Here is a 115,343-nt window from a genome sequence, read left to right as displayed (position 1 = left end):
ACTATGCCTTGATGCAGGGACCCATGCTCACTATATACTTCCAGACGCTGAACTGGTGTTCAAGCAGGAACTAGAAGAACATGTATCACATGTGTTTTTACATTGGCTCGATCGCGTCAAGTTCCGACACGAGGTCGGCAATCGCAGCGTGGTCATTGACCGCGTCATCCGGGAAGAGCATGCGGACATCGTGGCCGTATGTCGCAATCGATGTGATGAGGATTTACTAGCAAGCCTGGGGACACATCGTGTACTTTTTGACGATACAAGGCTAGATCTTCCACTCGCGACTAGCCAGCCATAACATCGTGCTTCCCCCTCCGTATGAGGGGGGCTACTCTTTTAGCATTCAGCGCCACTGGCTTCGAAGTTGACGGTCATATGTTGCTACCGCATTTTCATATTGAATATTCTAATTCTATTCGTTACAAAGAGGGGGGAGGTGGAATGATGACAAAGTCCGAAATGGCTTTGCAAATCATTCGAGGAGTCTTGATTGACATGGCTTTAAGGAATCGCGATCGCGAAACGTTTGAAAACGCTACCAATGCGGATTGGCGCGAACGAATTATTCTTGGACAACAAGAGACTCAATCCTCTGCAATTTATCACGGCATCAAAAACGAAATGAAAGAAGAAGGTTATGGAGACCAAGCCATTGAAGATGCTTTGCGACTTTTGTCACGACCGACGAGTTTGTTGGCCATGCACGCGATTCGGTCTTATCTAGATGGCATCAGTTCGCCATCCACTAGGGCGGTTGTGCAGCACTTCATTTCTCAGCCAACCATCATTTCGAAACTGAGACTATCATACGGGCCGCCGAGCGTTTACTCGAGTTGGTTTGTAATCGAGCGCGATCGCGTTGAATATATGGGCGAAACGGTTGAAACCTGTGAGGAACTCGCGGAGATTGCGGAACATCTGGACCTCGTTGTCATTTATCTGAGCCGGGATTCCTACTCATTTGCTTAGGCGACCGAGTTCGTCGGCCGAGTCGACGATGGAACTGGTGGGTTCCAGTTACGCAGGGAATGACCGTGCAACTTGCATTACTTTCCAAGTGGGGATACCGTTATACTTGAACGTCACGAAAGGAGGACTGTTGATGGATTTTCATTACATTATGGTGGCTGGTGGCGGCGTACTTGGCAGCCAGATTGCCTACCAGACGGCGTTTCACGGCTTTGAGGTGTATTTGTACGATGTGGACAACGAGGCAATCGAACGCGCCAAAAATCGAATCATTGGTTTGAAACCAGCGTATCAGCGCGACTTAAAAGCCACTGAAGGCCAGGTCAACGCAGCGTTTGCACGAATTCAGTTCTGCACAGATTTGAAGGAAGCTGTAGCCAAAGCCGATCTCGTCATTGAGGCGGTACCCGAAGTACCGGACATCAAAACGGCATTTTATGAACAGCTTGCCAAGGTAGCCCCGGAGAAGACCGTTTTTGCGACAAATTCGTCAACCTTATTGCCAAGTCAGTTCGCGGAGGCGACGGGGCGACCGAGTAAGTTTCTTGCTTTGCATTTTGCAAACTCGATTTGGGTGCACAATACAGCCGAAATTATGAAGCACCCGGGAACCGATGATCAGGTATTTCAGGACGTGATCGAATTCGCCAAAGCAATTGGCATGGTGCCGTTGCCGATTTACAAGGAGCAGCCTGGATATATTCTCAATTCACTGTTGGTACCTTTTTTGGAAGCTGCACAGATGTTGTGGGTGAACGGAGTGGCGGACCCGGAGACTATCGATAAGACGTGGATGATTGCGACTGGGGCACCCGAAGGGCCATTTGCCATCCTCGATACCGTTGGCGTGCGTACGGCTTACAATATTGCGAGTGGGAAGGCAAAGGCAGGAAAGCAAAAGTACGACCAACTGGCGGCCAAGCTGAAAGACATGATTGATCTTGGTAAACTGGGGCGTGAGTCGGGTGAAGGTTTTTACCGCTATCCACACCCAAGCTATCGCGATCCGGATTTCCTCAAAAGCTAAAGCTGAACGCGTCACCAAAAAACCCGCGCGGTGCCATACGTGCGCGGGTTTTTTGGACCTGTCTTATTGCGCTTGACCAGCCTTGATCCACTGTGCAACGGTGACTGTACGACGAGCTTGATGTTTGATGGCTGCGATGGTGCCTTCGTCGATGACGCCATCCTCTCGCGCTGTTACGCTTGTCCCATATGGATTGCCCCCGGACGTATAAGCGGATGCATCCGTGAAACCGGGAGCTGCGATGATGGTACCCCAGTGGTACATCGACGTGTAAAGCGCTAGGATGGTTGCTTCTTGACCACCATGCGGGTTTTGTGCGCTCGACATCGCGCTCACAACTTTGTTTGCTGTTTTGCCTTGAGCCCAGAGGCCGCCAAGCGTATCCATGAACTGTTTGAACTGCGAGGGTACGTTGCCAAAGCGCGTTGGCACACTAAAGATGATGGCGTCTGCCCACTCGACATCCGCTGCCGAAGCAATTGGAACCTCGCGCGTCCTGTCGTGGTGCGCCTGCCAGGCTGGGTTCGACGCGATAGCTTCTGGGGGAGCTAGTTCCGGAACTTTGAGCACTTTGACGTCGGCGCCCATTTCGCGTGCGGCGTCAGCAGCATATTGTGCCATTTGGTAGTTAGTGCCGGTGGAACTGTAGTAGATGATTGCGAGTTTGACCTTCGTCATGGCGATTCCCTCCAAGTTCTTGGTTTATCTCCGCAGAATCTCTCTCTTTACATCATATACTTACAATTTGTAAGCACATCATGCGAGAGCTATGATACGGCATAAACTTACTTTGTGTCAAATCCAAGACAAACATAAGCAAAGAAACGGGGTGTTGCGGTTGGCGGATGCGACGATATCGCCCTCTGTCACCTTGGGAGCCAAAATCGCAGATCAACTACGTTGTCGAATCGTTTCAGGAACGTTGGCCAAAGGGGAGGTGATATCGGAGAATCAACTGGCTCGCGAGTTTGGCACGAGCCGATCTCCGGTTCGCGAAGCGTTGCGCGAGTTGGCTCACGAAGGCGTGATTGAGCTAGCGAGAATGGGTGCGATCGTCAAAGGCTTGGATGCGGGAGACGTACAAGAATTATACGACGTTCGCTTCTTGATTGAACGCTTCGCGTTCAGCCGGGTTGCTGCGCAATCGGACGACGTACGATCCGCCTTGTGTATCGAGTTGACACAAATGGTCGATAAGATGGAATTGGCTGTGCGGCATGGCAACCACGTAGAATTTGCTGCTTGGGATTTACGGTTTCACGAGCGCGTTGTGGGAGCTGCAGGACACAAGCGGTTGTGGCATATGTGGGGTGAGATCCGGGAAATCGTGCACGCGACCCTAGCTGTGGTGACTGAACGGCGATTGGAACGTTGTCCCGACGATATGTCTGGGTCGTTAGAGCAACACCGCGAATTGGTCAAGGCACTCGTCGTTGGCGACGAAGACCTCGTGCAAGCTGTCGTTCAAAGACATTTGGAGGAGACGAAAAGCCTGGTTGAGACGCTATTTGGACTTTCCTAGACTGCCTTTCTGGGTAGTCATCGAACGGTTCATGTCGGAATAAGATGTCGACAAGTATACATGTCGATCGCGGGGAAATCCGCGTCGGCCAAAGGAGGTTAGCAGATGGAAAATGCGCTTGGTATAGAGCCAAGGGCAGCGGCGGCGATTTCGCGATTGGTGGAAAAGTACAGTCCAAGTGGAACCAAGATTGGCTGGCTCATGATTGCCTCTATTTTCATCGAGGCCTGGGATCTGTACTCCATCTCATTTGTCATTGTGTTCATTAAGGCCATCTACCATCCGTCCGCGTTGATGCTCGGTTTAGCATCTGCGGCAACACAGGGCGGGGCGCTCATCGGTGCCTTGATTGGTGGTTGGCTGACCGACAAAATCGGCCGCCGCGCGGTGTTTCTCGGCACCATGCTCATGTTCTTCGTCTTCGGCGTGTTGCAAGCGTTTGCAACGGATATGACGATGCTGGTCATCATCCGCTTTATTATTGGCATTCCGCTAGGTACGGACATTGCAAACGGTTATACGTACATCATGGAGTTCATGCAGAGCGGAAAGCGCGAAGTCATGGGCAATCGGTGGCAGATTATGTTCGCCGTCGGCGAGGTAGTAGCCATCGCGGTTGTTTTATTGTTCCTTGGCATTGGTGTCAAGGATGCTTTGCTCTGGCGGATCGTGCTTGGTTTGTCAGGCGTTCCGGCCATCATTCTGTTCTTCCTACGCCTCAACTTGCCAGAGACGGCCATTTGGCTCATCCAACGTGGTAGGTATCGTGAAGCGAAAGCCATCGCTCGTCAGATGTATGGCGATCCGCTGGAGATGCTTCCCGATGCTGACGAACCCGTTCCTACGCCCAAACTTCGCGAGTTTTTGCGAGATCTTCGCAAGGACCCTGTGCGGTTCCGGGCGAGCTTATACGGCTGGATCGCAGGTTTTATGCAAAACGGTGAGTTCGCAACGTTCGCTTTTTATCTACCGGTGCTATTCGCTCTCGTGCATGTGACCGGAACGTTTGACACGGATTTGATTACGCTTGCAGTCTATGTGGTGGCTCTCATCTCTGGTTTGGTCGGACCTCTGATCACGCCAAAAATTGGTCAGAAGAAACTCAGCATCTGGGGATTCTCGATTGTTGGTATAGCCCTTCTCATTGCGGCGGCTGCTCTGTACACAGGCCACAACATTCTTTTACCGTTTGCTGCGGGGCTGATGCTGTGGGGTCACTATTGGGATGCTGAAAACTGTATGACCATTCCGTCCATGGTTGCGTCGGCGCGCTACCGCGGAATTTCGAGCGGTTTTGCGTATATGTGGATCAAGGTGTCAGGTTTCTTAGGTATCTTTTTGTTCCCGTCGTTCTTTGCCATGATTGGAACGGCGAATGCGACGTTGTTCACCGTGTTGTTCCCGTTGTGTGGTTTGCTAGCTTCTGTTTTTATCCTTCCGGAAGTTTACGGTTACGTCAGCAAGGAAGGTTGATGTTTAACCCTATGAAAGAAACTTGATGTCTTCGGCACGAGTTACGTGCTATCGTTTATAATCAAAGAGAGGTTGTATACAAGTGTGCGGACCGGCAAGCCAACTCGTTGAAACCGCATACAAGCTGGCTTGCCGAGCCCGTGTTCCCTGGAATGAGGTGATGGCGGTGAAAATCGCCTCGGTTGAATGGTTTCTTGTTCCTCCCCGTTGGCTGTTTGTCAAGGTAACCGATGAAGAAGGTTTGACAGGCTGGGGAGAACCGGTCGTCGAGGGACGGGCGCGCACCGTGGCAGCGGCCGTAAGTGAGCTGCAGACGTACATCGTCGGCGCAGATGCGGATCGCATCGAAGATCTTTGGCAGGTTTTGTACCGTGGGGGGTTCTACCGCGGCGGTCCGGTCTTGATGAGTGCCATCGCAGGCATCGACCAGGCGTTGTGGGATCTCAAGGGCAAGCGCTACAACATGCCGGTCTACGAGATGTTAGGCGGTCGGGTACGCGACAAAATGCGGGTATATGCGTGGATTGGCGGCGATCGGCCGAGCGATGTCGGCATGGCGGCCAAAGCGCGCATGGAGCAAGGGTTTACCGCAATTAAAATGAACGCGACAGAAGAGATGCACTGGATTGACACGCATAAAAAGATCAATGCGGTACTGGAACGAGTACAGGCGGTGCGCGACGCGGTGGGCGAGGACTTTGGTATCGCCGTCGATTTTCACGGTCGTTTGCATCGTCCTATGGCTAAAGTCCTTGCCCAGGAACTGCGCCCTTTCGATTTGATGTTTATCGAAGAACCGGTATTGCCTGAAAATGACGAGGCACTGCGCGAGATTGCTCAGGTTGCCGCGATGCCGATTGCGACCGGAGAGCGGTTGTATTCGCGATGGGACTATAAACGGCTTTTGGCAGGGGGATACGTGGATATCATCCAGCCGGACTTGTCGCACGCAGGCGGTATTTCGGAGTGCAAAAAAATTGCCGCGATGGCCGAAGCCCACGATGTCGCACTTGCGCCTCACTGTCCCTTGGGTCCGATCGCGCTGGCTGCTTCGTTGCAATTGGACGCGTGCACGCCCAATGCGTTTATCCAAGAGCAGAGCCTCGGCATTCATTACAATCTCGAGAACGACTTGCTTGACTATGTCGAGGATCCTTCGGTGTTTGCCTATAACGACGGTTTTGTTTCGTTGCCTGACGGGCCGGGATTGGGGTTGAAAATTGACGAAGCCTCTGTGCAAGAGGCCGCCAAATGCGGACACGATTGGCGAAATCCTGTCTGGCGTAACGTGGATGGATCGGTGGCGGAATGGTGAGCAACGCATATGGGGAACGGTTTCGCCAGGCTGTTGCAGAGACGGGCGTGATCGCGATTGTGCGCGGTGTGCCGTCCACGCATGTCATCGAGCTAGGTCAGGCTTTGTACGCCGGCGGCGTGCGAGTGATGGAAGTGACGTTGAATACGCCGGATGCACACCGCTCGATTGCGGCTTTATGTCAGCATTTTTTCGGGCGCATGCAGATCGGGGCAGGCACTGTATTGTCGGCGAGTGAGGCAAGGGAAGCGATAGCTTTCGGGGCGTCGTTCCTAGTGGCACCCCATGTCGATCCGGTCGTCGTGGAGGCTGGTTTGGCGGAGGGCGTACCGGTCTTGCCTGGGGCGTTGACACCGAGCGAAATCGCGGCCGCGCTTAGGGCTGGTGCACCGATGGTGAAGGTGTTTCCAGCAAATCGCGGCGGCACTGCATACCTTCGGCAAGTGCAGGCAGTGGCACCCGGTTTGCCACTGGTGGCGGTTGGGGGCGTTACGTTGGCAAACGTCGAGGGGTTCTTCGTCGCTGGCGCGAAAGCGGTTGGTCTAGGCAGCTCACTCGTGGATCGCGAAGCGATTAAGGATGGCAATTACAGTGTGATCACATGCCGAGCGAAAGCTTTTATCGAGGCATACAGGCGTTCTCGGATCAGATAAGGAGGGGACTGGATGGCGGATGTGACGGTTTCGCACGCGGACCTTCGGAGGATGGTGCAAAGTGCATTGTCAGGGGCAGGCGTGCCGCGCGATACGGCGGGCGTTGTCGCGGATGTGTTGGTGCATGCCGATCTGCGCGGTGTGCATTCGCATGGTGTGTTGCGAACGGAACATTACGTGCACCGCGTGCGCGCGGGTGGGCTCAATCCGCATGCGACTCCTCGGTTTCGGCAAACCGGGGCAACGGCAGGGCTTGTCGATGGCGACGACGGCTTCGGACACGTCGTCGGGAAATTCGCGATGGAACGTGCCGTTGAACTGGCAGCCGTACACGGAATTGGCTTTGTCGGCGTGCACAACAGCAGCCACTGTGGCGCTTTGTCCTATTTCGTACAGATGGCCGCGGATGCCGGGTTCATCGGCGTGGCGATGACGCACACCGACGCATGCGTGGTGCCATTTGGTGGACGGCGCCCATTTTTCGGCACGAATCCTATCGCATTTGCGTTTCCAGCAAAGCGCCATCCACCCATCATCCTGGATATGGCAACGAGCGAAGTGGCATTTGGTAAAGTCCTGCAGGCACGCGAGGTCGGTAAACAGATTCCGACATCGTGGGGCGTTGACGCCGAAGGTCGGCCGACTGCGGATCCGTCTGCCGTGACTGCCTTATTGCCTTTGGGCGGAGCGAAGGGCTACGGACTGGCGCTTGCTATCGATGTCTTGTCTGGGATCCTCACCGGGGCAACCTTTGGACCCCATATCGTGCCGATGTACGGCGAATATGAACAGATGCGTAAGCTGGGGCACCTTTTCATGGCGCTCGATCCTGGCCTGTTTCACAATCGCGACGCGTTTGTTGAAGCGGTTGATCAGATGATCGACGAACTTCATCAAGAACCAGCGGCCGCAGGCTTCGCAGAAGTGCTCGTACCCGGTGAGCCGGAACAGCGCAAGGAGGCGCTGTATCGCGAGCAAGGTGTACCCGTTCCAGAATCTGTTTATCGGTATCTGGCCACGGCGGCCCACCATGATGTCTCTGACCAGAGTGAGGGATGACTGTGGACGATCAATATGCTCCATCGATGATGCAACTGGCAGAACTACTCGCGTCGTATCGTGACGACTTGTACGAGATTCCGACGCACGCGCCTGGGCCTTCCGGCCGACTGCCGCTGACGCCTGAAATGCTCAGAACGTGGGCGAGTGGAGACCTCTTTGGGCTCTCGCAAAACGTTGGTATGGGATGGGATCCCAAAAAAGTGCTCGGTCAGCACATGCTCATTATCAGCACGCAAGGAGGGTTGCGCGCCGCTGACGGATCGCCAGAGGCTCTCGGTTATCACACGGGCCACTACGAAATTGGGCTGCTCGTGCAAGCGGCAGCGCGCGAATTGCGACGGCTTGGCGCAGTGCCATTTGCAGCAGCTGTCAGCGACCCCTGCGACGGCCGTTCCCAAGGTACCGCGGCGATGTTTGACTCGCTGCCATATCGCAATGATGCCTCTTTGGTCATGCGGCGCCTGATTCGGTCGTTGCCTACCCGCAAGGGTGTACTCGGTGTGGCAACGTGCGACAAGGGACTTCCGGCGACGATGATGGCCTTGGCTTCCATCGGGCGCTTGCCCGGCGTGCTCGTGCCCGGCGGCGTGACCCTTGCACCAGCGGAGGGCGAAGATGCTGGTAAGGTGCAGACCATTGGTGCGCGCTTCGCGCACGGGGAAATCAGTCTCGAATATGCGGCGGAAGTTGCTTGTCGAGCCTGTGCTAGCCCTGGTGGTGGATGTCAATTTTTGGGGACCGCAGCAACTGCACAGGTTGTGGCCGAAGCATTAGGGATGGCGATTGTCCATTCTGCACTCGCGCCTTCTGGACAGCCGATATGGGAAGAAGTAGCGGTGCATTCGGCCCGCGCTTTGTTGCGCCAAGCTCAACTTGGATGGGGAATGGCAGATATCCTGACGGACGCTGCGGTGCACAACGCCATGGTGGTGCACGCGGCAATTGGCGGATCCACCAACCTGCTCCTGCACATCCCGGCCATCGCGCATAGCGCCGGGCTGTCGATGCCGACGGCCGCCGATTGGCGTGAAGTCAACCAGGCTGTGCCGAGGATCGTCAGCGTGTTGCCGAATGGGCCTCTCGATTATCCAACCGTGTATGTTTTTTTGGCTGGTGGTGTGCCAGAAATCATGTTGCATTTGCGGCGTGCGGGGCTGCTCGAGACTTCGGTCAAAACGGCATCAGGTTGTAGCTTAGACGACGTTCTCGATTGGTGGCAGGATTCAGAGCGCCGGCGGCGTGTGCGGGATCGGCTCAAAAGTGCAACAGGTGTCGATCCGGACGACGTCATTATGTCTCCCGACGTTGCGCGAGCGCGCGGTCTAACCTCGACCGTCACATTTCCGACGGGCAACCTGGCCCCCGATGGGGCGGTGATCAAATCGACGGCCATCGATCCGTCCGTCGTCGATGCTGATGGTGTGTATCGACACATTGGCCCGGCCAAAGTGTTTACGAGTGAGCGGCAGGCGATAGCGGCCATTAAAGGCGGCGCAATTGAGCCGGGCGACGTCTTGGTGCTCATCGGGCGTGGTCCAACCGGGACGGGTATGGAAGAGACCTATCAGTTGACCTCTGCACTCAAGCATCTATCGTTTGGTAAACATGTTGCCTTAATTACCGACGCTCGTTTTTCCGGGGTCTCGACAGGCGCTTGTATTGGTCACGTCGGCCCCGAGGCCTTAGCCGGTGGCCCCATTGGAAAACTGCGCGATGGAGACGTCATCGAGGTGATTGTTGATCGGATCCGACTGCAGGGGTCTGTCAATTTCGTGGGTGTCGGGGACGAGCGATTCGACGCAGAGGAGGGGACGAGGATTCTTGCAAAGCGGGAGCCTCATCCAGACCTCGCGCCGGATCCCGATCTACCTGACGACACGCGTTTGTGGGCGGCACTACAGCGTGCCAGCGGAGGGCCCTGGCGGGGGGCGATATACGACGTAGAGCGAATTCTACAGGTCATCGAAGCTGGGATCGCGGCTCTCGCAGCGAACGACGATGAAACGAGTAACCAGCATGTGACGCAGATTTGATGCGAGTACGATGATTCATGTTCGTAACACGGGAGGGTATTGTTTTGGAAGCAAAAAATTGGGTAGCTGGCGAATGGATGATACCAAACGGCGGATCGTACGTTGTCAACAATCCGTCGCGTCTCTCTGAGGAAGTAGGCGTCGTCCATACGTCGGAAGAAGCCGATGTTATCACGGCTGCAGAGGCGGCGAGACGTGCGTTGCCGGGATGGGCGGGGCTTGCTGGCTCGAAACGAGCAGATTTTCTCTACAAAGCGGCGGATTTATTGGCCGCACGTGCGGACGAAGTTGCGGTTTTGGCCAGTCGTGAGATGGGGAAACCCATCGGTGAGATGAAGGGTGAGGTTGTCCGTGGTGTCAATCTCCTGCGTTACTATGCCGCTGAAGGGGTACGTGCTGTCGGCAGTGTGATTCCGGCCAGCCAGGAAGGCGTGCTGCAGTATACAAAGCGTGTCCCACTCGGTGTCGTTGGCGTGATTACGCCGTGGAATTTCCCAGTCGCCATTCCAATTTGGAAGATGGCGCCGGCACTCATTTGCGGAAACACCGTTGTCTGGAAACCTGCCGAATTTGCATCTCTGACCGCCTCCGCCGTGGCTCAAGTGTTCGCTGACGCTGGACTGCCGCCAGGTGTGCTCAACCTGGTCGTTGGGGACGGTGCTGTCGTCGGCCAGGCACTCGTTGAACACGCGGCGGTGGACGCCATCAGCTTTACCGGATCGACCACCACTGGTATGCGTGTCGCGACAATTTGTGCTGGCCGCAACATGAAGTATCAAACGGAAATGGGTGGCAAGAACGCCGCTGTTGTCCTTGCCGACGCTGACCTATCCGTCGCTATACCGGCTGTGGTGAGCGGCGCGTTTCGATCCGCTGGACAAAAGTGTACGGCGACCAGTCGCATCATCGTCGAAAAGTCCATCTATGAACCGTTCGTGGATGCGCTTTCGGCAGCAGTGCGCGAACTGTACGTCGGCGATGCGCTGGATCCGAAGACCTACTTGGGACCGGTGGCTTCCAAGAGCCAGTACAGTAAAGTGCAATCCTATGTCGATCTCGCGAGATCGGAAGCGAGCCTCATCGTCGAAGGCGAGTTACAAGTCTCGCCTGATACGGGCTATTATGTACGCCCGTTGGTTGTGACGGGAATGGACGTCGGTCACGCTTTGGCACAGGAAGAGGTTTTCGGGCCCCTGGCTTGTATCCTCACAGCGGATGGATTCGACGAGACCGTGGAGCAGTGTAATCGCACGGTATATGGACTTAGCGCGTCCGTTTTTACGAGAAATCTTGAGCGGGCGATGCGTTTTCTAGACGCAGCAGAGGCAGGCATGGTTCGCGTCAACCTTGAGTCGGCGGGCGTCGAATATCAGGCCCCGTTTGGCGGAATGAAGCAATCCAGCTCGCACACGCGCGAACAAGGCCAAGCTGCACTCGACTTTTACAGCCAAGTAAAGACGTGTGCGGTCTATTACGGCGCATAGGAGGGAATGGGATGAAAACTATCCGTTATATGCATCCGGTAGACGGTTCCGTTCATCTTGGCATTGTGGTCGGCGACGATGTCTATAGCGTTACGGACAAGGTTGCATCGTGGACAGATCCTGTGCCCATGTGGCAAACGCTACGGGCATTGCACCTGGACATGCGCTCGGTTGAGGAGCGGTTATGCGTTGGGGATTCGTTATCCTATCGAAATCTCACCAGCGAAGGTCGTCTTTTGCCTCCAGTGCTGGCACCTGAAGTTTGGGCAAGCGGCGTCACATACGAGCGAAGCCGAGTCGCTCGCAACGCCGAGACACAGCTGCAAGACAGCGTATACGATCGCGTCTATACCGCGACACGTCCCGAACTGTTTTTCAAGGCCACAGCCGAGCGCCTGGTCCCACCTGGTCAATCCTTAAAGTTGCGCTCGGACTCCGCATGGATGGTGCCTGAGCCTGAATTGAGTGTCGTTATTTCCAGCCATGGCGATATCATTGGCTACACGATTGGCAATGACCTGAGCTCGCGCGATATTGAAGGTGAAAATCCGTTGTATTTGCCGCAGGCCAAGATTTTTGCGGCGAGCTGTTCGTTGGGACCTGCGCTCGTGTGGTGCGATCCCACTGTCGACCCGCTGGCATGGGAGATTGAGATGCGGATCGAACGTGCTGGAGACACGGTGTTCTTGGGAAACGTCGCCTTGACACAACTGCGACGTCCACTTTCTGAACTTGTCTCCTATCTCTTGCGCGATAATCCCATTCTTGATGGCACCACGTTGATGACCGGGACCGGAATCGTGCCGCCGGATGAATTCACATTGCAACCAGGAGATGTTGTTGCCATTGAAATTCAAGCCATAGGACAATTGGTCAATCCGATTTCAGCGCAGGGTACGCGTACAGTTGCCATGGAGGCTAAAGTTTAAAGTCGATTTTGTTCGCCTAAAAAGGACCGCCCACCAAATAGGGGCGGTCCTTTTTTACGAATTGAGAACAGAGTTAGCTACGTGCGACCGGTCGACCGAGTGGCAGAATGGTCTTGCCTGCGGTGGCGTTAATCACCGTTGCAAAGGAGGTATACAAGGCCGTGAGGCCACAGATCAGGCCAACCCATCCGCCCGGTTGACTGCCCATCACGCCAAAGCCGTGAAATGCTAGCAAGAAGAAGGCGAGCCACAGCGTTAAAAAGACGAAGAACAACGCCCGATTGAGATAGAACGTGCCAATCCAAAGGAATAAAGTCAGGATGCCAAAGAACAACAGAAATACGCCTAACCCGGCCGGGGGTGCCGCCTTCTCGATAAAATAGAACGCAATCCAGAAGGCACCGTACGATGAAAAGGCTGTAGCTCCGAACGTGTTTCCTTTGCGAAACTCCCACATGCCGGCGATAAACTGAGCGCCGCCGCCGTAGGCAAGAGCTAAGCCAAGGACGACACCCAGAGCGCCTGCGCTGATGACGCCCGCATTGATCAGACTAAGGATGCATGTTGTAATACCGAATCCGGCCAACCCAAGCGGGCCGGGATCGGCGATTTTTGTTTGTTCTGCCATGGCAAATCCACCTTCTTTCCCAATGTCGCGAGTGGTGCGACAACGACATTCCGGTACAATCGTCGAAGTTCAGGTTGTGGACATCACCCCCCTTGCGTCAGTCCTGATCCTTGTATTGCGCTTTCAGCGCTTCCACAACGCTTGGATCGGCCAACGTCGTCGTGTCGCCAATGACCCGCCCTTCGCCGATGTCGCGCAATAGGCGGCGCATGATTTTGCCACTGCGTGTTTTGGGCAATTCTGCTGTAAACAGAATCTCTTCAGGCCTGGCCATCGCGCCAATTCGTTCGACGACGTACTGTTTTAATTCAGTGACGAGATCGTCGGACGACGCGACGCCTTCGCGCAGGGTGACAAACGCGGTGATGGCCTGGCCTTTCACTTCATGTGAGCGGCCAATGACGGCCGCTTCGGCAACTGCCGGATGCGCGACGAGAGCGCTTTCCACTTCGGCGGTGCCAATGCGATGTCCCGACACGTTGATAACGTCGTCGATGCGTCCAAGAATCCAAATATACCCGTCTTCGTCGAGGTGAGCACCGTCGCCTGGCAGATAGATACCTTCGAACTTGCCAAAGTACGTTTTGCGGAAGCGTTCGTCGTCACCCCAGACCGTGCGTAGCATCGATGGCCAGGGCTTGGTGATGACCAGATACCCACCATGGCCAGGGGGAACCGAGTTGCCATCCTCGTCGACAATATCGACTGCGATGCCGGGAACGGGCCTGGTGGCGGAACCAGGTTTCGTCGTGATTAAGCCTGGCAGTGGTGCGATCATGGCGCAACCTGTTTCGGTTTGCCACCACGTGTCGACAATGGGGCAGCGCTCTTGGCCGACGTACTTGTGGTACCACATCCATGCCTCTGGATTGATGGGTTCACCCACGGTCCCAAGCAGGCGAAGCGAGCTTAAATCGTGCTTTTCGACATACTGCGAGCCCCACTTCATGAACATGCGGATGGATGTCGGTGCGGTATAGAGAATGGTCGCGCCGTACTTTTCGGCAATTTCCCAATACCTATCGCGATCCGGAAAATCGGGAGAACCTTCGTACATGACAACGGTGCCACCGGCTGACAGTGGGCCGTATACGAGATACGTGTGGCCAGTGATCCAACCAATATCCGCCGTGCAGAAGAAGACGTCGTTATCTTTGAGATCGAATACAGTGCGCATCGATGTGTTGACACCTGTCAAATACCCAGCCGTCGAGTGGACAATGCCTTTCGGCTTGCCTGTCGTTCCTGACGTATACAGCAAAAACAAATAGTCTTCCGAATCCATCGGCTCTGCTGGATATGGGGAAGTAGGGGCACTCGCCATGAGATCTTGCCAACGGACGTCGCGGCCCTCGTGTAGCGCAATGCCGGCCTCGGCACCCACGCGCTCAACGACGACGACTTTTTCAATTGGGGTGTCGACTACGGCTTCATCGGCGTTTGCCTTTAAAGGCACGATTTTACCGCGTCGCCAACCGGCATCCGCTGTGATGAGGAGTTTGCTGTCCGCGTCGATGATCCGATCGCGCAGGGCTTGTGCGGAAAATCCTCCAAATACCACTGAGTGAATGGCCCCGATCTTGGCACACGCGAGCATCGAGATCGGCAGTTCAGGTACCATCGGCAAATAGATGGTGACGCGGTCACCTTTTTGTACACCCAGTTCGCGCAGCGCGTACGCGGCTTTGTCGACCTCGCGCCGCAACATATCGTATGTGAGTACACGACTGTCACCAGGCTCGCCTTCCCAGATGATGGCGGCTTTGTTCTTGCGATGTGTCAAGGTGTGACGATCCACGCAGTTGTATGCGGCATTCAGTTTTCCGCCGATAAACCATTGGGCGTGCGGCGGCTCCCAATTGCAAACGCTTTCAAAATCTTTAAACCAAGTGAGCTCTTGAGCCTGCGTCGACCAAAATGCCTCTGGATCCTGCAGGGCGGATTCATAAATCCCTTCATCCTGAAAATTTGCCTGCTGACGAAACGATTCCGCAGGAGAGAAGGTCCGGGATTCGTGCAACAATGTATCGAGTTGTTCTTTTGGACTCATTATGTCGGCTCCTTTCGACCAGTCGCATCATATGACGATAACGACAAGTTCAATTGGTTGTTATTATCATAGAATAAGTTGTCTGAGAAAACAATCAGTGAGGGTGAGTGTGGTGGTAAACACTATATGTGGGCGATTCTGCAATATGATTGCTGACGCAGGGATGGTTCCAGCAAAAAGGCTGCTCCTTTGCGCAACTTGTGCGCCAGCGAGCAGCCACATGACGAATGAAGTGACAATCAGGCTTCGTCGTCTTCAGAGTCGTCGAACAGATCGTCGTTATACGCGTCCACTACACGTTGCCATTCTTCGTCATCATCGATCTCGGCCAGAACCATTTGATCTCCATCTTCACCATCAATTCGGAAAATGACGCCTTCTTCCATTTCCTCGTCAATCGGCAATAGAACGGCATAGTCCTTTTCATCGACGGTCAACACTTCGCCGAGGACAAATTGATGTTCCTGTCCGTTTTCGTCTTCGAGTACGATGATTTCATCGTCGTGATCATGCAAATGTTCATCCGCCATCGCAAGCTCATTCCTATCCGATATCAAAATTTGGCTGGTGCCATGCCTGAAAAACATAACACCATATGGTACGAGTGTCAACGAATCATGGTTGAAACATACCGCAAAACAATCCGACGCGCTACATGTTTTGCGGAGGTGCTGCGATGGCGGCAGCAAGGCGGCTGGTGACGGCATCAAGCAGATCATTCAACTGTCTTTCGGCCGCTTCGAACGATTGGACATCAGGGATGCGGTTGAGCTCGGACAGCAGGGCATCCGCCTTTTCGAGTAGATGCCGATAGTGCAATGGTGGCACTTTGCGGGCCTGAAATTTCCCAACCTGTTCGCGCAGGTCGCGAAACTGCCGCAATAAGGCGGAGGCCTCGCGGTTTGCGGAAAGACGAGCCTGCGCCTCGCGATATGCTGCAGCCTCGTCCGATTCGGCAATCAAGTCAGCCAATTCGCTCGCTTGCACAAGTAGCTGGTTTCTATCCAAGACCCATCACCCCCTGTCAGCCTAACCCGTGCGCATCAGACTCATACTAGGGGCACTGCGAACTCGTTACAAAAGTCGGCGCGTACGCCAGAGAGCCGACTCTTCCTCGCGATCAATCTCTTCGAGTTCTTTGACTGCGATCTCAAAGGCGACTCGATCACGCCGATCCAGCGCTTGATCAATCTGCATGCGAATTCGTTCGCGCCGAAGTGCTCGTGCTTCCACCTCGGACAACACTTGCTGTACTTCTGGCGGAATAGGTAGGTCTGGTAGATTCACAAAAACGTACAGCTTGTCGCTGGACGAGGTATTGGCAAAAAACGACTGCAACGCTGGCAGGATTTCTTCTGCCTGGCTCACTTTCTTAATGCGCCCGTTAATAGGAAGACGAGCAATCATGCCATGGCGGCCGATGATGAGCAGTGGCACGTTCTCCAGCACGATGTTGGTTGCTTCGAGTTGGCCGTTACGAGCAGCGAGAAAATCGATGACTGCTTCAGCCCCTGCAGGGAGAAGTTTGGTTTTCAAAATCAAGATATCGTCTTTTGTCATCATCGAGTGTTCACTCCTTTTGGCGGAGTTTGCTGTTCTGACCGATCATACGCCTGGTGACATGCCTTCGCGCACCCTGTACACGAAGCGGCAGCTTACAAGCTTTACAATTGAAAAAACGGCGCTAGTCCGTGCGGCTCGCTTGTGACCACCGAAAGTGGTGCAAATATTGTAGCAGAAGAGCGGTCTAAAGGAAACGTGACAAACGCCAAATTCCCAGGTCACACATGCTTTCCCTGTGTCGCGCACCGCGTCGACGACATACTATCCGTGGGGGGATGGGCCGATGAACGAGTGGGTGTATTTCGCGGGGTTGTACGACAGCAAGTTCGAAGCGTACTGTGCGGTGATGTGGGTCGAAGCCGACGAACGCATTCGACGCACGGCGCAGCCCACGGAAGTCGAAGTTTACCGTTCGCGCAATGGGAAATACGGCGTGCGTTTTCGTTCGCAAACCACGGGCGCGGCGAGCCGCTCGCTTGTTCGCCATTAGGCATCGACCATCTTTTGTACGAAATATGAAAAACAGCCATCCAATGCGGATGGCTGTTTTTCACATGGTTGATTCTCAGTGCTGCGTCGAGGGGTAATCGTCATCGCGATCCATCAAAAACGCGACGACTTCTTCGGGCAAATGGTCGCGCTCTTGCCCTTTCTTCTTTACTTCATCGCCCTGCTTTCCGTTAGCAGAAGACGGTTGGGCCGATTTTGTCTGTTGACTTGATGCCGCTTGTCCCTGCTTGCCTTGCTGCACTTGTGTGGTTTGTTGCTGAGGATTGAATAATGCTTGTGCTGCCGAGCGAATAGGGCACCAGCCAGTGACGCCTTCGGCAACCTTCATCGCGCCATATCCCATTAAAAAGGCTTTGGCGAGCGGTGATTGGCGCCTGCCGCGAGCGGCGCTGGCAATGCTGATGACACCTGTCGCCAGCCGGAAGTAGCGATCCGCCATAGACAAGTTTGCTTGCACGCTATCGCCTCCTTTGTGGTCAGTCATGCACAGTATCCGCAAGGCGGCGAAAGCCCATGCTCACGCACAGGCAGATCACATGTTTTTTTTATGATTGAATTGACTTTGACTATCATTGACTAAATGGCGTTTTTCGTACATCATGGGTATTGTAAGAGGTGTGATGAAGAGGAGGCTTGGGGTATGAGTTTAATTCCATATGTAGTGGAACAGACCTCGCGTGGCGAGCGCAGTTATGACATTTACTCGCGCTTGTTGAAAGATCGGATCATCTTTTTGGGCACTGCCATTGACGACGATGTCGCGAACGCAGTTGTCGCTCAGCTTTTGTTTTTAGCCGCCGACGACCCGGATAAGGACATCCAGATGTACATAAACAGCCCTGGTGGCTCGGTCTCGGCCGGCCTTGCGATTTATGATACGATGCAGCATATCAAACCAGACGTCAGCACAATGTGTGTCGGTATGGCGGCGAGTATGGGTGCGGTGCTTTTGACCGCGGGTGCAAAAGGAAAGCGATTTGCGCTACCCAATTCGGAAGTCATGATTCACCAGCCGCTGGGTGGTGCACGCGGGCAAGCGTCTGATATCGAAATTCACGCGCGCCACATTTTAAAAACGCGCGAACGTTTGAATAAGATCCTTGCCGAGCGCTCAGGACAGCCTTTAGAACGCGTCGCACAGGATACGGATCGCGATAACTTTATGTCGGCCGAAGAAGCGAAGGCGTATGGCCTGATCGACGAGGTCATTTATCGGTAATCGCGGTTCTGTGCCAAGTACCGAGGTGCGTGATGCGCCTCGGTCTTTTCATTGGGGGGATTTATTTGGAAGGTGTGCTCTACTTCGATTACGCGGCAACAGCGCCGTTGTCGCCTGTGGTGCGCGCAAGGCTGCACGAGTGGATCGATGTATTTGGCAACCCCTCGTCGTTACACCGGATCGGGATGGAAGCTGAAGCGCTATTGAGTCAGGCGCGCACGACCCTGAAAGAGGCATTGGGAGCAGAGCATGGGGACATCGTTTTTACGGGCGGCGGCACCGAGGCTAATAATCTAGCAATATTCGGGAGTGTTGAACTGTTGCACAACCGAGGGTGCCACGTCGTGACCACGGCCGTCGAACACCCGGCAGTTCGCGAGGCGTTTGGCAGGCTCAAGGAGCGCGGGTTTGAGGTTACTTACGTGCGTCCCAACGAACAAGGCGATATTGACGTCGACGACGTGCTGTCGGCTGTGCGCCCCGATACGTCCTTCGTTTCGGTCATGCATGTCAACAATGAGACTGGTGCCATCTTTCCTGTCGAGGCGTTGGCGGACAAGCTCTCGGCACGGCCGAAAGTCCGTTTTCACGTCGATGGAACACAGGCCTTAGGGAAGATTCCCGTGTCACTTGTGCGCCATAACAATATCCATCTCTATACTGCATCTGGGCACAAGGTCGGCGGACTCAAGGGTGTGGGTATGCTCTACGTCCGCCAGGGCGTGCGCCTGTTGCCGCACGTCGTGGGGGGCGGTCAGGAGTTTGGCTTGCGCTCTGGCACGGAAAACGTGCTAGGTGCCATCAGTTTTGCCGAAGCAGCGCGGGAAGCGGTAAAGGACATGGAGGCCGCACGACAAAATGCACTTACACACAGGCAATGGTTCGTCAATCGTCTGAATCAGATTGGGCATTGGGTCGTGTTTTCGCCGCGAACCCCCTCGCCCTACATCGTTTACGCGGCATTGCCCGGGCTTAAGGGCGAAGTCATCGTCCATGCATTGGAGGAAAAAGGGCTATACGTCTCGGCCGGCAGTGCTTGTTCCAGTGGTAAGCGATCTCGCCAGCCAAGTCACGTGTTGACGGCGATGGGCGTGGACAAGCGCGTCGCGGAGGGTGCCGTTCGCTTTTCATGGAATCCGCGTACATCGCGGACAGATCTCGAACGCGCATTGGCCGTGGTGGAGGAACGCACGCAGTGGTTACTTGGCATGATGGGAAGGCGGTAGAGGACATCGATGTACAATCACATCTTGATACGTTACGGGGAATTGACGACAAAGGGTGCCAATCGCTCTGATATGGAGCAGATTCTTGAGCGCAACGTGCGCCAGGCGTTGGCCGCGTGGCCGCAAGTGCGCGTGGGTCGCATTCATACGCGCATCGTCGTCGAACTCCATGGGGCTCCGGTCGAACCGGCATTGCAAAAATTACAGCGCGTGTTTGGTATATCCTCGTTTTCTCCTGTCGCGGTTGCGCCGCTTGACATGAAAGCGATCTGCGAAACGGCTATCCAGGTCGTCAAGCACGAATTGGCGGGCAAAGGGGCATTTAAGGTCGAGGCAAGGCGTGGCAACAAGCAGTTTCCGCTCGACAGCCCTGCCATTGCGCGTGAAGTGGGCGCATCGGTCCTGCGGGCTCTGCCGGACACTCGCGTCGATGTCCATCAGCCAGACCTGGTGCTGGAAGTCGACGTTCGCAAGGCGCAGGCCTATGTGTATCCGCGGCGCGTGCCAGGGCTTGGCGGATTTCCAATCGGTATGAGCGGTCGCGCGATCGCACTGTTATCCGGTGGCATCGACAGCCCTGTCGCTGTCTGGAAGGCGATGAAGCGTGGATTGTCACTCGATCTGGTACACTATCACAGTTTTCCATTCACGAGTGAGCGAGCGCAGCGAAAGGTCGAGGATTTGGTAGGCATCCTTGCGCAGTGGGGAGGCCGGCTGCCTTTACATCTTATTTCGGTCACCGAGATTCAGGCGGAGATTCGCAAACATTGTCCGGAAAGTTTGCGAACCGTGCTTCTGCGTCGGATGATGTTCCGCATTGCGACCCAATTGGCCACGGAATGTCGCGCTGGTGCGCTCATCACCGGCGACAGTCTGGGGCAGGTGGCGAGTCAAACCTTGTCGGCGCTCAACGCCGTCGACGCGGCGACCACACTCACCGTAATTCGGCCTTTGGCGACAGAGGATAAGCTGGACATCATCGATGTTGCGAAACGGATTGGAACGTACGAGACTTCTGTACAGCCGTTTGATGATTGCTGTTCGTTGTTCGCGCCAAGGCGCCCGAAAACCAATCCTAAACTAGACGAAGTTGAGCGCGCTGAGGAGCGTTTAGACGTCGAAAACTTAGTGGCAGCGGCGCTCGATTCGCGCGAATGCAAAATGATTGGGGCATAAGTGCGGGGGATGGATGGTCGGCGGATCGGACACGCTACTAGCGGAGGTGGCGGTGGAGTGCAAACCATCCGAACCGTATTTCGCCTTTTTCGGACGTTTTCCATGTTGTACACGCTTTGGCGTGGTTCACGCGCGACCCAAATCTTATACATTGGCTCGTTGGTGTGGCGCTTTCTGCGCGGTCAAAAGGTACGTCCACGGCCGCCGCGCGTCGTCGTCACATTTGTCGATCCGCACACAGAAGCGATCTACAAACGACGGGGCTGGCGGCGGATCGAGCGACGGTCTGGGAACTGATGCCCTCTTTGGTTGCGATACGTTTAATCATTCTTACAAGTGGTTATAACAAATGATAGCGTCGTGATAACCACGACAGAACGAATGTATCGGAACGTTGGTCTCGTTAGCGAGGCTTTTAAGGAGGATGACATCATGCGACAGACGCCTCGAGCCATGCGCCAAGATGCGTGGACGACGGAAGACGATGAGATTCTAGCTGAAATTGTCTTGAAACACATTAAACAAGGTAGCACGCAACTTGCAGGTTTTAACGAAGCCTCGCGCAGGCTTGGCCGCACGGCTGCAGCGTGCGGCTTTCGTTGGAACGCCTGCGTGCGCAAGCAGCAGCGCCAAATTATCGAGATGGCGAAAGAGGAACGCAAGAAGAGCAAATCTGAGCGTGTGCAAGCGCAGATGGAAGGCGGCGACGTCGATCATCCGACGGCGACGCTGATGACTTGGGCGCAGGTACTCCGCTTTTTACGTCAAGAAAAAAACACGGCTCAAGAATGGGCTTCGCGTTGGCGAAGTGCTGAACGACAGGCGAATGAGTGGAAGAGCCGTTATCGCGAACTGCAGGAGGAGCATAGAAGGTTACGCGATGAGCTGACTCGCATGCGCTCGAACTATGAAACGGTGGTTCAGGATTACAAAGCCCTCGTTGAAATTATGGAGCGGGCGCGTAAAGCAGCCTTGCTCGACGATACGCAGCTTGGACCTGAGCTGGCCGAAGGTTTTATGTATCAAATCGATGAGTTCGGCAATCTTGAAAGAATTGAGCATGGGCCAGTGGAGCGGGCGGAATAAGCCTGCTCCATTTCATGTTGGTGGGAATGCCGGAAGAGATCCAAAGCCATCCTATCGTTGGGATGGTGACAGATATGCGACTAATGTCTTGGTTGCACAAGTGGCCGCGTTTGACAAAGTGGGCTGCTGTTGGCTGGATATGCGGTGTCCCGATGTTTGTCGGAGGTTGCTATGACCGACAGGAGTTGGAACAGCAAGCGTTTGTCAGCGTGCTCGGTGTGGATGCCGCACCTGGCAACCTGATCGACTGTACGTTCCGAATTGCTCAACCCATCAACCCGTCGGGTGGTGACAGTAAGGGTGGCATGGAGCCACTGGCTGGAAAAGAGCCCGTAACTGTGCGGGCGCGTAGCATTTCGGAGGCGATGGTTATCGCCGGCGGATCGATTGAGCGAACGGTGACGTTTTCGCACCTATCGCTCATCGTATTCGGTAGCGATCTCGCGAAAAAAGGTATTCAGCCGTATATTGAGCCACTGACCCGCTACCGTGAATTTCGGCGGACGGTGCCGGTCTCAGTTGCGGTCGGACAAGCCAAAGACGTGATTGATGCATTCCAGCCCATGCTGGACACGGCCATCACGCGCATCGCGGACGGGGTCGCACTCGTTTCGCAGCGAACCGGGGTCGCACCCGTCTGCCGGATTCAGAACCTGATTGACGGCATGGAAAATCCGCATGAAGACGCAATTGCTCCGCTTTACAGTTTGAATCAATACGTCAAGGGAAGCTCGTTGCCGGATAAGCCTGGTCTTAGTTATGAGGCGGGGACAGTTGAACGCCTTGGCGGCAATCCTGTCGACTGGATGGGGGCAGCCGTCTTTCGTGGAGATAAATTGGTGGATACGCTCACCGGGGAAGACTGTATCTACCTGCGTTTGTTGCAGGGTGGCGTGCATCACGCGACGTTGAATTTGTCTGACCCAGAAGATCCGTCGCGGGACATTGGGTTGGAATTGCACAAAGAACGGCCTGCGGAATATCGGGTCAGTCTCACCAATCCTGTCAAAATCACCGCATCCGTACCGATGGACGTCGATGTCATCAACATTTCGAGCAGTCGCAACTATGTCGACCCAACGGCTCGCGCGCACTTGGAAAAGGAATTGGACCAACAAGTGAGCACGCGCATGCAGTCTTTGCTAAAGCGGCTCTTAGTCGCGGATCAAACCGATGTCGTTCCTGTATCCAAGGCTATACGCGGACAATTCTCGACATACCAACAATTTGCGGCATTCCCATGGGAGGAGCGCCTGCAAAACGCACGGATCAACGTGCGCGCCGATATTCACGTGCGCCGCTTTGGCGTGCAAACCGAGCCGGTGCAGCAGCGGGCGTAGGTGTCGGTTGCGCAGGCGCGACGGGACGGCTTGTGGGCGGCATGTTGTACCAGTTGGGTATTTCCGAACGCAGGCCTGGCGGCTGTCGTGATGGCTGGGTGTGCCCGTGTGGGGGCATCGGTGCCTGTACATACGGTCCCGGCCAAGGCGCGACTGGTTGCGGACGCAAAAGCTCATTTGGTGTCGTTTCGTCTGGCGCGGTCGATGGATCCGTGCTCGTCGTGGTTTTTAGAACGTTGCTGATCATGGCTGCAAATAAAGATTGGACAATGGGAGATTCGAGCATGGCGAGCAAATCGCGCGCAGATACGGGCGCTTCACCGACAACGGCCGCTCCCTTAAGCGTCTTGGTCAGGGCCACGGCCAAACGCTGAAATTCGCTTTCGGTCAGCCCCAACTCGCGCGCCATGGCTCGAAACTGTCCTCTGGCACCGCGTTCGCCTTTTGTTTTGCGCTGATTGACTCGTGATTTTGCCATCGGATCGCTTCCCCTTACACCTGTTAGTAGGCGGCCACAGATCCAGTTCATGCGAGCGCGTTGACGAATGCGCAGGGCAAACGCCCTAAATCGATTACATCAGCAAGCCACCGTTGACGCCGATCACCTGACCCGTGATAAAGTCCGCGGCCGGATCGGCCAAAAATAATGCAGCTGCAGCGACGTCCTTTACACTGCCAAGGCGATGAAGCGGCGTCGCTTCGACGATTGCGGCTTTCTCGTCGGCGTCAAATGGTGCCAACATGTCGGTGTCGATGGCGCCTGGCGCGATGGCATTGACCGTAATGTGTAGAGACGCAAGCTCTTTTGCGAGCGACTTGGTCCAGGCGATCACGCCGCCTTTCGCAGCCGCATATGCCGCTTCCATGGCCGCGCCGGCGATTCCGTGCATGGATGCGATGTTGACGACGCGAGCGTGCGGATGCCGTCGGAGATATGGAATGGCCGCACGCGTACAAAGAAAAACAGAGGTTAGGTTGACAGCCAAGATGTGTTGAAAGCGCGCGAGACTCATCTCCATAGCCAGTCCATAGTCCGCAATCCCTGCATTGTTAATAAGGATACTCGGCGGTCCTAGCTCCGTGCTGGCCAGTAGGAGGCCTGCGACGTCCGTTTCGTTCGCGACGTCTGCCTGGATGGCCGTCGCCCGCACGCCGTAATCTAGACATGCGTTGACCGTTTCGGCGGCCAAGCTGGCCTGACGGTGGTAGTGCACGGCTACATTTGCGCCTCGAGCTGCCAAACCGATGGCGATGGCTCTGCCGATGCCGCGCGATGCACCGGTGACAATCGCCGTGCGCCCGGCTAGAGGACGTGCACAGTTTTGACAAGGTTGATGTTGGCTCAATAGATCTTACAGCTCCTTACGATTTTACTTCCCCGTTGTCTTGTTGCTATGATGGGTTTGGCCATCATGGGATAACGAAGGGGCGATTCCTCCTTGAAATGTACCATTCATCAAGCGCCGACTGGCAACCGCTTGACGGACGCTTATCTATTCGATTTCGCATCGGTCGCCCACCTGTATGATGGGCAGAATCCGACACTTGAATCAACATACATAACGCGGGCAGACAAGGTCGTGACGCGGTTTGACCAAGCGCATCGGCAACAGTTGGTTGACGCCTTGACTGTGTATAGTTTGCAAATTGGCGCGAGCGCTGTACAGCGCGAGGCGATTGCCAAGCTTCTCGATCCGCGAAGCGTCGCGGTCGTAACGGGCCAGCAGGCCGGGCTCTTTACCGGCCCATTATATTCCATTAGCAAGGCGCTGTCCGCCATTGGCGTTGCAGCCGAGATGGAACGGATCTTGTCGCGACCCGTCGTACCTGTGTTCTGGATTGCTTCCGAGGATCACGATTTTGGCGAGGTCGATCACGCTTACGTCATCGACAGAGACGATGTGGTGACACGCATTCGTTTGCAGCATCACTTTGATCCACACCAGATGGTCTATCATGCCTCGCTCGCCGAGGGGCAGGTCGTGAGCGCAATCCACGAGGTGAATCAACTCTTGCCGGAAGCAGAGTACAAGACGCAACTGTTACACAGTCTGGCATCGGCTTGGCAGGAAGGAGACTCCCTCGCCGTCTGGTACGCACGGTTGCTCGCGCAGCTGCTGCGCAATCATCCAATCGTTTTTCTAGATCCATGTCTTCCTGCCTTGCGTCGTCTTGCTTGGCCCGCCTTTGCTCATGCGTTGCAACATGTGGAAGATGTTCAGGCCAACTTGAAGCAGGCCTACGGAGAGGTCGTCGCTGCTGGATTTGTGCCAGAAGTCGTACGCGATCCACTGCATAGTACGGTCTTTCGCGTCGTCAATGGCCGCCGCTACGTTCTTGAGCGTGCGGATGGGGGGTTGCGCACGCGCGGGCACGGCGAAGAGAAGAGCATTTCAGATTGGCTTGCGGTGGGCGAACAAGAACCGACCGCGTTTAGCGCCAATGTCCTTTTGCGGCCCGTCGTTCAAGATTATCTTCTACCCACACTGGCGTATGTGGGAGGGCCTTCGGAGATTGCTTATCACGCTTTGGCGCGTGCCGTCTTTCATGCGCATGAGAGGTCATTGCCGCCGCTCATCATGCGACAGCGCATGCGGATCGCCGTGCCGAGTGTGTGGCGAGCCATGACTCGTTGGCAAATTGAGTTTGCGCAAGTTCGCGAGCCAGCGGATTTGGTGTACACGCATGCATTAGGCGATCTCGCCAACGATATCGAGGCTTGCACAGAGCAAGAGGTCGCGGCGATTGGGCAGCGACTGCTGGACATTTCGACCAAGTATAGGGAGCTGGGGCCGCAGGTAGATATGTTGGTGCAGCGGCACGCGAAGCGCGAAGCCGAACTGTGGGCACAGCTTCGTCGGAAACTATTGCACCTTGCCGAACGACGGCGGGGCGACGATGTGCGCCAGTTGCGTCGCATTGAGCGCTGGTTTTGGACGGACGGCCACGAACAGGAGCGCCGCCTTTCGCCGCTGAACCTGTGGAATGAACTCGGGTGCGATTGGTTCGGGAGTCTACCAGTCTGGGGTAGTGTCGGGCAACCGGGTGCCGTGCTTGAAATCGTTGTGGACTAACTGCGAAATGGCGTCAGTTTAGGGCGATCCGGCCGCAATTTGCGGCTTGGGTCGCCTTTTTTGTGAATGGGAACTAAAAAATTTCCATGGTACTTGTGGCAGGAGATCCATAAGTGAGGGCGAACAGGTATAATCGTGGTGGAAAGTGGGGCAAAGTGGGGAGTTTGAGCAGGCGGGTGGTGAGTGTCGTTGTTCATGGGTGAATTTGAACATGCCCTCGACAGCAAAGGGCGGCTGACCGTGCCGGCGAAGTTTCGCGACGGTTTGGGGGAGTCGTTCATCGTCACCCGCGGCCTCGACAAGTGCCTGTTCGTCTACCCACGCGATGAGTGGAACGTTTTAGAGAGCAAACTAAAGTCATTGCCGATGACACGCGCTGACGCGCGTGCGTTCGTCCGGTTCTTTTTTTCAGGAGCGAGCGAATGCGAACTCGACAAACAAGGTCGAATTCTCCTGCCACAAAAGTTGCGCGACTACGCCGGGTTACAAAAGGATTGTACGCTGCTCGGGGTGTCGAATCGCGTAGAAATTTGGGACACAGAAATCTGGGCAAACTACGCGGGCGAAGCTGAGTCGTCGTTTGCGGAAATCGCGGAAAACCTCGTGGATTTCTCCTTTTAACCCAGCGATGAGGTGATGTGCAGGTGGACTTTCGGCACGAAACGGTACTGCTTACGGCAACCGTGGATGCCTTGGCGCCACGCTCCGGTGGTGTATACGTCGATGCAACGCTCGGCGGGGGCGGTCATACGCGTCTGTTACTTGAGCGTTCGCATCCGGGTGGGCGCGTGATCGCGATGGATCAAGATGAGACTGCGATTCGCAATGCAGCCACATTGGTTGCGGCTTATCCGGAACGCCTTATGTTGGTGCATGCAAATTTCGCCGAAATGGCGGAACGGCTACCCAGTCTAGGTGTCACAGAGATCGACGGCGCGATGTTTGATCTTGGCGTGTCCTCCCCGCAGTTCGATGTGCCAGAACGTGGTTTTAGTTATTGGCACGAGGGTCCGCTCGACATGCGCATGGATCAAACGGCAAAGCTTACGGCTGCGGATATCGTCAACACTTGGACACAAGCAGAATTGGCGCGCATTTTCCGCGACTACGGCGAAGAACGCTTTGCTCGTGCAATTGCAGAGCGCATTGTGGAGGCCCGAAGCAACCGTCCGATTGTGACGACAACGGAATTGGCGGATATTGTAAAGTTTGCCATCCCGGCGCCTGCCAGGCGCAAGGGACCGCATCCTGCGCGGCGAACGTTTCAGGCCATTCGAATTGCCGTCAATGATGAACTCGGCGTGCTTGAGCGAGGTCTTGCGGGGGCGTTCTCACTGCTGCGCACCGGTGGCAGGCTTGCTGTGATCAGCTTCCATTCGCTTGAAGATAGGATTGTGAAACAAGTGTTTAAGGAACTGGCAACCGGTTGTATTTGCCCGCCAGAACTCCCTGTTTGCCAGTGCGGCAGACAACCGAAGGGGCGGCTTGTGACGCGGAAACCAGTGTCGCCAGACGACGTTGAAGTGCAAGAAAACGCAAGAGCCCGTTCGGCAAAATTGCGCGTGATAGAAAAATTGTGAATCACGTAAGAAAAAGGCATTTGGCATGGGAGGAACGGTTTGAGATGGCTGCATTACAAGAGGAGGTTCGCACTCGTCGAGAGGCGGTTGTTCGCACGCCGCTCGCTGACGAGCGCAGGAGGCAACACGAGCAGGGGCAAAGAGCAAAGAAGCAAGTGTGGTTTAATCGGGTAAGCTTGTCGTTCTGTTGCTTGGTCAGTTTTGGCGCCGTGTGGATGGTCGCTGCCAAGGGCGCTCAAATCTATGAGATCAATCAAAACAATGTTCAGTTGCAGACCCAAATTCAGCAACAGCAAGCAGTCAATGCCATGCTTAAAACGCAGGTGGCACAATTGGAACAGCCATCACACATTCTCAATGTCGCTATTAACCAACTTCATATGCAGTACAAAAATCCAATTGTGATACCGAGCGATCAAACGGGGCAGTGAGCAGATGAAGCATGGGTATGACATGAACCGCAACCGCAGAGGGCGCCAAAAAAGTTGGAAACGCGAGAAACGGCGGATTTGGTTTGTCCAGGGGATCATGGTTTTAAGTCTTGCGGCTGTGGTTTTTCGAGTGTATGACGTGCAACAAGTTTATGGGAGATCGCTTAAAAAGGCGGCAGACCAAGTGATCGATGTCACGAAACCTCTGCTGGCACCGCGTGGGGCGATTCTCGACGCGCAAGGCAACGAAATAGCTTACGATGTCCCCGCTTATTACGTCGACATTCAGCTTCAAAATGTCCGGCCGTACGCGGCTCAGGCGGCTGCGATACTCGCACCGATTCTTGGGACAAGCGAATCTTCGCTCGTCGCATTGTTGTCCCGCGACGATAGCCCGAGCGAATGGATCCAGTTGCCGACCCCGGTGGAAGCGACGGTCAAAGAGAAGCTGGCTGCTGCGTTCAATGCACATGCATGGGCACCTGATGCGAAGAAAATTGCATGGTACAACGACATCACCTTTACTCCGACGGAACAGCGCGTTTATCCGTACGATGAGTTCGCTGCTAACGCAATTGGTTATGTATCAAAGGGCACTGGGCAAAGCGGTGTCGAGTTGGAATACAACAAGCTGCTGGCAGGTAAAAATGGCGTGATGTCCTACCAGCAGGACCCGACAGGGGTGCCCTTGCCTGGTTCCCTTCACATTACACAGGCCGCCAAGCCGGGGGATAACGTCCAATTGACCATCGACGACACGATTCAAGGGTACGTCGAGCACGAGATGGACAGTCTGATGGCCAAATACCAACCCGCGCATGCGGCTATCATCGTTTCCGATCCGCAGACAGGCGCAATACTTGCCATTTCGAGTCGGCCCACCTTCAATCCCAATCAGTACTGGAAGGCTAGCCTTGATGCCTTGTCGCAAAATTGGGCTGTCAGCAGCGCGTTTGAACCGGGCTCTACGTTTAAGCCGTTCGTCCTTGCGGCCGCTCTGCAAACCAACTCGATTGGACTCTATCAGACGTTTACATCGGGTCAAATCACGATTGACAATCAGACGATTCACGATTGGAACTATACAGGCTGGGGAACGTTGACGTTCCAGCAGGCCCTTGAAGAGTCGTCGAATGTCGGGTTCAGTAAAATTGCCTTGGCGTTGGGGTGGCCAAACATGAACAAGTACCTCAACTTGTTTGGCTTTACGCAACCGACCGGGATCGATCTGCCAAACGAAGCGACATCTTTGCTTTTTCCAAAGTCGGAGCAAGGGCAACTCGAATTGGCGACGGCCGGATTTGGTCAGGGCATTGCGGTGACCCCATTGCAGCAGATTGCAGCGATGGATGCCATCGCGAACGGCGGCAAGCTCATGCGGCCATATATTATGCAGAAAATCACAACTCCATCTGGGAAAGTGGTTGAACAGACCAAGCCTACGGTCGTGCGCGATGGTTTCCTATCCCAACAGGTCATCGATGAAGTTAGGCAATCGATGGTCCTTGATGTCTCGGATCCGAAGCATGGTATCGACAGTGGGGCGGCCATCCCGGGTTATGAGGTGGCAGGGAAAACAGGTACCGCGCAGATTGTCGATCCGACGACGGGCCAGTATTACAGCAACCGCTTTGAGACGTCGTTTATCGGCTTTGCACCGGCCAATAATCCCAAGGTGGTTGTCTACGTGACCGTGTACTGGCCGAAAACGGCTCCGGACGAGGCGTGGGGAAGCACGGTTGCGATCCCGCCAGCCAAGGCCATTCTCCAGGAGTGTTTGAATTACTACCACATTCCACCTACGGGATCTATTTCGGTCGCTCAGGATATGCAAGGAGCGGGTCAGGTGCAGTACGTCGAGACGCCTAATATCGTGGGGATGACCTCGGCACAAGCGAAACAGACGTTGGCCAACGACGGTTTGACGGGCATGTTTGTCGGTACGAGCGGCACGGTCACACGTCAGTGGCCAGAGGCAGGGATCCAGGTGGCGAAGGGCAGTAAGCTTTATGGCCTGTTCCAAAACGCGGCGGGCACGACGGTCGCCATGCCCAATCTGACGGGTCTTTCGCTGCGCGATGCAACAAATTTGTTGGCAGCCTTGGGGTTGAATATCCATCCTTCGGGTTCCGGGTATGTCGTGTCACAGTCGGTGGCAGCCGGGACAACGGTTCACATTGGCAGTGGTGTCGATGTGACGCTTAAGCCTTAATGACTCACATATCGTCGCATTCTAATTCACGAGTTGTCCGCATAGGCTAGTCTCAACGAACAAGCATGGCTTGGGGGCGAACCTGTTGCGCGTGACTCGAGGAATGATGCGACGGCGCTTAGTCGTGTTGCTGATGGCGCTGTTTGCAGCGATTCTAGCGTTGGTTGGACGGCTCTTTTTTGTACAGGTGCTGCAGTCGGGATGGCTTGCTGGCCTGGCGAAAAGTTCCTGGGATCGGACGGTGCCACTCGCTGGCATTCGCGGGAGCATTCTCGACAGTGCAGGTCAACCATTGACGTATACGGCGACAGCGCCGACGATTGTTGCGGTTCCTAGCCAGATCAAGGACAAGCCGGGTACTGCCAGAAAACTTGCGCCCATTCTGAACATGTCGGAGGCCAGTGTGCTGCGGCAAATTTCGCAACGCGAGCTCATGGTGTACATTCGACCGGGCGGGCGTCAGATGTCGGAAGCCAAGGCGAATCAGATTCGCGCGCTTGGCTTGCCTGGCATTTATCTCACTGAAGATGGCAAACGCGCTTATCCGTATGGCGATCTCGCTGCACAAGTTCTTGGTATCACGGGCTATGAGAACGTTGGTTTGACTGGCCTTGAGAAACAGTACAACTCCGTGCTCACCGGCCAGAAGGGCGGCATCACCTTTTACGCGAAGGCTAACGGCGAACTCATTCCGGGCGAGGGACAATCTGTCGTCGAACCAACGGATGGCGACGATATCAAAACCACCATTAACCTGCAGGTACAGCAGTACGTGGAGCGCGAAATTGAACAAGCCGTCGCGGAATACAATCCGGATTCCGTCACGGCGATTGTCGAGAATCCGCAGACGGGCGCGATTGTTGCGATGGCCAACTACCCGACATTCAATCCCGCGGATTGGCGCAATGCTCCGCCCTCGACGTACAACCGCAACCTTGCGATTTGGCAGACGTTTGAGCCTGGTTCCACATTCAAAATTGTCACTCTGTCAGCCGCACTGCAAGAGAACAAAGTCAATCTGCAGGACAGTTTTTACGATCCGGGCTATTACGAAGTCGCTGGGCATCGCATTCGCTGTTGGAAGGCAGGCGGACACGGATCAGAGTCGTTTTTGCAAGTCGTTGAAAACTCGTGTAACCCTGGCTTCATCGCTCTTGGTGAGCGGCTAGGGAAGGAGAGCCTATTTTCGTACATTCGCAACTTTGGCTTTGGGCAAAAGACCGGTATTGATCTCCCCGGTGAAGGCAACGGCATCCTTTTTAAACTGAACCGCGTAGGTCCACTGGAACTTGCCACAACGGCATTCGGCCAAGGTGTTTCGGTGACACCCATTCAACAGGTGATGGCTGTAGGGGCTGTGGCCAATGGTGGCAAGTTGATGAAGCCCTATGTCGTCTCGGAAATTTTAAACCACGACACCGGGCAAGTGGTCGAAGAGACGAAGCCGACCGTGGTCCGTCAAGTCATCTCGTCAGCTACCGCTGCCCAAGTGCGATCTGCGCTTGAAAGTGTCGTAGCCAATGGCAGCGGCGGGAAGGCCTACCGCGATGGTTACCGCATCGCTGGCAAGACGGGCACCGCGCAGGTCGCGAAGAATGGGCACTACGAATCTGGGCACTACATCGTATCGTTTATTGGCATGGCACCGGCGAACCAGCCGAAACTGGTAGCCTATATCGCTATTGATAATCCTCACCCCAAACATGGCGTGGTGTTCGGTGGCGTGATCGCTGCTCCAATCGTTGGCAATATCTTGGATGACGCCTTACATGAGATGGGCGTCCAGCCGAGTCCAGAGGGGCTGCCTAAAAAGTATCGATATCCGGAAGTGCCGCCTGTCACGGTACCGAATTTCCAAGGGTTGACGCTGAAGCAGGCGCAAAATTTTGCGTTGCAAAATTCCGCAAATCTTAAGGTCGACATTCAGGGCCAAGGCCAGGTCGTTGTCGCGCAATCACCGGCAGGTGGTAGCAAGGTGGAGCCGGGTAGCGTCATCAGGTTGTACCTGGGCGATGGCAAACCGAGCGGCAATTGACAAGGTGGAGGCAAACCAATAGAGTTGCCAATGGACCTGAGGCCAATCTCTGAGCCTCGAGGGGGGATAGCCATGCGTTTGAGACAGCTTGTACAGCCGTTTCTCAACTATCAAATTACGGGCGCCGAGAACCCTGATATTTTGCACATCGTCACCGATTCTCGGCAGGCGACGGCAGGAACGTTGTTCGCGGCAATTCCGGGACATACGGTTGACGGCCATGCGTTCGCGGCGCAGGCCGTGGAAAACGGAGCAGCCGCACTTTTGGTCGAACGGCGGATCGAGAACATCCCCCGTGGCGTGCCACAAGTGATTGTTCGCGATTCGAGGCACATGGCCGCACTGCTGGCGGATCGCCTGTTTGGGCGGCCGTCGCGACGGTTGCGAGTGGTTGGCGTCACAGGCACGAACGGTAAGACGACGGTGACGCATTTGGTCCGCCATCTGTTGGAGATAGCTGGAAAGCGGGCGGGCGTCATTGGTACGGTGGGTGCGAAGTACGGTGACGTTGAACTTCCGTTGCCCAACACAACGCCAGAGGCGGTCGAAGTGCACCGGCTGTTGCGGGTGTTTGCCGATGCGGGTTGTTCCCATGCGGTGATGGAAGTATCATCGCATGCACTGGTCGAGCGGCGCGCCGCGGGGGTTGCGTTTGCGAGCGCTGCATTCACCAACTTGACTCAGGATCATCTCGATTTTCACGGCACCATGGAGCGCTATGCAGCGGCCAAGTCACTTTTGTTCGCCCGTCTCGGCAATGCGTTTGACGAATCGACGGGCAATGCCCCGCATGCGGTCATCAATGCCGACGATCCGTGGGCACAAACGATGATGGATGCGACCACCGCGCCAATTTTGACCTACGGCATCGAACGCGAGGCTGACATTCGGGCCGAAGACGTGCAATTGTCGGCAGCCGGGGCACACTTGCGCGTGCGCACGCCGGTTGGGATTCTCACTGCACACACGGGGTTGATTGGCCGTTTTAATGTGTACAACGCACTTGCAGCGATCGCGATCGCGCTGGTCGAGGGCGTTCAGCTTGACACCATCGCTACAGGACTAGCTTCCTATGCCGGTGTCCCGGGGCGTTGCGAGCGGATCGACGGCGGTCAGCCGTTCGGCGTGTTTGTCGATTACGCACACACACCTGACGGCGTCGCGAACATCCTCACCAGTGTGCGGGAGTTTGCGCAGGGGCGGGTCATTGTCGTGATTGGTTGCGGCGGCGATCGCGATCGCACGAAGCGTCCGCGTATGGCCGAAACGGCTGCCCAGCTTGCCGATCTTGCGATCTTTACTAGTGACAACCCGCGCAGCGAAGATCCACATGCCATTCTCGCCGATATGCGAGCGGGCATACCGGCTAATCTCGCCAGCAAAGTGCGGGAGCAGGTCGACAGGCGGCAAGCCATACGGGATGCTATACGCGAAGCACGGCCAACAGACATTGTCGTCATCGCGGGGAAGGGCCACGAGGACTATCAGATCATCGGCAGCGAGCGATTGCACTTCGATGATCGCGAAGAGGCGCGCCTGGCGATTGCGGATTTGCGCGATCCGTTTTAGGAGTTGCCCGAAGAAAGGTCGGATGGCCAATTCGGCCACGCGTTTTAGGGGGAACTGACGTTGGACTTACAGGCCTTACTATTTACAGCGATCGCGGCATTTGCGATCGGGCTTTTGCTCGGCCCCATCGCAATTCCTATTTTGCACCGTTTGAAATTTGGCCAATCGATCCGCGAAGAGGGCCCGCAACACCATCAGGTGAAAGCGGGGACACCGACAATGGGTGGGGTCATTATTCTTATCGCGGTCGTGTTGACGACGCTTAGGTTCGCATTTGACAATCTCGACACAGCGATGTTGTTGGTGGCGACGGTCGGGTTTGGTCTCATTGGCTTTGCCGACGATTTGATCAAAATCCTCAAAAAGCGCAATCTGGGATTGACAGCAAAACAAAAAATCGTGTTGCAAAGTCTGTTGACCATCTTGCTCTTTTTGATGCTGTACCTGCAGCAAGGGCGTAGTGAAGGCTTTGCCATTCACATTCCATTTTCGAACTGGGCATTATCGATTGGCGTATTGTATATTGTTTTTCTCCTGTTGGTGTTGGTGGGTACGACCAACGCGGTGAATTTGACGGACGGATTGGATGGACTGCTCTCCGGCTCGGCCATCATGGTCTTTGCGGCGTACGCCATCTACGCGTATTGGCATACGAATTACGACGTCGCGCTGTTCTGTGCGGCAATGGTTGGTGCTTTGGCTGCGTTCTTGGCGTTTAACCGCCACCCGGCTAAAGTGTTCATGGGAGACACAGGTTCGCTTGCGATCGGCGGAGGGCTAGCGATGGTTGCCGTTCTCACGCACAGTGAGCTTGCGCTCATCCTGTTCGGGCTGGTGTTTGTGATCGAGGCTTTGTCGGTGATGATTCAGGTGTTTTCGTACCGGACTTTTGGCCGACGTGTGTTTCGCATGAGCCCCTTACACCATCATTTTGAACTTGGTGGCTGGTCGGAGTGGGAAGTCGTGCTTCTGTTCTGGTTTGCCTCGTTCATTTGTGCGTTTGGCACGCTCGCACTCTTGTCCTACTAAAACGAAACGGAAGGTGACCGGAAGTGGACAGGTATGGCGAACCTCTTGCTTTGTGGTTGCGCGAACCGGGACATGTGCTCGTCGTTGGATATGGCAAAAGTGGGGCCGCGGCTGCTCGTTTGTTGGCAGGGCGCGGCTTTCGCGTGACCGTGACGGATCGCGGTGACAAGCCAGAAACGGATGAAGGCATCAAGGCCCTAGCAGGGCATGGTGTACAGTTTGTCTTTGGCGGGCATCCGTCAGAACTGCTTCATAGGCCATGGCAGTTTGTCGTGAAAAGCCCTGGCATTCCGTATACGGTTCCGTTTATTGAGCAACTCGCCGCAAAAGGGGTGCCTATTTTCAGCGAGATTGAAGTGGCGTCGTGGTTCACAGAGCGGCCTATTTATGCCATCACCGGATCCAACGGCAAGACGACGACCACGACGCTTGTCGGCGAGATGCTGCGAGCGGCAGGACGGCTCCCTTTTGTCGGGGGCAACATTGGGACGCCGTTTGCCGAGGCCGTGCTAGAGGAGCAGACGGATGAACCGGTTGTGCTTGAGGTATCGAGCTTTCAATTGATGGGCACTTGGCGCTTTCGGCCGCGAGGAGCAGCCTTGCTCAACTTCTACCCGGCGCACCTCGATTACCACGGCACATTCGAAGCGTATCAGGAAGCGAAGTGGAAGATGTTTTCCAATATGGAGCAGGGCGACATTGCCGTGCTCAATGCGGATCAGGATCTCGTCGCCGGCGGTGCCTCGCGCTTACGTGCGGACGTGCACTATTTCAGTGTCGATCACGTTCGCTTTGCCTTCGGCGTCGGTGTCGAGGATGAAGATATCGTGATTGCAGAGCGCGGCGAAGTCCGCAGATTGTTGCCCATCGCGGAGGTGGCATTGCCCGGCCGCCACAACTTGCAAAATGTCGTCGCTGCGGCCGCGTTGGCACAGGCAGCCGGGGCGTCTGACGAGGCCATTCGGCAGGTTGCAGCAACGTTTCAAGGTGTCGAACATCGTCTCGAGTTTGTGCGGGAACTTCATGGCGTGCGCTATTACAACGATTCTAAGGCGACCAACCCAGACGCGGCGCGCCAAGCCCTGCGCTCGTTTGCGCACGGCATTGTATGGATTGCGGGTGGACTGGACCGTGGACTGTCGTTTGACTCGTTGCTGCCAGAATTGCGCGGGCGCGTCAAGGCTGCCGTGTGTCTTGGTCAGACGCGCGAGGCGTTGCGGAATACGTGTCAGCGAGCCGGGGTCGAGCAGATTGAACTTGCGTCCTCGCTCGACGAGGCTGTTCAACGCGCTCATCGCCTTGCCGAGCCGGGAGACACCGTATTGCTGTCACCCGCATGCGCAAGTTGGGACATGTTTAGTTCGTTTGAAGTTCGGGGAAGCATGTTCAAAGAGGCTGTGCATAGACTGTAGCAGCGTGTCCAATGGGCGGCCTGTCACCGCCGCCTATGCGGGCCGCTCACACAGCCTGTGCCAGCGGCAGCTCGCTCGCGAGCGGTCTGTCAGGCACCGGTGCGTCTGAGGAGGGGCCAATTTGTTTCAGACTCGCGCCACTTCTACGCCGCGTCAGGCGGGCGATCTCGCAATTGTCGGCGTCATTCTGGTCCTCTTATCGTTTGGGATCACGATGGTGCACAGTGCCTCGTCCGTCGTGTCTGCGACGCGCTTCGGCGACCCGTTCTATTTTTCCAAGCGCCAATTGATCTGGGCGATCATCGGCGTCCTCTGCATGTTTTGGTTCTCCCGCATCGATTATCATGTGTGGCGCAAACATGCGCCTAAGCTCGCCGTCGCCAGCTTCGCCATGCTTGTCCTGGTACTCATTGTCGGCGTCAACCGCGGCGGCTCGAAGGCGTGGCTTGGCATCGGATCGCTTGGCATTCAACCATCCGAATTTGCCAAACTCGGTCTGGTCGTATTTCTCGCCCACCTGCTCGCCGAATCGGCGGATCGCATGCACTCGTTCTGGCGAGGCTTTGTGCCGCCCATGGGACTTGCCTTGGTGGCAGTGGGTCTCATCATGCTGGAACCAGACCTCGGGCAGAGTGTCGTTATCATGGGGACGACCGTCATCATGCTCTTTGCAGCTGGCACCCGAATGTCCCATTTGGGGGCGCTATTCGGCGTCGGCATGCTCGGCTTTGGCGGTCTCGTCGCGGTTGCGCCCTATCGAATGGATCGCATTGCTGCCTTCATTGATCCATGGAAATACCCGCTGGGCAAAGGTTATCAGATTATCCAGTCGTTATACGCGCTTGGGTCCGGCGGTATTTTGGGTCTCGGCCTTGGCAACAGCCGTCAGAAGTTTCTCTACTTGCCCGAGCCACAGACAGACTTTATCTTTTCCATTATCGGCGAGGAGTTAGGGCTCCTAGGTGGCATCTGCGTCTTGCTGTTATTTGCCGTCCTGGTGTGGCGCGGTATTCGCACGGCCATCTATGCCCCAGACGAGTTTGGGACTTTACTTGGCGTCGGCATTACTGGCATGATTGCGGTGCAGGTTTTGATTAACATCGGCGTCGTCACGGGGTCGATCCCGGCGACAGGCATCACTTTGCCGTTTATTAGTTACGGCGGATCGTCCTTGACGCTCTTGCTCAGCGGCGTCGGGATTCTCTTGAATATCTCGAAGCAGGCTGGAGTGGTTCGATGAAAGTCGTATTGACGGGCGGCGGCACTGGGGGACATATTTACCCGGCGCTGTCGCTTTGGCGCTATATGCAAAGGCGGATCGATCCGCTTGATTGTCTCTACATCGGCACGCGCAACGGACTGGAACAATCGATTGTACGGCCGCTCGATTTGCCCTTTGTCACAGTAGATGCCGCTGGGCTACGCAGACAGGTGTCGCTGCAAGCGGTGCGCACGTTGTTGGTCACAGCACGCGGCTATTTTCAGGCGCGGCGCCTCTTACGGCGCTTTCGTCCAGACGTTGTCGTCGGCACCGGCGGTTTCGTCACGTTGCCAGTGGTCTTCGCCGCCAAGTCGCTTGGAATTCCGAGCGTGATTTGGGAGGGCAATGCCCGCCCAGGCCTGACAAACCAACTGTGTGCGCGGAAAAGTGAGGCCGTGGCTGTGTGTTTTCCCGAAAGCGAGAGGTATTTCCGGGGCGCTCGGCGCGTTGTCCTCACAGGGAATCCGCGCGCCAGCGAGGTCATTTCGGTCGATTCTGCGGCCAAGCGACAAGCCTTGGATACCTATCGCATTTTGCGTGGGCAAAAGGTTGTCCTCATTTTTACCGGCAGCCGAGGCTCGGAATCAGTCAACCGGATGATCGCCCAAATGTTGCCGCGGTTTGCGCAGCATCCGGATTGGCGCTGCCTGTTTGTCACTGGCGAAGCGCATTACGATGAGACTGTGCGCGAGTTAGGGGCGTTGCCGCGAAACGTCTCCATCCATCCGTTTATTTCTGACATGCCAAGCTTATTGCCACACGTCGACTTGATCATTAGCCGCGCCGGAAGCAGTACACTTGCTGAAATTTGCGCTTTAGGTATCGCGTCCATCCTGATCCCAAGTCCGTACGTGACGGCGAACCACCAGGAGGAGAACGCGCGCAATCTCGTGCATGCGGGGGCCGCTCTGATGATACGCGAACAAGACTTGACGGTGGATCGGCTGTGGGATGGTGTGGTCGACTTGCTGAAGCCGGACAAGCTCGCAGTGATGAAGGAACGCGCGAAGTCATTCGGACAACCAGAGGCTGTCGAAAGACTGTACGATTTGGTCATGTCCGCTGTCCGCAGCTAAACGATGTCGTGGCGGCACGGTTCGCCCGCTGCCGCATATGATGCCATGCGGAACCTGGGCGTAGGCTGGCGTCATCAAAATTGCACTTGGAGGTTCACGCATGGGCCCTGAAGCAGTCCTCTCTGTTTTTACGTCGCACGGCGTTGCCAACATCGTGTGTGATGAACCGATGCAACGTCACACCACTTGGCGCATTGGCGGCCCGGCCGACTATTTTGTCGTCCCTGCCTCGCTTGACGAATTGCGCGGGACGGTGCTCGCCGCACGGCATCTCGGCTTGCCGATCACGGTGATTGGCCGAGGCTCAAATGCGCTCGTCCTTGATGGCGGAATTCGCGGTGTCGTCGTCAAGCTCCATGATGCATTCGCAAAGGTGGAAATTGAGGGCGCCGCGATCATCGCGATGGCAGGCAGGTCGTACGTATCCGCCGCCAATATTGCGCTGCGTCACGGTCTTGCTGGCCTTGAATTCGCGACTGGAATTCCTGGTTCCGTGGGTGGGGCTGTCATGATGAATGCAGGCGCGTATGGCAAGGAGACGTGCGAAGTGCTGGAATGGGCGGACGTGATGAATGCCGACGGCGAGATCGAACGATTGCAAAACGCCGATCTGAAGTTCGGATACCGTTACAGCATCTTAAAGGACCGATTTGGCATCGTGACGCAAGCGAAATTTGCCTTGTCACCTGGCGATCGCGACGCGTTGGTGAAGCAGGTCAAACAGTGGTCGCAAAAGCGCGTCGAGTCCCAACCGCTTTCATGGCCAAACTGCGGATCGGTGTTTCGCAACCCAGAAGGCACGCATGCGGGTCGGCTCATCGAAGCTGCAGGTCTTAAAGGATTTCAGCATGGCGGCGCCAAGATCAGCGATAAACACGCCAACTTCATCGTGAACGTCGAGGGGGCGACAGCGGCGGATGTGCTATGGCTGATTCGCCACGCCCAACAGGTGGTCCGCGATCAGTATGGGATCGAATTGGAAACTGAGGTGCGTGTGCTGGGGGAGCCAATCTCAGGGAGGTGACGGGTGTGGATAGGCTGAGAATCTATGGCGGCGTTCCGCTCTCTGGCGAGACGTCTGTCTACGGCGCGAAAAACGCCGCGCTGCCGATTTTGGCGGCGACCGTGATGGTCAATGGAACGACGGTCGTCGAAAACGTACCCGATTTGGAAGATGTGCACGTTATGGTCGAAATCCTGAGGGCGTTGGGCGCAAAGGTACGTGTGGATGGCGACGTGATTGAGGTTGACGCGTCGACTATCCACAGTACCGATGTCCCCATGCATCTGATGCAAAAGATGCGGTCCCCTATCTTGCCTAATATGCTTTGAGCCGTACTTCACAAGCCATGATATAATTATTGGAATGGAGAGATCACAGATGAATGAAGGCTAGGAGCGATTTCGAGATGTACGACGTATGTGTCATTGGTGCTGGGCCATGTGGTCTGGCCGTGTCCGTAGAACTACAGAAACGGCAGATCGATCATGTCGTTCTGGAGAAATCTTGCATCGCCTCGACGATTTATCGTTTCCCCACACAGATGATCTTCAACTCTACCCCCGAGCGGCTTGAAATCGCCGATATCCCTTTTTATACGCAGGGCGGAAAACCGACACGCCAAGAGGCGTTGAATTACTATCGCACGGTCGTGGCTCGCCTGAAGTTGCCAATCAGGCAATACGAAACGGTTGAGCAGGTTGCCTGGGACGATGGGCAGATGGCGTTTTCCATTCAGTCCCGCACGCTCGCAGGACAAGAGATCCAGACGTACGCGCGCCAAGTCGTGATCGCAACCGGGTATTTTGATCACCCCAATGCGCTCGGCGTTCCAGGCGAAGAGTTGCCACATGTCCAGCACTACTACCGCGATGCGCATCCATATTATGGGCAGCGGGTCGTGATTGTCGGCGGTACCAATTCCGCCGCCGAAGCGGCCATCGACTTGTATAGAGTCGGCGCCGAAGTCACACTCATCCATCGTGGTGCTGCTTTATCCGACAAAATTAAGCCGTGGGTGCGGCCGGAAATCCAGAGTTTAATCGATCACGAGCGCATTGCCTTCCACTTTCAGTCTCGTGTGAAGGCCATCTTGCGAGACAGAGTGCAAGTGGCGACGCCAGAAGGGGACATCGAAATCGCGGCGGACCACGTGCTAGCGCTCATCGGCTATCATCCCGACACGCCGTTTCTGTCGGAGCTCGGCGTCGAAATCGATGCGCAATCCGGTATCCCAACACATCATCCGGAGACCTATGAGACGAACGTAACCGGGATCTTTATCGCGGGCGTGGTGGTCTCAGGTTATGACGCCAATCGGATTTTCATCGAGAACGGGCGTTTGCACGCACCGGCGATTGCACAAGCCATTCGCGATCGCCTGGGGAGCCGGATCTAATTCTCGTCCGGCAAGGCGAACAACCTCTGCCGCATAGCGTCTGGTAGGGGGGATGTGGTCGTGAAGGTGCGCGCTTCCTTTGTCTACGTGGAATCGAAGCAGGCGCTCGTTCCGTTTGCCGACGCTGAGGAATTGTGGCGAGAAAAGGCAAGGCAAGTCATCGAACCCCTTGTCCGGCGCAAGTTGACCTCTGAAGCGGGGGTCGAGAGGCGATGACCGATAAGCGGTTGGCGCTTTATGTTCGCGTCTCGACCGAGGAGCAGGCACAGGAAGGCAACAGCGTGTTTGAACAAGAGGAGCAGTTGGTGCAATTTGCAAGAGGCAATGGCTACAGCGAATTTTCCGTTTACCGCGACGAAGGTTATTCCGCGAAAAACCTGGAGCGGCCCGCAATGAAAAGACTGCGCAGCGATATTCGCGCAGGGAAAATCGTCGGTGTCGTGACGACGCGAATCGATCGCTTGACGCGCCGGGTTGCCGATTTTGCGAAGTTGATCGAAGAGATGAACGAACACGGAGTGTTCTATCGTTCCACCCGCCAAAACTTCGAAATAGGCACGGCCATGGGCCGCCTCGTTGCACAGATTTTGTCTGTCATCGCCGAGTTTGAACGCGAGATGATCGCCGAGCGCGTGTACGAAAACCTGTTGTCCATGGCGAGGCGGGGCACATTGGCGCAAAAGCCGCCTTATGGCTATGATCTCGTCGCCGGCCGCCTCACACCCAACCCACAAGAAGCGCCTTGGGTGCGCGAGGCGGCAAGGCTTTTGCTCAGTGGGCAAGGAGCAAGGCAGGTTGCAAAATATCTGAACGATCGCGGCGTGCCTTCGAAAACCGGCCGCTTGTGGTCGGAAACGGCAATCCGGACGCTTTTTCAAAATCCGACTTTGATGGGTACAGCGGTGTGGAATCGACGCAAAGGCACCGGCAGGGCTCGCGTCGAGCGCAATGTAGAAGACTGGATTTGTATCGAGCAGGCACACGAAGCCTTGCTGACGAGTGAGGAGTTTACGCAGATCAATCGTTTGTTTCAACGTCGCCAGTCACTGCCGCCCCGAACGCGGGGAGCGGCGCGATTGCTCTCCGGGATCGCCAAATGTGGGTACTGCGGGGCCAACATGCACGCCGGGTGGCAGATTTATGAGCGCAAGGATGGCCGGCAGCGCCGGCGCATCTATCGCTGTGGCACATATGTGCAGACCGGTGGTTGTGTGGCAAATCGCGTCGATGCGGAAGAGTTTGAACGCTGCGTGACAAGTCAGGTGCTTGCCGCTGGGACCGCGAAGATCAATTTTTCCGACGTGCTTTTGCGTGCACAAACCGACCCGAGACGGCGTGAGGCAGACTTGCGCAGGCGGCAACGGCGCCTACAGCAACGGATCGATCGGCTCATCGATGGCTATACGCGCGGCGTTCTCGGCGAAGAGGATTTTCGCCGTCATGTATCTCCGTTGCGGGCGGAGATGAGTGAATATGATGCGCAACTTGTGGCGCTTGCAACGGCCACACCCGATCCTGTACTTGCAGCTCGCCAGCGCCTGGAGCGACTTTGCAAGGATCTCGACGGCGATGAAGCTGCATTGCGCCTTGCCGTGCTCGAGCTCGTGCAAGAGGTACGCGTTTTTCATCGCGATCGGAGCGCGGTGCCTGAGCTTGAAATCGTCTATCGCTTATGACGATGTGCCTTATTGAGTACAACACACTGTATGGGTTCCTCCATCTTCCTGATGGGGCCACTACTCGCCCGCTTTGGCGAAGTGACCGTGAGCAAGCCAGGGGGGTGTGTCATCGGTCAGCGGCCCATCGATTTTCATTTGCGCGGCATGCGTGCGCTCGGTGCGCGAATTGAGGAAGAGCACGGTGATATCCGCTGCACAGCAAAGAGGCTGCTCGGCGCGCACATTGCCTTGGACTTTCCTTCCGTCGGTGCGACCGAGAACTTGTTAATGGCCGCGGCCTTGGCAGATGGTACCACTGTGATCGAGAACGCCGCGCGAGAGCCAGAGGTTGTCGATCTGGCGAACTTCCTGCGCGAAGCTGGCGTTCGCATCGAAGGCGCAGGGCATGACCGCATCGTCGTGCACGGTTGCTCAGAACTTGGCGAGATCGGCTATCGCATCATTCCGGATCGCATTGTGACGGGAACGCTGATGTTGGCAGCGGCCGCGACGATGGGAAAGATTACGCTGACTGGTGCCGAACCTGGGCATTTGGGTGCTGTCATCCAAAAATTACGAGATGCGGGTGTTCGCGTCGACACGGAGCATGATATAATTACGCTTATCTGTGATGGCGCCCCTTCGGCCGTCGACTTTCGGACGGCGCCGTTCCCTGGTTTCCCCACTGATTTGCAGGCGCCATTTATGGCGTTTCTAACCGTAGCTCAAGGCACCAGCGTGATTCAGGAAAGTGTGTTTGAGGCGCGTTTTAAGCACGTGGATGAGCTCCTGCGCATGGGCGCCGACATCTCGGTGGATCTGAGGACAGCCATCGTGCGCGGTGTACCGAATCTCTCCGGGGCCAAGGTATGTGCCTCTGACCTGCGCGGTGGCGCCGCGCTCCTCGTGGCAGGTTTGGCGGCCAGCGGCGCAACTGAAGTCGACGGCGTGTATCATATCGATCGCGGCTATCAGGCGATTGAAACGCATTTGTCCACCGTTGGTGCGTGCATCGAGCGCATCAAAGTGAATGATTAGAGCAATAGGTGCCGCGCAAGCGGCACCTATCATGGGCAAGTTGAAGTAAAGGGCGTGAATGCATGCCACATCGGCCGGAGACGGCAGAACAGCGCGATCGACGCAAGGCTCGCAATCGAAAAATCGTCGTAGGATTTTTTGTCTTTATCGGCCTGATTGTGGCTTTAGAGTCGCCGCTCGCCCGCGTTCGGCAAATTGCCGTCAAGGGCAATACCACCATTGCGCAAGCTGATGTTGTGGCCAACAGCGGCGTCGAGTTGGGGGAAAGTCTGTGGCAGGTCAACACCAAGCAGGCAGCCGCGCGAATCGAACGGCGGCTACCGATGGTACAGTCTGCTGCCGTCACAGTCGACTGGCTACATGGCTCCGTGTCTCTTTCATTGCGTGAGCGGCAGGTAGTGGCTGTATATGCAGAAGCTGGATCATTCTATGAACTGCTGAACAACGGATACGTGTTTGCGGCGGAACCATCGTCCGCCGGCTTGCCATATCCGCTCGTATCGGGACCTGATGAACACGTGCAAGTCCATGCGATGATGAACGGGGATGTCTCGACGGTGTGCAGGCAGTTGGCAAAAGTGCCGGCAGGCGAACTCACGGACGTTTCCGAGTTCCATATCAATGGGGATGGAACCATTTCTATGTATTTGGACAACGGGTTTGTGGTACTTGCGGATGCTGACAGTCTGGCTGGTGCGGTAAACGCAATGCAATCTGTCGTTCATTACTTTGTGCAAAAAGGGTACAAGCCTGGTACGGTGGATTTGACAGGCCAACCTCCGTACCGCTATACCCCGTTGGCTCCTGTCACGAATGGCTCGCAGCCGACGAGTAGTAGTCAGCAGAACGCGGGGACAGGCGGGAATGGTGTTGCGGGAGCGAACTCAGCGGCAAATGGCTTGACATCACAAACCGGAGGCGGTAAACCGTGAACGCGCAACAAAGGCTTACATGGTCGCTGACCACTGTATCGGTCGTGCTTGGGTTCATGATTGCCGTCAGCTATCGACAGAATCATGTGGCTGCGGCCCTCGGTGTGCTCGATACTGGCAGTTCAGCCGTCAACCGACAGTTGACGCAACGCTTGTCGGAGTTAAAGGCGTCAAATCAGGAGGCAGACCAGACACTCGCCAACCTGACAGCTGAGATTGCACAGTACGAACAAAAGTCGGCCGGATCGAGCCAATCTTTGCAAGACCTGCAGGCGCGCTTGAGTGGGGAACGCATCTTGGCTGGCAGTACGCCTGTGCATGGGCCGGGTGTCGTGCTGACCCTGAACGACGGTGATTCAGGGGGCACCGATATCGAGCAAATCTTGGCGCACGATTGGAACATCCGCAATCTCGTCAACGAACTGTTCACCGCGGGAGCGGAGGCTGTGGCCATCAACGACTATCGAGTCGTTGCAACGTCGGCCATCCAGTGTCAAGGGCCGGTCGTCTCGGTCAATGGCCACCGGCTCGGTGCACCGTTTACCGTCTCGGCCATTGGTGACCCAGCGACGCTCACATCGGCTCTTGAAATTCAAGGAGGCATCCTTGACGCATTGCGTCAACAAGGGCTGCAGGTGTCGACGCCACAAGTCGAGAATGACATCGACATGCCGGCCTACACAAACTCGTTGCAGCCGGTGAATTGAGGTGAGGCGATGAAACGGCGCAGTCTCGTCTGGGGAGCGACAGCCACAGCCACGGCTCTGGGCTTTATGCTTACCGTGCAGCTGACCTCGCAAAATTCGTTTGGGCAACAATCTACCAGCTATATTGACTTGCGTACGCAGGTGCAGGAGCAAGCCCAGGAGCACTTGTTGTTGGAACAGCAGGTATCCAAGTTGAATGCGCAGCTCGCTGAGTACCGCGCAGCGAGTGGCAGTGCCAGCGAGTTGCGCGAGGTGCTACAGAAGGATGAAAAATCACTGGAGCAGCAGGCGGGCATTCTTCCTACCTCTGGACCTGGCATCACCATCACGATTCAGCCAGACGCCAAGCTCGGCGCCAATCCGGCGCAAATGGCTCTATTTCCGCAGCAGGCCGACCAGTGGCTGGACGAGGTTGTTAACGTGTTGCTTGGCAATGGCGCCACCGCGATATCCATCAATGATCAACGCCTCGTTGCGACATCAGCGATTCGCCTTGTGGAAGTGGATGGGATTGGGGGCGTACACGTGAACGGCCATCCCATCACCACGCCGTACGTCATTCGTGCGGTGGGCAACATTCAAGATATGCAGGCGGCATTGACAGTAGAAGTGCTACAAGGATATTTTGAGGCGATGGGAGAAGATTTTATCGTCCGCTCGTACCCACAAAAAGACGGAGTCACCGTACCGGGGTACAGCGGCCCGCTGCCAGGACAGTATGCCAAGGAGGGGAATGGCTGATGATTTGGCTGCCTGTGCTTGGACTAGCCGTCGGTGTCGCGCTCGGCTTAGTAACCAACGTGGCAATCCCAGTTGCGTTTACAAGTTATTTGTCGATTGCGATCCTCGCGGCTTTAGATACGGTTTTTGGCGGTATTCGGGCGAGCTTTGAAAAGACGTTTGATAGTGCTGTGTTTTTGACGGGCTTTTTCACGAACGCGCTGATTGCAGCTTTACTTGCTTATATTGGGAATCAACTCGGTGTTGACCTTTATTTGGCTGCAGTAGTTGCGTTTGGCGTGCGTCTGTTCCAAAATATTGCGGCCATCCGCCGGCATGTCTTTTTACTGATGCGCCAGCGCAAGTTGGAGCGCGATATTGCAGCGCGCAATGTCCAGTCGTGAATATTTTTCGCAAGTCATAGAGGATTGTCGAAAAGCGTGTGGAAATAGAAAGAGAATCGCAGTCTTGGGCGGTCTAGGGAGGTGCCACTCGGTTGGCCAAAGAAGATTACATCGTCAGTCTTGACATCGGCACTTCGAAAATACGAGCTATTATCGGAGAGCCGACCGGAAACAGCATCAACGTCATTGGAGTTGGCTCCGCCTCTGGTGAGGGACTGCGCCACGGTTCCATTGTCGATATAGATATGACTGTTGAATCGATCCGAGAAGCAGTTGACCATGCGGAGCGCATGGTTGGCATTCACATCTCGTCTGCTTATGTTGGGATTTCAGGGAATCACATTCAACTTCATAGCAGTCATGGTGTGGTAGCGGTGTCGTCGGCGGATCGAGAAATTACAGATGAAGATATCGAACGCGTTTTGCAGCAAGCTCGCGTCGTGGCGCTGCCTCCAGAACGCGAAGTCATCGACGTCGTCGCAAAGGAGTTCATTGTCGACGGCCTGCGTGGGATTATGGATCCGCGCGGTATGCTCGGTGTTCGCCTCGAGGTGGAGGCTTATTTGATCACAGGTAGCCGCACGGCGATTCACAACGTTGTACGCTGTGTGGAGCGGGCCGGACTGGAGGTCGCGAACTTGGTGCTCGCGCCGATGGCGGCGAGTCACATTGCCTTAACCCAGGACGAACGTCGCCTGGGCGTGGCACTCGTCGATGTCGGCGCCGGAGCGACGTCCGTGACGGTCTTTAGCAACGGTGTTTTGATGGGGACGAGCATCATCCCGATGGGTGGTGACTACGTCACCCACGATATTGCGATTGGTCTGCGGACAAGCACCACTGCGGCAGAGCAAGTCAAATTACGGCATGCTTGTGCGATGGTTTCCCAAGCTTCGGAGCATGAGACGTTCCGCGTGCCTCGGATGGGGAGTAACAAGGAAACCGAGTATACTCAGTACGACTTGGCAACGATTGTTGAACCTCGCATGCAGGAGATATTTGCGCTCGTGCAAAAAGAGATTGAAAAGATGGGCTATGCGGATGATTTGCCAGCCGGATATGTGTTCCACGGAGGTGTGATGTCGACACCTGCGGCTGCCGATTTGGCCAGTGAGGAGTTGCAGTCTCCGGTTCGTATCGCCATTCCAGAATTTCTCGGTGTGCGCGACCCGTCGTTCGTCAATGGCGTTGGAACGATTGCTTACGCTGCGCGTACAGGGCTGCGCCCGTCGGCGGCGGAAGTCAACGCGGCGAGCCGTCAGGTTCGGCCGGCGAACAACGTCAGTGTATTTGCGCGAATTAAGGATTGGCTGCGCGATTTCGTGTAATACAGGCGAGTTGGCGTACGTGTGTGCGCTGGCACCAAACCGTCGCAGGGGAAAAGCGGAGCCATAGAGATTAGGAGGAGCCATCATGTTGGAATTTGATTTTGAATCGGATTCCCTTGCCAATATCAAGGTGATAGGCGTCGGCGGCGGCGGGTGTAACGCGGTCAACCGAATGATTGAATCAGGTGTTAAGGGTGTCGAGTTCATCGTCGTCAATACGGACGCACAGGCTTTAAAGCTGGCGAAGGCAGAGACGCGTCTGCAAATTGGCGAAAAACTAACACGCGGCTTGGGTGCTGGAGCGAATCCAGAGATCGGAAAGAAGGCTGCCGAGGAGAGCCGCGAAATGTTGGCCAACGCTTTGCGCGGTGCGGATATGGTCTTCGTGACCGCGGGCATGGGCGGCGGTACGGGAACGGGTGCAGCGCCTGTCATCGCTGAAATTTCGAAGGAACTTGGCGCGTTGACGGTGGGTGTCGTCACGAAGCCGTTTCGGTTCGAGCAGCGCCGTCGCATGATTCAGGCGGAACAGGGTGTAGCTGAACTCAAGGAGAAGGTGGACACCCTCATCGTTATCCCCAACGACCGATTGCTCGAAATTGTTGATCGCAACACGCCAGTCCTCGAGGCGTTCCGCGAAGCGGACAATGTGCTCAGGCAAGGCGTTTCGGGTATTTCAGAGTTGATTGCAACGCCGGCTTTGATCAACGTCGACTTCGCGGACGTGAAAGCCATTATGACTGAGCGAGGGTCGGCGCTCATGGGTATCGGAATCGCGTCAGGCGAAAATCGGGCGGCGGAAGCGGCGAAAAAGGCGATTTCCTCGCCCTTGCTCGAAACGTCCATCGACGGCGCACGCGGGGTGTTGATGCACGTCGCGGGCGGCACGAACTTAAGTTTGTGGGAAGTCAACGAAGCAGCCGATATAGTGTCAACGACTGCGGATGCGGAAGTTAACATGATTTTCGGTGCTGCTATCGACCCTGAATTGCAGGACGAAATTGTCGTAACGGTGATTGCCACGGGATTTGAAGGCAATCAGCAACACACGCAGCGCCCGGGTCACACGCATCATGACTTACACGAACCAGCGGTGCGGGGAACGGTGCAACGCCATTCTGTAGTGCAAGATGCACCACCCAATGTGCCGAATACAGGAAACACTTGGGATGTTCCTGCGTTCATGCGCCGGCAGAACGGAAGCAAGTTCGGCCGAGATCGTTAAGAAGCGTTCCATATGCTCTTTTTTGAAGTAGGGGGCCGTGCGCATAGCTTAAAGTCTTGCCGCACGGCCTTTCCTATTGTGTGCAATGGTCGACCGTTGACAGGTTTGCACGCCCTCCTCAACATTCCTCGTGATACTTCTACAAAAAGTCTATGAGATCGCAGGCAAGTTCCGACAGGCTTCGTAATAGAGATAAACTATACTGTCATCCATAAGGATGGCAGGTGATTCAAGGCCGTCCAGCACCTTTTGGGACACGCCGTGGCCCATCGCGAGGTGATGGTGTGCAGGCGGTGCCGGTCGTCTACATCGACGTTGTTTGGCTCGTCAACCTAGTGATGGATTTTATCCTGCTTTGGACCACAGGCTGGTTGATGAAGCGGCGTGCTCGGTTGCGGCGTCTCGCCCTTGGCGCGCTTGTCGGCGCATGCTATTCGCTCTTGTTGTTCTTTCCCGCATTGTCCCCACTAACCACCTGGCCGGGAAAGGCACTCGTGTCGGTTGTCATGGTATGGATTGCCCTTCCATACAAGCACCTGATCGATCTCGCCCGTTTGCTTGGGGCGTATTACATTGTTGCGTTTGTGTTTGCTGGCGCGTCCATCGCGCTTGGCTTCACCGTTCCAGGCGTGTCGTTGGACAAATCGCTACTCACCCAACATGGCTTGATCTTCCGAACGTCTGGGGAGACGTTTGCCATGATGGTCGGGGTACCGCTCTGTTTGTTTGTCGTCCGTCGCTTGTTGTTACATCTGCGTAAGCAATCGCGGTTACAAAATTTTTCGGCGTTGGTTGAAGCCGAATTTGATGGTGTATCATTGCGTTTCACGGGCCTGTTCGACTCTGGCAATCAATTGACCGATCCGGTATCAAAGCGTCCTGTATCGTTTGTCGATATGGAGGTGCTTCTGCCCGTGTTGCCAAGCGAGCTGGGCGAAGCGGTCAAGTCGGGGGGAGATTTGTTTGCGGCTTTGGCTACCGTTGCCGCTTGTCATCACATCGCGTTGGTCCCCTACCAAAGCGCCTCTGGACGAGGATTGACCATCGCCTTGCGGCCACAAGTTGTTTACATTGAGCGAGGCGGTACGAGGACAATGGTCACCGAAGCGTGCCTGTTCGCAGCATTTCCTGGCAAGCTCAGTGCTGACGGATCCTTTCAGGCGATTTTGCATATGGACTTGATGAATGGAGTTGATGAGGTTGAAAGGATTGCGATCGCTCAAAGACATGAATCGTCTGCTGCGTCTTCGGCTGCGGTTGCTGTATCTGCGCATTCGGATTCGCATCCACGGTCCTCTTGACGAAGTATACTACGTCGGGGGCAGCGAGGCGTTACCACCGCCGCTGACGCGCGAAGAAGAACAGTATTTGCTCGAACGGCTGCCATCTGGCGATGAATCCGTTCGTTCCATGCTTATCGAGCGCAACTTGCGACTTGTTGTGTACATCGCGCGTAAGTTTGAAAACACTGGCATTCATATCGAAGATTTGGTATCTATTGGGACGATCGGTTTAATCAAGGCTGTGAACACGTTTGATCCCAGTAAAAAAATTAAACTCGCCACATACGCATCTCGTTGTATCGAAAACGAAATCCTTATGTATTTGCGCCGCAACAACAAACTTCGCTCAGAAGTATCGTTTGACGAGCCTTTGAACGTCGATTGGGACGGCAACGAACTTTTGCTTTCGGACGTACTTGGAACCGAATCCGATACCATTTATCGTAACCTGGAAGACGAGGTGGATCGCGAACTTCTCTATGATGCACTCGACAAGTTGTCGGAACGGGAGCGTAAAATCATGCAGCTTCGGTTTGGTTTAGGCACCGGGCAGGAGATGACACAAAAAGATGTGGCAGATCTGCTCGGGATTTCACAGTCCTACATATCTCGTTTGGAAAAGCGAATTTTAAAGCGTCTACAGCGCGAATTCAACAAGATGTTGTGATGCGTTTGAAGCTCTCATGGGATGTCCCTCTGAATGGTGCATAACTTAGCAAGCCGCGGAGATACTGAAGACGAATTCTGGGAAATACTACATACTCCGTGTCAGACGAGCAGGCACCTTTGGGGGGACTTCTTTGAAACGCAACAAGGTTGAGATCTGCGGCGTCAACACCTCGCAACTTCCCGTTTTGACCAATGCTCAGATGCGCGAATTGTTCACCTCACTACAGGCGGGCGATCTATCTGCACGTGAGAAATTGGTGAACGGCAATCTGCGTTTGGTTCTCTCCGTCATCCAGCGGTTTAACAATCGCGGAGAATATGTGGACGACCTATTTCAGGTCGGTTGCATCGGACTCATGAAAGCAATCGATAATTTTGACTTAAGCCAAAACGTGCGTTTCTCCACTTACGCTGTACCGATGATTGTCGGTGAAATTCGTCGCTATCTGCGGGACAACAACCCGATTCGCGTCAGTCGGTCACTGCGCGATATCGCCTATAAAGCTCTGCAAATACGAGATATGTTGACCACAAAACACCTGCGTGAGCCGACTATTGTCGAGATCGCCAAGGAAATGGACCTCCCAAAGGAGGAGGTCGTTTTTGCCTTGGATGCCATTCAGGACCCGGTCTCGATGTTTGAGCCTATTTATCACGACGGGGGCGATCCGATTTATGTCATGGATCAAATTCATGATGAACGAGAAAAGGATAGCTCTTGGGTCGAAGGTATTGCCTTGCGCGAAGCGATGCACAAATTGACGGACCGAGAAAAGAAGATTCTCTCCATGCGCTTTTACGAGGGTAAGACGCAAATGGAGGTGGCCGACGAGATCGGCATCTCGCAGGCACAGGTCTCGCGGCTTGAAAAAGCCGCAATCAATCGTATGCACAAACACATCCAGTCGTAAACGGGACACATTCGGTCATATGATGAACATGTGACCGAATGGAGGCGGCTCTACGGTGATGCGAATTTCCGAATTGCAAGCGAAGGATGTCGTCAATGTCGAAGACGGAAAGCGGCTCGGAACCATTGGGGACATGGAGATTGATCTCGATAGTGGATTGATTCGCTCCATCGTGATACCAGGTCAAGGCCGCTTTTTCGGCATGGTTGGCAGCACGCAAGATTATGTGATACCGTGGAATCAGATTGTCAAAATTGGCACGGACGTCATTCTCGTCGATTTGCGTCCACCTCATGAAACTGGTTATTATCTCCCTCCTCAATCTGGAAAGCGTGGCACAGGAGGCTACTGATGGATAGTCAGTCAGCCTCCGCGTCATGTATGATGAGGGTGGGGTGATGCACGTGCTGACGAACATCGTTGGGAATCATGGCGGCATTGGCGTACGCCCGGGCTGGGCTGAGGCCGGTGTATGCGCCATGTTTTTGTTTCGCCACGATGATGCTTGGCCGGCTGTTGAACGGGATGTGTCGTATGTGGGGCGGATTGACCCCAACGACGCGGCGGCCAATCGGTCGTGGTTTCTTGAGCGCTTGCAGTTGCCTAGCGATTGCGCTTCGTTTGTACGCCAGGTTCATGGTACGGACGTGATCGATGTCACAAGATCCATGGCCACACGCGTAGCAGACCATGCGGCTGTGCGTCCTGAGGGAGACGCACAGGTAACGAGAGATGTCGGTGTTGTACTTGGAATTTTGGTTGCTGATTGCGCTCCCGTGTTGTTTTACGATCCCGTACAACGCGTGGTGGCAGCCGCACATTCCGGGTGGCGTGGCACGGTCAAAGGCATTTCGAGGGCAGTCGTAGCACGTATGGTCAACGAATATGGCAGCCACGTAGGCGATATTCGAGCGGCAATCGGGCCTTGTATACGTCGTTGTTGTTATGAAGTTGACGAAACGGTAGCGCGCGAAGTGCGGGGTACACACATGGAGCGCGCGCTTCTTACTCGGTTTGGACGAGACGAAAAATATTGGTTTAGTCTACCCGATGCAGTTCGCATCGACTTGATTCACGCTGGGTTGCGACCAGAACATGTCGACGATTGTGGACTATGTACTGCCTGCCGGAACCAACACCTGTTTTCGCACAGGCGCGAGCAAGGTCAGGCTGGCCGGCAGATGGCCATCATCGCACTGACGGATCCGCAACGTTGATTCAGTAGGGGGCACATATGGATTTTGCATACGTACATGAGAATGTGTCGGCGATTCGTCTGCACGTCGAAGCGGCCTGTGCGAAAGTCGGCCGCGATCCGGCGGACGTGCGCGTGATCGCCGTGACAAAGACAGCACCGCCTGATATTTTACCGGCTCTTTCTGCGAATGGCATCAAGGATGCGGCGGAAAATCGGTGGCAGGCAGCACGCGAGAAGCTGATGCATCCAGCCGCAACACAGCTGACTTGGCATTTCATCGGTACGCTGCAAACTAACAAAGTCAAGTATGTTACGCCGCGCTTTGACTGGGTGCATTCCGTGGACAGGCTTGAACTTGCGCTCGCCCTTGCAGAGGCAGCACAGCGTCTAGACAGAACACTTAACGTGCTCATTCAGGTCAACGTTGCACAGGAATCACAGAAGCATGGTTTTCCACCCGAAGCGTGTCTGGCGGCCGCAACGGCGATGATTGGGATGCCCAACCTCGTACTGCGTGGTTTGATGACGATGGCTCCACAGGTTGACGATCCGGAACAAGTACGTCCCGTCTTTCGTACATTGCGCGAACTGCGCGATGACTTGCAAAGCCGTCTGTCTCTGGCGACCTTTGACCAACTTTCGATGGGGATGTCGCAGGATTTCCCAGTCGCGATTGAAGAAGGTGCGACAATGATCCGCATTGGCCGTCGTTTGGTCAATCCGTAAAGGTGGGAGGCATTCGCTTGGACGTACTGGCTCGGTTGGTCGAATGGATGTTTTCAATATATTGGTTTGTGCTATTGGCTGGTGCGGTCGTTGAAATGGTTCCCGACGTTCGCCAGTATCGTGTTGCACGTTGGTTCATTGAATTGTCAACCCCGTATTTACGGATATTTCGGCGCAATATTCGGCCGCTTTCCATAGGGCGTATGTCGTTGGATATCTCGTGGATGATTGGGGTGGTGGTGTACCTCGTGATCGAAGCGGGTGTAGACACCACCCTGGCTCAATTGCTTGGGAAATACTGACGAGAGGCGGAACGACAGAAGCCATGAGCAGTGGAGCGTGGTTGCGAGAAGAGGAGAGGCCATTTCTAAAACAAGTCGAAGACTGGGCCGCACATGTCCATGCACGGGGAACGTGGTACTTGACGGACTTTTTAACGCCTCGTGAGCGATGGATTGCCGAGAGTGCGGCGCGCCACTCTGGCCTGGTCACTTCTGACTTCGGTGGCTATACCGACGCGGAGCGCGTTCGGATGTTGCTCATGCCAGAGGACTGGCACCCAGAGGCGAGCGACTATGATATCAAGTGCTTAGCGATCACGGCGCTGGAGCAGCCCATCCGACATCGAGATGTACTGGGGTCTGTCTTGGGGCTCGGCATACAACGTAAAACGGTCGGGGATATCGCGGTATTTGATCAGAAGCGTGCGTATGTCTTTGCAACTTCTGCCATGGGTTCGTTTTTGGCGAGGGAGTTGCATCGTGTTGGTCGCGGGGTCGTGGAGGTGGTACTCCTTGAAGATCCACCGCAGTTGCCACCACCGGCCTATGAAGAGCAAGACATCTTTGTCATGTCACCCCGCATCGACGCGATTGTGGCGCAGGCGTGCCATCTTTCGCGTGCCAATGCACAAGAGCATGTGGCCCGTGGCTATGTGTCACTCAACTTTGTCGAAGCTGTCGCACGGGATGAGGTTAGACCGGGAGACATCTTGTCGGTGCGGGGCTTTGGACGGATTCGCGTCGTTGAGGCGGTCGGTACATCGAGATCGGGCAGAATTCGAATGCGTATCGGTATTCTGCGATCAGATACATGATTTTCCGGGTGCATTAGGGAAGGAAATCGAAGATTGCTGTCGAATAGACAAGAACAAAGTGTCTTGATACGAATTTTCGAAGCTTAGAGTATGCTGGCTGTCGAACTAAGGAGGATACGCAATGCCCCTGTCCCCGATTGACATTCATAATAAAGAATTTCGTCGTTCGTTGCGTGGTTATAACGAAGACGAGGTCGATGATTTTCTCGAACGCATCATTCAGGATTATGAGGGTCTGATTCGACAGAACAAGCAACTCGAAGAGGAAATTGCGCGTGTAAACGAGCGATTGGCCCATTATAACAGTTTGGAAGAGAGCTTGAGCAAGTCCATCTTGGTGGCACAGGAAACCGCCGAAGAGTTGAAGAACAACGCGAAAAAAGAGGCTCAGTTGATCATTCGTGAGGCGGAAAAAAACGCGGATCGGATCGTCAGTGAAGCCTTGAATAAGGCGCGCAAAGTTGCGCTTGAGGTCGAAGAAATGCAGAAACAGGCAGCGGTGTTCCGCGCCCGCTTCCGCTCGTTGATTCAGTCTCAACTCGAGATGATGGATTCCGGGGATTGGGAGTCGTTTGAGAAAGACCTGGCCCGCCGTGAAGTCGCGGCCGCCGAGTCCGGATTTTAATGTGCAACGCTCGCTCTTGGCCGTTCCTGAACGACAGGATCGGCCTTTTATTTTTTATTGATCCATTCGCTTAGCCAGCCACCTTAAAAGGAGACCGGCTGCGACAAGACAGACATTGAAGATCACATAAATCGCGTATGGCAGGTCGATGTTCAGCCAAATGCGCGCGAGAACGCAGCCTGCCAGAAGTGTTATACCAATCCAGACAACGATCCACCCCACAGCTAACATCCACGTTCCGCGCATCGTAAACCGCTCCAGTCATAAACAAGCTTGCCGATTTCCATCATACACGTCTGACGGTGACAGACCAGTGACAGACTCATGAACAATTGTAGCGTGATCGTGCCGGTCATGTCGCACGGGCGGATCGGACACACTAACGTCGACGCTGTTGTAAACCCGGCGAGAGCGTTCGGAGGGTGTGGCATGAGTGCGTTCCGATTACGAAAGCAGAGGCTTCGTCGCCTTTCCGACAGGGGATTGCTGCGGCTGGCCGAGTATCTGGAAGGGGCCAATTTTGCGGCCTATGTCGACTTGATCCAGACGCCTTGGCGCCTCGCCTTGTTAAACTTGATTGGCGGCATCTTTCGCGGCTTGGGCATCGGCCTTGGCTTCACCATCATCGCAGGAACGATCGTGATGTTGCTACAGCAGCTCGAAGTGCTCAACATACCGGTCATCGGCAAGTTTATCGCCGATTTGGTCGCTATCGTGCAGGCCCAGTTACACACCAGACAGTATACGTATTGAGGGCAGGAGGAGTCGCTATGAAGTGGGAGCATATGCGCAAGCGTTTAGAGAATCAGAAGCGCGAAGTCGAAGCTCGGCTCAGCGTGCGCAATGAGTCTGCGGATCTCGGTGACAGCATGCGCGATGAAATCTCCGAACTATCGATGTATGACAATCACCCCGCAGATGTCGCGAGTGAACTCTTCCTCCGGGGCATGGCCGTTGGCGATGAAGTCCGCGAGGAAGCGTATCTCGAAGACCTTGACGAGGCACTCAAGCGCATCGATGCCGGGACGTACGGTCTTTGCGCCGAATGTGGGCGTGAAATCAGCGCAGAACGGATGGAGGCCATGCCGACCGCGCGTTATTGTATTGAATGCCAAGAAGACGCGGAGCGGCGCAAAAAACATCGCCATCGACCGGTCGAGGAGGACGTGCTTTGGCCTGGCTTTGGTGCGGTTTGGCTGGACGATCACGACCAAACCGGGTTCGACGGAGAAGATGCCTACCAGGCCGTGGCGCGTTTCCAAGAACCGGCGTTTGGCGAAGAGACGTATGAACAGCCAGATCTTGACGATAACACGGGGTTTGTCGACCCGATTGATCACATTTCCCAGGAATATTACATCCGGACATTGCCATCGTCAGCTATTGAGCTGTCGGATTACGATGAGGATGGGACGCTTGCATAGCGAGCACCAACGTGTCGGCGCGAAGTCCGAGGCGAAGGCATTCGAGCGCAAGAAGGTCGCCTGCCGGAATGTTGCCAAGATTGACGTCGGATCCAAAGCGGCGAATAAATTCGACTTGCTGCTGTTTTTTCGGAGCCTCCCAGATGACTTTCTTCCTCGCCCAGGCTGGCAGTTCGTCGATGAAAGTCTGCACAAGGTTGTCGAGCACTTTGCCATTCGCATCGTAAACGCCGACACCTTCACCTGATTCGCGACCTTCTATGATGACATAGTCCGATCCGGCATTTAAATCCGCGATGACGCTTCGCGCGCAGTTGACGATGTCCATGCTGTGCGAAAGCTTTTTCCCGATTTCGGAGACGACGACCGGGAAGATATCTTTGGCTTGCGCGATGGCCTTTTGCCGATCACTTGCTGGTAGTTCAATGGTTCCATCGGACACTTCCATGGCAGTGAAGCCGATACTTTGACATCGTTGCAGATAGTCTGTATATGAGCCCTGCAACCACGCAATTTCACCCAATGTGCCGCCAGGGCAGGCAAGAACCTCCACTTCACTGAGTAAGCCCAACTTGCGGCGCAAAATGGGCTCTGGATAAAGAGGACTTGTACCAAACCCGAATTTAAATAAGTCGACGTACGCCGCGCCGACTTCAAGAATATCTGTTAGCGTGGAAAAGCCGAGCCCTTTATCGATCACCATGGTCAGTCCGGTCGATCTCGGCTTCTCCGCGCGAAGTCCGAGCGGAGCGCTGATCATTTGTGAGAAGGCGCCGCCGTCTGATACAATCACGGTATCCACACTCCTTTGCACACTGTCCCTTCACGGTATGAAGCACAACGTGAGTGGGTGCAGGCAGAATGCCAACGAGGAGACATGACCGTGAAGCGGATTCAATATTTGTTATACGTCGTTGCCGCACTGACCGTTGGATTTGATCAATTTCTCAAGTGGATCGTGCGTCGAACCTTGCCTATCGGTGACGCTGTTCTGGTCATCCCTGGCGTCGTCGAATTGACGCATCTGCAAAACCCCGGTGCCGCATTCAGCTTGTTTCCCAATCAAACGTGGCTGTTTGTTCTCATTGCCGCGATCGTCGTGGTGGCCGTTATATTCGTTCACCAGCGCTGGCATTTGGATCGCCTTGCACAGGTGGGACTGGGATTGTTGCTGGGGGGGGCGCTTGGCAACATGGTGGATCGCATCATTTCGCCAACGCACACCGTAACCGACTACGTGTACTTTTATACGATTCATTTTCCAGTATTTAATTTGGCGGACGCGTCAATCGATTTTGGCGTATTGTTTCTCCTCATCAGTTCGTTTCGGTCAGGCACGGAGCGATCCGACGACGGGAAGGGGGATCCCAAGTGAGATCCGCGGTGCGGGTTATCTATGAGGTTGCGCCATCCGAAGCAGGAGAACGCCTTGACAAGTGGCTGACCGAGCGCCTACAAGAGGATGAGGTTGATATCTCGCGGACGGTTGTCCAGCAATGGCTGAAAAGCGGAAGTGTCACACGACGGCGCCCCGGCAAAGTCAAGGCTTCGGATCCATTGGAGCCTGGCGACGTGTACGAAATTGAGGTACCAGCCGAGGAACCGTTTGTTATCGTCCCGGATGATGTTGCCATGCATATCGTGTATGAGGACGACGACCTGGTTGTCGTGGACAAGCCACGAGGTGTCGTCGTGCATCCCGGAGCCGGAAACGAACGAGGCACCTTGGTCAATGGGCTTGCGGCCCGCGGTGTTCGGTTATCGCCACTCGGGGGTGAGATGCGCCCTGGTGTCGTACACCGGATCGACAAAGACACGAGCGGCCTCGTGATGTTTGCGAAGACAGAGCGCGCCTATTATGGCTTGACTGAGCAGTTGCGGGAACACACGGTGATTCGGCATTACCGAGCTATCGTTCACGGAAAAATGGAACATCGGTCGGGCACGATTGATATGCCTATCGCTCGCGATCCGAACGACCGGCAACGCATGGCTGCCCGCCTCGAAGGCAAGCGTGCCGTCACCCATTTCCAGGTCATCGAACAATTCGACCGCTATGCGGTTGTCATGTGTCAATTGGAAACGGGACGAACGCATCAAATTCGCGTCCACTTTGCGGAAATTGGCCATCCACTCGCTGGCGACAAGGTCTATGGCAGACGGCATACGCTGCCGATTGACGGGCAGGCGCTGCATGCCGAGACGCTTGGTTTTGTGCATCCGGCGACCGGGCAGTGGATGTCGTTTGCAAGTGCACTGCCTCCAGATATGGAACAGTTGATCGAATGGTTGCGCGCGGGTAGAATTGGCTAGTTATTGGCTTGACATAGGAATCCTGACATGATAGTCTTCTTGCAAATCCTATAGTGTGAACTGCCTTTAAACCAATCCCGTGAGGTTGGAAAGGAGTCGGACAGCGCAGAACTGGTGTATGCTAGCCAGGTGTTCTGAGCAAACGGCCACCTCCTAACCGGGGTGGTCGTTTTTCGTGTAGATATCCTTTCCAAGAAGGAAAGAGGGAAGAGTGTGTCACAAAAAACACAAATTATGGACGACGCGGCGATGCGTCGGTCGCTAACGCGCATGGCTCATGAAATCCTTGAGCGTAATAAAGGACTGGACGACGTCGTGCTCGTAGGCATCGTGACGAGAGGCGTCGCACTTGCAGAACGGATTCGCGAAAAATTGGCCGAGATCGAAGGGCAAACCATTCCCTGCCTGTCCCTTGACCCAACCCCCTATCGGGACGATCGCGCCGATGCGCGTCCAACTAAGGCACATGTGCCGGCTCTTGATGTTGCAAAACGGCGTGTGATTCTCGTCGACGACGTGTTGTACACAGGGCGTACGGTGCGCGCCGCGCTCGACGCCATCATGGATGCAGGGCGAGCACAATCCGTGCAATTGGCGACATTGGTCGACCGTGGGCACCGAGAACTTCCGATTCGCCCCGATTTCGTCGGCAAGAACGTACCCACGTCGCGGGAAGAACAGGTCATCGTGCGGTTGCGCGAGGTCGATGGCGAAGACGGCGTGTGGATTGCCCACAGGCAGTCTTGACTGAACTGGACTGAGTCAGAACTGGAGTGATTCCTAGATGTTTCACGCACTCTCCATTGCGCAATTCGATGTCGATACGACGTTTCAATTGATTCGGCGCGCTGAAGCGTTGCGCGCAATGCCCCGCCATGAGACCCGCGCACTGCTCGCCGGCGATATTGTCGCAACGCTGTTTTACGAACCAAGCACGCGCACGCGCCTGTCGTTTGAGGCGGCCGTTTATCGGCTCGGTGGACAGGTCGTAAGCGCCGAAAATGCGCGTGAAAATTCCTCTTCAAAGAAGGGCGAGAGTTTGGCCGACGTGTTTCGTGTCGTCGGCTGCTACGCCGATGCGATTGTCATCCGCCATCATCGTGCAGAGGAATTAGATGCCGCGGCCCCATTTTCACCGGTGCCCGTCATCAATGCTGGAGCGGGATCCGGTGAGCATCCTACTCAAGCGTTGCTCGACGCGTACACGATTTGGCGAGAACTTGGCCGCCTGAACGATTTAACGGTCGCCGTCCTTGGCGACTTAAAATACGGTCGCACGGTCCATTCTTTGTTGCGCCTGCTCGCCAAGATGGAGGGGATTCGGATTCGCCTGTTCCATCCCGAACCGCTCGGCCTACCGCCCGAACTGGCAGCGGAAATGCGCGATAGCGGGATTCCCATCGAGATTGCGGAAGATTTGGAAGATGCGGTGCGTGGCGCAGATATCGTTTATCAAACAAGGATTCAGGCAGAACGGCTACAAGCGGAACACGAGATGTGCGCGACCGATGACTACGCCATTCGACGCAGTCACCTGGCGGTGTTGCCGGAACATGCGCGCATCTTACACCCGCTACCACGCGTCGGCGAGATCGATCCGGCCATTGATCCTGACGATAGAGCTGCGTACTTTCGCCAGGCGGAAAACGGCTTGTACATGCGCATGGCCTTACTGGATCACATGCTGAGAGGGGAATTGGGATGATTGTACGAATCGACGGTGGTCGCCTGTGGGACGCCGAAAGCGGCCAGTTGCGCGAGACGAGTGTCGCGTTCGACGATGTGACAGGCGAGATTGTCGCACTTGGTCAAGGACTTCGCGCCGAAAAGGTCATCGAGCTGCGTGGTGAAGCAGTGTTTCCGGGGTTCATCGACATGCACGTGCACTTGCGCGATCCCGGTTTAACGGCGAAGGAGTCCTTGGAGACTGGTGTGCAAGCTGCGGCAGCGGGAGGTTTTACGCAAGTGGCCTGCATGCCAAACACCAAGCCGCCGATTGATAGTCCAAAACTCGTTGCGGATCTCGTTGAACGCGCCAAAGTCATCGGGAAAACGGAGGTACATCCAATTGCCTGCATCACACAAGGCCAGGCTGGGGATGAGTTGGCCGATTACGAGGCATTGCGTGCGGCTGGAGCGGTGGGCTTTTCCGACGACGGGCGCGGCGTTCAACATGGTGGACGGATGCGCGAGGCGTTCTTGCGTTTAAAGGAACTTGGGGCTCCGGCCATTATTCATGCGGAGGATGAGACGATTTCTGGAAAGGGCGTAGTGCATCCGAACGCGGCCAGGCGCCTTGGACTCCTTGGCATCCCGATTGAAGCGGAGGCCGCGATGATTGCCCGGGACGTGTTACTCGCTGAACAAACAGGTGCTCATTTACACGTCTGCCATGTCAGCACAGAGCCGTCAGTGGCGGTCATTCGCTGGGCAAAAGCGCGCGGTATTCGCGTCACTGCTGAAGTGACGCCGCATCACTTGTTGCTTTCTGAAACCGCGATTAAGCGCGACGATGCAAATTGGAAAGTCAACCCGCCTTTGCAAAGCGAACGTGATCGCGAGGCGTGTCTCGAAGGGTTTCTGGACGGTACGCTCGACATCATCGCGACGGATCATGCGCCGCACACGCCAGCAGAGAAGGCCCAGTCGATGGCGACAGCACCGTTTGGCATGGTGGGATTAGAAACCGCGTTCGCACTCCTCTACACGTATCTTGTGCTTCCTGGCACGGTGCCGCTCACGCGCATCATCGAAGGGATGACGTCTCGGCCGGCCCGTCTCTTTGGCCTTGCCGGTGGCTCTATTCGGCCAGGGGCGCGTGCCGATTTCGCGATTGTCGACTTACAGGCGGAACGGACGATCGACGGAGATTCGTTCTACACGAAGGGACGCAATACTCCGTTTCTCGACTGGCGGATCGCAGGCGTCATCAAAAGTACCATTCGCGCAGGGCAAGTGATCTATGAAGCGGGAGAGGAGCGGTTGTCATGACGATGAACGGTCGCGCGATAGCGCGGTTGATTTTGGAGAATGGCTTGGCGTTTGAAGGTACGCACTTCGGTGCAGAGGGCACGCGCTTTGGTGAAGTGGTGTTTAATACGGGGATGACGGGCTATCAGGAAGTGCTTACGGATCCATCATACTTCGGGCAAATCGTGACGATGACATATCCGCTCATTGGCAATTACGGTGTGAACGTCGACGACGTGGAATCTCGTCATCCGCATGTACGCGGCTTTGTCGTCAAGACATTTGCGGAAAGTCCATCGCACTACAAGCAGACGGACAGCCTGGAGAGGTATCTCCAGCAGCACAACATCGTTGGCATTGCGGGCATCGATACGCGCGAATTGACCAAGGCCATTCGCACGGTTGGAGCGATGCGGGCGGTCATTACAACAGAGGATGCGCCTGTCGACGAATTGTTGGCGAGGATGCCAGAGGCGTTGGTGCCTGATGCGGTAGAGCGCGTGACGACGCAGACCGTGTATCGCAGCCCGGGGCCAGGGCACCGCGTGGTGCTCATTGACTACGGCATGAAGGCAGGCATCTTGCGCAGTTTGCTCGATCGCGGTTGTGACGTTATCGTCGTCCCTGCGACGTCGACGGCGGCGGATGTTCTCTCCTGGCATCCACACGGTGTCATGCTCAGCAATGGGCCTGGCAATCCGGAAGACGTGCCGTTCGCCATTGCGACGTTACGTGAACTCATCGGTCGTGTCCCCATTTTTGGGATATGTTTGGGACATCAGTTAATTGCGTTGGCGTGCGGTGCCAAAACGCGAAAAATGAAATTTGGTCATCGCGGGGCCAACCATCCGGTCAAAGACTTGCGGACAGGGCGCGTCGACATCACTTCCCAAAACCATGGCTACATGGTCGATGCGGACTCGCTGGCAGGCACGCCTTTACAGTTGACGCACGTCAATTTGAACGACGGAACGGTCGAAGGATTGGCGCACAAGCAGGAGCCGGTGTTCTCTGTGCAGTATCACCCTGAGTCGCGTCCCGGCCCGACCGACGCAAGGTACCTGTTTGACAACTTTATGGATATGATCAGCCAGGTGAGGGAGGGGCGGTTCACACATGCCTAAGCGGACGGATATACACAAGATCATGGTCATCGGCAGTGGCCCCATCGTCATTGGCCAAGCGGCGGAGTTTGACTATGCAGGGACGCAAGCCTGTCAGGCCTTAAAAGAAGAGGGCTATGAGGTCGTGCTCGTCAACTCGAACCCGGCGACCATCATGACCGACCAAAACATGGCTGACAGGGTCTACATCGAGCCGATCACGCTCGACTTCGTTGCGCAGATCATCCGCAAGGAGCGGCCAGACGGATTGCTGGCGACGCTTGGTGGCCAGACCGGGTTGAATATGGCGGTACAACTCGCCAATAGCGGCATTCTCGAGCAGGAGGGCGTACAATTGCTCGGCTCTCCGCTCAGCGCGATCGAAAAGGCGGAGGATCGCGAACTGTTCCGCCAACTGATGAAGGAGATTGGCCAGCCAGTTCCGCAAAGCGCCATTGTGCGAAACGAACAAGAGGCAAACGCCTTTGCTGAAGAGGTCGGTTTCCCCATCATCATTCGGCCTGCCTATACCCTAGGCGGCACGGGTGGTGGCATCGCAAACAACTGGCGCGAGTACCAAGAGATTGTCGAGCGCGGTTTAACGCTCTCGCCCATTCATCAAGTGCTTGTCGAACAGAGTATCGCGGGTTACAAGGAAATTGAGTACGAAGTGATGCGCGATGCGGCCGGCACGGCCATCGTCGTTTGCAACATGGAGAATTTCGATCCGGTCGGCGTCCACACGGGAGACTCGATTGTCGTCGCGCCGAGTCAGACGCTGTCTGACGAGGACTATCAGATGTTGCGCAACGCCAGCCTCGATATCATTCATGCGCTGGGCATCGAAGGCGGGTGCAACGTGCAGTTGGCACTCGATCCGAATTCGTCGCAGTACTACGTGATTGAGGTTAATCCGCGCGTCAGTCGATCCAGTGCTCTGGCATCGAAGGCCACCGGCTATCCCATCGCGCGCATCGCGACGAAAATCGCCGTAGGCTATCGCTTGGATGAACTGAAGAACCCAGTTACCCAAGATTCGTATGCGGCCTTTGAGCCGGCACTCGACTATGTCGTCACCAAAATTCCACGCTGGCCTTTTGACAAGTTTCGAAGTGCGAACCGAGCACTGGGCACACAGATGAAAGCGACTGGCGAGGTGATGGCCATTGGGCGCACGTTTGGCGAATCCTTGTTGAAGGCGATTCGTAGTTTGGAGATTGGAACCTATTCGTTGTGGACCAAGCAGGCTGCGCATTGGTCGGATGTGGACATTGAAAAGAAAATTGCGATTGCAGACGACGACCGGCTCTTTGCTATCGCAGAAGCACTGCGTCGAGGGATAAGCATCGAGCAGATGCATAAGTGGAGCCAGATCGATCGGTGGTTTTTGTGGCAGCTCGAGAAATTGGTACAACTGGAGCAGGCGATTGCCGACTTGGGACGGACCTCATTGCCTTTGCCGACGCTGCTTGAGCAAAACGAAGAGCTCATTGTACAAGCAAAGCGACATGGCTTTCCAGACAGAGAACTGGCTCGTCTGCTCGGCACCGATGCACTGACAATCCGCAGTTGGCGCAAAGAGCATGGCATTGTACCGGTATATAAGATGGTTGACACCTGTGCGGGTGAATTTGCGGCGACAACGCCGTATTATTACAGCACCTACGAGCGTGCGGACGAGGTTGAGGAGTCGAGCAAGAAAAAAATCGTCGTCCTTGGATCCGGGCCGATTCGCATCGGTCAGGGCATCGAATTTGACTATTGCACGGTACACGCGGTATGGGCACTGCAGCGCGAAGGTTATGAGGCGATTGTCATCAACAACAACCCGGAGACGGTCTCGACCGACTTTAGCACGTCGGATCGGTTGTACTTTGAACCCTTGGACGTTGAGGATGTGTTGAATGTAATCGATCGCGAACAACCGGAGGGCGTGATCGTCCAGTTCGGAGGCCAGACGGCCATCAACTTGGCGGGACCCTTGGCCGATGCGGGTGTGCGCATTTTGGGTACGTCGCGCGAGAATATCGACGCGGCTGAAGATCGCGAGAAGTTTGACGAGCTCTTGACCGCACTTGAGATTGCGCGACCGCAGGGACGCACAGTCACGACAGTGGAACAGGCGGTTGCTGCTGCGGAGGGGCTGGGCTACCCGGTGCTTGTGCGCCCGTCGTACGTGCTTGGTGGCCGGGCGATGCAGATCATCTCCGATACGTCGGAACTTCTTCAGTACATGGATGAAGCGGTAGAAGTGTCAGATCAGCATCCCGTTCTCATCGACCGTTACGTAAATGGGATTGAGGCAGAGGTCGACGCTATCGCGGACGGCGAGACCGTCATCATTCCGGGCATTATGGAGCACATCGAGCGCGCTGGCGTGCACTCGGGCGACTCGATAGCGGTCTATCCGCCGCAAAACTTGACGGAAGACGTGAAAGCCGTCATGGAGGATTATGCGACTCGAATCGCGCGCAGCCTGCAGGTGCGCGGGTTGATGAACATCCAGTTCATCGTCCACGACGGCAAGGTCGAAGTCATCGAAGTAAATCCGCGCTCGTCACGAACCGTGCCGTTTTTGTCCAAGGTCACAGGTGTGCCCATGGTGCAGTTGGCGATGCATGCGGTGTGCGGCGGATCGCTTGCCGAACTGGGGTATCAAAGTGGACGTGTCGCTGAAGCGAACACTGTTGCGGTGAAGGTGCCGGTGTTCTCGTTTGCGAAACTGCATCAGGTCGACATCAGCCTAGGTCCGGAAATGAAATCGACTGGTGAGGTGATGGGGCGCGACACGCACTACGAAAAGGCACTTTACAAAGGCATGTTGGCAGCTGGAACGAACATCCCGACACATGGCACGGTTCTTGCGACCATCGCCGACAAAGACAAGGCGGAGGCCTTTCCTTTACTCGCCGAGTTTGCCCGATTGGGTTACCGCTTAGCGGCGACCGAAGGCACCGCGCGCTACTTGCGCGACCGCGGACTTGAAGTCAGGATTGTCAACAAATTGGCGCAAGGGACCCCCAATTTGGCCGACGATATCCGTCAAGGGCGCATCCAACTGGTCATCAACACGTTGACCAAGGGCTTGAAACCAGAGCGGGATGGCTTTCGCATTCGCCGCACGGCCGTCGAGCACGGGGTTCCATGTTTGACATCGCTCGATACGGTGAGGTCTGTACTGGACATCGTCAAATTGATTCACTTCCAGACACTCGCGCTAGGTGACAGTCCGACGTCGGCAATCCCGTCAAGTGGGTGGCGTGCATGAGTATAGAGCAGATGACGGAGCTTTTGGCGACGACGTACGACGACGTGCGTCGCGCCACTTATATTGCGTTGGATGTGGACACGGAAGCGAAGGCGTTAGCCGTCGTGGATCAGTTGGGACCTGCGGTAGATGGCTATAAGGTCGGGCTCGAACTGTTTCACGGAGCGGGCATGCGTTTGGTTGAAAAATTGCTTGCTCGCGGTCTGAGAGTCTTTTTGGACATGAAGTTGCATGATATTCCGAATACGGTTGCAGGTGCGCTGCGTGCCATTTGTCAATATCCAATCGAAATGGTCAATGTGCACGCGCAAGGTGGCCCACGGATGCTACAGGCAGCCCGCGAGGCGGTCGCGATGAGCCCGTACAACCCTTTGCTGATCGGGGTAACGGTGTTAACGAGCCTGGGCGACGACGATCTTCAGGTCATGGGTGTCGCTGGCGGTCCTGCTCAGGCTGTCGTACGGCTTTCCAAACTGGTACAGGAAGCCGGACTGGATGGGGTCGTCTGCTCTGCGCAGGAGCTGCAACTGCTGCAAGATGTTGTACCGCCCACGTTTGAACGCGTTGTCCCTGGAACCCGCTTGTTAGAAGACGCGGCGCAGGATCAAACGCGGGTTGCCACGCCAAAACTCGCGATGCGCGATGGTGCGACGCGCCTTGTATTAGGACGAGCGGTCGTCGCAGCGGAGGATCCGCTGTCGGCTTTGCAGAAGTATTGGCGGGCGATGAAGGAGGGGTTGAACGGATGAGCGATACGTTTTCCATCGAATATGACGGTCTTTCGTATGTCATTGCACGCGGCTTGTTGCAGATTGGCGCAGTCGAACTGCGTCCCAGCCAGCCCTTTACTTGGTCGAGTGGTTGGCGCTCACCCATTTATTGCGATAATCGCTTGCTCTTAGGCTATCCTGTGTTGCGCAACGCCGTCGTCACGGGCTTTGAGGCGATAATCGAGAATGAATTGCCGGCTGTCGAACTGATCGCCGGTGCGGCGACGGGGGGTATCCCGCATGCCGCCATGCTGGCGGATCGGATGGGGCTACCATGCGCGTATGTACGATCCGAGCCCAAAGCACATGGTCGTGGCAAACAAATCGAAGGGTACGCCCGGCCGGGGATGAAAGCCGTCGTGATCGAAGATACGCTGTCCACCGGCAAGTCAGCCTATAACGCGGCGCAGGCCCTGCGCGACGCGGGGGTGGACGTGATCTCTATCCTCACGATACTGTCGTATGACTTCGACATTGCGAGCGAGAAAGCCATAGAAACGGGCATTCCAGCGTACCGGTTGGTCCCGTATGAGGTATTGCTGCAAGTGGCACTGGAGAGAGGCGACATCGAAGAGTCGGATATCGCCTTACTGATGAAGTGGCGCAAGTCGCCTGACACCTTTGGGGTGTAAAGGTTTTTCCGGCCCGCCTCGACATAAGTGCGTGGCAGTAAAGCTTTCGTGGACGACCTTCGCAGGCGGCCAGCAGGTTGGCTTGGTTTAGCCCATGCGGCACGCCTGCGTAAAGAGTCGCGTCTCACGAAACCTCGCTGACAGAAGAGGTGCCAGATGGCAACGTCGGTGGCCGCTGCGGCAAGCAAAACAGGGCGACGCCGAGCGCGGAGACGGCGGTAGAAGCGAGAAACACCGCTGACAGCGACATGTTGTGCGTCAAGGCCGTGCTCAGAATGGGTGCGATGGTACCGCGAATGCCAAACAACAAGTAATGCAATCCAAATGCGGTGGCCTCGCGGCCCGGCGTCACTTTGAAGATGTACGCCATGCAGCCGATGTCCCACGCGGCGTCGCCAACGCCAAGGAACATACAGGATACGATCACGCCAAAATACGATCCGAACACGACGTACAGAAGAGGCGCGAGGGTGTATGCGAGCATGCCGACAAACATGGCGAGCCGCGGCGATGATTTGTCGATGAGCCATCCTAAGACAAAGTAGGCCACAAGAAGTGCAATGTAGTAGGCCACACGAGTCATGCCAATCTGGTCGTTTGACAAGTTGAGCCTATGCACCTGGTAGATTTGATAGATAGGGCCCGCAAGCAGGTTGCCAAAGCCGGTAGCTGTCGTTGCGGCCAAAAATAGCGCAAGCGCACGATTTTCGCGCACAAGCAACCACTGTCGGCGAGCACTTGTCAGAAACGACCTGCGCGGTGCACTTAACAGGTTCTCGTTGGTTTCCGGGCGCGGTTCGACTTCGCGCACGCGGCAGAACAAAATTACAGAGGCCGTGCCAAAAAGTGCAGCCAGGATAAGTGGCCAACGATCCCCCGTTGCCTGGCTCCAGATGCCTACGACGTAGGCGAGCGGAATGAGTAAAAATCCTTGTGCCACACGGACGTAACCCATGAGTCGCCCGCGCAGTTGCGGCGGATACACGCGCGTGAGCAGCGAAGGGTAAGCGGGTGCCTGAATGCCGTTCATAAAATTGACGACAAAGGATATGAGAACAAAGACGAGGGGAGATAGAAACATCCCCGCGATTACGACGGACATTCGGCCTATAGTCAGCGGCCACAGCACAAACGGTTTCGGCGAGCGTTGCCCCATCAGTCCCGCCCACAAGGGCGACAAAAGCATGCCGATAGCTGGGGCGGCGCTTAACAGACCGACATCCAGGTTGGTTGCGCCGTGGCGAATGGCCATCGGGGCGTAAAATTGATTGACGACAACGTTAAATAATGCAAATAGTACGGAACCCCCAAAATCGATTTGGAAGTTGCGCCAAGTTTCGCGACGCATCTGCATGCCGAGTCGATACGTCACCGATTCTGAATGTGACAGCGCTTTCCCCATGTCTATCCCCAGTTGTCCGGGCGCCGTGGACGACGCCCTTCGCGAATGATTCTGCCGTCGGCAACAAGCGTCGGCAATTCTTCAGGAACTCGATTATACCCAACCGCGCCAACGCATGGCCTCGGCAAACGGGCGGATCCCGACCATATAGGCCGCCAAACGCGGCGATACGCTATAGCGCTCTGCTGTATCGAGGATGTTGTGGACGCTTTGCACCATCATGGCCTCTAAGCGTTGGTTGACCTCATCCTCAGTCCAATAGAAACCTTGGTTGTTTTGTACCCATTCGAAGTACGATACCGTGACACCGCCTGCATTGGCCAGGACATCAGGCACCACGACGATGCCTCTGTCGTGCAGGATTTGATCCGCGTCTGGTGTCGTGGGGCCGTTTGCCGCTTCGATCACCATCGACGCCTGCAATTTGGGCGCATTGTCTGCGTGAATTTGGTTTTCGAGGGCCGCGGGCACCAAAACATCACAGGGCTGCACGAGAAATTCTTCGGTTGGCATGACGTTAGCAAGGCGCGGAGTGACCATGCCAAACGAGTCCTTTTGGTCAATCAAGTCTGGAATGTCGAGCCCGCCTTCGCGGTAGACGCCGCCTCCCGCATCGCTGATGCCGACAATCGTCGCGCCCATCTCGTGGAGGATACGGGCAACATTGCTACCCACATTGCCAAACCCTTGTACGAGGATCCGTAAATCTTGGACTTGCTTGCCAAGGCGTCCGGCCGCTTCGCGCAGCGCGATAGCCACGCCAAGTGCGGTGGCCGCTTCACGTCCGCGCGAACCGCCGAGCACCAAGGGTTTACCCGTGATAAAGCCGGGCGAGTCGGATTCGCGGATCCGGCTATATTCGTCGTACATCCAGGACATGATTTGCGCGTTCGTATACACGTCTGGAGCTGGGATGTCCTTCGCCGGACCGACGATTTGGCTGATGGCGCGAACATATCCGCGGGCAAGTCGCTCCTGTTCGCCCAGGCTCATCGTGCGCGGGTCGCAGACGATGCCGCCCTTCGCGCCGCCATAGGGAAGGTTGAAGATACCGCATTTCAGGGACATCCAGATCGAAAGTGCCTTGACCTCATCGAGGGTGACATCCGGGTGAAAGCGAACGCCGCCTTTCGTCGGACCGACAGCGTCGTTGTGCTGCGCACGATAGCCTGTGAAGACTTCGGTGCGGCCATCGTCCATGCGCACGGGGATTTGTACGGTCATGACGCGCAAAGGCTCCGCCAAAAGTTCGTAGACCGCCTCTTCGTAACCCAAGCGATCCAACGCTTCGCGAATAGCTTCCTGGGTGTTGGTGAGGACGTTTGTCCCGTGCGCGGGCTTGTTGGCACCGACAATCAAGCGTTTGTTCACTGGGTTGGAACTCATGTCCATCTCTCCTTGAGCTTTGTCCGGGCGGGCAGCCATGGTTTAGTTGTGGTTCGTATCCGCCCGACGCTGCAATATTGATTCGACCTCGGTGCGATCCGGGGTGACAAACAGCGTTCGCTGCTGATCGTAAAGCACAAAGCCGGGGCGTGCGCCGTTCGGCTTCCAGACGTTGCGCACTTCCGTGATATCGACAGGAACTGTCGCCGAGTCGCGCGCCCGGCTGAAATAGGCGGCGAGTAATGCGGCTTCCTCGATGGTCGACTCGGGGATAGACTCGGCCTGGCCGCGTTCAATGACGACGTGTGAACCCGGCTCGCCTTTGACGTGAAGCCAAATGTCATGTTTGGCACTCGTGCGCAAGGTGAGACGGTCGTTTTGTAGATTGTTGCGGCCCACCCGCATGACGAACCCGTCCTCGGACAGGTACGCAGCCGGTTTCGCCTCCGGATCGCGCGAAGTCTCACGTCCGCGTTTGGAGCCAGGTTTTCGCCGTTGCATTTTGGGCGTGAGAAACCCTTGGCTGACGAGTTCGCGCCGGACCTGCTCCAGGTTGTCGAGCGAGGTGTCGGCGAGCGATTGCATCACAGCTTCCAGGTATGCGAGATCTCGCTCGGTTTCTGCCATTTGCGCGGCGACCGCGGTTTGCGCGCGCTTGCGTTTCGTCGCCAGCTTGAAGTAGCGCTGCGCGTTTGCGATGGCATCTAGCGCCGGGTCGAGTTCAATCGAAAGGACCTCGCCCTCCTGGTAGTAATTCGGCAGTTCGACCTGGGAAGCCCCCTTTGGCACTTGATAGGCGAAAGCGGTTAACAGTTCTGCCTGAACACGATAACGCTCTTCGTCGGCACTATCCGCGAGCGAAGCTTCGAGCTTCACGCGCTTGCCGCGCAACTTGTCAATTTGATCGGCGACGACTCGCACCAGTTCGTCCTGCAAGCGGGAGTGGTACAAGATTTCGCCTGTATCCGCGAAACGCCGGCGAATCGCTTCACTCATATCCGGGCAGTCGGCATAGCGATCGCGATGCGTTAATAGGAAGGGGGCGCACTCGACAGCGCGACCCATATCGTCAATCGCAACCGAAGGCCTTTCACTCGCTTGCTCGACACAGGTCACGAGCGCCTCGGCGCAGTGCAACACCGCTTCGCCCGCGTCCACCGTGTGCATGCGACTTGCGCGAAATAGAATTTCGCGCGCGGAAACAGGACCGACTCCGGCTAGGCGCTCGACGACGAGCATCACATTCGCGCGACTCAACCAATGGGCCGCATCGACCGCCGCGAATGCGCCTTTCGTCAAGCTCTGGATAGCCTGTTTGGGTTGAGCAGGCGGCGGCATGTACGCGCATCCGGGCAACACCTCGCGATGGCGCGACATGGCCTCGGTAACGCGGACAATCGCGTCAATGACGCCTTTGGTTCCGCCATCATGGTTGCGACAGAGAATGATGTTGCTGTGCCGTCCCATCATTTCGCAAACCAGCGAATAGACACGCACGTCGCCCAGTTCGTCGATGGATTCGACGTGCAATTCAATCACGCGATCCCATCCCTGTTGCTCGACGCCGACGATCCTGCCACCTTCCAGATGCTTGCGCAAAAGCATACAGAACATGGGGGGTTCCGGCGGGTTGTCCGGTTTCTCATGAGCCAAAAAGTGCATACGTGCAAACTGCTTATGAGCCGAGATGAGCAACCGCTTCGATCCCATCCCCGGAGAGCGCAGGGAGATGACGAGATCGCGTTCGCCAGGCTGATGGATTTTTTCGATCTTCGCGCCAGTCAAGGCGCTGTTTAGTTCGTTGGCCAGACGCCGCATGGTTAGTCCATCCACGATCGATGCTCCTCTCCAACAAGGAGTATACCGCAGAATCCCTTCGCCTGCGCAGATGGATGGATATTTTGTCGCGTGACAAGGGACATGTTCCTGCTTGGCCGGGCATAGAGATTACGAGACAAGTTGGCGAAGGGGTGGCTCAGTTGGAACAGCACTGGCACGCGCTGAGTGATGCGGAGTGCTTGCAGGCGCTTGGTAGCTCCGCAAACGGTCTTTCTGCCGAAGATGTGGAGGCAAGAAGGCGGACACACGGTTTGAACTTGCTAAGCGAAGGCAGCAAGGTTTCGCTATTGACCGTGTTTTTAAACCAGTTTCGCGATTTTATGATCCTGGTCTTGCTCGCAGCGACGTTGATTTCTGGCTTGCTCGGCGAGTACACGGACGCGATCACGATTATCGCAATCATCGTGCTCAATGGTATTCTCGGCTTTGTCCAAGAAATTCGCGCGGAGCGATCGCTCGCGGCGCTCAAAGAACTGACGGCTCCCGTGGCACGCGTGCGGCGCGGCGGCAAGGTGATTGAGGTGCCAGCCAAGGAGCTCGTGCCCGGGGACATCGTGTTGCTGGAAGACGGCGATCGCGTTCCTGCAGACGGACGCATTCTCAAGGCGGTCGCATTCGATGTCGAGGAATCGGCGTTGACGGGCGAGTCGGTTCCGGCAAGCAAGGACCCGAAAGCTGTGATTGAAGCGAACAGCAACCTTGGGGATCGCAAGAACATGGTCTACATGGGCACCATGGTCACGCGCGGCAAGGCGGAAGTCGTGGTCACTGCAATTGGCATGGCCACTGAGATGGGGAAGATCGCAGATCTAATGCAACAGTCCGAAGAACAGTTGACACCGCTTCAGCAGCGGCTTGATCAACTAGGTAAAACGTTGGTCTGGATTTCGCTTGGGATCACGGTGCTCGTCGTCATCGCTGGTGTCTTGCACGGTCACGCGCTCTACGAGATGTTTCTCGCTGGCGTCTCGCTTGCTGTCGCTGCCATTCCCGAAGGGCTCCCGGCCATTGTCACGATTGCGCTCGCCTTGGGCGTGCAGCGGATGATCAAGCGCAACGCCATCGTTCGCAAGCTGCCATCGGTGGAGACACTTGGCTGTGCGACGATCATCTGCTCAGACAAGACGGGAACGCTGACGCAAAATCGCATGACGGTGCAGAAGTTGTTTGCCGATGGCACCTATGTGACCGTCACGGGCAGTGGGTATCAACAGACCGGCGAATTTTTGATCGACAATCACAAAATCGACCCGAACAAGCGACCGGCTCTGAAGAGCCTCGTCGAGATTGCAGCGGCATGTAACAACGCCGCGATCGTCGAGAAGGAGGTCGAGGGCGGCGTCGACTACGCGATACAGGGCGATCCGACGGAAGGCGCTCTACTTGTTCTAGCGCGCAAGGCTGGGTTCTCCGATGTCGCGGCCGTCTACGAGCGCGTCGGCGAACAGCCGTTTGATTCGGATCGCAAGCTCATGTCCGTATTGGTGAAGGCAGGCACGGACGTGTTTGCATTCGTCAAAGGTGCGCCTGACGTATTGCTCGAGCGCTGTAGCCGCGTGCTCGCCGGTGGCCGCGAGGAATCGCTTGGCCAAAATACGCGCAAGCAAATTCAGGCTGCCAATCTTGAGATGGCCGAAGGGGCAATGCGCAATCTGGCATTTGCCTACCGGAAGTTTCCGAGCATCGAGGCGGCGCGGGAAGCAGAGTGGGAAAGAGAATTGGTATTCGTCGGGCTGTGCGGCATGATCGATCCGCCGCGTGAAGAAGTGAAGGACGCGATCGCAACCGCGCGCAGTGCCGGTATCCGCACTGTGATGATCACAGGTGATCATCAGGTGACGGCAATGGCGATTGCGAAGGAACTCGACATTTTGCCGACCAATGGTCGAGTCATGACAGGCGTCGAGTTGGACGCGATGGACGACGGGAAGCTTGCCCAAGTAGTCAACGACGTCTACGTCTACGCCCGCGTGACACCGGAACACAAGCTCCGCATTGTCCGCGCGCTACAGGCAAACGCACATGTGGTCGCGATGACTGGCGACGGCGTCAACGATGCGCCTGCCATTAAACAGGCCGACATCGGGATTGCCATGGGCCAATCGGGAACCGACGTCGCTAAGGAAGCTTCGAGTCTCGTCCTTGCTGATGACAATTTTGCGACCATCGTCGCGGCGGTGGAAGAGGGTCGCGGCATCTACGACAACATCAAAAAGTTTATTCGTTACCTATTGGCGTCCAACGTTGGCGAGATTGTGACGATGTTCGCCGCGATGCTCGCCGGGTTACCGCTGCCGCTCGCGCCGATACAGATCTTGTGGGTCAATTTGGTGACGGATGGTTTGCCCGCGATCGCGCTTGGCGTGGATTCTCCGGAAGGCGATATCATGAAACGCCGTCCGCGCGACGTCCATGAAGGGATTTTTGCCAAAGGCATGGCGACCAAGATTCTCTCGCGCGGCATTCTCATTGGTTTGGTGACGCTTGCGGTGTTCGTTTGGTCCTTGAAAACAGATAAGAATCTGGCACATGCGCAAACGATGGCCTATGCGACGTTGACCATGGCACAGTTGATTCTCGTCTTCGACTGCAGAAGTCTTGAAGGCGGTATTATGAAGCGCAATCCGCTCGGGAACATCTGGCTCATCCTGGCCGTCATCTCGTCGGTTGTGTTGTTTGCCTTTACGATTTATGTGCCAAAAATCGCGAAGGCGTTCCACACGGTTCCGTTGGGTCTGACCGATTGGATCATTGTCCTTGTGCTCGCCGCCATCCCGACGTTCGCTCTGTCGATCCGCCGCCTTGGGCGCAACGTACTTCGCCCCAAAAGCGGAGCTAACGACGACAGAATGGCTGCCTGAAGCAAGCCGAATTGCCCACGGCCCCGGCGCATTGTAGAATGTTGGGGAACACGGGGACGGGGGTAGCGAAATGGCGTTTCGGAGCATGACCGGGTTTGGCCGCAGTCAAGGCAAGGTTGGGCCATACGACGTGACGTTGGAGGTCAAGTCGGTCAATCACCGTTTTTCAGAATTCACCATTCGTCTGCCGCGGGAATGGGCCCTGTTTGAAGATAACCTTCGCAGTCGCCTGCAAACCGCCGTATCGCGCGGCCGCGTCGACCTGTTCGTCAACGTGGCAGATTTCGCGGTGACGGCTGTCGATATCGATGTCAACTGGCCCTTGCTCGACGCCTTGTTAAAAGCCGAGCAAGGGCTTGTCGCGCGCCTTTGTGCACCCGCCGAACGGCAAACGGCCCGCGAGTGGTTGATGTATCCGGGAGTGTTGATCCAGCGGAAAGCAGAGTTGGATGAAGGACAGATTGCCGAGGCTTTGTGCAGTCTGTTGGATACCGCGCTCGCGCAACTCGTCAAGGTGCGTTGCGACGAGGGGGCACGCCTCGCTGAAAATTGCCAAGGAAAATTGGCCATGCTGGAAACACACCTGGCTGCCGTACAGGCTAGAGGTCCGCTGGCCGTCGAAGAGAAACGCCAGACGCTTGCGCGGCGAATCGCCGAACTTGGTATCGAGATGGATCCGGCGCGCATGCTGCAGGAAGTCCTGTTGTTTGCGGAGCGCAGTGCAATCGACGAAGAACTCGTGCGGTTGCAGAGCCACATCGTCGCGTTTCGTGAGGCCATGGCAAATCAGGAGCCTGTGGGAAGGCGGTTGGATTTTTTGGTGCAAGAGATGCACCGCGAGACGAACACGATTGGCGCCAAGTCCGCCGATCCGGAAATCGCACAGCGCGTGGTCGAGATGAAAGTCATTGTCGAACAGTTGCGTGAGCAGGTGCAAAATATCGAATAAAAATTCCCCACTTGGCTTTGCGCATAACTCGTTATACAATGATGGGTAGTTTTGAATTTGTGATACGAGCGTGTAGATAGGTAACAGGGGCAGGTTTACGCATGTCCTTGTCCGTTTGAGGTGAACGAACGATGATTTATCCGTCTATTGATCGTCTGTTGGAGGTCTGTGACAGCAAATATGCGCTGGTGGTATTGACCGCAAAACGTGCGCGCAAATTGCAGACGGAGACGATGAACCAACCGGGTTCGTCGACGACGCGCAACGTCAGCCGTGCACTGTGGGAGATCAGCGACGGTACCATTCGTTACAGCCGGGTTGAACCAGAATCGCATTAATCTTGTGTCAACGGTAGAGGCAGGGCAACCGCGCGTTGTTCTGCCTCTCTTCGTGATGGGTGATGACATGGTTAAAGGGGGGCAGAGGATGGAACCTAAAACCATTCTTGTCGGTGTCGGTGGCGGCATTGCGGCATACAAATCGGCCGCGCTCTGCTCGTTGCTTGTCAAACGCGGGTATGACGTGCAGGCGCTGATGACCGAGCACGCGACGCGTTTTATTCAGCCGTTGACGTTGCAGGCCTTGACGAAGCATCCCGTCATCTTTGACACGTTTGCGGAGCCGAATCCGTCCGAGATCGCGCATATCGCAGTCGCGGATCGCGCCGCGCTGTACGTGATCGCTCCGGCCACCGCCAATTTGATTGGCAAGCTGGCGCATGGCTTGGCGGACGATATGGTGACGACGACGGCGCTTGCAGCGACGTGTCCGACCGTGATCGCACCGGCGATGAATGTCCACATGTATGAGCATCCGGCCGTTCAGGCCAACTTGGCGACACTTCGGCAACGAGGCAATTTGGTACTCGACCCAGGCGAGGGTCCGCTCGCCTGCGGTTATACGGGTAAGGGCAGGATGCCGGAACCTGAGGATATCGCCGAGGTCATCGAGGCGTTGCTCCAACAGGAGCGCGATCTCGCCGGGTTACACATCGTGGTCACCGCCGGTCCCACTGTCGAGGATATCGATCCGGTGCGTTATCTGACCAACCGCTCGAGCGGTAAGATGGGCTATGCCATCGCGCAACAGGCCGTTGCTCGTGGTGCACAAGTGACACTCGTGAGCGGCCCAACACATTTGCAACCTGTACCGGGGGCCGAGATGCTCTACGTGCGCTCGACCGACGAAATGCTAGCAGGTGTAGAGCGTGCCATGGAGCATGCCGACGTGCTCATCGCCGCAGCCGCGCCAGCCGATTTCCGTCCGGCGGTATTCTACGAGCACAAATGGAAGAAATCACAAGGTTTGATGCACATTGATCTCGTTGAAACGCCAGACATCCTCGCCATCATGAGCCAGCGCCGGCGGCGCGGACAAACGATTGTTGGCTTTGCGGCCGAGACGCGCGATCCGATTCAGTACGGCAGAAAAAAGCTCGAGGAAAAGGGCCTCGATCTGATTGTCATCAACGACGTCAGCAAGCCAGGGGCAGGATTTGACGTCGATACGAATCAAGTGACATTGTTGACCAAATCAGGTGAAGTTAATGAACTTCCGATGATGGCGAAGCATCGAGTGGCGGACCAAATTTTGTCGCGCATCAAGGACCTGCGCGCACAGTTGGGCGGCGAACAAGGCGCATGAGCCACTTTCTGGTAGAGGTTGTCATCGATGCGCCGGGTCTCTTTTTGGACAAGCGGTTCGATTATCTTTTGCCACGTGCGCTCGCGTCGAACGCAAAACCTGGCGTGCGCGTGGTCGTGCCGTTTCGGTCCGCCTGGAAGGCAGGCGTAATTTGGCGCGTTCGCAGCGAAGCGGACGTCTCGTCGCGCGTGCGCCCTGTCGCTTCCGTCGTCGATGTGGAGCCCGTGTTGACCGAGGAACAACTTCGGCTTGCCGAGTGGCTTTGCGAACGATACGCAGCGACGTTGCCCGAGGCGTTGTCGGCCATCCTGCCCGGGGCATTTCGTGTTACAGGAGGTTTGCAATTACAGCCGGCACGCGGAGTGGACGTGCCTGACGACGTACGCGCGTCGTCGACCTGGCAATTCGTCTTACAAAAGAAGCCGGACGATCGCGCAGTGGCAAAACTCGACTCGAACGCCAAGGCGCAAATTGAAGCATGGGTTGAACTGGGCTATTTAGAGCGCGTCTTGCATGTGTCAGAGCAGGTGCAGGCGCGCTTGCAGTCGTTTTTGTCCGCCACAAAGGCGCCGGCTGAGCTGCTGCAAGCGGCCGCAGCGCGCGAAACCCGTGCGCCTCGGCAAGCGGCGTTGTTGCGCCAGTTGGCTGTGAGCGGGGAATTGACTTGGGCGCGCAAAGAGTATCCGCGCACGACCGTTCAGCCGCTTGTCGAGGCCGGACTCGTGCGGGTCGACGAACGGCCTGTCTCGCGATTTATTTGGCCGGATCGCGAGGAACGTCCGGCGCCCGCGTTGACGGTTCACCAGGCTCGTGCAACCGCTCGTTTGGCACAGTTGATCCAGGCACCTGGGGCGCACATGGCCGTTGTTCATGGCGTCACGGGTAGCGGTAAGACAGAGGTGTACATGCGCGCTATCGACGAAGTCGTGCGCCAGGGCAGGCAGGCAGTGTTGCTCGTGCCCGAGATCGCGCTGACGCCGCAAATGGTCGGTCGCTTTTACAGCAGATTTGGCGATCGCATCGCCGTTTTGCACTCGGCGCTCGCGCAGGGTGAGCGGCGCGACGAGTGGGCGCGCATTTTGCGCGGCGACGCAAGTATCGTCATCGGGGCCCGGTCTGCCGTGTTTGCGCCGGTTCGCAATTTGGGACTGGTCATCGTCGATGAAGAGCACGAGCCTTCATATAAGCAGGAGGACGCTCCGCATTACGACGCTCGCGAAATTGCCGTAAGGCGTGCCGAAACGGCGGGCGCCTTGGTCGTGTTCGGATCGGCAACGCCGTCACTGTGGGCCATTCGCCAGGTCGAGGACGGGCGGGCGACTTTGGTCTCATTGCCACAGAGGGCAAATGGCAAGCCTTTGCCGAAAGTTGAAATTGTCGATATGCGGGAAGAGCTGCGCACGGGAAACAAGTCGCTGTTTAGCGAGCGACTGCAGCAAGAACTCGAGGCAACCGTGCGCTCTGGGCTACAGGCCATTTTGTTTCTTAATCGGCGGGGATATGCGAGTTCTACTTTGTGTCGCGCGTGCGGTGAGGGCGTTCAGTGCCCACACTGTGACATCCATCTGACGGTGCATCGCGCGGATGGCGGGATGCGGCTGGTTTGCCACTATTGTGGCTACGAGCAATCGTACAGCGATTGCTGTCCGGCTTGCGGCGAGCGCGCCTTGCGAGCGTTCGGAATTGGCACGGAACAAATTGAATCCGCGATTGCCACGCTTTGGCCAGACTTTCGCGTGTTGCGCATGGATGTCGATACCACCCGTAAGAAAGGTGCGATGCAACAAATCGTCGCCGATTTCGAAGCCGGGCGCGCGGACGTTCTGATCGGCACTCAGATGATTGCCAAGGGGTTGGATTTCCCGCGCGTGCGCTTGGTTGGGGTCGTCGCCGCAGATACGATGTTGACACTGCCCGATTACCGTGCGCATGAGCGGACGTTTCAATTGTTGACGCAAGTGGCGGGGCGTGCGGGCCGTGCGGACACGGACGGCGTGACGCTCATCCAGACGTATCGTCCTGAGCATTTTGCCATCCAAGCTGCGGCTGCGCATGATTTTGTGACCTTTTATCGCGAAGAACGCAATCAACGGGCGTTTTTCACGTATCCGCCATTTTGTGAACTGGCCGTATTTCTTGCTTCGCATCCGGCCGAACACGTCGCACGTGGCGCGGCCATGCGCTTTGAACGCGAGTTGCGGCGTTCGGGTGCTATCGATTACATGACCCTGTTGCCCGCGTCGCCGAGTGGAATTCGGCGTATCGACAACCTGTATCGGTATCAGGTTGTGCTAAAGTATGGTCGGTGGGAAGATGTAGGGCAAGATGTCACGCAAAGCTATCGTGTAGTCAAGGAACGGATGAATCGTCTGGGTGGTAGTTGCCGCCTTGACGTCAATGCACAGAGAATCGGCTAAGTCCATGTATTCTAAATTTAAAGGAGGCCGTATCATGGCCATTCGCATCATTCGCAAAGGGGAAGATCAGGCTTTGCGCCAAAAGGCCAAGCCGGTTACACAATTTGGACCTGCTATCCACAAGTTGCTCGACGACATGGCAGAGACGATGTATCACGCTGATGGCATTGGACTCGCCGCGAATCAGATCGGCATTTTAAAGCGGCTGGTCGTCATCGACGTAGCGCCTAACGAGGATAGTTTTGCGAAACGCGCTTGGATCGAATTGGTGAATCCAGAGATCATCGCGCGCGAGGGTGAGCAACATGAGCGTGAGGCGTGCCTTTCTCTACCAGGGCTCTCCGGTATCGTGGAGCGCGCGGCATATGTCAAGGTGCGAGCTCAGGATCGAAATGGGGAGTTCTTTGAAATTGAGGGGCGCGATTTGTTGGCTCGCTGCTTGCAACATGAGATCGATCATCTCGATGGCATTCTGTTTATCGACTACCTGCGCCCGGATCAAATTGAGCGGGCAACGGTCGGGGAGCGTTCCTAATGTCCGTGCGCGCTCTCTTTATGGGCACACCAGACTTCGCTTTGCCAGCGCTTGAGGCCTTGGTGCGACTTTCCTGGGAAGTGTGCGTGGTCACACAGCCGGATCGCCCGGCTGGACGCAAGCGGCTTTTGACACCGCCGCCGGTGAAACGGCGCGCGCTCGAACTTGGCTTACGCGTGTTGCAACCAGAGAAAGTGGGCCACCCTGATAGTGTGCGCGCGCTTTCCGAGTGGGACGCGGATATTCTGGTCACAGCGGCGTACGGACAGTTGCTGCCCGACAGAGTGCTCAAACTCGCAAAAAGTGGCGCGGTCAACGTCCACGCCTCACTGTTGCCGCGCTGGCGCGGTGCGGCACCGATTCAGCGCGCGATTCTCGCCGGCGATACCAAAACAGGCGTGACGCTCATGGAGATGGTGCGCGAACTAGATGCGGGGCCGATGATTGCGCAGCAGGAGTTACCAATTGGACCCGACACCACTGCTGGCGAGTTACATGACAAGTTAGCCGCGCTCGGTGGCCAGATGTGTGCGGAGATCCTGCCCGCTTACGTGCGTGGTGAACTGCAGGCGGTCCCACAACCCACGTCAGGCGTGACGTACGCAGAGAAACTCACGCGCAGCGACGAGTGGATCGATTGGCAACTCGCTGCAGATGCGATTGCGCTACGGGTGCGAGCGTTGGCCCCATGGCCAGGCGCCAGCGCGATCGCGCCAGATGGTCGGCAACTCAAAATCCTGCGTGGTCATGTCGGCGATGGCCACTTGCCAGGTGAACCTGGTTTGGCTCGCCGCTTGGGTGACACGGCAGTAGTCGCTTGCGGCAATGGCGTCTACGTCGTAGAGCAAGTGCAACCTGCGGGGAAGCGGCCGATGAGCGCTGGAGCCTGGCTCGCCGGCTTGCGTACCGATACTGTGGTTTTTGAAAGGATCGACACAAGTGATCTCTCCAGCTAGATGGACCGCATACCACGCACTCGTGCGTGTGGCAAAAGACCGGGCGTATGTCAACTTGGCCTTGCAACAGGCACTCGCCAAGCGCGAATTGAGCGATCGCGACAAGGCTTTGGCGACGGAAATAGCTTACGGAACAGTCCGTCGCCAGTTGACCATCGATTACCTGCTCGCTCCGTACGTGCGGCGGGGTTTAGCGGCTTTGGAAGTCGAGATTTTGACCATCTTGCGCATGAGCGTCTATCAGCTTAGCTGGTTGTCGAGGCTCCCAGCTTACGCTGTGACCAGCGATGCCGTCGATATGGCCAAGCGAGTCAACCCACGATCTGCTTCATTTGTCAACGCCGTCTTGCGCAGCTATCTGCGGGATGGGACGGATTGGGAGTCACGGATTCATGTGCGACGAACTGACCGTGACGACATCGCACAACTGTCGCTACTGCACAGCTATCCGCGCTGGATGGTTGCGCGGTTGGTCGCGGCATACGGCAGGGAGCGCGCCGAGGCTATACTGGCGGCGGGTAATCGCCCTGGCGCGACGGCCGTGCGCGTCAATCCCTTGCGAGCTTCTGTCGAGTCGGTCGCGTCGGCTCTTACCGCGCAAGGCGTCGGTGAAATCGAGCGGGGAGCACTCTACGACGGGGCCTTGCGGATTACTGGCGCGATCGACATCGAGCGATTGGACCTTTACCACCATGGTTCGTTGACGGTGCAGGATGAAGGCGCGATGTTAATCGCACCCTTGCTGCGGCCTGAACCTGGTATGCGCGTCCTCGATATGTGCGCTGCGCCGGGGGGGAAGACGACGCAGATCGCCGAATTGATGCGCGACACAGGCGTGATCGACGCGTACGACGTATACATCTCGAAGATACAGACGATTGTGGACGCCTGCTCGCGCCTGCATCTCACGAGTGTGCGTGCACGTCTTGGCGACGGGCGCGATGTATCTGGCAATCCGCCGTATGACGCGGTGCTCGTCGATGCTCCGTGCAGCGGGCTTGGCGTGATGCGGCGTCGCCCGGATATTCGGCAACGGCGGACAGAAGCAGACGTGGCAGCGTTGACCGCCTTACAGACGGATTTGTTACGCCATGCCTGCCGGATCGTCAAGCCAGGCGGCTATGTGGTCTATGCGACGTGTACGCTGTTGCCGGAAGAAAATGAGAAGGTTGTCTTAGGCGTGGTCGATGAACTGCAAGGGGCGGTCTCCTTGGATGATATCGCGCATGATGTCCCGGCGCCTCTGGCGGGTCAGGTCGCCGTCGGCTTGACATTGACGCCGGACATGTTTGCGACGGACGGATTTTACATGGCGAGATTGCGACGAAATTGAGGGGGTGAAACGCATGGTTCACTTGTATAACTTTACATTACCTGAACTTAAGGACTGGCTCGCTCGCGAATTCGGGGAAAAGCCGTATCGTGCGGTACAACTGTTTGAGTGGATGTATCAAAAGCGCGCGACTCGTTTCGAAGAGATGACGAATCTACCTAAGTCTTTGCGAGAAGCGCTGGCCGAACGGGCCTTTTTGCGTAGCGCCAAGGAAGTGGTGCGCCAGGATTCGAAGGTCGATCCGACCTCGAAGTTTCTACTTGAATGGCCGGATGGTGTGACTGTCGAAACGGTGCTCATGCGTCACAATTACGGCAACAGCGTGTGTGTATCCTCTCAGGTCGGTTGTAAAATGGGCTGCACGTTTTGCGCCTCGACGCTCGGTGGTATGATCCGTCAGATGCAGGCTGGCGAAATGGTCGAACAGTTGATGTACAGCCAATCGCTACTCGATGGCCAGGGCGGACGCGTATCTTCCATCGTTTTGATGGGATCCGGTGAGCCTATGGACAACTATGACAACGTCATGCGCTTTATCGATATTGTCAGCGATGCCCATGGACTTCATATCGGCCAGCGTCACATTACCATTTCTACCGTGGGCCTTGTACCTGGTATTCGCAGGCTGGCTGACGAAGGGCGGCCGATCACGCTCGCGGTGTCCCTGCACGCGCCGAACGATGAGCTACGGGGCAGAATGATGCCGGTCAATAAGGCATACCCGATTGCCAAGCTGATGGAAGCATGTCATTATTACTATCAAAAAACAGGGAAGCGGATTTCTTTCGAATACGCACTCGTGGCGGGACAAAATGATAGCCTTGCGTGTGCGCGAGAGTTAGCCGAGTTGATTCGCGACCTGCCTTGTCACGTCAACCTAATCCCGGTCAATTACGTACCGGAGCGCGAGTATCGGCGTACAGAAAAGAAACAGATTTACGCATTTTGGAATGCATTGCAAGAAGCGGGCATCAACGCGACGATCCGGCGCGAAATGGGTCATGATATCGCGGCGGCGTGCGGCCAGTTGCGCGCTCAACATATGAATCGGCGAGCGTGATCGAGCGCTCGTTTGGTTTGAGTATTGAGGTGTTGGCATGTTGTATGCTGCGAAGTCGCACATTGGTCTCGTTCGAACCATGAACCAGGATGGCTTCTCTGTCTTGCCAGGGCTTTCCGCAGGAGAGCTATTCGTCGTCGCGGACGGGATGGGTGGTCCGCAGGCGGGGGACGTTGCCAGTCAGTTGGCCATCGAGCGCGTAGGGCTCTACGTGCGCGAGCATCTGCGCCCAGATAGCGATCCGGGCGAGATTCTACTCTCGGCACTCGCTACAGCCAATGCTGCGATTTATCAGCAGGCATGCGAAAACATTAGTTATCGCGGAATGGGCACAACGATTGTCTGCGCGTTTGCAAGGCCTGGTGTGCTATACATTGCGCACGTAGGCGATAGCCGGGCGTATATGCTATCCGGCTCCGAGTTCAGCCAGGTGACCGATGATCACAGCCTGGTTGCAGAGTTGGTGCGCCGCGGGCAACTGACACAGGAAGAGGCAAAGCATCATCCCCAGCGAAACATCGTGACGAGATCGCTCGGCACAGAACCGCACAGCTATCCGGATTTGAATTTGTATCCCTGGCATTCTGACGATGTGGTGCTCTTGTGTTCAGACGGTTTGACCAATCATGTTGCAGATGACGAAATTCGGTCCTTCATGGAAGACGCTCGCGTGGTCGCAACGGTTGTCGATTTGGAGCGAGTGGTCGACGCAATGATTCAAGCGGCGCTTGCGCGCGGCGGTACGGACAACGTGACGGTTCTTGTCGCGGTGAACCGAGAGGAGGCTGGCAACAAATGACCTCGCGCATTCTTGGAGGCCGTTATCGACTAGAGGAGACGATTGGCGACGGTGGTATGGCAGTCGTCTATCGTGCGGTCGATACGCTCTTGGATCGCGTTGTGGCGGTTAAAATGCTGCGCAGCCAATTTGTCGAGGACGAAGAGTTCGTCCGCCGCTTTCGGCAAGAGGCGCAAGCGGCAGGGCGGCTATCGCATCCAAATATCGTCAACGTGTACGACGTGGGTATCTCGGAAGGCGAGCAGTACATCGTCATGGAGTACGTCGATGGACCGACACTGAAGGACGTGATTATCGAGCGGGCGCCATTGCCGGTGGACGAGGTCATCGATATCAGCAAGCAGATTTGCTCTGCATTGCAACATGCGCACGATTTGCACGTCATCCACCGCGATATCAAGCCTCACAATATCCTGTTGAACCGCCACGGGCAAGTCAAGGTGGCTGATTTCGGTATTGCGCGTGCAGCGACCGGGCACACAATCGCAGACAGACAGGCTACGTCGGTCTTAGGGTCCGTGCATTACTTTTCACCGGAACAGGCTCGAGGCGCGCCGACCACGGCAAAGAGCGATATTTATTCCCTGGGAATTGTGATGTATGAGATGTTGACGGGTAAACTTCCATTTGACGGGAATTCCCCGGTCAGCGTCGCTTTAAAACACCTGCGTGAGCCGTTTGTCGAACCGCGGGACTTGAATAAATCGATTCCACAGAGTGTGGAAAATATCATTCTTCGCTGTCTGGTAAAAGCTCCGGAAGGCCGATATGACAATATGGCTGCAGTCAAAGCCGATCTCGATACGGCTTTGGAACATCCAAATGTCCCTAAGTTTGAGCCAGCGCTTGACTGCGATGACAAGACCATCGTGATACCGGCAATGGGGGAGCATATGGGCGACAAGCTGGCGAACGCCGGGACACAGGAGTCAAAGCCCAAGATGCCGCGCTGGAAGCGGATCGGCATGGTGACTGGTATCGCGGTATTAGCTGTCGCTGCGCTCGGTCTTGGCGGTTACGCCGCTATCGTCTTGGTTACAAACTTGATGACAGTGCCGAACGTAGAAGTGCCTTCTGTCGTTGGTAAACCCGCGGCAAAAGCGGTCTCTGCGCTAGAAGCGGTGGGTTTTTCGCGAAATCAAATCGTTGAAAAGCTCGAGCCGAATTTGCACGAAGCGAAAGGGATCGTCTATGAACAATCGCCACCTGGACGGACACAGGTCAAAAAGACGCGGGATATTACCCTTTATGTAAGTCAAGGCGCGCCGAAAGTGGCCATGCCAGACGTGACCAATGAACCGTTCGATCAAGCAAAGCAATCGCTCATCAGTGCTGGATTTTCGGCGAACAACATCACGGAGCAGACGGAACAGAGCACGACGGTGCCAACGGGTCAAGTCATCTCGAGCAATCCGCCAGCCGGAACTTCGGTACCTTTAAATGCAAAAATCACCCTCACCGTGAGCGAGGAGAAATATGTCACGGTGCCGAAACTAGTTGGCTTGCCACTACAGCAGGCGGAAGCGGCGATTCAAGCCGCCGGGCTGACTGTCGGAAGTGTAACGCCAAGCAATCTGGTAAATCAGGATCCGCTGGTGTCATATGTGTACCCGTATATTGAGGGGGATTCTGTACCTGCGGGATCGACCATCAATATGTACGTCGTCAGCAATCCATCTGTTGCACCGGATAATAGCACCTCGAACTCGAACGGCTCGGATCAGGGAGCGGGTGGGAACCTCACAGGAAACTCTGGAGGTACGAATGGCACTGGCAATGATACAGAGTTTGGAAATGGTGTTGGAAATTCTGTAGGCAACGGTGATGGCAATGCGACAACACCTCCCACCAACAACGCTGTGGCGAACGCTTCAGACGAGCAGCCGCACAGTGTGCAGGTGACCGTCGATCCGCCGAAAGGCCCACCGACTGACGTGGAAATCATGATCGACGACGCGCGTGGAACTGGGCAAGTGGTTGTCAATCAGCGGATTCGTCGACACACCTCGTGGCAGGAAGTACTCTATCTGACGCCTGGTGAAAAAGGCGACGTCAAAGTGTACGAGAACGGGCAACTGGTTCGAGACTACCCTGTTCAGGGATAATGAGGAGGGCATTGTGGCGGAAGGACGCGTGATTCGGGCTATCAGTGGTTTCTTCGATGTTCAAGACGGTGAAAAAGTTCGTCGCTGTCGCGCGCGCGGTGTGTTCAAAAAGCGTGGCACGACGGTACTTGTCGGCGACAAGGTCCTCTATGAGCCGATCGGTAACAACGAGGGTGTGATTGGCGAGGTCCTTCCGCGCACGACCGAGTTGGTGCGACCGCCCATCGCCAACGTCGACCACGTCGTCGTGGCTTGTTCCTTCGTCACGCCTGATTTAAACCTATACATGCTTGACAAGACGCTCGTCGCCGCCGCTCTGGCAGGCGTCGAGCCGACAGTTGTGCTGACGAAGTCCGATCTTGTTGTATCCGAACGCGCCGAGGAAATCGTTAAACTCTATCGCGGCATCGGCTATGAAACGTACGCTATTGCGGCCAAATTTGGCTCTGGCGTCGCGCAGATCCGCGCTCGTTTAAAAGGTCGCATAAGTGTCTTTGCGGGACCTTCTGGCGCAGGCAAGTCAACCTTAGCGAACGCCTTGTTGCCCGGTTTACATTTGCAAACAGGTGAAGTCAGTGAGAAGATTGGCCGCGGCAAGCAGACGACTCGCCATGTTGAACTATTTCAAATGGACGCGGAGAGCTGGGTGGCGGATGCGCCGGGATTCAGTCAATTGCAACTTGAACTTGCGTCGCGCGATTTGCGCGAGTATTTTTTGGATTTTACCGAGCCGGCGCAAGCGTGTGGTTATCGTGGATGTTTACACCTAGACGAAGAAGGATGCGGCGTCAAGGATGCAGTGGAGCGATCGCAAATCGCTCTGTCGCGCTATGCGTCGTATCGCCAACTGTACCACGAGATTCGCGAACAGGAGCTGAACGAGTATTCATGAATGTCACCAAGATTGCGCCATCGATTCTGTCAGCGGATTTTGGGTGTTTGGAGAAGGAAGTAGCGTCCGTCGTCGACGCGGGATGTGACTGGATACATATCGATGTGATGGATGGTCACTTTGTGCCGAACATCACTATGGGTCCTCTCGTCGTGTCCGCGTTGCGGCGCCGGTTTCGTTGTACTCTTGACGTACATCTCATGATCGAAAAGCCTGAGTCGATGATTCCATCTTTCGTAGAAGCCGGTGCAGACGTCATCACCATTCACCAAGAGGCGACTCATCACCCACATCGGGCTTTACAGATGATTCGAAGTTCTGGACTGCGGGCGGGATTGGCAATCAATCCTGGAACAGGACTCGACAGCCTTCCATACTTGGTGGGTGAGATGGACCTGTTGCTGATCATGACGGTGAATCCGGGGTTCGGCGGGCAGACTCTGATTCCTGCGACGGTCTCGAAAGTTGCCTCGGCCCGGCGACAATTGGTTGAATTGGGGCGTGGCGACGTTCTCATCGAAGTGGATGGGGGCATCAATGAGCAAACGATACGAGAGGTCTACGAAGCGGGAGCAAACGTGTTTGTTGCAGGGTCGGCGGTGTTTGACCATTCGGATCGTACGGATGCGGTTGCACGGCTGACAAAGGCCTTGGCGATGTAAGTGAGCCGCTACGCCGGTTTTTAGGCTCGTCCTGGCACATTTCGACAGAATGCGCATATACATAGCTAGCGACACAGGCCTATGCCCAGCGGCAGAGCGGGACTTGCGGCAGTCAGACTCGCTCGGATGATGTTGCGCTGGTTGCACGAGGGGGGAAGTGGTCTTGAAAGTTTACACGATCAAGCTGCCGCGGTTTTTAGGTGGAATCGTCAAAGCGGTATTGGGTACCTTCACCAAGGATTCTTGAATTCTTTCTGTACATCAGTGGGTCATCAGCGCAATTTCATAGCATGAAAAAAGCACCTGTTCGCAGGTGCTTTTTTCTCATGTTCAAGGTTATACGGCGCGCGTTACTTTGCCCGCCTTCAGGCAACGCGTACAAACGCGGATGCGCTTGGTCGTTCCACCGACGTTCGCGCGTACCACTTGCAGATTTGGAAGCCAGCGACGCTTGGTCAAAATGTGCGAGTGGCTGACCTTGTTGCCAACTTGGGGTCCGCGTCCGCAAATTTCACACCGTCTTGCCATGCGAACACCTCCTTCACCAGGCCTGTATCCGTAATTCAAGCACATGCGCTGACATGCTTGGCGAAAATGACCCTGCCTAGCTTAGCATATCGTCCCGGATCCCGCAACCATCCTTCCGGGGACGAATCCGTTTATAGTACAATGAGGAAAATAAGCGCCGAGAGCGGAGGGGTTCCATGCCAAAAACGTTTGATACCCAATACGGGACGATTGCGGTGTCTGAGGACGTAATCGCCACCACGGCAGGGCTCGCGGCCATCGAGTGCGATGGGCTTGCTGGTATGGCATCGCGTCGCCAGGTGGTAGATAGGCTCACCGAAGTGTTTGGGCGTGAGAATCCAGGACGCGGTGTGGAAGTGCGAATTGTAGGAAATGAAGACGTCCAGGTGGAGCTGTTTATCATTGTGCAGTATGGCGTCAACATTTATGAAACTGCACAGCGGGTTCGGCAGAAGGTCGAGTATGTATTGTCTGAAACCGCAGGAATTGAGACGCCAAATATTCAGATCTACGTGCAAGGCGTTAAATTTTAAGCTTTCGTTGTGGAGTGGCCGGGTTTGAATCTGAAACAGCAGAGCGTGCGTGGCTTGCCAGGAGTGGGACCCGCCAAGGAACATGCCTTGGCGGCTCTTGGCATTCATTCAATTCACGATTTGTTGCATTATTTTCCATTCCGATACGAAGATCGGCAAATTCGACCGCTTGCCGAGTGGCAGGACGGTGCGCGGGTCACGGTAAGAGCTGTTGTCAGCGGCAACGCCATTGTGCGTTGGCGTGGCCCTAAGTCGATGTTGACCGCGCGTTTGCGCGTGGACGGTCAACATCTTGTCCTATGTACATGGTTTTCACAACATTACCTTAAGTCGCGTCTTACGGATGGGCGCTTGCTCATCGTCACGGGCCGATGGGATGCGAAAACACAGCGCATCGTCGCTGCCGAAACATCGTTTGATGTCGCGGAACCGCGGGGCGGCGCCAACGGCTTGCTACCTGTCTATCGAGTCAATAAGGAAATCGGATCGCGCCAAATCCACCAGTTGATTGGTAAGGCCATAGATTTGCATGCCGACCAGTTACCGGATGTCCTACCCTATTCTTTGGCAAAGAAATATAGGCTATGGAATCACCGCGATGCGGTCGTCGCCATGCATCGTCCTCGTTCGGCCGAAGATTTGAGACAAGCTCGACGGTGCTTAGCATTTGAAGAGTTTCTGTTGTTTCAAATCCAACTACATTGGTTTCGCATGCACCGTAAGGAATCCGCCGGCGTTGCACGGTGCGTACCTGATGATGCTGTCGACCGCTTCGCCGGTTTCCTTCCTGCGCCGCTCACAAATGCGCAAAGACGAGCGTGTATGGATATTCTTCATGATCTCCAGGCCGACCGTGCCATGGCGCGATTGGTACAAGGTGATGTTGGGTCAGGTAAAACATGGGTTGCGCTGTTCGCGTGTTACGCTGCCTACTTGGCTGGTTTTCAGGCTGCCCTGATGGCACCGACAGAAATCTTGGCGGAACAACATGCGCGAGAGGCTGAACGCGTGCTTTCAAGCGCAGGTATGTCCATCGGATTGTTAACCGGATCTGTCGGAAGCAAGGCGCGACGAGAGATTCTTGAAGGTTTGGCGTGCGGTGCAATCCATCTGGTTGTTGGCACACACGCTTTACTTACAGAGGATGTTACGTTTTGCAATTTAGGTCTTATCGCGACCGACGAGCAACACAGGTTTGGCGTATCGCAACGCTCTGCCCTGCGCAGTAAAGGGACTTCCCCGGACGTTTTGATGCTTTCGGCGACACCTATTCCACGTACATTGGCATTGGCTGTGTACGGTGACATGGATGTGTCATTGTTGGACGAGCTGCCGAAAGGCCGTCAGCCGATTGAGACAATCGCGCTTTCCAAGCATCAAGAAGCACAGGCTATTCGCTTCATCCGGCGGGAACTGGCTGCTGGCCGTCAGGCGTATATTGTAACGCCAGCTATCGAGCAGTCGGAGACCGTGGATTTTACTGCTTTGCTCGATGTATTCGACAAGCTAAGCGAGGAGTTGGTGGGATTTCGACTGGGTCTTTTACATGGAAAAATGGCTGCCGATGAAAAGGATAGGATCATGCGGGCGTTTCGTGACGGAGAGATCGATGCACTTGTTGCAACCACAGTGATCGAGGTTGGCATTGATGTAAAAAACGCTACGGTCATCGCTATCTACAATGCGGAGAGGTTTGGCTTGGCACAGCTTCATCAGTTGCGTGGCCGCGTTGGACGTGGATCCCATAAGAGCTATTGTATTTTGCTCAGCGAAGCGAACAACGAAACGGCGCATGCGCGAATTCAGACGATGCTGGATACCCAGGACGGTTTTCGCATTGCGGAGCGCGATTTGGAATTGCGCGGACCGGGTGAGTTTTTAGGCATTCGCCAGAGTGGTTTACCACAGTTTGCCGTCGGCGATATCGTTCAAGACCAGCGGATCATGTCGGTGGCGCGCGATGAGGCAGCACAGTTGCTAGCATCTGACTCGTTTTGGTACTCGCCCGCGACTGAAGCGCTGAGGGAAGCTGTTCAGGTGCCCGTTGAGGAAACGGTCTATCGCGATTAAGTCGTTGGGCGTAAGTGGCAATTATAAAACCTCCCTTGTCGAACATACTAGGTGTACCACGCAAGAGGAGGTGAACACATCATGGCGAATCAAAGCGGCAGCAACGAAGTCTTGATTGCAAGCGCAAGCCGTGCACTCGACCAGATGAAGTACGAAATCGCTTCCGAATTCGGCGTGCAACTCGGTGCCGAAACGACCGCTCGTCAGAACGGTTCGGTCGGTGGTGAAATCACGAAGCGTTTGGTGGCATTCGCGGAGCAACAGCTCGCAGGCCGCTAATCGTTGAGTCACAAGAAGAAGGGCTAGCCGAATGGTCGGCTGGCTCTTTTTCTTTTGGCAGTGAAGTGTCTACAATAGGAATTGGCGACGACATGATGAAGGGTGATGGCGTATCCATATTGTGAAAGCGGCATTGTACGCATTTCCGAAGCGAACGTATACCGCATGCGTAAGGTGGTTTGTGCGAACCCGGTTAAGCCGTCGTGCCATTCCGTGGTTTGTTCGTCATTACAATGTCGATCTCGACGATTTGTCTTGTGCCTTGTCGGAGTTTGCCTGCTTGGGCGATTTTTTCGCCCGCCCGCTGAAGACTGGCACAAGACCGATTGAGGAAGGTGTCATTTCCCCTGTCGATGGCTGTGTCAGCGAGATTGGAAGGCTATCCGACAAGCAACTCCTGCAGGTGAAAGGTCGTCCCTACAGCCTAGTGGACTTACTGCAGGATGAAGAATCGGCCGCAGATTTTGTCGATGGCCAGTACGCGACGATATATTTGAGCCCTAAAGATTATCATCGGGTACATGCACCGCTTGATTGCGTCCCTGAGTGCCTCGTGCATGTTCCTGGCACTCTTTTTCCTGTCAATGCATTATCGGTGGCACACATTGATCAATTATTCGTTAAAAACGAGCGAACAATTACATATTTTCAATCGCCCATCGGCAGGTTTGCTCTCGTTATGGTAGGGGCGGCTGGAGTACGTACCATATGTTTGCACTATGCAGAAACAGATGGGCATAGGCGCGGTTCACTTCGTCTAGGCGCGCCGACTTGTTTTCAGCAGGGAGACGAACTCGGTTACTTTGCACTCGGATCCACAGTGATTGTGCTTTTTCCTGCGGATGCTCGCGTAGAGTGGACGGTACAATTCGGGGACAGTGTTCGGATGGGACAGACAATTGGGCTGTGCCAAAGGTAAAAGCGATAAATCAACACTTGCGTCACAGCCTCCCTTCCCCGTATACTTGCCGGGCATGCTGAAAACTTGTACATTGGTAGAGAAGTGATTTGCGTCTAACTGAATGTTGGGGTGAATGATCAACGTGAAAATTATAATTGCCGGCGGTGACGGATTCTGTGGGTGGCCTACGGCCCTGCACTTTTCCGAGCGGGGGCACGAGGTTGCCATCGTGGACAACTGCGTTCGTCGCGAATGGGATAAAGAACTCGGGACACAGTCGTTAACGCCCATTGCTACGATGGAAGAGCGCCTGGCTGCATGGAAGCAGCTTTCCGGCAAAGACATCAAGTTCTACTTCGGCGACTTGCAGAACTACGAATTTGTCGAGCATGTTTTTCGAGACTTTCAACCGGAGGCATTTGTTCATTTCGCTGAACAAAGATCTGCCCCGTACTCGATGATTGATCGCGAACACGCTGTGTTCACCCAGGTTAACAATGTGGTTGGAACGCTGAATGTGCTGTTCGCAATGAAGGAGAATACACCTGATTGCCACCTGATTAAGCTGGGTACAATGGGTGAATACGGGACGCCGAACATCGACATCGAAGAAGGTTACATCCGCATCCAGCACAAGGGTCGCGAGGACGTGCTTCCGTATCCGAAACAGCCGTTTTCGTTCTACCACTTGTCCAAGGTGCATGACAGCCACAACATCATGTTTACGTGCCGCTCGTGGGGCATTCGTGCTACCGACTTGAACCAAGGTGTTGTCTACGGATTGTGGACAGCCGAGACCAAACGGGACGAGCAATTGTATAATCGCATCGATTACGATGGCGTGTTTGGCACAGCGTTGAACCGGTTTTGTATCCAAGCGGCCGTCGGTCACGATTTGACCGTTTATGGAAAAGGCGGTCAGACGCGTGCGTTTCTCGATATTCGCGACACTTTACAATGTATTGAACTCGCCGCGTTACATCCTGCGGATCGCGGTGAATTCCGCGTCTTTAACCAGTTCACCGAGCAGTTCTCGGTACTCGAATTAGCGGAACGCGTACAGCGTGTCGCCGGTGAGATGGGGCTTGACGCTAAGATTGCACACCTGCCGAATCCGCGCGTCGAGAAGGAAGAGCACTATTATCATGCGGTGCACACCAAGTTGCTCGATCTCGGACTGCAACCACACCTGTTGTCTGATGAATTGATTCGCGAGTTGATCGAGACCGCACAACGCTATCGCGAGCGTGTTGATTTCAATGTCATTCGTCCGAATGCGACCTGGAGGTAACCTATAGCCATGAGGATTGCGATGTTTACGGAGACGTTCCTGCCGTCGACCGACGGGATCGTCACGCGCCTATGCGCCACATTGCGTTATCTGGAGCGAGAAGGTCACGAGGTGCTGCTGTTCGCGCCGTCTGGATCGCCGCGGGAGTACGCCTCCGCAACCATCGTTGGCATTCCTGCGATGCCATTCATCCTCTATCCGGAAAAGCGGTACGCCTTGCCCTTACCACGAATTGGGCGCAAGGTCAAGGCGTTTCGCCCGGATCTGATTCACGTCGTCAATCCTGCATTTCTGGGTATAGGTGGGATTTACTACGCTTGGCGCTTCCATTTGCCCCTCATTGCGTCCTATCACACCAATGTACCAGCATATGCTCATCACTATAAGCTCGATTTCCTGGAACCTGCACTTTGGTGGTATTTCCGAACCTTACATAATCGGGCACAGTTGAATCTGGCCACTTCGCGTGCTACGTTGCGCGAGCTTGAGAAGCACGGGTTCCAGAATCTCGAACTGTGGGAACGTGGTGTGGATGTCGACCTCTATCAACGGGCGCGGCGCAGTGAGGCAATGCGTAAACGCCTAGCTCCAAAGGCTGGGCCAGATGATCCAGTGCTTCTGTACGTCGGCCGTTTGGCTTCGGAAAAGAATATTGAGCGCATTCGGCCGTGCATGGATGCCATTCCCAATTTACATCTGGCGATCGTCGGGGATGGGCCGCACCGCCCTGAGTTGGAACGTATTTTTGCGGGGACGAAGGCTCATTTTACGGGATACATGCATGGCGAAGAGCTTGCGCAGGCCTATGCCTCCGCAGATGCATTTCTCTTTCCATCGACTACCGAGACGCTGGGCTTGGTCTTATTTGAGGCGATGGCAACGGGGTTACCGATTCTCGCGGCGGATAGCCCTCCGACGCGCGAGGTCCTGGAGGATGGACGAGCTGGGTTTATTTTTAATCCGAATTCGACAGACGAGATGATCGAAACAGTGAAGACGGTCATGTCCGACGAGGGCAAGCGTAGTGCTGTGCGCGAGCGGGGCCTTCAGATCGCCCGGTCGCTCGACTGGGAGGGACCAAGCAAGCAGTTGCTTGGCCATTATCACCGGGTATGCGAGATGTATGGCGTGTTGGCGGGCGCTGTCCAATCGAGCACCCGCTGAGCCTATGCGAGAAAGATCATAACACGTTTTTCAGTGCAGTTTCGATGATATGGGCCATGTGGATGAGCTTTGCGTCTTGTCCGCGTGGCCCTATGATTTGCAAGCCCATAGGCAAACCATCCACGGTGCCGGCTGGTATCGAGATAGCGGGTAGCCCAGAAAGGTTCCACGGATTGGTGAAGCGAGTTAAAAGCGGCCGCACTGCTTCTGATTTACCTCGTACCGTCACGGTCTCTGCACCGAGTGGGGGTGCGGGAACAGGAACAGTGGGCAATAGCAAGCAGTCATATTGTTGGAGAAAACCATCCATAGTTGTACGGAAGGCTCGTTGGAATGTCAGGCTTGCGATATAGTCTGCCGCCGCCACGTCACGGCCTGCCTGCAGTCTGGCTGCGACGTCAGAGCCGTAATCGGCTGCATGGTTTGCCAGTGCCCGCGCATGCGTCGAATAAGCTTCGGCGCCCAGAATGTTACCTTGATGAATGGCGATTTCCTCGCCATCGACAGGCACAGAACCAACTACAGCCACGACTCTTTCGCGAGAAAGTCGTGTGCAGATGGCGGTGAACCATTCAGAGACGTCTTCGGATGCGTAGGCGTCAACGAGGGATTGCACCAGTCCGGCCCGGATGGGGTGTACCGTGCCAGCCTGTGCATCTACTTGGCTCCATGTTCCCGGGGCAAGGCCCGCCATGACCTCCGCCGTACGCGCCGCGTCGAGCACAGACGTGGCAAAAGAGCCCACGTGGTCAAGCGAAGGTGCAAGCGGATAAACACCATCTGTGGGGATAGCGCCGAAGGTCGGTTTAAAACCGACCACGCCGGTCATCGCTGCCGGAATACGAACACTACCTCCCGTGTCGGTGCCGACGCTGACGAGCGCCATGCCGGCTGCCACGGATGCGGCACTGCCGCCGCTCGATCCGCCGGTGATACGAGATGGATTGAACGGGTTGCGCGCAGGGCCAAAATGAGGATTCTCATTGGTTACGCCAAAGGCAAATTCATGGAGGTGGGCCTTGCCCATGATGATGGCGTGTGCACTCTGCAGCCTTTGTACACAGACTGCGGTCGCTTTTGGCACATGTCCTTGATATTTCGCTTGGCCGTACGTCGTTGGCGCAAACGTGGTATCAATCAGGTCTTTAATCGAAACTGGCACACCCGCAAGCGGTCCGAGGGCTTCCGGATAGCCGCTGGCCAGACCATCTAGGGCGATGGCGTGGCGTTCTGCCTGCTCGGTGCAAACGTGTAGATAGGCCCGCAAGGTTTCGTTTTGCTGTGCGATCCTCTGCAGGTATTCAGCAACGATTGCAGCGGCGGTCTGCGATGAGGTCGCGAGTGCGGTGCGCAGCTGAACGACGCTATGGGGCGACTGCTCTTGGGTCATGAACACTGCTCCTTTTGCCATGAGGTTAGTCTAAGTGGCCTTTGGAGCATTATACTACGCCGTCCGGGATGGTGGCTGGGATGGCGATGGTGCCCAGGAACAGAAAAACCTCACGCCCGGGTACGCGTGAGGTTTTCTGGTGTCAGGCTAGCCGACACATTCTGGGAGAGGAGAAACCGGAGGAAGAGTGGATGGGGATTGCCTCTTCGCACACGGTTGCCTACAACAGCTGTCGCCGTTGATGTTTCTATTCTCGACCACGCGATTGGAAGTTATACCAGAGGCGGTGTATCGCTGCAGGATTTGGTGCCGACAAACGGATATGGTACTTTGAACGTACACATATGGTTGGAGAGCCGTCATTGCGGTGACAGGTGGTGCTCGGCAAGTGCGCGTGATCGCAGGAAAGTGGAGAAGTATGCCTTTAGTTGCGCCCAAAGGGGCGGCGACGAGGCCGACGACCGACAGGGTAAAGGAGTCGATGTTCAATTTAATTCCGCACAGCCTTTCGGGGGTTGTGGTCGATTTGTTTGCCGGCTCTGGTGCATTGGGGATTGAGGCTTTGAGCCGGGGGGCAGAGCGAGCCATCTTTGTCGATCGCGACGGCCGGGCCTTGCGGACGATTCGCGACAATCTGATGCGAGTGCAAGGTCTTGCACAAGCTGAACTATGGCAATCGCACTGGCGGCAAGCTATCGAGCAGTTGTACAACATGGGCGACACCTTGGCGTATGTATTTGTCGATCCGCCATATGCAGAGCGCCTATGGCAGCCGGTTTTAGAGGCTTTGCCGGCGGATCGCATCATCGGTGGCGTTGTCTGTGAACTTCCTAAGGAGATGGAACTGCCGGACGTAATCAACGATTTTGCCAAGGTGAAGTATAGGGTGTATGGCGACATTGCCATCGCTCTGTATGAACCTGTCCTTGGCAACAGGGATAAAGGGGATGACCATGCGTAAGGCGGTGTACCCAGGTACCTTTGATCCGTTTACACGCGGCCACTTGGATGTGGTTGTACAGGCCGCGACCTTGTTTGATGAATTGGTTGTCAGCGTGCTGCACAATCCGAACAAACGGCCATGGTTCGATGTGGCGACGCGTATGGATCTGATCCGCGACGCGGTTTCTTCAATAGACAATGTTCGCGTGGATTCCTTCGAGGGTTTGCTCGTAGATTATTATCGGCGGGAATCGTTCGCATGTGTCGTCCGCGGTGTCCGCAATGAATTGGACTTCCAAGCGGAGCTGGCGATGGCACACGTCAATCGGTCGCTGGCTGAAGACCTGCGGATCGTATTCATACCAACTTCTTCGGTCTATGGGTTTGTCAGTTCTTCGTTGGTTAAAGATGTCGCATTGCACGGCGGCGACGTCTCCCAATTTGTCACGCCGCGCGTAGCTAAGGCGCTACTGGAACACGTGTCGCTCTGAGGGGGCAATACTTGTGGCGGATGTCCGCGTAGGCTTGGCCTTAGGATCTGGCGGCGCAAAAGGTTTTGCACACATCGGAGTGATTGCGGCTTTGACCGATAGTGGGGTACCTATTCATGCAGTGACCGGATCCAGCATGGGAGCTTTGGTTGGAGGCGTCTATGCGATGGGCGTCGGCCCGAACATGTTGCGAGCCTTGGCAACTGGACTGCGCCGGCGGCATTGGATCGACTTTACGGTGCCGAAGATGGGGTTGATTCAGGGGGACAAAGTGCACGAGGTGGTCGCGCTCATGACGCGCCAGGGCACCTTTGCCGACACTCAGATTCCTCTCGCCATCGTCGCTACGGACTTGGTTGCTCGCAAGTTGGTCGTCTTTCGCACCGGACTTATTGCCGACGCCATTCGTGCGAGCATTTCGATCCCGGGAGTGTTTGTGCCCGTCGTTCGCGAAGGAGCGGTTTATGTCGATGGCGGCGTCATCGAACGCGTGCCAGTCCAAGCAGCGTGGGATTTGGGGGTCGATGTCGTGATTGGCGTCGACGTATCGTACACGCCTGTTGGCACTGTGCCGACGTCCATGCTGGACGTGATCGTGCAAAGTTTGGGACTGATGCAAGACGAGGTGTATGCACATCGAACGCAGTTAGCGACGGTCAATATTGTTCCTGATGTCGCTCATATTGGTACGTCGCAATTTGGTCGCGCCAGCGAAGCCATTGACATCGGTTATCGGGCGACGATGGAGCAGATGGACGCGATTTGGCAGGCCATTCGCCAGGCGCAGGCGTTATTTTCATAAAAGCGATGAAGCTTTCGCCAATGGCGCGGCGGGAAGGGGATACGGTTACGATGAAAATCGACGTTCAGGAATTAAAGCGAGAGGGACAAATCGACGTGGCAGAAGTCGTCTCGCTGCCGCGCGTCGCAGAGTTGGTCGTCGATATTGAGGCGGTGGACGATGTCCATGTAAGCGTCCATGCAACCTATCGGCAGCCCTTGATCGAGGTGGACGGTTGTCTGCGCACTGTGGTTCATTACCGCTGCAGCCGATGCCTTGGCAGCTTTGCACGACCCTTGGAAGCGCCGTTGCATGAAACTTACACGCTTTCTGCCGATTCGGTCGACGACGAGATTCGACAGGTTGCGGATGATGAAATCGATTTGACGCCAGAGCTCGAACAAGCGATGTTTTTGGCGATTGATGAGCGTCCCTTGTGCAGCGAAACGTGTCGAGGTTTGTGTCCGGTCTGTGGCTGTAATCGGAATGAGCGGGATTGTAGCTGTGATACCCATACCATCGATCCGAGGTTGGAAGCGCTCAAGGGGTTGCTTTCCGACGGCCCTTCGGAGTAAGATAACTTGCGGTAGTCTGTAAAGGGGGTGTCCTGTGTGGCGGTTCAACAACATCGTACTTCGAAAACCAGAAAACGGCTGCGTCGAACGCACTTCAAGCTTGAAAAACCAACGCTGGTCACTTGTCCGCAGTGTGGAGAGTACAAGCTTCCGCACCATGCGTGCAAAAACTGCGGTACGTATAAAGGGCGGACTGTTCTCGCGGTGAAATAAGTTTGAGCAGGAAAAAGGGCTGTCCTAGCGGGCGCAGGATCTCGACGCGCACAAAGGACAGCCCTTTTGTCTCTTGCCAAGTATGTCGAATCGTATATCAGTACATAGGTTTAGGGACATGGATCATAGACTGGTCCATAAAATCAATATATGATTAGGTGGTATTCTGTCTCTGCTTCAGCAGAGACTTGAGCATGCGTTGAAAGAGGGTATTCATTCTGAAGAAATCCGAGCGCCGGTACGCGCTTGTCGCACTTCTCGAACAAAATCCGTTTGCAACCGACGAGCAGTTGGCGGAACAGTTCGGCGTCAGCGTCGCAACCATCCGGTTGGATCGCAGTGCGCTTCACATTCCCGAAGTTCGAGAGAGAATTCGCCGGATGGCGTCGGACCGACAGGATGATTTGCGGTCGCTCGACGAACAGGATTTGGTCGGGCGGCTAATTAAGCTTGAGTTGAACCGGTATGCCGAATCGGAGTTGACCATTCAACCCGCTCACGTATTCCGGAGAACCAATATTGTTCGTGGACATGTGTTGTTTTCACAAATTAACTCGCTGGCCATCGCCCTGATGGACGCTGATATTGCCGTGACTGCCAAGACCGAATTGCGTTTTGCACGGCCTGTGCACCTTGGTGAGACGGTGCGTGCGCGCGTCGACGTGATCGGAGAGCATGGGGATATCGTTCGCTGCCGAGCGGTCAGTCACGTCCACGGGGAGGTTGCGGTACAAGGGGTAATCTGGGTGCACAAGGACCCGTCAAACCTAGGGGCGCAGTTCATGGATGAGGGGGATGCCGAGTGATCACGATTGTCGTGGATGCAATGGGTGGCGATTACGCTCCGGTTGCTCCCGTGGAAGGGATCTGCGAGGCGGCTGCCGCATTCTCCGACACGCGCTTTATTGTCGTTGGCGATGAACAGAGAATTGTTGAACTGGCGAAGGGACGCTTTCCTGCGAACGTGACAGTTAGGCACACCGACGTCGTCATCGCGGGGGAAGAGGAACCTGTTCGCGCTGTGCGCCGCAAGCCGGATTCGTCGTTGGTCATGGCAGCGCAAATGGTGGCAAACGGCGAAGCCGACGTCATGGTTTCCGCTGGCAACACAGGGGCCATCATGGCGGCAGGTATGCTCGTTATTGGTCGTTTGCCGGGCGTGGAGCGCCCTGCTTTGGCTCCGATTCTTCCAACATTTGACGGTAAAGGAGTCCTCCTGCTCGATGCGGGTGCGACGATGGATGCGTCAGCCGAAAATCTGTTGACCTATGCGTACATGGCAGACGCATATGTAAAACACGTTCTCGATATCGAGAACCCGCGGATCGGGTTATTGAACGTGGGAACAGAGGATTCAAAGGGGAACGCGGTGGTCAAACAGACGTTCACTCTGCTTTCACAATCCCAACTTCATTTTATTGGCAACGTAGAAGCGCGGGAGATGATGGCAGGGTGTGCTGATGTCGTGGTATGTGACGGCTTTGTCGGGAATGTCGTGCTCAAACTGGCCGAGGGCATCGGCATCGGTCTGTTCTCAGGCATTCGTGAAGCGCTGACGAGCAATTTGACGTCGCGTTTAGGCGCCATGTTGGTGGGTGGCAGATTACGTTCTTTACGCAATCGTTACGATTGGGCTGAGCATGGCGGTGCGCCTTTTCTAGGAGTCAATGGCGGCTGCATCAAAGCGCATGGAAGCAGTAATCCACGTGCTTGGTTTATGGCTTTGTCGCAAGCCCGCAAGTTTATTGCAAATGACCTGCTGAGTAAGCTTTCCACCGCAATGGAGGAGCGCAACGCTCGTATTTCGGTGCCAGATCATCAGTATGGAGATGTTGAACGATGAACGTAGCGTATGTGTTTCCCGGCCAAGGTGCGCAGTACGTAGGTATGGGTCAGGCGCTTATCGATCATTATCCAGTTGCGCGAGCGGTCTTTGAGGAAGCCGACGACGTGCTGAATATGAACCTCACCAAGTTGATTTTGTCCGGACCCGATGACGAATTAAAGTTGACCTATAACACGCAACCGGCTTTGTTGACGATGAGTGTTGCGGTGTTGCGGGTGCTCGCCGAGCGTGTGGATATCCAGCCGGTGGCTGTTGCTGGGCACAGCCTTGGTGAATATAGCGCCCTGGTCGCGGCCGACGCCATCTCGTTTCAGGATGCGGTACGTCTAGTCTATCAACGTGGACGAATGATGGACGAGGCTCTTCCCGCGGGTCACGGCACGATGTCTGCCGTGCTTGGCCTTGACGAAGAGTCGCTTGCGGCCGCGTGTTCACAAGCGGCGGAGGAAACAGGGGAAGTCGTCGAGTTGGCCAATGTCAATTGCCCCGGACAAATCGTCATTTCCGGCACCACGGCTGCAATCGCCAGGGCCTCCGAACTCGCCAAGGCGAGCGGTGCCAAGCGGGTCTTGCCGTTGGCGGTGAGCGGGCCATTTCATTGCAGCTTAATGCGGCCTGCAGCGGACGCGTTAGGAGAACTTTTGGACAGCACCGAAATCCATGATGCAAAGGTACCCGTTGTCGCCAATGTCGACGGACATCCTCGGACAACGGCAGCCGATTTGCGCGAGGCTTTGAAACGACAGCTATACACGCCGGTGCGCTGGTGGGATGGCGTTCTGGCAATGCGCCGCCTCGGCGTCGACATCGTGATCGAATTGGGACCAGGAACCGTGCTGTCTGGGTTGGTGCGCAAAATAGACAAGTCGCTCGAGACCTTGCACGCGGAAGATCCCGCCACGCTCGACGCGGTTTGCACACGTATGACGAGCGGAGGCGAAGAAGCGTGAGCGAGCAAAAAGTTGCCATTGTCACAGGAGCGTCACGGGGCATCGGACGAGCCATTGCGATCGCGCTGGCAGACGCCGGACACCATGTGGTTGTCAACTACTTGGGCAGCGCAGAAGCGGCTGCACAAACGGCCGATCTCGTCGCTGAACGCGGTGTTCGGGCACTCGTGGTAAAGGCCGATGTAAGTCAAAGTGAAGAGGCGGCCAAATTGGTCGACACTGCGCTCGAAGCGTTTGGGCGAGTGGATATACTCATCAATAATGCTGGGATTACGCGCGATGGTTTGTTGATGCGGATGAAGGACGACGATTGGAATGACGTGGTCAATACCAACCTGCGCGGGGCATTCTATATGACTCGTCAGGTTGCGCGACCGATGATGAAACAGCGCTCTGGAACCATTATCAACATCACCTCTGTCGTCGGTCTTATGGGCAACGCGGGGCAGGTCAATTATGCTTCCGCCAAGGCGGGGCTCGTCGGTTTAACCAAAGCCTCTGCGAAGGAACTAGCGCCCCGCAACATTACGGTGAACGCGATTGCGCCGGGATACATTGAAACGGACATGACCGCGGCGCTCGGCGCGGACGCTCTGGATGCTTTGCTTCAACACATTCCGCTCGCGCGCAGAGGTACGCCCGAGGACGTTGCAAATGCCGTTGTGTTTTTGGCATCGGATAAGGCGCGTTATATAACGGGTCAAGTACTAGCTGTCGACGGCGGCATGGTCATGTAGTATACTGCAAAAGGAGGTGAGACGATGGCAAACGATGTGTTTGAACGCGTAAAAAAGATTATTGTCGACCGACTCAGCGTCGATGAAGATAAGGTGACACTGGACGCTACCTTTAAAGACGACCTCGGTGCAGATTCTCTCGATATCGTCGAGCTGATTATGGAGTTGGAAGACGAGTTTGACTTGGAAATCTCTGATGAAGACGCTGAAAAAATCAGCACCGTGGGCGATGTAGTTACATACATCACGGAGCACCAGGGATAATCAAGCTGATGTTTGGCATAGTCCCGTGCGCGAGCCGGGGCTTTCTGCTATGTAAGGGGGTGAATGCATGGCACGACGCGTGGTTGTGACAGGGCTAGGTGTGGTCTCTCCAGTCGGCAACGACGTCCCTACCTTTTGGGATAGCCTGCTGTCTGGCAAATCCGGTATTCGCGAGATCGATCGCTTTGATACATCCGACTATCCCTGCAAAATCGCCGGATTGGTGAACGACTTCGACCCCGAGCGATATATCGATAAAAAAGAACTTCGACACATGGATATGTTCACCCAGTATGCCTTGTACGCAGCGCACGAAGCGGTGGCGCACGCCGGGCTCGTCATTACCGATGAAAATCGGGATCGAATCGGCGTCTACATCGGATCGGGAATTGGCGGTATCGGGACGACGTTGAGCAATTATCGCATTTTACTAGAGCGCGGCCCGAAGCGTGTTAGCCCATTCTTGGTGCCCATGATGATTAGCGACATGGCGACGGGACAAGTCTCCATCGAATTCGGGGTTCGCGGTCCGAACAGCTCCCCTGTTTCCGCGTGTGCGACCGGTTCGAACGCAATCGGCGATGCGTTTAAGATCATTCAGCGCGGAGCGGCGGATGTAATGATCGCCGGCGGTGCCGAAGCTGCTGTGGTCGATATCGCACTGGCTGGGTTTAGCAATATGAAAGCTCTCTCGCTTCGCAACGACGAGCCGACGCGCGCAAGTCGACCGTTTGATAAAGACCGAGACGGTTTTGTCATGGGCGAAGGTGCGGGTATTCTCATTTTGGAATCCTTGGAGAGTGCACAAGCTCGAGGGGCACATATCCTTGCCGAAATCGTCGGTTATGGGATGTCTGGCGACGCATACCATGTCACAGCGCCGGATCCTAATGGCGATGGAGCGTATCGCGTGATGAAGGCTGCCCTTGAAGATGCAGGTCTACAGACGACGGATATCGATTATATCAACGCGCATGGAACGTCGACGGAGTTTAATGACCGGATTGAAACATTGGCTGTTAAGCGACTATTTGGCGATCACGCCTACAAACTGGCGATGAGTTCGATTAAGTCAATGACAGGCCATCTGTTAGGGGCTGCTGGCGGCGTTGAGGCGGTAGCGTGCGTCAAAACGCTTCAAGAAGGAATGATTCCGCCAACGACGAATTATGAGACACCAGACCCAGAATGTGACTTGGATTATGTCCCGAATGTCGCCCGCAAGAGCGATGTGAAGGTCGTGATGTCCAACTCGTTTGGCTTCGGTGGCCACAATGCGTCCTTGATCTTCCGTCAATATGCGGCCCAATAAAGTCAATTGCAGTGAGACAAGCCCCTGGTCCTACCGGGGGCTTTTGTACCATGAGGGTTTTGAGGGACCGCCGCAGCCGCGTGCTCAACTTAGGGTGAGCGGTTTCGCGCGTTGAGGCTGCGCCTCAAAATCCCCGAAGGGGAGAGGAAGCTTTGCAAACGAAGTGGGATCAATTGCAAGACATTGTGGATTTTCGTTTCACAGACCTCAATTTGTTGAAACAGGCGTTCACCCATGCCTCCTACCGCAATGAGCATCGCAAGGCGCATGTGGAAGACAACGAGCGTCTGGAGTTTCTCGGCGACGCCGTGTTAGAACTCATCATCAGCGATTTCTTGTACCATACGTATCCTCGCTTGCCCGAGGGTGAATTGACGAGAATGCGGGCTGCGATTGTCTGTGAACCGTCCCTGGTCGTATTTGCTCGGCGATTGTCGTTTGAGCAATTTATTCGCTTAGGACGAGGGGAAGAACGAAGTGGTGGTCGTTCGCGACCTGCGTTGTTGGCGGATGTGTTTGAGGCGTTTCTCGGTGCTTTATACATTGACCAAGGCATTGAGGCTGTCCGCAAATTCGTGCACACACATGTCATTCCCCATCTTGCGGACGCGCGAGTCGGTGTCGACTATAAGACGGCGTTGCAGGAACTTGTGCAGCAAAGGCTGTGCACATCGTTGCGGTATACCATCGTCGAGGAGCGCGGTCCAGCGCATGCCAGGGAATTTGTCGTACAAGTGGAACTGGGTGACGAGGTTCGTGGTGTCGGGATCGGCAGATCGAAAAAAGAGGCTGAACAACAGGCGGCGGCCAAAGCATTGGCTGCACTCGCCGAACTTAACTCCGGGGAGCAGATGACTGGTGTATCTCAAGCAGATTGATATCGTTGGTTTTAAATCGTTTGCAGATAAGAGCCAGATCGTACTGTCGCCGGGGGTTACCGCTGTCGTGGGACCCAACGGCAGTGGTAAGAGCAATATTGCGGACGCCATTCGCTGGGTACTCGGTGAGCAGAGTGTGCGCAATCTGCGCGGCAGTAAGATGGAAGACGTGATTTTTGCCGGGAGCGAACTGCGTAAACCGACAAACCTTTGTGAGGTTTCCTTGACCTTGGACAATAGTGACCGCCATCTGCCGGTGGTATTCGACGAGGTCACCATCACACGTCGTGTCTTTCGCTCAGGCGAAAGCGAGTACTACATCAATCGTCAGCCTTGCCGCTTGAAGGACATTCATGAGTTGTTCATGGATACAGGGCTAGGGCGCGACGCGTATTCCATCATCGGGCAAGGCAAGATTGAAGAAATGTTGTCTACGCGCCCAGAGGATCGGCGTGGGCCCTTCGAGGATGCGGCTGGGATTGTGAAGTTTAAGCACCGACGTAAAGAAGCGGAACGAAAGCTGGAGGATACGGAAAACAATCTGATTCGCGTCGACGATATCCTGGCGGAGTTAACACAACAATTGGCCCCCCTCGCCGAAGAACGGGCTCGGGCCGAGCAATATCAGCAATTGAGCGATGCCTTGGAAGAAGCAGAAATTACATTGTTGGTCGTCGAGATCGATCGGTTGCACGAGCGTTTTCAACAAGCGACTGCGGCGGTGTCTGGACAACAGGCTGTGCGAGACGAGGCGCAAGCGGCGCTCGCGCAGGCGGAGGCCGCTTGGCGCGAGGCGCGGGCAAGCTTTGAGGAAACCGTGTCCCAGGTCGAGGCTTTGCAACAGCGCTACGTGCGTTTGGTCGAAGAGCGCCAACGCTCACAGGGCGATCTCGCCTTGATCGATCAGCGCCTCGAGCATCTTGCTGCCGCGGCGGAAGCGCGGCAGACGCGGCGGATAGAGCAGGCGCGAGAACTGGAAGATATCGAGCAAGAGTTGTCACATGCGAACACGGCATTGCATGAGGTTACCGAGAAACTCGGTGAACGCGCTGCACAGCTGAATGAGGTTGCGACATCTGCCAGTGAAGAACGAAAAAACGTGCTCACCGCCGAGATCGAAGAGATGAGCGCAGAGTTGATCGAGGTCAACCATCGCGCTGCCTCGTTGCGCAACGAACTCAAAATGCTAGCAGAACAAGCCGCTTCAGAGGCTGGCAAACGGGCTCGCTTCGAGCAGGATCAAGCCCGCTGGCAGGCGCAGATCGACGACGCGGCGGCAGCGCACCGCAAGCTGGCCGAACAAGTGGTGACGCTTGAAGCTGATATGGAACGGGCGGCGGCACGCATAGAAGAGCACGAGCGGGTTCGCGAAGAGGCGGCCGAGGCGGAAGCGACAACCGTGACCGAATTGCACCGTCTGCGTGCGGAAATGCAAGCGATGCAGGCGAGACTCGAACTTTTGCGCGACCTTGAACAGGGCTACGACGGTTATGCACTCGGTGTGCGAACCGTGTTGCAGCAAGCCCATCGCGGAGCTCTAACAGGTATTCACGGTTCACTCGCAGAACTTGTGCATGTGGATAAGAAGTACGAGATTGCCATCGAAACGGCCCTTGGCGGCGCTTTGCAAAACGTGGTCGTCGATCGCGAGGCCGACGCTCGGGCCGCCATCCATTTGCTCAAGCAACGGCAGGCTGGGCGCGCGACGTTTATGCCACTTGACGTCATCAAATCCCGGCGTTTGCGGGAGGGCGACTTGGACTCTGTACGCGGTCAAGATGGCTTTCTCGGCGTTGCGAGCGACTTGGTCGATGCCGATCCAGTCTATCGACAAGCCGTCGAGCACCTGCTTGGCAATGTCCTAATCGCCGCAAGCCTCGAGCGGGCCAATGCTCTGGCGCGGGACTTGCAATACCGTTACCGAATCGTTACGTTACAGGGCGATGTCGTGTCACCGGGCGGCATGATGACGGGCGGACACGTCAACCGCAAAGGGCCCGGGTTGCTTGGCCGATCGCGCGAGCGGCAAGACGTAGAGCAAAAGCTTCGCGAATTGCAGGAGTCGGAGCGGGCTCTGATCGAACGCCAGCAGCTCTTGCGCGAGCAGGTGAGCCAAGCACAGCAAGCACGCTTCGACGCCCAGAAGGACCTTGAGCGTCTGGCAAACGAGCGGCAACAGTTGCAAGAGCAGATGCGCCAACTCGAATATCAGCAAAAATCGGCTGCGGAGCGCCTGGAGGCGTTGGCTTGGGAGGCTGAGCAACTGCAATCCGGGAGCGACGCCATCGCCTTGCGCGAACAGACTGCCCAACAAGGCCTTGTTGACGCGGAGACTGCTTTGGCGTCGCTGACGGAAGCCCTTGCCGCTAAACGCAAAGAATTGACTGAATTGGAACAGCGTCTGGCTGAGGCGCATGAGCAGGTTACAGGATTGCGCATCGAAGTGGCGACTTTGCGTCAAGAGCGCGAGGGATTGCGGGTTCGCCAGAAAGAACTCGCAAACCGAGCTGCGCGCTTGCGCGAGGCGATTGCGATACTCGATATAGAAGCGCAGACAGCCGCAACAGAGGAAAGGGATCTCAGGCAGGAGGCCACTTCCAAACGAAGCGGCGTGCAATCGTTGTTTGATGCGGTAGCTGAAGGCGAGCAACAATTGGAATTGGCTCGTCAAGCGCGGCTGGAACGAGAGGCTACGGCGCGCCAACTGGAAGGGATCGCACATGAGGCTCGTCAAGCTGTCGCCCGCGAAGATGAACTTTTGCATCGAGCAGTGGTCGCAGCGGAGCGCGCCGATGCAGATCTGGCTCACGCGCTTCAAAAAATGGGCGACAATCACGGAATGACCTACGAGTGGGCAAAATCCCGTTATCCGCTTACGGGATCCGTGGATGATTTGGAGCGTGAAGTGCAGTCTTTACGCCGTCGGCGCGCCGCGTTGGGCGACGTCAATCTCGGTGCCATTGAGGAACACGAGCGTTTGTCCGAACGCGTGACGTTCCTTACAGAACAGCGCGACGATCTGGTTGAGGCCCAACAACAACTGGAGCGGCTCATCGACGAGATCGATACCGAAATGGCCAATCGGTTTATGGAAACCTTTCGGCAGATACAAGCCGAGTTTGCGCACGCGTTTCAAATTCTGTTTAATGGCGGCGAAGCGGATTTGTCGCTAACCAATCCGGAGGATCCACTCACAACCGGGATCGAAGTGGTCGCGAAACCACCCGGGAAAAGGCTGCAAAACCTGAATCTGCTGTCGGGTGGTGAGCGTGCGCTGACCGCGATGGCCCTGTTATTTGCGATTCTACGCGTGCGGCCTGTGCCGTTTTGCGTGCTGGACGAGGTCGAAGCCGCACTCGACGAGGCGAACGTTTCGCGCTTTGCGCAACAACTAAAGGTCTTCGCGGCAGAGACTCAATTTATCGTGATCACGCATCGACGCGGAACCATGGAGGAAGCCGATGCGCTGTACGGTGTCACGATGCCCGAGCGAGGCGTCTCCTCGCTTGTCAGCGTGCGCTTGGCGGACGAAATCGACTACGAGACGGCATAAGAAGCGCAAGAGGAGGAGGTAGTGGGTATGGGGTTGTTTGAACGTTTCCGCAAGGGGCTGCAGAAATCGAGAAATGCCTTGGCGGACAAGCTCGCAAGCATCTTTCGCGGGCGCAAATTGGACGAGTCGCTGTTTGAGGAGATGGAAGAGGCGTTTATTGCGGCCGATATGGGCGTGGAGACCGCGCTGGAACTGGTCGATCGCGTTCGCGTTGCCGCGCGTAAGCGCCGGATCGAAAACGCGGATGACCTGCCCGATGTGATGGTCGACGTGATGCGGGACATGCTTGATATCGGATCGTCGGACATGAACTTGCAGTCGGAGGGTCCAACACTTGTTTTGGTCGTTGGCGTCAATGGTGCAGGGAAGACGACGACCATCGGCAAGTTGGCTCATTATTACCAAGCACAAGGTAAAAAGGTCTTGCTGGCGGCTGGCGATACGTTTCGTGCAGCGGCGATCGAACAACTGTTGGCCTGGGGGAACCGGGTTGGCGTCGATGTGGTGCGGCACAGCCAAGGGGCGGATCCAGCAGCTGTCGTCTACGACGCCATCGCGGCCGGAAAGGCGCGCGGGATCGATATCATTATTTGTGACACGGCAGGTCGCCTACAAAACAAGTCGCATCTGATGGCGGAGTTGGCCAAGATTCGAAAGGTCGCTGCGAAAGAAATGCCTGGCTCGCCCCATGAAGTGCTCCTCGTGCTGGATGGAACAACAGGTCAAAACGGCCTTATGCAGGCGAAGGTTTTCAAAGAGGTTGTCGATGTGACTGGCATTGTCATCACCAAATTGGACGGAACAGCGAAAGGCGGAATTGTTCTGCCCATTGTGCACGAGCAAGGAATACCGGTGAAGTGGATTGGCCTTGGCGAAGGGGTCGAAGACCTGCAACCGTTTGATGCGACCGCTTACGCGGAGGCGGTTTGCAGGCCATAACGGCTGATTTGTGGTGTAAAGGAGATTTGCTTGACAGTGACGCTGAACCCAGATAGTATGAGAGAGGTCACTCGCATAGGCGATCTCTATGCGTTCTACGAACCGCTGCTTACGGAGCGTCAGCGACAGATTGTCGAGTTGTACCATTTTGAAGACATGTCGCTCGCGGAAATTGGTTCTGTGCTGTCGATTAGTCGACAGGCGGTGCATGATCAACTGCGTCGCGTCGGCGAGCAGCTTGAAGTGTACGAAGCGGCACTTCATCTGCAGGAGATTGCGGCGAAACAGGGGACGGCTTGGGCACGGCTCATCGACTGCTGGCAGGCGGTTCGGGCGGATTTGCCGGAAGCGGATCGCACGCGTATGCAAAGGGCCATAGAGCAGATGGCTGCCACGCTGTCGAGCTTGACGGGAGGTGAGGCGGATGCTTGAGAGTTTGTCGAACAGTCTGCAGTCTGCACTCAATCGATTACGCGGAAAAGGACGTTTGACGGAAGCGGATGTGCAAGAGGCGATGCGTGAAATTCGGCTCGCGTTGCTTGCGGCAGACGTCAACGTCAAGGTTGTACGCGATTTTGTCAATCGCGTGCGGGAGCGGGCGGTTGGCCAGGATCTGCAGAAAAGTTTGACGCCAGGGCAACAGGTCGTAAAGATCGTCTACGAAGAGCTGACGGAGTTGATGGGCGGCGCGCAGGCACGCATTCAAATGGCGCCAAAGCCGCCGACTGTCGTCATGCTAGTGGGGTTGCAGGGCGCGGGTAAGACAACCGCGATCGCAAAACTGGGCCTTGCATTCCGTCAACACCAGCATCGGCCTTTGCTCGTCGCCGCCGACGTGTATCGCCCTGCCGCCATTGACCAACTCAAGGTGCTCGGCAAGCAAATCGATATTCCGGTATTCGACCAAGGCGCGGATGCAAATCCAGTCGCTATCGCGAAGGCGAGTTTAGCAGAGGCTGAGAAGGCCGGGGCCGACATCGTTCTCATCGATACCGCAGGTCGCTTACACATCGATGACCAGCTGATGGAGGAACTCGAGGGGATGAAGGCGGCTGTGCAGCCGACCGAAATTCTTTTAGTGGTCGACGCGATGACCGGGCAGGATGCTGTCCACGTCGCCGAGACGTTTCATCAGCGGTTGGGTGTCACAGGTGTCATTCTGACCAAGCTGGACGGCGACGCTCGCGGCGGGGCGGCACTCACCGTACGCGCGGTGACGGGATGCCCCATTAAGTACGTCGGGCTTGGTGAGAAGATTGAACCTCTGGAACCATTCCATCCGGATCGGCTTGCATCCCGTATTCTCGGCATGGGCGATGTGCTGAGTTTGATTGAACGCGCTCAAGAGCGCATCGACTTGGAAAAGGCCAAAGAGATGGAAGCGCGGATGCGCACATCGAGCTTTACCTTGAACGACTTTCAAGAGATGTTTCGTCAAGTGCGCAACTTAGGGCCGCTCGATCAAGTTCTGAAGATGATTCCCGGCATGAATCGCATGAAAGGCCTCGAGAACATTGATTTGAATGACCGGCGGTTCTTGCGGATGGATGCCATCATCTCATCGATGACGCCTGCTGAGCGGGAAGATCCAAGCGTGATGAACGCGAGTCGCAGACGGCGAATTGCCAATGGCAGCGGGACGACCGTGCGTGAAGTGAACCAATTGTTAAACCAGTTTGAACAGACCCGCGAGATGATGAAACGGTTCACTGGTATGGGTAAGCGAATGAGCCGACGAAGTGCGATGAGTGCTTTGAAAGCGATGGGTGGGCTCGGGGGGATGCCTGGGCTTAAGGACATGCCATCGTTGTCGGACATGCCGGCCAACTCCGTTGCGGGCAGTGGTGGCGAACCTAGGCAGCGCCAGCATCGCAAGAAAAAGCGAAAATAACGATATGGAGGGTATTTCAAAATGGCAGTGAAGATTCGTTTGAAGCGCATGGGAGCAAAGAAGCGTCCGTTCTATCGCGTTGTTGTTGCGGAGTCTCGTTCTCCGCGCGATGGTCGTTTTGTCGAGGAAATTGGCACGTACAATCCGCTGACTGAGCCTGCGCAAATCCAAATCGACGAGGAGCGCGCTCTGTACTGGTTGGGTACGGGAGCACAACCTTCCGACAAAGTGCGCTATTTGTTCCACTTGGAAGGTATTATGAAGAAGTTCCATGAGCAAAAATTTCAGAAGTGAATTGTGGGCGGCCTAATGGGCCGCCCTTCGGAGTGATCGCCAATGAAAGACTTGGTTCAATATATCGTTAGTTCTCTTGTGGATCATCCCGAAGCTGTTTTGGTCTCCCCAATCGAAGAGGGCGACACGGTCACATATCAGGTCAAGGTACACCCGGACGACGTAGGGCGCGTGATCGGCCGACAGGGGCGGGTAGCCAAGGCCATCCGCAACGTGGTTAGTGCCGCAGCGTATCGTCAGAAAAAACGGGTGTTTGTCGACATTCAGTCATAAGAGGATGCGAGGAGATTTTTAGTGGTTATTCGGCAGCCTGTGGCAGTTAAGTTCATTTTGACGGAAGCCGCGAAGCAGCAAATCATTGCAGAACAACGCCGCCAGATCGAGCAGGTCATGAATGAATTGGAACAGATTGAGGAACAAGGCAAGCAAGCTATCGAACAGGCCATGGCGCAAAGCGGTGAGTTGGCACAGCAGGTGCGCCAGCAGGTAGAGAATGAAAAGCGTGTGCGTGAGCAAAGACGGGAAGAATTATTTCAGCAAATGCAGCAGTTTCAACAAATGGAACTTGGTACAGAGATTCAGAATATGACGGTCGAAACCATGGTAGAAGTCAAGCCTGGAGATGATTGGACGAAGGTGTTGCTCGGTTCGGAAATTATTGTGCGCGACGGCATTGTCGTCGAGATTCGCCAAAACGGGCAGCGGATCGAAGGGTGACGACGTACTATACGGTCGGCGTGATGACAAAACCACATGGACTGCGAGGCGAGATGCGCGTATATCCGCGGACAGATTTCGCGGAGGAAAGGTTCGCGCCGGGGTCCCGGCTGTTTGTTCGACCTGAAGGCGGAACACCGATTACGGAAGTTGAGGTTCGCAGCGGTCGCAAACATCAAAATATGTGGATCGTTGGTTTTAAGGGGTTAAACAGCATTCACGACGTGGAACATTGGCGTGGCCTGGAGCTCTGTGTTTCCGAGGAGCAATTGTTGCCTCTGCCCGAGGGGACGTACTACATTCATCAGCTTGTGGGTTTGGATGTATGGACGGACGAGGGGGAACGGCTGGGGACATTGGTGGAGGTACTGACGCCGGGTGCGAATGACGTCTATGTGATTCGCCGCCCTCAAAGGCAACCCGACGTTCTCCTGCCAGCAATTCCAGACTGTATTTTGGCAGTCGATCTCGTTGCAAAAAAGATGACGGTTCATCTTTTGCCAGGCTTATTGGACGATGACAGCGAGTCGGGGGGCTGATGATGGCACTTGCGATTCATGTGCTCACACTCTTTCCGAATATGTTTTCCGGTGTGCTTGGCGAGAGTATGATGAAGCGTGCTGCAGAGATTGGCGCGGTGGATGTTGAACTCATCGATTTTCGGCAATATGCAAAGGATCGGCATCGCACTGTCGACGACACGCCTTACGGTGGTGGGGCAGGCATGTTGCTAAAGCCCGAGCCGTTGTTTGAAGCCATCGATGATCTTTGCAACCGCTTGAATACTAGATTGGAGTCGCCGCGCGCGCGCGTGGTACTGTTGTCTCCTTCCGGCCGCAGATTCACCCAGCAAGTAGCAGAGGAGTACGCCCAGTCCGAGCGGATTGTGCTGATATGTGGCCACTACGAAGGGTTTGACGATCGCGTTCGGCAAGCACTGGCAACCGAGGAACTATCGTTAGGCGATTTTGTGATGACGGGTGGCGAGATCGCGGCGATGGCAGTGATCGATGCAGTGACCAGATTGCTGCCGGGCGTCTTGGGCAATGCGGCGTCTCTCGAGGATGAGTCGCACGTTCAGGGCCTACTTGAGTATCCTCAATTCACGCGTCCGGCTGTATATCGGGATCTGGCGGTGCCGGAGGTTTTGGTGTCGGGCAACCATCAACGGATCGCGGAATGGCGGGAGCGACACGCCTTGTATCGGACTTGGAAAGAACGTCCGGATCTTTTGCGGATTGAGCAGCTTACCCCGCGCCAGAGGGCGTGGTTAACTGCGTTTGAGCAAGGTGATTTGACGGGGATTGACGTTGAATAAGTGTTTTGAGCTTCAGCAGGCGCACAGTTTTGATGGCTGTATCCCGGGGAAGGAGCGCCTGCTGAAGCTTACTGTATCGTATGGAGCCTTTTCGTCGTAGGTTCGAGTAGCTTTGCTGAAGATGGCATAGGAATCACAAGCCCATACCTGGGTGGGATTCGCTGATCGTGTGACAAGGGACAGAAAAGCTTGACACAGGCGACGAAAGGTGTTAGTATGCTTTTCGCCGCCGTGATGGCGGCCTTCATCTTGCTACACTACGCGTTGTGAGGTTCCTCAAAGACGAGTTGGTTCACC

The 115,343-nt window shown here is 55.7% G+C and carries 118 protein-coding genes (1 of these 118 running past the window's edge); 102 read left to right on the top strand and 16 right to left on the bottom strand.

Annotated elements, in window-relative coordinates:
* The 3 genes from BLU70_RS08640 to BLU70_RS08630 form a co-directional block, all read left to right on the top strand.
* Nucleotides 1–304, top strand: the 3' portion of a protein-coding gene (locus BLU70_RS08640) for a hypothetical protein (RefSeq protein WP_074693210.1). The gene continues 125 nt to the left of window position 1, outside the view; 304 of the gene's 429 nt are visible here — the last part of the coding sequence; the start codon falls outside the window, past its left edge; its stop codon occupies nucleotides 302–304.
* Nucleotides 305–450: 146 nt separating this feature from the next.
* Complete coding sequence (locus tag BLU70_RS08635) at nucleotides 451–975, top strand: hypothetical protein (protein ID WP_143027503.1); 525 nt, start codon at nucleotides 451–453, stop codon at nucleotides 973–975.
* A 133-nt stretch (nucleotides 976–1,108) separates the two neighbouring features.
* Complete coding sequence (locus BLU70_RS08630; RefSeq protein ID WP_074693209.1) at nucleotides 1,109–2,002, top strand: 3-hydroxyacyl-CoA dehydrogenase; 894 nt, start codon at nucleotides 1,109–1,111, stop codon at nucleotides 2,000–2,002.
* A gap of 63 nt (nucleotides 2,003–2,065) precedes the next feature.
* On the opposite strand, the gene wrbA is transcribed toward BLU70_RS08630, so the two are convergent.
* Nucleotides 2,066–2,680, bottom strand: a complete 615-nt coding sequence (gene wrbA, locus BLU70_RS08625; protein WP_058094050.1) for an NAD(P)H:quinone oxidoreductase — start codon at nucleotides 2,678–2,680, stop codon at nucleotides 2,066–2,068.
* Between the two features lie 160 nt (nucleotides 2,681–2,840).
* On the opposite strand from wrbA, the gene BLU70_RS08620 reads away from it, so the two are divergent.
* The 8 genes from BLU70_RS08620 (at nucleotide 2,841) to BLU70_RS08585 (ending at nucleotide 12,473) form a co-directional block, all read left to right on the top strand.
* Complete coding sequence (locus BLU70_RS08620; RefSeq protein WP_074693208.1) at nucleotides 2,841–3,524, top strand: GntR family transcriptional regulator; 684 nt, start codon at nucleotides 2,841–2,843, stop codon at nucleotides 3,522–3,524.
* Between the two features lie 105 nt (nucleotides 3,525–3,629).
* A complete protein-coding gene (locus tag BLU70_RS08615) occupies nucleotides 3,630–4,997 on the top strand; it encodes an MFS transporter (RefSeq protein WP_074693207.1) in 1,368 nt (455 codons plus the stop codon).
* A 166-nt stretch (nucleotides 4,998–5,163) separates the two neighbouring features.
* The gene (dgoD, locus tag BLU70_RS08610; protein WP_074693206.1) at nucleotides 5,164–6,312 is read left to right on the top strand and encodes a galactonate dehydratase; all 1,149 of its coding nucleotides are present in this window, start codon (nucleotides 5,164–5,166) and stop codon (nucleotides 6,310–6,312) included.
* Nucleotides 6,309–6,965, top strand: coding sequence for a bifunctional 4-hydroxy-2-oxoglutarate aldolase/2-dehydro-3-deoxy-phosphogluconate aldolase (locus tag BLU70_RS08605; protein ID WP_176780864.1), 657 nt, complete (start codon nucleotides 6,309–6,311; stop codon nucleotides 6,963–6,965). Before dgoD ends, BLU70_RS08605 begins: the two co-directional genes overlap by 4 nt.
* 12 nt (nucleotides 6,966–6,977) lie before the next feature.
* Nucleotides 6,978–8,024 carry an ureidoglycolate dehydrogenase gene (gene allD / locus BLU70_RS08600; protein WP_074693204.1) on the top strand — a complete coding sequence of 349 codons (1,047 nt, stop codon included), beginning with the start codon at nucleotides 6,978–6,980 and terminating at the stop codon, nucleotides 8,022–8,024.
* A gap of 26 nt (nucleotides 8,025–8,050) precedes the next feature.
* Nucleotides 8,051–10,060 carry a YjhG/YagF family D-xylonate dehydratase gene (locus BLU70_RS08595; RefSeq protein ID WP_074693224.1) on the top strand — a complete coding sequence of 670 codons (2,010 nt, stop codon included), beginning with the start codon at nucleotides 8,051–8,053 and terminating at the stop codon, nucleotides 10,058–10,060.
* A gap of 44 nt (nucleotides 10,061–10,104) precedes the next feature.
* Entirely contained in the window at nucleotides 10,105–11,544 is a 1,440-nt protein-coding gene (locus BLU70_RS08590; protein WP_074693203.1) for an aldehyde dehydrogenase family protein, read from the top strand.
* Nucleotides 11,545–11,555: 11 nt separating this feature from the next.
* Nucleotides 11,556–12,473: a fumarylacetoacetate hydrolase family protein gene (locus BLU70_RS08585; protein WP_074693202.1), complete on the top strand. Its 918-nt coding sequence runs from the start codon at nucleotides 11,556–11,558 to the stop codon at nucleotides 12,471–12,473.
* A 73-nt stretch (nucleotides 12,474–12,546) separates the two neighbouring features.
* Here the strand turns inward: BLU70_RS08585 and BLU70_RS08580 are convergent, their stop codons facing one another.
* The 5 genes from BLU70_RS08580 to BLU70_RS08560 all read right to left on the bottom strand — a co-directional run bounded on the left by BLU70_RS08580 (nucleotide 12,547) and on the right by BLU70_RS08560 (nucleotide 16,714).
* Nucleotides 12,547–13,101, bottom strand: a complete 555-nt coding sequence (locus tag BLU70_RS08580) for an acetate uptake transporter (RefSeq protein ID WP_040289367.1) — start codon at nucleotides 13,099–13,101, stop codon at nucleotides 12,547–12,549.
* Nucleotides 13,102–13,198: 97 nt separating this feature from the next.
* Entirely contained in the window at nucleotides 13,199–15,151 is a 1,953-nt protein-coding gene (gene acs / locus BLU70_RS08575) for an acetate--CoA ligase (RefSeq protein WP_074693201.1), read from the bottom strand.
* A 239-nt stretch (nucleotides 15,152–15,390) separates the two neighbouring features.
* Entirely contained in the window at nucleotides 15,391–15,681 is a 291-nt protein-coding gene (locus BLU70_RS08570) for a DUF1292 domain-containing protein (protein ID WP_074693200.1), read from the bottom strand.
* Between the two features lie 121 nt (nucleotides 15,682–15,802).
* Complete coding sequence (locus BLU70_RS08565) at nucleotides 15,803–16,159, bottom strand: YlbF/YmcA family competence regulator (protein ID WP_074693199.1); 357 nt, start codon at nucleotides 16,157–16,159, stop codon at nucleotides 15,803–15,805.
* Between the two features lie 66 nt (nucleotides 16,160–16,225).
* Entirely contained in the window at nucleotides 16,226–16,714 is a 489-nt protein-coding gene (locus BLU70_RS08560) for an IDEAL domain-containing protein (protein ID WP_006446826.1), read from the bottom strand.
* 283 nt (nucleotides 16,715–16,997) lie between these two features.
* Between BLU70_RS08560 and BLU70_RS08555 the strand changes: the two genes are divergently transcribed.
* Nucleotides 16,998–17,204: a hypothetical protein gene (locus tag BLU70_RS08555; RefSeq protein WP_040289370.1), complete on the top strand. Its 207-nt coding sequence runs from the start codon at nucleotides 16,998–17,000 to the stop codon at nucleotides 17,202–17,204.
* Nucleotides 17,205–17,279: 75 nt separating this feature from the next.
* Here the strand turns inward: BLU70_RS08555 and BLU70_RS08550 are convergent, their stop codons facing one another.
* On the bottom strand, nucleotides 17,280–17,681 hold the full coding sequence (locus BLU70_RS08550) for a YgaP family membrane protein (protein WP_040289372.1): 402 nt from the start codon (nucleotides 17,679–17,681) through the stop codon (nucleotides 17,280–17,282).
* A 183-nt stretch (nucleotides 17,682–17,864) separates the two neighbouring features.
* Here BLU70_RS08550 and clpP point away from each other — a divergent pair, with 183 nt between their 5' ends.
* The 6 genes from clpP to BLU70_RS08520 all read left to right on the top strand — a co-directional run bounded on the left by clpP (nucleotide 17,865) and on the right by BLU70_RS08520 (nucleotide 23,271).
* Nucleotides 17,865–18,443 (top strand): ATP-dependent Clp endopeptidase proteolytic subunit ClpP, encoded by a 579-nt coding sequence (gene clpP / locus BLU70_RS08545; RefSeq protein ID WP_040289374.1) that lies wholly within the window; start codon nucleotides 17,865–17,867, stop codon nucleotides 18,441–18,443.
* Nucleotides 18,444–18,517: 74 nt separating this feature from the next.
* Nucleotides 18,518–19,669 (top strand): cysteine desulfurase family protein, encoded by a 1,152-nt coding sequence (locus tag BLU70_RS08540; protein WP_244885164.1) that lies wholly within the window; start codon nucleotides 18,518–18,520, stop codon nucleotides 19,667–19,669.
* Nucleotides 19,670–19,678: 9 nt separating this feature from the next.
* Nucleotides 19,679–20,845 (top strand): tRNA uracil 4-sulfurtransferase ThiI, encoded by a 1,167-nt coding sequence (thiI, locus tag BLU70_RS08535; RefSeq protein ID WP_074693197.1) that lies wholly within the window; start codon nucleotides 19,679–19,681, stop codon nucleotides 20,843–20,845.
* Nucleotides 20,846–20,902: 57 nt separating this feature from the next.
* Nucleotides 20,903–21,142, top strand: a complete 240-nt coding sequence (locus BLU70_RS08530; RefSeq protein ID WP_006446833.1) for a hypothetical protein — start codon at nucleotides 20,903–20,905, stop codon at nucleotides 21,140–21,142.
* 156 nt (nucleotides 21,143–21,298) lie between these two features.
* Nucleotides 21,299–21,931 carry an RsfA family transcriptional regulator gene (locus tag BLU70_RS08525; RefSeq protein ID WP_074693223.1) on the top strand — a complete coding sequence of 211 codons (633 nt, stop codon included), beginning with the start codon at nucleotides 21,299–21,301 and terminating at the stop codon, nucleotides 21,929–21,931.
* 74 nt (nucleotides 21,932–22,005) lie between these two features.
* Complete coding sequence (locus BLU70_RS08520) at nucleotides 22,006–23,271, top strand: Ger(x)C family spore germination protein (protein ID WP_244885160.1); 1,266 nt, start codon at nucleotides 22,006–22,008, stop codon at nucleotides 23,269–23,271.
* Here the strand turns inward: BLU70_RS08520 and BLU70_RS08515 are convergent.
* Both BLU70_RS08515 and BLU70_RS08510 read right to left on the bottom strand, forming a co-directional pair.
* Nucleotides 23,201–23,749, bottom strand: a complete 549-nt coding sequence (locus tag BLU70_RS08515; protein WP_074693196.1) for a hypothetical protein — start codon at nucleotides 23,747–23,749, stop codon at nucleotides 23,201–23,203. The genes BLU70_RS08520 and BLU70_RS08515 overlap by 71 nt on opposite strands.
* Before the next feature lie 94 nt (nucleotides 23,750–23,843).
* Nucleotides 23,844–24,617 carry an SDR family NAD(P)-dependent oxidoreductase gene (locus tag BLU70_RS08510; protein WP_074693195.1) on the bottom strand — a complete coding sequence of 258 codons (774 nt, stop codon included), beginning with the start codon at nucleotides 24,615–24,617 and terminating at the stop codon, nucleotides 23,844–23,846.
* A gap of 93 nt (nucleotides 24,618–24,710) precedes the next feature.
* On the opposite strand from BLU70_RS08510, the gene bshC reads away from it, so the two are divergent.
* From bshC to BLU70_RS08355, 32 genes are all read left to right on the top strand, one after another.
* Nucleotides 24,711–26,345 (top strand): bacillithiol biosynthesis cysteine-adding enzyme BshC, encoded by a 1,635-nt coding sequence (gene bshC / locus BLU70_RS08505; RefSeq protein WP_074693194.1) that lies wholly within the window; start codon nucleotides 24,711–24,713, stop codon nucleotides 26,343–26,345.
* A 189-nt stretch (nucleotides 26,346–26,534) separates the two neighbouring features.
* Entirely contained in the window at nucleotides 26,535–26,966 is a 432-nt protein-coding gene (mraZ, locus tag BLU70_RS08500) for a division/cell wall cluster transcriptional repressor MraZ (RefSeq protein WP_040289377.1), read from the top strand.
* Nucleotides 26,967–26,989: 23 nt separating this feature from the next.
* Nucleotides 26,990–27,925, top strand: coding sequence for a 16S rRNA (cytosine(1402)-N(4))-methyltransferase RsmH (gene rsmH, locus BLU70_RS08495; RefSeq protein ID WP_074693193.1), 936 nt, complete (start codon nucleotides 26,990–26,992; stop codon nucleotides 27,923–27,925).
* A 44-nt stretch (nucleotides 27,926–27,969) separates the two neighbouring features.
* On the top strand, nucleotides 27,970–28,356 hold the full coding sequence (locus tag BLU70_RS08490; protein ID WP_040289380.1) for a septum formation initiator family protein: 387 nt from the start codon (nucleotides 27,970–27,972) through the stop codon (nucleotides 28,354–28,356).
* Nucleotides 28,357–28,360: 4 nt separating this feature from the next.
* Nucleotides 28,361–30,568: a peptidoglycan D,D-transpeptidase FtsI family protein gene (locus BLU70_RS08485; protein ID WP_244885159.1), complete on the top strand. Its 2,208-nt coding sequence runs from the start codon at nucleotides 28,361–28,363 to the stop codon at nucleotides 30,566–30,568.
* An 85-nt stretch (nucleotides 30,569–30,653) separates the two neighbouring features.
* Nucleotides 30,654–32,603, top strand: a complete 1,950-nt coding sequence (locus tag BLU70_RS08480) for a stage V sporulation protein D (RefSeq protein WP_476774930.1) — start codon at nucleotides 30,654–30,656, stop codon at nucleotides 32,601–32,603.
* Nucleotides 32,604–32,675: 72 nt separating this feature from the next.
* A complete protein-coding gene (locus BLU70_RS08475) occupies nucleotides 32,676–34,172 on the top strand; it encodes a UDP-N-acetylmuramoyl-L-alanyl-D-glutamate--2,6-diaminopimelate ligase (protein ID WP_074693192.1) in 1,497 nt (498 codons plus the stop codon).
* A 60-nt stretch (nucleotides 34,173–34,232) separates the two neighbouring features.
* On the top strand, nucleotides 34,233–35,201 hold the full coding sequence (mraY, locus tag BLU70_RS08470) for a phospho-N-acetylmuramoyl-pentapeptide-transferase (protein WP_006446844.1): 969 nt from the start codon (nucleotides 34,233–34,235) through the stop codon (nucleotides 35,199–35,201).
* Between the two features lie 23 nt (nucleotides 35,202–35,224).
* Nucleotides 35,225–36,613, top strand: a complete 1,389-nt coding sequence (murD, locus tag BLU70_RS08465) for a UDP-N-acetylmuramoyl-L-alanine--D-glutamate ligase (RefSeq protein WP_338082084.1) — start codon at nucleotides 35,225–35,227, stop codon at nucleotides 36,611–36,613.
* A gap of 121 nt (nucleotides 36,614–36,734) precedes the next feature.
* Nucleotides 36,735–37,853 carry a stage V sporulation protein E gene (spoVE, locus tag BLU70_RS08460; RefSeq protein WP_006446846.1) on the top strand — a complete coding sequence of 373 codons (1,119 nt, stop codon included), beginning with the start codon at nucleotides 36,735–36,737 and terminating at the stop codon, nucleotides 37,851–37,853.
* Nucleotides 37,850–38,950, top strand: a complete 1,101-nt coding sequence (murG, locus tag BLU70_RS08455; protein WP_074693191.1) for an undecaprenyldiphospho-muramoylpentapeptide beta-N-acetylglucosaminyltransferase — start codon at nucleotides 37,850–37,852, stop codon at nucleotides 38,948–38,950. Before spoVE ends, murG begins: the two co-directional genes overlap by 4 nt.
* Before the next feature lie 100 nt (nucleotides 38,951–39,050).
* Entirely contained in the window at nucleotides 39,051–39,974 is a 924-nt protein-coding gene (gene murB, locus BLU70_RS08450) for a UDP-N-acetylmuramate dehydrogenase (protein ID WP_074693190.1), read from the top strand.
* A gap of 5 nt (nucleotides 39,975–39,979) precedes the next feature.
* Nucleotides 39,980–40,282 carry a UDP-N-acetylglucosamine 1-carboxyvinyltransferase gene (locus BLU70_RS08445; RefSeq protein ID WP_040289381.1) on the top strand — a complete coding sequence of 101 codons (303 nt, stop codon included), beginning with the start codon at nucleotides 39,980–39,982 and terminating at the stop codon, nucleotides 40,280–40,282.
* A gap of 77 nt (nucleotides 40,283–40,359) precedes the next feature.
* Entirely contained in the window at nucleotides 40,360–41,349 is a 990-nt protein-coding gene (locus BLU70_RS08440; RefSeq protein ID WP_040289383.1) for a YpdA family putative bacillithiol disulfide reductase, read from the top strand.
* Nucleotides 41,350–41,409: 60 nt separating this feature from the next.
* Nucleotides 41,410–41,565 carry a hypothetical protein gene (locus BLU70_RS14590; protein ID WP_157785463.1) on the top strand — a complete coding sequence of 52 codons (156 nt, stop codon included), beginning with the start codon at nucleotides 41,410–41,412 and terminating at the stop codon, nucleotides 41,563–41,565.
* Nucleotides 41,562–43,025, top strand: a complete 1,464-nt coding sequence (locus tag BLU70_RS08435) for a recombinase family protein (RefSeq protein ID WP_074693189.1) — start codon at nucleotides 41,562–41,564, stop codon at nucleotides 43,023–43,025. Before BLU70_RS14590 ends, BLU70_RS08435 begins: the two co-directional genes overlap by 4 nt.
* A gap of 12 nt (nucleotides 43,026–43,037) precedes the next feature.
* Nucleotides 43,038–44,045, top strand: a complete 1,008-nt coding sequence (murA, locus tag BLU70_RS08430; protein WP_338082083.1) for a UDP-N-acetylglucosamine 1-carboxyvinyltransferase — start codon at nucleotides 43,038–43,040, stop codon at nucleotides 44,043–44,045.
* A 62-nt stretch (nucleotides 44,046–44,107) separates the two neighbouring features.
* On the top strand, nucleotides 44,108–44,977 hold the full coding sequence (locus tag BLU70_RS08425) for a cell division protein FtsQ/DivIB (protein ID WP_074693187.1): 870 nt from the start codon (nucleotides 44,108–44,110) through the stop codon (nucleotides 44,975–44,977).
* Nucleotides 44,974–45,684, top strand: a complete 711-nt coding sequence (locus tag BLU70_RS08420) for a DUF881 domain-containing protein (RefSeq protein WP_006446855.1) — start codon at nucleotides 44,974–44,976, stop codon at nucleotides 45,682–45,684. Before BLU70_RS08425 ends, BLU70_RS08420 begins: the two co-directional genes overlap by 4 nt.
* 9 nt (nucleotides 45,685–45,693) lie before the next feature.
* On the top strand, nucleotides 45,694–46,425 hold the full coding sequence (locus tag BLU70_RS08415) for a DUF881 domain-containing protein (protein ID WP_040289385.1): 732 nt from the start codon (nucleotides 45,694–45,696) through the stop codon (nucleotides 46,423–46,425).
* A complete protein-coding gene (locus tag BLU70_RS08410; RefSeq protein WP_006446857.1) occupies nucleotides 46,425–46,808 on the top strand; it encodes a small basic family protein in 384 nt (127 codons plus the stop codon). Before BLU70_RS08415 ends, BLU70_RS08410 begins: the two co-directional genes overlap by 1 nt.
* 92 nt (nucleotides 46,809–46,900) lie before the next feature.
* Entirely contained in the window at nucleotides 46,901–48,136 is a 1,236-nt protein-coding gene (ftsA, locus tag BLU70_RS08405; RefSeq protein WP_006446858.1) for a cell division protein FtsA, read from the top strand.
* Between the two features lie 85 nt (nucleotides 48,137–48,221).
* Nucleotides 48,222–49,361, top strand: a complete 1,140-nt coding sequence (gene ftsZ, locus BLU70_RS08400) for a cell division protein FtsZ (protein WP_006446859.1) — start codon at nucleotides 48,222–48,224, stop codon at nucleotides 49,359–49,361.
* Between the two features lie 284 nt (nucleotides 49,362–49,645).
* Nucleotides 49,646–50,662, top strand: a complete 1,017-nt coding sequence (locus tag BLU70_RS08395; RefSeq protein ID WP_040289429.1) for a sigma-E processing peptidase SpoIIGA — start codon at nucleotides 49,646–49,648, stop codon at nucleotides 50,660–50,662.
* Nucleotides 50,589–51,311 (top strand): RNA polymerase sporulation sigma factor SigE, encoded by a 723-nt coding sequence (gene sigE / locus BLU70_RS08390; protein ID WP_040289386.1) that lies wholly within the window; start codon nucleotides 50,589–50,591, stop codon nucleotides 51,309–51,311. Before BLU70_RS08395 ends, sigE begins: the two co-directional genes overlap by 74 nt.
* Before the next feature lie 133 nt (nucleotides 51,312–51,444).
* Complete coding sequence (gene sigG, locus BLU70_RS08385; protein ID WP_006446864.1) at nucleotides 51,445–52,224, top strand: RNA polymerase sporulation sigma factor SigG; 780 nt, start codon at nucleotides 51,445–51,447, stop codon at nucleotides 52,222–52,224.
* 55 nt (nucleotides 52,225–52,279) lie between these two features.
* Nucleotides 52,280–52,576 (top strand): YlmC/YmxH family sporulation protein, encoded by a 297-nt coding sequence (locus tag BLU70_RS08380; RefSeq protein ID WP_006446866.1) that lies wholly within the window; start codon nucleotides 52,280–52,282, stop codon nucleotides 52,574–52,576.
* A gap of 46 nt (nucleotides 52,577–52,622) precedes the next feature.
* Nucleotides 52,623–53,441 (top strand): peptidoglycan editing factor PgeF, encoded by an 819-nt coding sequence (gene pgeF / locus BLU70_RS08375; RefSeq protein ID WP_040289387.1) that lies wholly within the window; start codon nucleotides 52,623–52,625, stop codon nucleotides 53,439–53,441.
* Nucleotides 53,442–53,458: 17 nt separating this feature from the next.
* The gene (locus BLU70_RS08370) at nucleotides 53,459–54,148 is read left to right on the top strand and encodes a YggS family pyridoxal phosphate-dependent enzyme (RefSeq protein WP_074693186.1); all 690 of its coding nucleotides are present in this window, start codon (nucleotides 53,459–53,461) and stop codon (nucleotides 54,146–54,148) included.
* Between the two features lie 17 nt (nucleotides 54,149–54,165).
* On the top strand, nucleotides 54,166–54,450 hold the full coding sequence (locus BLU70_RS08365; protein ID WP_040289389.1) for a YggT family protein: 285 nt from the start codon (nucleotides 54,166–54,168) through the stop codon (nucleotides 54,448–54,450).
* A 23-nt stretch (nucleotides 54,451–54,473) separates the two neighbouring features.
* Nucleotides 54,474–55,244, top strand: a complete 771-nt coding sequence (locus BLU70_RS08360; protein ID WP_006446870.1) for a YlmH family RNA-binding protein — start codon at nucleotides 54,474–54,476, stop codon at nucleotides 55,242–55,244.
* Nucleotides 55,245–55,365: 121 nt separating this feature from the next.
* Nucleotides 55,366–55,869 carry a DivIVA domain-containing protein gene (locus BLU70_RS08355; RefSeq protein ID WP_040289390.1) on the top strand — a complete coding sequence of 168 codons (504 nt, stop codon included), beginning with the start codon at nucleotides 55,366–55,368 and terminating at the stop codon, nucleotides 55,867–55,869.
* A gap of 54 nt (nucleotides 55,870–55,923) precedes the next feature.
* Here the strand turns inward: BLU70_RS08355 and BLU70_RS08350 are convergent, their stop codons facing one another.
* The gene (locus BLU70_RS08350; protein ID WP_058094018.1) at nucleotides 55,924–56,115 is read right to left on the bottom strand and encodes a hypothetical protein; all 192 of its coding nucleotides are present in this window, start codon (nucleotides 56,113–56,115) and stop codon (nucleotides 55,924–55,926) included.
* 183 nt (nucleotides 56,116–56,298) lie between these two features.
* Between BLU70_RS08350 and BLU70_RS08345 the strand changes: the two genes are divergently transcribed.
* Both BLU70_RS08345 and BLU70_RS08340 read left to right on the top strand, forming a co-directional pair.
* Nucleotides 56,299–56,622 carry a DUF5665 domain-containing protein gene (locus BLU70_RS08345; protein WP_074693185.1) on the top strand — a complete coding sequence of 108 codons (324 nt, stop codon included), beginning with the start codon at nucleotides 56,299–56,301 and terminating at the stop codon, nucleotides 56,620–56,622.
* Between the two features lie 17 nt (nucleotides 56,623–56,639).
* A complete protein-coding gene (locus BLU70_RS08340; protein WP_074693184.1) occupies nucleotides 56,640–57,293 on the top strand; it encodes a TraR/DksA C4-type zinc finger protein in 654 nt (217 codons plus the stop codon).
* Here BLU70_RS08340 and comA read toward each other — a convergent pair.
* Nucleotides 57,250–58,086 carry a phosphosulfolactate synthase gene (gene comA / locus BLU70_RS08335; RefSeq protein ID WP_100218625.1) on the bottom strand — a complete coding sequence of 279 codons (837 nt, stop codon included), beginning with the start codon at nucleotides 58,084–58,086 and terminating at the stop codon, nucleotides 57,250–57,252. The genes BLU70_RS08340 and comA overlap by 44 nt on opposite strands.
* 90 nt (nucleotides 58,087–58,176) lie before the next feature.
* Between comA and lspA the strand changes: the two genes are divergently transcribed.
* From lspA to pyrE, 9 genes are all read left to right on the top strand, one after another.
* The gene (gene lspA / locus BLU70_RS08330; RefSeq protein WP_040289393.1) at nucleotides 58,177–58,668 is read left to right on the top strand and encodes a signal peptidase II; all 492 of its coding nucleotides are present in this window, start codon (nucleotides 58,177–58,179) and stop codon (nucleotides 58,666–58,668) included.
* Nucleotides 58,665–59,606 (top strand): RluA family pseudouridine synthase, encoded by a 942-nt coding sequence (locus BLU70_RS08325; protein WP_074693183.1) that lies wholly within the window; start codon nucleotides 58,665–58,667, stop codon nucleotides 59,604–59,606. The genes lspA and BLU70_RS08325 overlap by 4 nt, the downstream gene beginning before the upstream one ends.
* A 213-nt stretch (nucleotides 59,607–59,819) precedes the next feature.
* Nucleotides 59,820–60,353 carry a bifunctional pyr operon transcriptional regulator/uracil phosphoribosyltransferase PyrR gene (gene pyrR, locus BLU70_RS08320; RefSeq protein WP_040289394.1) on the top strand — a complete coding sequence of 178 codons (534 nt, stop codon included), beginning with the start codon at nucleotides 59,820–59,822 and terminating at the stop codon, nucleotides 60,351–60,353.
* A 37-nt stretch (nucleotides 60,354–60,390) separates the two neighbouring features.
* Nucleotides 60,391–61,311 carry an aspartate carbamoyltransferase gene (gene pyrB, locus BLU70_RS08315; RefSeq protein ID WP_006446879.1) on the top strand — a complete coding sequence of 307 codons (921 nt, stop codon included), beginning with the start codon at nucleotides 60,391–60,393 and terminating at the stop codon, nucleotides 61,309–61,311.
* On the top strand, nucleotides 61,308–62,597 hold the full coding sequence (locus tag BLU70_RS08310; RefSeq protein WP_006446880.1) for a dihydroorotase: 1,290 nt from the start codon (nucleotides 61,308–61,310) through the stop codon (nucleotides 62,595–62,597). Before pyrB ends, BLU70_RS08310 begins: the two co-directional genes overlap by 4 nt.
* Nucleotides 62,594–63,700 carry a glutamine-hydrolyzing carbamoyl-phosphate synthase small subunit gene (gene carA, locus BLU70_RS08305; protein WP_006446881.1) on the top strand — a complete coding sequence of 369 codons (1,107 nt, stop codon included), beginning with the start codon at nucleotides 62,594–62,596 and terminating at the stop codon, nucleotides 63,698–63,700. Before BLU70_RS08310 ends, carA begins: the two co-directional genes overlap by 4 nt.
* Nucleotides 63,693–66,947, top strand: a complete 3,255-nt coding sequence (gene carB, locus BLU70_RS08300) for a carbamoyl-phosphate synthase large subunit (RefSeq protein ID WP_074693182.1) — start codon at nucleotides 63,693–63,695, stop codon at nucleotides 66,945–66,947. The genes carA and carB overlap by 8 nt, the downstream gene beginning before the upstream one ends.
* Nucleotides 66,944–67,696, top strand: a complete 753-nt coding sequence (gene pyrF / locus BLU70_RS08295) for an orotidine-5'-phosphate decarboxylase (protein WP_237716438.1) — start codon at nucleotides 66,944–66,946, stop codon at nucleotides 67,694–67,696. The genes carB and pyrF overlap by 4 nt, the downstream gene beginning before the upstream one ends.
* Nucleotides 67,693–68,349 (top strand): orotate phosphoribosyltransferase, encoded by a 657-nt coding sequence (pyrE, locus tag BLU70_RS08290; protein WP_006446884.1) that lies wholly within the window; start codon nucleotides 67,693–67,695, stop codon nucleotides 68,347–68,349. The genes pyrF and pyrE overlap by 4 nt, the downstream gene beginning before the upstream one ends.
* A 124-nt stretch (nucleotides 68,350–68,473) precedes the next feature.
* On the opposite strand, the gene BLU70_RS08285 is transcribed toward pyrE, so the two are convergent.
* The 3 genes from BLU70_RS08285 to BLU70_RS08275 form a co-directional block, all read right to left on the bottom strand.
* The gene (locus tag BLU70_RS08285; protein ID WP_006446885.1) at nucleotides 68,474–69,751 is read right to left on the bottom strand and encodes an MFS transporter; all 1,278 of its coding nucleotides are present in this window, start codon (nucleotides 69,749–69,751) and stop codon (nucleotides 68,474–68,476) included.
* 93 nt (nucleotides 69,752–69,844) lie between these two features.
* Complete coding sequence (locus BLU70_RS08280) at nucleotides 69,845–71,137, bottom strand: Glu/Leu/Phe/Val family dehydrogenase (protein ID WP_081503929.1); 1,293 nt, start codon at nucleotides 71,135–71,137, stop codon at nucleotides 69,845–69,847.
* Between the two features lie 42 nt (nucleotides 71,138–71,179).
* Entirely contained in the window at nucleotides 71,180–72,970 is a 1,791-nt protein-coding gene (locus BLU70_RS08275) for an Rqc2 family fibronectin-binding protein (protein ID WP_006446887.1), read from the bottom strand.
* A gap of 146 nt (nucleotides 72,971–73,116) precedes the next feature.
* On the opposite strand from BLU70_RS08275, the gene BLU70_RS08270 reads away from it, so the two are divergent.
* The 14 genes from BLU70_RS08270 (at nucleotide 73,117) to spoVM (ending at nucleotide 89,436) form a co-directional block, all read left to right on the top strand.
* On the top strand, nucleotides 73,117–75,837 hold the full coding sequence (locus BLU70_RS08270) for a calcium-translocating P-type ATPase, SERCA-type (protein ID WP_074693217.1): 2,721 nt from the start codon (nucleotides 73,117–73,119) through the stop codon (nucleotides 75,835–75,837).
* A gap of 70 nt (nucleotides 75,838–75,907) precedes the next feature.
* Nucleotides 75,908–76,786: a YicC/YloC family endoribonuclease gene (locus BLU70_RS08265; RefSeq protein ID WP_074693181.1), complete on the top strand. Its 879-nt coding sequence runs from the start codon at nucleotides 75,908–75,910 to the stop codon at nucleotides 76,784–76,786.
* A gap of 131 nt (nucleotides 76,787–76,917) precedes the next feature.
* A complete protein-coding gene (rpoZ, locus tag BLU70_RS08260) occupies nucleotides 76,918–77,124 on the top strand; it encodes a DNA-directed RNA polymerase subunit omega (protein WP_006446890.1) in 207 nt (68 codons plus the stop codon).
* An 88-nt stretch (nucleotides 77,125–77,212) separates the two neighbouring features.
* Nucleotides 77,213–78,430, top strand: a complete 1,218-nt coding sequence (gene coaBC / locus BLU70_RS08255) for a bifunctional phosphopantothenoylcysteine decarboxylase/phosphopantothenate--cysteine ligase CoaBC (protein ID WP_006446891.1) — start codon at nucleotides 77,213–77,215, stop codon at nucleotides 78,428–78,430.
* Nucleotides 78,427–80,847: a primosomal protein N' gene (priA, locus tag BLU70_RS08250; protein WP_074693180.1), complete on the top strand. Its 2,421-nt coding sequence runs from the start codon at nucleotides 78,427–78,429 to the stop codon at nucleotides 80,845–80,847. The genes coaBC and priA overlap by 4 nt, the downstream gene beginning before the upstream one ends.
* 34 nt (nucleotides 80,848–80,881) lie before the next feature.
* Nucleotides 80,882–81,382, top strand: coding sequence for a peptide deformylase (def, locus tag BLU70_RS08245; protein ID WP_006446893.1), 501 nt, complete (start codon nucleotides 80,882–80,884; stop codon nucleotides 81,380–81,382).
* Complete coding sequence (fmt, locus tag BLU70_RS08240) at nucleotides 81,382–82,338, top strand: methionyl-tRNA formyltransferase (protein ID WP_040289399.1); 957 nt, start codon at nucleotides 81,382–81,384, stop codon at nucleotides 82,336–82,338. Before def ends, fmt begins: the two co-directional genes overlap by 1 nt.
* Nucleotides 82,322–83,671 carry a 16S rRNA (cytosine(967)-C(5))-methyltransferase RsmB gene (gene rsmB / locus BLU70_RS08235; protein WP_074693179.1) on the top strand — a complete coding sequence of 450 codons (1,350 nt, stop codon included), beginning with the start codon at nucleotides 82,322–82,324 and terminating at the stop codon, nucleotides 83,669–83,671. The genes fmt and rsmB overlap by 17 nt, the downstream gene beginning before the upstream one ends.
* A gap of 13 nt (nucleotides 83,672–83,684) precedes the next feature.
* Entirely contained in the window at nucleotides 83,685–84,731 is a 1,047-nt protein-coding gene (gene rlmN / locus BLU70_RS08230; RefSeq protein ID WP_040289401.1) for a dual-specificity RNA methyltransferase RlmN, read from the top strand.
* A 37-nt stretch (nucleotides 84,732–84,768) separates the two neighbouring features.
* Nucleotides 84,769–85,530, top strand: a complete 762-nt coding sequence (locus BLU70_RS08225) for a Stp1/IreP family PP2C-type Ser/Thr phosphatase (protein WP_006446897.1) — start codon at nucleotides 84,769–84,771, stop codon at nucleotides 85,528–85,530.
* The gene (gene pknB / locus BLU70_RS08220) at nucleotides 85,527–87,635 is read left to right on the top strand and encodes a Stk1 family PASTA domain-containing Ser/Thr kinase (RefSeq protein ID WP_074693178.1); all 2,109 of its coding nucleotides are present in this window, start codon (nucleotides 85,527–85,529) and stop codon (nucleotides 87,633–87,635) included. Before BLU70_RS08225 ends, pknB begins: the two co-directional genes overlap by 4 nt.
* Before the next feature lie 13 nt (nucleotides 87,636–87,648).
* Nucleotides 87,649–88,527 carry a ribosome small subunit-dependent GTPase A gene (gene rsgA / locus BLU70_RS08215; protein ID WP_006446899.1) on the top strand — a complete coding sequence of 293 codons (879 nt, stop codon included), beginning with the start codon at nucleotides 87,649–87,651 and terminating at the stop codon, nucleotides 88,525–88,527.
* The gene (gene rpe, locus BLU70_RS08210; protein WP_074693177.1) at nucleotides 88,524–89,189 is read left to right on the top strand and encodes a ribulose-phosphate 3-epimerase; all 666 of its coding nucleotides are present in this window, start codon (nucleotides 88,524–88,526) and stop codon (nucleotides 89,187–89,189) included. Before rsgA ends, rpe begins: the two co-directional genes overlap by 4 nt.
* Nucleotides 89,190–89,346: 157 nt before the next feature.
* On the top strand, nucleotides 89,347–89,436 hold the full coding sequence (spoVM, locus tag BLU70_RS14960; protein ID WP_074693176.1) for a stage V sporulation protein SpoVM: 90 nt from the start codon (nucleotides 89,347–89,349) through the stop codon (nucleotides 89,434–89,436).
* Nucleotides 89,437–89,525: 89 nt separating this feature from the next.
* On the opposite strand, the gene rpmB is transcribed toward spoVM, so the two are convergent.
* The gene (gene rpmB / locus BLU70_RS08200) at nucleotides 89,526–89,717 is read right to left on the bottom strand and encodes a 50S ribosomal protein L28 (protein WP_040289405.1); all 192 of its coding nucleotides are present in this window, start codon (nucleotides 89,715–89,717) and stop codon (nucleotides 89,526–89,528) included.
* A 176-nt stretch (nucleotides 89,718–89,893) separates the two neighbouring features.
* Here rpmB and BLU70_RS08195 point away from each other — a divergent pair, with 176 nt between their 5' ends.
* The 6 genes from BLU70_RS08195 to BLU70_RS08170 all read left to right on the top strand — a co-directional run bounded on the left by BLU70_RS08195 (nucleotide 89,894) and on the right by BLU70_RS08170 (nucleotide 95,955).
* A complete protein-coding gene (locus BLU70_RS08195) occupies nucleotides 89,894–90,250 on the top strand; it encodes an Asp23/Gls24 family envelope stress response protein (RefSeq protein WP_074693175.1) in 357 nt (118 codons plus the stop codon).
* A 24-nt stretch (nucleotides 90,251–90,274) separates the two neighbouring features.
* A complete protein-coding gene (gene recG / locus BLU70_RS08190; RefSeq protein ID WP_074693174.1) occupies nucleotides 90,275–92,320 on the top strand; it encodes an ATP-dependent DNA helicase RecG in 2,046 nt (681 codons plus the stop codon).
* A 78-nt stretch (nucleotides 92,321–92,398) separates the two neighbouring features.
* The gene (locus BLU70_RS08185; protein WP_100218627.1) at nucleotides 92,399–92,599 is read left to right on the top strand and encodes an alpha/beta-type small acid-soluble spore protein; all 201 of its coding nucleotides are present in this window, start codon (nucleotides 92,399–92,401) and stop codon (nucleotides 92,597–92,599) included.
* Between the two features lie 121 nt (nucleotides 92,600–92,720).
* A complete protein-coding gene (gene asd / locus BLU70_RS08180; protein ID WP_244885158.1) occupies nucleotides 92,721–93,518 on the top strand; it encodes an archaetidylserine decarboxylase in 798 nt (265 codons plus the stop codon).
* Between the two features lie 124 nt (nucleotides 93,519–93,642).
* Nucleotides 93,643–94,791, top strand: a complete 1,149-nt coding sequence (locus tag BLU70_RS08175) for an NAD-dependent epimerase/dehydratase family protein (protein WP_074693215.1) — start codon at nucleotides 93,643–93,645, stop codon at nucleotides 94,789–94,791.
* 9 nt (nucleotides 94,792–94,800) lie between these two features.
* Nucleotides 94,801–95,955, top strand: coding sequence for a glycosyltransferase family 4 protein (locus BLU70_RS08170; RefSeq protein ID WP_176780862.1), 1,155 nt, complete (start codon nucleotides 94,801–94,803; stop codon nucleotides 95,953–95,955).
* 16 nt (nucleotides 95,956–95,971) lie between these two features.
* On the opposite strand, the gene BLU70_RS08165 is transcribed toward BLU70_RS08170, so the two are convergent.
* Nucleotides 95,972–97,345, bottom strand: a complete 1,374-nt coding sequence (locus BLU70_RS08165) for an amidase (RefSeq protein ID WP_074693172.1) — start codon at nucleotides 97,343–97,345, stop codon at nucleotides 95,972–95,974.
* Between the two features lie 367 nt (nucleotides 97,346–97,712).
* On the opposite strand from BLU70_RS08165, the gene rsmD reads away from it, so the two are divergent.
* From rsmD to trmD, 21 genes are all read left to right on the top strand, one after another.
* Nucleotides 97,713–98,306, top strand: coding sequence for a 16S rRNA (guanine(966)-N(2))-methyltransferase RsmD (rsmD, locus tag BLU70_RS08160; RefSeq protein ID WP_244885157.1), 594 nt, complete (start codon nucleotides 97,713–97,715; stop codon nucleotides 98,304–98,306).
* Nucleotides 98,299–98,778, top strand: coding sequence for a pantetheine-phosphate adenylyltransferase (gene coaD, locus BLU70_RS08155; protein WP_074693170.1), 480 nt, complete (start codon nucleotides 98,299–98,301; stop codon nucleotides 98,776–98,778). Before rsmD ends, coaD begins: the two co-directional genes overlap by 8 nt.
* Nucleotides 98,779–98,791: 13 nt before the next feature.
* Nucleotides 98,792–99,580 carry a patatin-like phospholipase family protein gene (locus tag BLU70_RS08150; RefSeq protein ID WP_074693169.1) on the top strand — a complete coding sequence of 263 codons (789 nt, stop codon included), beginning with the start codon at nucleotides 98,792–98,794 and terminating at the stop codon, nucleotides 99,578–99,580.
* Nucleotides 99,581–99,600: 20 nt separating this feature from the next.
* Nucleotides 99,601–100,134 carry a YceD family protein gene (locus BLU70_RS08145; protein WP_244885156.1) on the top strand — a complete coding sequence of 178 codons (534 nt, stop codon included), beginning with the start codon at nucleotides 99,601–99,603 and terminating at the stop codon, nucleotides 100,132–100,134.
* Between the two features lie 36 nt (nucleotides 100,135–100,170).
* Nucleotides 100,171–100,347 (top strand): 50S ribosomal protein L32, encoded by a 177-nt coding sequence (gene rpmF, locus BLU70_RS08140; RefSeq protein WP_074693168.1) that lies wholly within the window; start codon nucleotides 100,171–100,173, stop codon nucleotides 100,345–100,347.
* Nucleotides 100,348–100,562: 215 nt separating this feature from the next.
* On the top strand, nucleotides 100,563–101,153 hold the full coding sequence (gene fapR / locus BLU70_RS08135; RefSeq protein WP_058093988.1) for a transcription factor FapR: 591 nt from the start codon (nucleotides 100,563–100,565) through the stop codon (nucleotides 101,151–101,153).
* Complete coding sequence (plsX, locus tag BLU70_RS08130) at nucleotides 101,153–102,190, top strand: phosphate acyltransferase PlsX (RefSeq protein WP_244885163.1); 1,038 nt, start codon at nucleotides 101,153–101,155, stop codon at nucleotides 102,188–102,190. The genes fapR and plsX overlap by 1 nt, the downstream gene beginning before the upstream one ends.
* Nucleotides 102,187–103,143 (top strand): ACP S-malonyltransferase, encoded by a 957-nt coding sequence (gene fabD / locus BLU70_RS08125; protein WP_074693165.1) that lies wholly within the window; start codon nucleotides 102,187–102,189, stop codon nucleotides 103,141–103,143. The genes plsX and fabD overlap by 4 nt, the downstream gene beginning before the upstream one ends.
* The gene (gene fabG, locus BLU70_RS08120; RefSeq protein WP_074693164.1) at nucleotides 103,140–103,880 is read left to right on the top strand and encodes a 3-oxoacyl-[acyl-carrier-protein] reductase; all 741 of its coding nucleotides are present in this window, start codon (nucleotides 103,140–103,142) and stop codon (nucleotides 103,878–103,880) included. Before fabD ends, fabG begins: the two co-directional genes overlap by 4 nt.
* Before the next feature lie 24 nt (nucleotides 103,881–103,904).
* Nucleotides 103,905–104,144, top strand: coding sequence for an acyl carrier protein (gene acpP, locus BLU70_RS08115; protein ID WP_006446918.1), 240 nt, complete (start codon nucleotides 103,905–103,907; stop codon nucleotides 104,142–104,144).
* Nucleotides 104,145–104,211: 67 nt separating this feature from the next.
* Nucleotides 104,212–105,456, top strand: coding sequence for a beta-ketoacyl-ACP synthase II (gene fabF, locus BLU70_RS08110; RefSeq protein ID WP_074693163.1), 1,245 nt, complete (start codon nucleotides 104,212–104,214; stop codon nucleotides 105,454–105,456).
* A gap of 152 nt (nucleotides 105,457–105,608) precedes the next feature.
* Complete coding sequence (gene rnc / locus BLU70_RS08105; RefSeq protein WP_006446920.1) at nucleotides 105,609–106,334, top strand: ribonuclease III; 726 nt, start codon at nucleotides 105,609–105,611, stop codon at nucleotides 106,332–106,334.
* Entirely contained in the window at nucleotides 106,315–109,887 is a 3,573-nt protein-coding gene (gene smc / locus BLU70_RS08100; protein ID WP_074693162.1) for a chromosome segregation protein SMC, read from the top strand. Before rnc ends, smc begins: the two co-directional genes overlap by 20 nt.
* Nucleotides 109,888–109,914: 27 nt before the next feature.
* On the top strand, nucleotides 109,915–110,826 hold the full coding sequence (gene ftsY, locus BLU70_RS08095) for a signal recognition particle-docking protein FtsY (RefSeq protein ID WP_006446922.1): 912 nt from the start codon (nucleotides 109,915–109,917) through the stop codon (nucleotides 110,824–110,826).
* A gap of 36 nt (nucleotides 110,827–110,862) precedes the next feature.
* Nucleotides 110,863–111,258 (top strand): YlxM family DNA-binding protein, encoded by a 396-nt coding sequence (ylxM, locus tag BLU70_RS08090; protein ID WP_244885162.1) that lies wholly within the window; start codon nucleotides 110,863–110,865, stop codon nucleotides 111,256–111,258.
* Entirely contained in the window at nucleotides 111,251–112,717 is a 1,467-nt protein-coding gene (ffh, locus tag BLU70_RS08085; protein WP_074693161.1) for a signal recognition particle protein, read from the top strand. The genes ylxM and ffh overlap by 8 nt, the downstream gene beginning before the upstream one ends.
* Nucleotides 112,718–112,738: 21 nt before the next feature.
* Nucleotides 112,739–113,011: a 30S ribosomal protein S16 gene (gene rpsP, locus BLU70_RS08080; RefSeq protein WP_006446925.1), complete on the top strand. Its 273-nt coding sequence runs from the start codon at nucleotides 112,739–112,741 to the stop codon at nucleotides 113,009–113,011.
* Nucleotides 113,012–113,053: 42 nt separating this feature from the next.
* Nucleotides 113,054–113,284: a KH domain-containing protein gene (locus BLU70_RS08075; RefSeq protein WP_006446926.1), complete on the top strand. Its 231-nt coding sequence runs from the start codon at nucleotides 113,054–113,056 to the stop codon at nucleotides 113,282–113,284.
* 21 nt (nucleotides 113,285–113,305) lie between these two features.
* Nucleotides 113,306–113,728 carry a YlqD family protein gene (locus BLU70_RS08070; protein ID WP_074693160.1) on the top strand — a complete coding sequence of 141 codons (423 nt, stop codon included), beginning with the start codon at nucleotides 113,306–113,308 and terminating at the stop codon, nucleotides 113,726–113,728.
* Nucleotides 113,725–114,267 carry a ribosome maturation factor RimM gene (gene rimM / locus BLU70_RS08065; protein WP_074693159.1) on the top strand — a complete coding sequence of 181 codons (543 nt, stop codon included), beginning with the start codon at nucleotides 113,725–113,727 and terminating at the stop codon, nucleotides 114,265–114,267. The genes BLU70_RS08070 and rimM overlap by 4 nt, the downstream gene beginning before the upstream one ends.
* 2 nt (nucleotides 114,268–114,269) lie before the next feature.
* On the top strand, nucleotides 114,270–115,046 hold the full coding sequence (gene trmD, locus BLU70_RS08060; protein ID WP_006446929.1) for a tRNA (guanosine(37)-N1)-methyltransferase TrmD: 777 nt from the start codon (nucleotides 114,270–114,272) through the stop codon (nucleotides 115,044–115,046).
* Nucleotides 115,047–115,343: the final 297 nt, after the last annotated feature.

The organism is Alicyclobacillus hesperidum (genome assembly GCF_900107035.1).
Classification (GTDB): Bacteria; Bacillota; Bacilli; order Alicyclobacillales; family Alicyclobacillaceae; genus Alicyclobacillus; species Alicyclobacillus hesperidum.
This window is presented reverse-complemented; position numbering and strand designations above follow the sequence as displayed.

Bases quoted from the DNA above. Each gene is read 5' to 3' on its own strand.
- acpP (WP_006446918.1), top strand. From the start codon at position 103,905: ATGGCAAACGATGTGTTTGAACGCGTAAAAAAGATTATTGTCGACCGA.
- BLU70_RS08415 (WP_040289385.1), top strand. From the start codon at position 45,694: ATGAAACGGCGCAGTCTCGTCTGGGGAGCGACAGCCACAGCCACGGCT.
- fabF (WP_074693163.1), top strand. From the start codon at position 104,212: ATGGCACGACGCGTGGTTGTGACAGGGCTAGGTGTGGTCTCTCCAGTC.
- pgeF (WP_040289387.1), top strand. From the start codon at position 52,623: ATGCACGTGCTGACGAACATCGTTGGGAATCATGGCGGCATTGGCGTA.
- murB (WP_074693190.1), top strand. From the start codon at position 39,051: ATGGGCCCTGAAGCAGTCCTCTCTGTTTTTACGTCGCACGGCGTTGCC.
- ftsY (WP_006446922.1), top strand. From the start codon at position 109,915: ATGGGGTTGTTTGAACGTTTCCGCAAGGGGCTGCAGAAATCGAGAAAT.
- BLU70_RS08515 (WP_074693196.1), bottom strand. From the start codon at position 23,749: ATGGCAAAATCACGAGTCAATCAGCGCAAAACAAAAGGCGAACGCGGT.
- BLU70_RS08595 (WP_074693224.1), top strand. From the start codon at position 8,051: ATGATGCAACTGGCAGAACTACTCGCGTCGTATCGTGACGACTTGTAC.
- BLU70_RS08585 (WP_074693202.1), top strand. From the start codon at position 11,556: ATGAAAACTATCCGTTATATGCATCCGGTAGACGGTTCCGTTCATCTT.
- BLU70_RS08310 (WP_006446880.1), top strand. From the start codon at position 61,308: ATGATTGTACGAATCGACGGTGGTCGCCTGTGGGACGCCGAAAGCGGC.
- pyrE (WP_006446884.1), top strand. From the start codon at position 67,693: ATGAGCGATACGTTTTCCATCGAATATGACGGTCTTTCGTATGTCATT.
- BLU70_RS08475 (WP_074693192.1), top strand. From the start codon at position 32,676: ATGCGTTTGAGACAGCTTGTACAGCCGTTTCTCAACTATCAAATTACG.
- thiI (WP_074693197.1), top strand. From the start codon at position 19,679: ATGTACAATCACATCTTGATACGTTACGGGGAATTGACGACAAAGGGT.
- BLU70_RS08520 (WP_244885160.1), top strand. From the start codon at position 22,006: ATGCGACTAATGTCTTGGTTGCACAAGTGGCCGCGTTTGACAAAGTGG.
- BLU70_RS08580 (WP_040289367.1), bottom strand. From the start codon at position 13,101: ATGGCAGAACAAACAAAAATCGCCGATCCCGGCCCGCTTGGGTTGGCC.
- BLU70_RS08630 (WP_074693209.1), top strand. From the start codon at position 1,109: ATGGATTTTCATTACATTATGGTGGCTGGTGGCGGCGTACTTGGCAGC.
- BLU70_RS08265 (WP_074693181.1), top strand. From the start codon at position 75,908: ATGGCGTTTCGGAGCATGACCGGGTTTGGCCGCAGTCAAGGCAAGGTT.
- def (WP_006446893.1), top strand. From the start codon at position 80,882: ATGGCCATTCGCATCATTCGCAAAGGGGAAGATCAGGCTTTGCGCCAA.
- BLU70_RS08345 (WP_074693185.1), top strand. From the start codon at position 56,299: ATGAGTGCGTTCCGATTACGAAAGCAGAGGCTTCGTCGCCTTTCCGAC.
- clpP (WP_040289374.1), top strand. From the start codon at position 17,865: ATGAGTTTAATTCCATATGTAGTGGAACAGACCTCGCGTGGCGAGCGC.
- BLU70_RS08355 (WP_040289390.1), top strand. From the start codon at position 55,366: ATGCCCCTGTCCCCGATTGACATTCATAATAAAGAATTTCGTCGTTCG.
- BLU70_RS08350 (WP_058094018.1), bottom strand. From the start codon at position 56,115: ATGCGCGGAACGTGGATGTTAGCTGTGGGGTGGATCGTTGTCTGGATT.
- BLU70_RS08145 (WP_244885156.1), top strand. From the start codon at position 99,601: ATGGCGCGGCGGGAAGGGGATACGGTTACGATGAAAATCGACGTTCAG.
- BLU70_RS08170 (WP_176780862.1), top strand. From the start codon at position 94,801: ATGAGGATTGCGATGTTTACGGAGACGTTCCTGCCGTCGACCGACGGG.
- fmt (WP_040289399.1), top strand. From the start codon at position 81,382: ATGTCCGTGCGCGCTCTCTTTATGGGCACACCAGACTTCGCTTTGCCA.
- BLU70_RS08340 (WP_074693184.1), top strand. From the start codon at position 56,640: ATGAAGTGGGAGCATATGCGCAAGCGTTTAGAGAATCAGAAGCGCGAA.
- allD (WP_074693204.1), top strand. From the start codon at position 6,978: ATGGCGGATGTGACGGTTTCGCACGCGGACCTTCGGAGGATGGTGCAA.
- coaBC (WP_006446891.1), top strand. From the start codon at position 77,213: ATGGAACCTAAAACCATTCTTGTCGGTGTCGGTGGCGGCATTGCGGCA.
- BLU70_RS08195 (WP_074693175.1), top strand. From the start codon at position 89,894: ATGCCAAAAACGTTTGATACCCAATACGGGACGATTGCGGTGTCTGAG.
- trmD (WP_006446929.1), top strand. From the start codon at position 114,270: ATGGCACTTGCGATTCATGTGCTCACACTCTTTCCGAATATGTTTTCC.
- BLU70_RS08615 (WP_074693207.1), top strand. From the start codon at position 3,630: ATGGAAAATGCGCTTGGTATAGAGCCAAGGGCAGCGGCGGCGATTTCG.
- sigE (WP_040289386.1), top strand. From the start codon at position 50,589: ATGAATCGTCTGCTGCGTCTTCGGCTGCGGTTGCTGTATCTGCGCATT.
- BLU70_RS08165 (WP_074693172.1), bottom strand. From the start codon at position 97,345: ATGACCCAAGAGCAGTCGCCCCATAGCGTCGTTCAGCTGCGCACCGCA.
- wrbA (WP_058094050.1), bottom strand. From the start codon at position 2,680: ATGACGAAGGTCAAACTCGCAATCATCTACTACAGTTCCACCGGCACT.
- rpsP (WP_006446925.1), top strand. From the start codon at position 112,739: ATGGCAGTGAAGATTCGTTTGAAGCGCATGGGAGCAAAGAAGCGTCCG.
- rpmB (WP_040289405.1), bottom strand. From the start codon at position 89,717: ATGGCAAGACGGTGTGAAATTTGCGGACGCGGACCCCAAGTTGGCAAC.
- pyrB (WP_006446879.1), top strand. From the start codon at position 60,391: ATGTTTCACGCACTCTCCATTGCGCAATTCGATGTCGATACGACGTTT.
- BLU70_RS08225 (WP_006446897.1), top strand. From the start codon at position 84,769: ATGTTGTATGCTGCGAAGTCGCACATTGGTCTCGTTCGAACCATGAAC.
- BLU70_RS08570 (WP_074693200.1), bottom strand. From the start codon at position 15,681: ATGGCGGATGAACATTTGCATGATCACGACGATGAAATCATCGTACTC.
- carB (WP_074693182.1), top strand. From the start codon at position 63,693: ATGCCTAAGCGGACGGATATACACAAGATCATGGTCATCGGCAGTGGC.
- murG (WP_074693191.1), top strand. From the start codon at position 37,850: ATGAAAGTCGTATTGACGGGCGGCGGCACTGGGGGACATATTTACCCG.
- BLU70_RS08525 (WP_074693223.1), top strand. From the start codon at position 21,299: ATGCGCCAAGATGCGTGGACGACGGAAGACGATGAGATTCTAGCTGAA.
- rpe (WP_074693177.1), top strand. From the start codon at position 88,524: ATGAATGTCACCAAGATTGCGCCATCGATTCTGTCAGCGGATTTTGGG.
- BLU70_RS08485 (WP_244885159.1), top strand. From the start codon at position 28,361: ATGAAGCATGGGTATGACATGAACCGCAACCGCAGAGGGCGCCAAAAA.
- rpoZ (WP_006446890.1), top strand. From the start codon at position 76,918: ATGATTTATCCGTCTATTGATCGTCTGTTGGAGGTCTGTGACAGCAAA.
- BLU70_RS08075 (WP_006446926.1), top strand. From the start codon at position 113,054: ATGAAAGACTTGGTTCAATATATCGTTAGTTCTCTTGTGGATCATCCC.
- BLU70_RS08555 (WP_040289370.1), top strand. From the start codon at position 16,998: ATGAACGAGTGGGTGTATTTCGCGGGGTTGTACGACAGCAAGTTCGAA.
- BLU70_RS08285 (WP_006446885.1), bottom strand. From the start codon at position 69,751: ATGGGGAAAGCGCTGTCACATTCAGAATCGGTGACGTATCGACTCGGC.
- BLU70_RS08490 (WP_040289380.1), top strand. From the start codon at position 27,970: ATGGCTGCATTACAAGAGGAGGTTCGCACTCGTCGAGAGGCGGTTGTT.
- BLU70_RS08435 (WP_074693189.1), top strand. From the start codon at position 41,562: ATGACCGATAAGCGGTTGGCGCTTTATGTTCGCGTCTCGACCGAGGAG.
- pyrF (WP_237716438.1), top strand. From the start codon at position 66,944: ATGAGTATAGAGCAGATGACGGAGCTTTTGGCGACGACGTACGACGAC.
- BLU70_RS08560 (WP_006446826.1), bottom strand. From the start codon at position 16,714: ATGATGACAAAAGACGATATCTTGATTTTGAAAACCAAACTTCTCCCT.
- rlmN (WP_040289401.1), top strand. From the start codon at position 83,685: ATGGTTCACTTGTATAACTTTACATTACCTGAACTTAAGGACTGGCTC.
- ffh (WP_074693161.1), top strand. From the start codon at position 111,251: ATGCTTGAGAGTTTGTCGAACAGTCTGCAGTCTGCACTCAATCGATTA.
- BLU70_RS08440 (WP_040289383.1), top strand. From the start codon at position 40,360: ATGTACGACGTATGTGTCATTGGTGCTGGGCCATGTGGTCTGGCCGTG.
- BLU70_RS08410 (WP_006446857.1), top strand. From the start codon at position 46,425: ATGATTTGGCTGCCTGTGCTTGGACTAGCCGTCGGTGTCGCGCTCGGC.
- ftsZ (WP_006446859.1), top strand. From the start codon at position 48,222: ATGTTGGAATTTGATTTTGAATCGGATTCCCTTGCCAATATCAAGGTG.
- fabD (WP_074693165.1), top strand. From the start codon at position 102,187: ATGAACGTAGCGTATGTGTTTCCCGGCCAAGGTGCGCAGTACGTAGGT.
- priA (WP_074693180.1), top strand. From the start codon at position 78,427: ATGAGCCACTTTCTGGTAGAGGTTGTCATCGATGCGCCGGGTCTCTTT.
- BLU70_RS08280 (WP_081503929.1), bottom strand. From the start codon at position 71,137: ATGAGTTCCAACCCAGTGAACAAACGCTTGATTGTCGGTGCCAACAAG.
- BLU70_RS08425 (WP_074693187.1), top strand. From the start codon at position 44,108: ATGCCACATCGGCCGGAGACGGCAGAACAGCGCGATCGACGCAAGGCT.
- BLU70_RS08635 (WP_143027503.1), top strand. From the start codon at position 451: ATGACAAAGTCCGAAATGGCTTTGCAAATCATTCGAGGAGTCTTGATT.
- carA (WP_006446881.1), top strand. From the start codon at position 62,594: ATGACGATGAACGGTCGCGCGATAGCGCGGTTGATTTTGGAGAATGGC.
- BLU70_RS08360 (WP_006446870.1), top strand. From the start codon at position 54,474: ATGAGCAGTGGAGCGTGGTTGCGAGAAGAGGAGAGGCCATTTCTAAAA.
- pknB (WP_074693178.1), top strand. From the start codon at position 85,527: ATGACCTCGCGCATTCTTGGAGGCCGTTATCGACTAGAGGAGACGATT.
- coaD (WP_074693170.1), top strand. From the start codon at position 98,299: ATGCGTAAGGCGGTGTACCCAGGTACCTTTGATCCGTTTACACGCGGC.
- BLU70_RS08370 (WP_074693186.1), top strand. From the start codon at position 53,459: ATGGATTTTGCATACGTACATGAGAATGTGTCGGCGATTCGTCTGCAC.
- acs (WP_074693201.1), bottom strand. From the start codon at position 15,151: ATGAGTCCAAAAGAACAACTCGATACATTGTTGCACGAATCCCGGACC.